Source organism: Ochrobactrum vermis (genome assembly GCF_002975205.1).
Taxonomy (GTDB): Bacteria; Pseudomonadota; Alphaproteobacteria; order Rhizobiales; family Rhizobiaceae; genus Brucella; species Brucella vermis.
The window spans coordinates 401,136-516,058 of record NZ_PCOC01000002.1; the positions used below are offsets into that span (position 1 = coordinate 401,136).

The window sequence follows — 114,923 nt, forward strand, 5'->3', positions numbered from 1 at the left end:
TCTTTCATATAAATATTAATACCGCGCAGCAAAGCAACGCGATGATGAAACGATTTTCAAAGGGAGTGTTCGTTCAGCGCACGGTGCTAAATGTGCAATAAGCAAAGCTCAACAAGAAAATATCGATTTTTATCTTATACAACGATAAATATATTCTGTCAAATTATTATTAATAATAATTCTAGTGTTAGATAATGGCGCTTTCAATTTAACAATATTATCGTTGTTTTTGCAGTAGAATATGGTTTTAGACCTATGTTCGAGATGCCACGATAGGGACCATCTCGAAGCAATATGTATCAAACGGCGACGTAAGCGGACGTTCCCTCGATCTGCAGACCTACATCAGTCTGAATGTCGCCGATCACTCCAGCCATGAAATTCTGTAGAATTAACGCAGATTGATTATAATAAGGGTCGGGCAACGGCTTCATCTTGGAAGTGAGATAGCCTGCCTTAATAATCATCTGCTTCAGTATGCGGTGGTTCGTGTGAAAATCTACACTATAGATACTGGAAGACATGACATCCTCCTTTCAAATTGCGGGCAAGGACAATTTAGTCCAGGTCAGCGTAGCCCGTATTCAAATAATTTGCTGATAATCAAGGGTGGACTGTTTGTTTTTTGATAGCAAGCGAACAATTAAGGTCACTTAAAGGCAACACATTCGATAGATCGCAACGGCGCTCGGCAGATGAGGTGGCAGGTCCTGGCATTACACTCTGCACGATTTCAGTGCCTTGGCCGGGCCTTATTATCATTCCTACGGCCTCCGTGGCTTCAGCACAAGGATTACGAGTGGTGTTGCAGAGCCTTTTAAGGTCGGCACTGCAGGCCGCGGAGCCTCATCATATTTCTTGCTGCCGTCAATTTGTGTGGAACGACACGGTAATTCCCGACACTATAATGCTCAACACCAGCCGGTCTCCCAACCATCGGTTGCTCCAGAAGTAAATTCCCAACCCCGGTGACAGAGGGTAGGGCCGCGCAAGCTTCCAAGAAATGCAGCGGCATTTGCGCGAGTTGATTCTCTTGCGGCGTAACTAAACCTACGACGGTAAGTCTGATTGTTTCAAAAATTATGTAGGGACCAAATCTAAAAGGGGGCAGGGACGACAACTAAAAATTACTATTCGGCGATAAAATCGCGCGCAAATAGAAATTAGCGGTGATATACTCGGTGTCCAACGCATAATTAAGTGCGTTCGATCGTTGAAGATCGGATACCATCATGAACAAGCTTGAATGGGTAAAGCCCGCTCTTGGCGGAGCGTTAGTTGGCGCCATTGCAGCAATTGCTATCGGCTTTTCTTTGGGTGGCTGGATCACGCAAGGCACGTCTGAGCGTCTGATTGCATCCAACATGTCTGACGGCGTAGCGCTCGCCCTTACGCCTTACTGTCTTGAAAAATCCAGAAACGATCCGGCGGTTGTGAACATCCTTGCCGAGTTCAAATCCGCGCCAGCATACTCTCGACGTAGCCTTATCGAAAAGTCGGGATGGGCGACGCCGCTGGGAACAGAGCTACCAAATACTGCACTCGCAACTGCATGCGGCAACGAACTGGCCAAGGCGCTTTAAAGCGCCTTGGGTCACCGAATGAGGAGGCTATAATGAGAAAAGAACATCACTCTAACACTGCTGAGCAAAAAGATACCATGCCCCCACAGCACAATGAGGGCAGAGCGGCCAGCAAAAACGATCTCAGAAATGCTCATCAACAGATGACGTCGCCATCAAAGGATTGGACCGAGCTGGCGAATATTCTACGGCGTGCATGCGGCGGATTTTCACGTTCACGCTCGCCGCGTCATGTCCTGCCGAGGAGCAAACGCAATGGCCAATGACACCACGGCTCTGGAACGGAAGGTTCTTGCTCATGAGCAGATCCTTCAGGTTCTCATCGGGCACCTGGCCGAAACCGAGCCCAAATTTCTGAATCGACTGAAGGCTGTATTCACGCGCCATCATGTTCTCGGTTCGAATGAAAAGAACTATTTTAATACAGCGCAGTATGCCGAAAAATTCATTCATGAAATAGAGAAGATGCAAGAGTATAAAGCGACGCGTTGATTTTCATAAGCTCACGATTATCTGATAAAATTTTTGAGAAGATTGCTTATAAATATATAAACTATCAAATATCTTCTTGTGCTTTAACTTAAATAGGCGCACAGTCTATTATCCACAGCAATTGAAACGGGCGCTGTCGTCGGGAGATAATAATCTCCGGCCCCAAATCGAAGGGGGGCACGCTATGCCTTCCGCTTCACATCTGACGTACTTTGGACCTGAAGATTTTCCTTTACTTCGCGCTTTTCTGCAACGCTCAAACTATTCGCTGGATGGGAGCGGGAAACCAGAGACCCGTCTGGAAGCCGCCAAACACCTTTGTGAGATATTCAGCGACGGTCGCCATGATCCTGTGCAGATGCTGGACATGCTTTTGGCAATTCGTGCCCAACGTTTGTCTCAATCTAATCAGATGGAGTTGGAAGCCTGGGAGAATGAAGGTGGCCATGCGGCTCCGCAAATCACATCAAAATCATCAATACTGCGATGGCCACCTAGAAAGACGCTCCGATTGAGGTTGCCCCATGGTTGATATGACGCAGTACCGCGCAACAGGTGACCAGGTGAGAGTTAATAAGGCTGAGGATCGCCGTAACAAGCTATATCCCGCCATCCGAAATATTGTGCGGATAGAAAACCGTGTGCGAGAACCGTTCAGTGCTCGGTGTTTAGCAAAACATATGCCCGCTACGCATTTAACTGGGCTGAAAACCTACTTGAGCATGAACGCGGCGACTTCTCAGCGTGACCGCGAATCTTATTTCGTCAGAGTCTTTCGAGGTTGGTATCGTCTCAACGATGGTTGAAAAATTCGGTGCTCGGATAATGACAGCTCAACAATCTGCAAATCGTAAGACGCGCGTATATCTGATTGCATTCCTCATAATATGCATCGATATCGGATTGGTGGTATGGTTGGTTGGCACCTTCCTTACCTAATTTCGGAAATTTTTGAGCGATTGGGTTTCAGAACGTAAGCGATCCAACGAGAATGAAGTCTGCACTTCCGTGTATGCCGATATTTCGCACATCGACACTCAACAGGCCGTCGCCTTTTTCGGATGATAACTGAACAAGCTCGCCTGCATAAGCTTGCCGGAGCATATCCATACTTGCCCACATGACGCCTTTTGTAAATTTCCTCTCGCCTTCAGTGGCTATGGAAATGCTATAATGAACGGATCCAATGTTCGTTCCTTCGCAGAATAAGTCGCCCATGGAACTAAATGTAGACGTTTGCATAACCGTTCGCCTCATGTTGACGAGAAATATTATAAAGAATACATCTTTTGTAATATTTTGATATAAGTAAAGTATCACGAATTAATACCAGAAGTGCTTTCTCCAAGAGTCGGTTTGAGAGTTTGGTTTCTTTAGGCTCATGTGGCTCGAGAGACGCGGGTCCGCATGACCACGATCGGGCACAAACTGAGCGTTGGCCTGCGCCGAATGAGAGATCAAATTGGTTGCTGTGGGATCGGCGCCCGGAGAAGCCACAGGCTCAGTGAGTCCGGTTGATTGCGGCGGGCTGGATGGGCGAGTTGGCTTGCTTGAGGTTCGCTGATCCGTTCGCCGCCTCCAGGTGCTGAAGTTCCCGCAACACTTTGTTGCCTCTCTGATTAGTGATTATAGAATTCAGAAACTTTATAGTTTATTCGGCTTGACGAATCGATTGACTGCAGCGAATCCGTCCATCTCTTTACGTCGAAAATAAATCGCACGACCACAGCGGATCGGGCCGTGCCCCTGTACGATAATGATCTGTTCATCCTTGCGCATCGACTGGGTGATTTCGTGCGGCATGATGAGCGCTCGACGCTGGAAGTTGACGTTTTCAGACTTTCGCGATGCGTTGCCTTTTATATCCCATCCGATGTTGCGAGAGCTACCCTTCACTTCGACCGTCATCTCCCCGCATTGCGCCGATACATTACGTGCGGTGTCGAGTGCCTTGATCGCGGCGTAGCTCGCGAACGCGCATCCATCGATCCATGACACTGCTCCGTCTTTGCCGAAATGGCGCTCCAGCTGGCCAACCGACTGGTACATCAGCATCATGCTGATCCCATATTTGCGGCCGCGATCACGTGCCTCTTCCAGTGCCTGCATATAGCCAAGCAGGTCGACCTCATCGAGCATGAACAACACCCGGCGCTGGAATGCGCCATCCGCCTCAATCATTGCGTTGATTAAAGAGCCGATGATTACGCGCCCGATCCCCGGATAGGAGCGAAGAATCGATGCGGGAATATTGAGGAATACGTCCTTTTGGCCTGCGACCATCTCGGCGGTTTTAAAGCTGTCGCCGCAGACAAGGGCCGCGTAATTGCCGAGGGATAGCCATTGGGTATCCTTCGATGCGGTGGAATAAACGCCGGAAAACGTCTGCTCGGTCATGTTGACGAAAACGCCAAGCGTCTCGCGAATGAATGTCGAGGCTGAATGTTCCTGAACTTCGCGTAGCATAGCAAGAACCGATGTCTCCGGCTCGGAAACGATCTGACGCAGGCTGCGCAGATTGCGTCGACCGGAAAATTCTGGCGAAAGCATTACATGCGCCAGAAGCCCGGTCAGCAGATTGTGTGCTTGATTCTGGAAAAAGGAACCTGTTGAACTTTCGAAGCGCACGCTCTCCGACAGCAGCATATGTGCAATGCCGACAATGTCTTCCTCTTTCTTCGTCGAAGTTTCAATCCCGTCAAGAACATTGAAACCCGCGCTGGGATTGGTCGGGTCGAGCACGATGACTTCGCGCCCGAGCCTTTTCCGGCGATGCTCGATTACCATCGACGCAACCTCGGATGAAGGGTCGAGGCAAATGATCGGTCCGGTATAGACCAGTGCTGTTGGCACAACATTGCTGGTCGTTTTATATCCACCTGATCCCGCAAAAAACAGCATGTGGGTTGAATCAAAATCCTGATTGTAGGTGAGGAGGGGCGCTTTTCCGCCGCGCCCCCATGTAGACGGATCGTTTGGATCGAATGGCAGTTTATGGATGAGTTCCTTGTCGACACGATAGCGCTCGCCAACAACGATTTCTCCGTCTTCTGGAAAGAGTTGTGCTGCGGCTGACATAGGTAGCCAGTCTGCATCTCCGAAGATTCCGCGCCGGGCACGCTTCACCGTTTTGGGCACAACGCTTGAGATGCGTGCCGATACCGCCACAACAATGAAACCAATCGCAGCACTTGCAACGGCCACCATATCGAGAAAGGACAATGTTTGGTCCCATCGCAACGCGCCACTTTCAACGAACGGTGAGAGGCGGGTGATCTCGCGCAGCGTGTAGAAACCCGAAATCAACAAAAAGCACGAGAGGCTGACCAAGGCGACTGGTCGTCGTCGGTGCAGCGGCAATAAGCAAACCGTAGCGAGCCCGCCGAGCGGTCCCAACAAGAGCGCTGGCATAGGTGACGCCCGCAGGAACCAGTATTGGGCTTCTCCCGATAAGTCACCAGCTAGTTCTGGCCAATGCCAGTTCGTGACGTAAATGGCAAAACTGTAAATAACGATCGGCACAAAAACGAACAACCGACCCGGATGCGGTATTGTTCTTGCCATCATTCGGCGGCCTCGCCTAGTGAGCTGAAATTGGCCTGTGACGCTTCAGCTCGGAAAGCAATTTCGCCAATATAATGTAAGCGCCGATATTCGGACGTGTCGGCTGATAATTTCGCCAGTTCCAGCAGTCCGCCCAAAAGGAAGGTCCGATCGGCCGCCGACAATCCTGCACGAACGACAATTGCCCCGAGCATGAATTTCTTTCGCGCTTCCTGTTTCCGGTCCGCCGCCATGAGGAATTTTCGCCGCCGCTCCAGCATCGCAATCTGGCTCTCCACGCCGCGGATAAGCTGTCCCACCAAAGCTGCTCCTCTCCGTTTCGCGAAATCGCGCGGTGATTTCTTCGAGCCTGGTATCGACCTCCTCATCGATGATTTTGCTGCCCGTCAGTCTTGTCTTTGTTGCAGCGTGTGCAAATCGGTCTGCCGATTTTACTATCAGTAGTTCTTTGCGTTCGTGCAGCTTTGAAATTTGCGCGTCGAATTCAATGATTATTGATTTTATAGACAATATTCTTTTTCCTCTCCGGCGAACAATCTTGCCATTAAAAATTTAACTAACTAGAAAACATTAGTTAAACAAGTTATCGTATGCAAGACCCGTAATGACGATGCTGGAAATTGTAAGCGGGTTGTCTTTCGGAAAAGCGGCATAGGGTCCGCTACCGGATGATTTGAGGGTAACGGTGCGTCGCTTTCGCTGTGTGCTTGGAAGGTCAGGAGGAAAGTCATGGCGATCATGTTCATCAGAGCGCAGCTGATCAGCAGGGGAGCGGGGCGCAATATCATCTCGGCCGCGGCCTATCGCCATCGCACCCGAATGACGGACGAGCAGACCGGAACCTTGTTTAACTATCGCGGCGGCGACGATGATTTGGTCCATGAAGAACTGGCGTTGCCGGAAGATATTCCAGCGTGGCTGAGGTCAGCAATCGAAGGCAAGACTGTCGCTGCGGCAAGCGAGGCGCTCTGGAACGCAGTCGCTGCTTTTGAGACACGTGTGGACGCACAGCTTGCCCGTGAACTGATGATTGCACTGCCGGAAGAACTGACGCGAGCGGAGAATATTGCCCTGGTGCGTGAGTTTGTCCGAGACAATCTGACTTCGAACGGCATGGTCGCCGACTGGGTCTATCACGACAAGGACGGCAATCCACATATCCACCTGATGACAACGCTCCGACCCCTGACAGCGGAAGGGTTCGGCCTCAAGGTCATGCCTGTTCGCGACAATGACGGAAAGCCACTGCGTATGGCAGCACGGGACCAGTCGAAGGGCCGGATTGTCTATACAGTCTGGGCTGGTGACAAGAAGACGATGAAGGCATGGAAGGTCGCCTGGGCGCAAACAGCAAGCCGGCATCTGGCACTGGCTGGCCATGACATCCGTCTGGATGGGCGCTCTTACGCCGAACAGGGTCTTGACGGGATTGCCCAGAGGCATCTGGGACCCGGAAAGTCGGCGATGATGCGCAAGGGCGTCGAGATGTATTTTGCACCTGCCGATCTGGCGCGCCGGCGGAACATGACCGACCGGCTGCTTGCAGATCCGGGACCTCTCCTCAGGCAGCTTGGCAACGAGCGCTCCACCTTTGACGAGAAGGATATCGCAAGGATCATCCACCGCTATGTCGATGATCCGGTGGACTTCTCCAATATCCGCGCACGGCTGATGGCATCGAACGATCTGGTACTGCTGAAGCCGCAGCAGGTCGGGCGACTGACTGGTCAGGCAACCGAACCTGCAATCTTCACCACCCGCCAGATCCTGCGCACCGAATATGACATGGTTTGCTCAGCCGATGTTTTATCGAACAAGAAGGGGTTCGGGATTGTCGAAGCAAAACGGCTGGCTGCCGTGCGGTGCGTCGAAACGGGCGATCCACAAAAACCGTTCAAGCTTGATCCCGGGCAGATCGAAGCCATTCGCCATGTTACTGGCGACAGCGGTATCGCTGCCGTCATCGGGCTTGCCGGTGCAGGCAAGTCGACATTGCTTGCAGCTGCACGCCTTGCCTGGGAAAGTGGCCATCATCGCGTCTTTGGCGCTGCACTGTCCGGTAAAGCGGCTGAAGGACTGGAGGAGAGTTCCGGTATCAGATCGCGCACGCTTGCCGCGTGGGAACATGCCTGGAATAACGGGCGCGATCAGCTAAAACGCGGTGACATCTTCGTTGTCGATGAGGCCGGCATGGTCTCCTCATTGCAGATGGCGCATGTGCTGAAGGCAGCAGAAAAGGCGGGCTCAAAGGTTGTTCTGGTCGGCGATGCAATGCAGCTGCAGCCAATTCAGGCGGGTGCGGCTTTCCGGGCAATATCGGAACGGATCGGTTCAGCCGAGCTTGCTGGTGTGCGCCGGCAAAGGGAACAATGGGCGTGCGATGCCTCAAAACTCTTCGCTCGTGGCAAGGTCGAGGAGGGACTGGATATCTATGCCAGGCATGGGCACCTGATCGAGGCGGAAACCCGCGACGGGCTTATCGACCGGCTGGTCAGCGACTGGACAGAGGCGCGCAAGAAAGCGATCGCACAGGCACCGGCAGGGCGAGGGGGGCGGCCAGAGGCGGGGATTGGAGAGAAAGGCCGTGGTGGCGGGCATCGAGGTGCCGAGCTACGGGGTGATGCGTTGCTGGTATTGGCGCACACAAACAAGGACGTCCGCAAGCTGAATGAAGCTTTGCGCCATGTGATGATGGAGGATGGAGCGCTCACAGCTGCGCGCAGCTTCCGCACCGAGCGAGGTATGCGGGAGTTCGCTGCAGGCGACCGGATCATCTTCCTGGAAAATGCCCGCTTCCTTGAATCACGTGCAACAGGGTCTGGCCCGCAATATGTCAGGAATGGCATGCTTGGCACGGTGGTATCCACTGGCCATGCACTGCGTCGTCCGCTTCTGTCTGTCCGGCTCGACAGTGGCAGCGAGATTGTTCTCAGTGAAGACAGTTATCGTCATATCGATCATGGCTATGCCGTAACGATCCACAAGTCGCAGGGCGCGACCGTCGATCGCACGTTCGTGCTTGCCACCGGCATGATGGATCAGCATCTGACCTATGTGTCGATGACCCGTCATCGCGATCGGGCTGATCTTTATGCGGCACGCGAGGATTTCTGGCACAAGCGGGAATGGGGGGAGAAACTCCGTATTGACCATGCGACCGGTATGACCGGTGAACTGGTCGCAACCGGCCAGGCAAGGTTCGGGGCGCAGGATGAAGATGTTGCCAAAAGCCCCTATGTCGATGTGAAGACAGATAACGGTACGGTCCATCGCCTTTGGGGTGTCAGTCTGCCCATGGCACTATCCAGGTCTGGAGCCTCCAGAGGGGATACGGTCACGCTTCGCAAGGATGGCGTCGAGACTGTGTCAGTAAAGGTTGCAGTCCCTGATGCGCAAGGCGGCAAAAGGCACCTTGAGGAACGCACGGTCGACCGCAATGTCTGGACGGCGAAACTGGTTGAAACCGCCGATGTGCGCGGGGAGCGGATTGCAAGCGCAAGCCATCGGCCGGCATTGTTTCGGCAACTGGCCGACCGCCTTGCTCGTTCAGGCGCCAAAACCACTACGCTCGATTTTAGGAGCGAGGCTGGCTATCAGGCCCATGTTGATGACTTTGCCCGCAGGCGTGGTATCGACACACTTGCCGAAGTTGCAGCCGGCATCGAGGCAGGGGCAACCCGCCAACTGGCGTGGTTTGCGCAAAAGCGCCACCAGGTTGCAAAACTGTGGGAGCGGGCAGGCGTGGCGCTCGGCTTGGCAATCGATCGGGAACGCAACACGTCCTATCATGAGGAGCGGTCCGAAAGCTTCGCCATGCAAAATACAGGCGTTTCAACACCTGCAATTCAACGTTCTCTCAGTTCCCCCAAAATCCGCCTGCCGGACAATGGCGATGAGGGCCAGGAAGCTCGCACAGTACCGCCGACGCTTGCTGCCGTGACAAAGTTCAAGACATCGGTGGAGGTTGAAGCGCGCGGGAGGGCAGTTGCCGCAATCCATTATCGTCATAACCGATCGGCACTTGCTGAAACAGCATCTCGTATCTGGCGCGATCCCGCCGGTGCTGTCGACATGATCGAGGCCCTGATCGAGAAAGGCATTGCAGGCGAGCGGATCGCGGCAGCCATTGCCAATGACCCGGCTGCCTATGGTGCCCTACGCGGTTCCGGCCGTATCGTGGATAAATTGCTTGCCACCGGTCGTGAACGAAAAACCGCACTTCAAGCCGTATCGGAGGCGGGAACCTGTGTCCGCTTACTGGGATCCTCGTGGACGAGGGCACTTGATGTGGAGACCAGAACAATCCGCGAGGAGCGCGAGCGTATGGCGGTTACCGTTCCTGGATTGTCATCAATGGCAGACGTCGCGCTGCGGAGGATAACAGAGGCGATGAAGAAGAAGGGTGCCAGGCTCGAGGACGTAACGGGTTCGCTTCAACCTCATATACTTCAGGAATTTGCGACGGTGAGTAAGGCACTCGATCTCAGATTCGGGCGCAACGCCATCCTGCGTGGCGAAAAGGCCGTCATCAATCGCCTGTCGTCAGCACAGCGACCAGCCTTCGAAGCGCTGCAGGGCAAGTTGGAGATTGTTCAGAAAACGGTACGTATCGGACAGGCCGGGCAAGTAGCAACGCAGCGCCAGCTTCGGGCGCTTGACCGCGGTCACGACATTAAACATTGATTATTTGGAAGAGCCGGCGCCCCTCCCATGCCTTTACCACAGGTTCCGGTCGCGGCAGGTTTTTAACAGTGCCAGTGTGAACTTCTGGGTATGGCGTAAAACGGACCTGCAGTTAACGTTCGTTCTGATGTTTCTTGACAATCAACCTACTAGAAGGTAGTCATACTAATGAGCAATCTATCTACAACCTCCGACGATATTCTCAGTTGCGCCAAAACCCTGATCATATCGGGTGGGTACAATGGGTTCAGCTATGCGGACATCGCCAGTGTCGTGGGCATCCGTAAGGCCAGTATCCATCATCACTTCCCGAGCAAAGTCGATTTGGTGAAAGCACTGATTGTGCGGCATCGCGAAGACACGGAAGCCGGTTTTGCCAATCTGGAGAGCAAGGTTGTCGATCCGCTTGAGCAGTTGCACGCCTATACGGAATATTGGAGTGCGTGCATCACTGACGGGACAGCATCCTTCTGTGTGGGTGCGCTTCTGGCAAGCGAACTTCCGGTGCTGCCTCAGGAACTTATTCCCGAGATTCAGGCCTATTTCCGAGCCTTATCGAGGTGGCTGACGTCGGTTCTCACTCGCGGTGCACAACTAGGTCGTATCCGCTTGATAGAAGGGCCTGAAATCGAAGCCGAAGCCTTTATGGCGACCGTCCATGGTGCGATGTTGTCGGCAAGAGCCTACGGCGATCCGAAAACGTTCTCGCTGATAGTTGAGCCATTATTGGGCAGATTATCGGCAGCATAGTAAATCTCGTTCAACGACAATGGATTTTGCGAGAAAACTACCAACTGGTAGGGAGGTGATTGTGACAATTGAGCTGCGATGCCTAGCTGCCTCCTGCATTCTGGCGTTACTGTCTTTGAACATTCTCCGGCTAAAACGGTGCCGGATGTCTGGGGATCCCGATCCTGCGTACCTAACCCCATTTGCTATTGCGGTGCTGGTGGCGCATGCAGCAAACATCTCGAATAGAGCGACCATCGCAGGTGCGACACTATTCCTCGTAGCGGCAGTTGTTGGGGGGATCAGTGTATTCTTGGAAAATGCTGCAACGGCAAGGTTGGTGTATGTCATTGCTACCGTCGGTACAGTCTTGATCTTTTCGCAACTCGTTTGATGTCCTGGGTGGTTGATAGAAGAAACCACTCAAAAAACTACCTACTAGTAGGTCTGTAACTTGATAGGAGTACTTGATATGTTTGGAATTTCCCCGCTTGGCTGGTTGCACACAATTGGCAGTTTGCCTGCCATACCTTTGGCCATTTATATGCTTGCCCGGTATGGGCGGATCGTGCCCCGCTCAAAATCCGGTGTCGTCTATTTTGTCTCAATGCTTATTGGTGCCGCCACGACATTTCTCGTCGCACACCAGCCTATTAGCTATACTATCGGCGCAGCAACGATGGTTCTGCTGATTGCGGGATATGCAGTTGGATACTTGCCGATTTTTGGTCGTGCGATCCGCTATCTGGAAACGGTTTTTCTGAGCCTTACGGCATTTCTGCTGATGGTTCCGGCGGTAAGCGAGATTTTGCGTCGCGTGCCGGATGGGCATCCTTTCGTGACCGATCTCAAGTCACCACTACTGCTCGGCGCCCAGGCCAGTCTGCTGTTCATCCTCATTGTGGGACTGACGGCTCAACTCATCAGCCTGAGGAAACAGAACACAAGGTGACTGTATGGAAGGAGAATTTCGAGTTGTTTACTGCATGAAATTCAAAGATCGCGGGGAACGATCAGCTCGGTCGAAATCATTTCGGGCTGATCGGTTGCTTGAGCCGGCTCGTCCAGAAGCTCAAATGCGCGCTCAATCATTGCTTGGACATTCTGACGGATCATAACGACCGGGAAGTGGAGAACTTCAATGAAGGGATCCCAATCGAAACATCCGATAGAACACTCTCGAACCTCGTCAACCGGAAGTGTTTTGAGAAAGCTGACGACGCCTTCAAAAGGGCTCGTCGAATTGACGAATAGTGCTTCCGGTAGTCCGTTCAGTTTGTTGTAGATATCACGGATCGTCCTTGCTGCGATATCGGGATCATAACCATTCGTCATGATGGCATCGGCGTGAACCGGAAGGTTCAACGCAGTCAGCTCGTCTTGATAGCCCTGCACTCGCGCACGTGTGTTGTGGTCGCCGTCTACCCCGCCAATGAAGTAGAAACGGCTTTCTTTCCGAGGTGGCCTACGACGAGCAATTTGTTGTGTGAGCTGACGGGCGCCATCATAATTGTCACTGATGACGGAAGCGCCGTGTTTTCCTGGAAGATCTACATTGATATGTTTCAGGTGAGCCGTTTCACAGAGCCTGGCAACACTGTCCGGATCAGTTGCGCCAGCGATCAACAAAGCGTCGACATTATGGGCGATCAATGTTTCCACGGTGCTGCGTTCTTGTTGCGGGTCGCGCAATGTGCTGGCCACGACGGGGACAAGATTGCGTGAGCGTGCTACTGTTTCAAACGAAGCTGCCATCGAACTGAAATAACGATTGTCCAGCATTGGCAAGATCATGCCGATCAGACCGGAATTTGATATGCGCAGTCCTCGTGCCTGGAGATTGATTGTATAGCCAAGCTCGCCCGCTATTCCTCTGACTTTATCGGCCGTTGCTTTGGTAATCCTTCGGTTTTTCCAGGATCCATTCATAACGGAAGCAACGGTCGAAGCGGATACGCCCGCTCGCTCCGATATATCATAGATGGTTACTTTCCGGGGAATACTCATCAAGTGCGCTTATCCGTCTGAATTGGTGCCTAATCTTAGCGGGCCGATACCGGCCGCTGCAAGTAGGAGCGAGGGGTAATCCAATCTATTCCTCCGTCACTTTCCTCTTGACCAGGTGCCGGATGTTGAGCGACAGTAGTACTGCACTATCGATGGTGCAACATGTTTATACCCCAGGTGGTGCGATAAGCAGCAAAGCAAAGCAGCGCCTCAGGAACGGCATTCATGGAGTGGGAGGCCGCTACAGGGGAAAATATGGGTGGAGCGGCGGATCAAATTCGCCCGCAAGTTTGTGCGAACCAGAAACTGAAAACAGTGGGAGTGAGACATGAGAAATATACTTGGTAAGGCAGCTTTTGCTGCGGTGGTGCTATCATCTTTCGCAAGCAGTGGCGCGCAGGCGGAAGTGAAGGATGCAGTAGTCGGCTTTTTGATGCCGGATCAGGCGTCAACACGTTATGAGGAGCGCGATTATCCGGGCTTCGCTGCTGAGATGAAAAAAATATGCGAAAGCTGCAAGGTGCTTTATCTCAACGCCGATGGCGATGCGAGCAAGCAGCAACAGCAGTTTAATTCGGTCATTTCGCAAGGCGCGAAGGTCATCGTGCTTGATGCGGTTGACACAGCAGCGGCAGCTTCGTTGGTCAAGCTCGCTCAGTCACAGGACATCAAGGTTATCGCTTATGATCGCCCGATTCCGGACGCAACCTCCGATTTTTACGTGTCATTTGACAATGAAGCCATCGGCAAGTCGATTGCGGAATCGTTGGTTAAGCACCTGAAGGACAAGGGCGTCGCGGGTGACAAGGGTGGCGTTCTGCAGATCAATGGCTCACCGACCGATGCCGCAGCTGGTCTCATCAAAAAGGGTATCCATGCCGGACTGAAGGATAGCGGTTACAAGACGCTTGCCGAATATGACACGCCTGAATGGGCACCAAGCAAGGCTCAGCAGTGGGCGAGCGGCCAAATCACTCGCTTCAATGACCAGATCGTCGGCGTCGTGGCTGCCAATGACGGCACTGCAGGCGGCGCGATTGCAGCCATGAAGGCAGCCGGTATCGATCCGCTCCCACCGGTCACGGGCAATGATGCGACGATTGCCGCACTACAGCTCATCATCTCGGGTGATCAGTACAACACAATCAACAAGCCATCTGAAATCGTTGCTGCAGAAGCCGCACGCGTGGCTGGCCAGCTTCTCAACAGCGAGACCCCGAAGGCTGAAGCCACGCTCTACAACACGCCATCGAAGCTTTTTGTTCCTGTGGTTGTGACAGCTGAAAACCTCAAGGCGGAGATCATCGACAAAAACATCGTTTCAGCTGAAACGCTGTGCGTCGACCGTTATGCCGATGGCTGCAAGAAGCTCGGTATCACGAAGTAACCCAACCATAGCGTCCGGCATCGGCCGGACGCATTCTTTCCCCGTGCGTGTTATCATGTGCGGTGGACGTTGGGGAAAATTGCGACACCCAGGGAAAAAGCAAACATGTCCCAAGATCACAAAGCCGCTGCGTCCTCGCGGCAACCAGTGCTGCGTCTAAGCGGCATATCCAAGAATTTTGGCGCCGTTTCAGCGCTCACCGATATCGATCTGGAAGTCTTTCCGGGCGAAGTTGTCGCTCTTGTGGGCGATAACGGCGCGGGGAAGTCGACCCTCATCAAGACGCTGGCAGGCGTTCACCAGCCGACATCCGGCGCAATCGAATTCAATGGCGAGAAGGTTACCCTTTCGTCGCCGGGTGATGCGCTCGGCCTCGGCATTGCGACGGTCTTTCAGGACCTGGCGCTGTGCGAGAATCTCGATGTCGTGGCCAATATCTTCCTTGGCCGCGAATTGAGCCCCTACCGCCTCGATGAAGTGTCGATGGAAATCAAGGCTTGGAAGCTTCTCAACGAGCTTTCCGCACGTATTCCGAGCGTGCGTGAGCCCGTCGCCTCTCTTTCAGGCGGCCAGCGCCAGACGGTTGCGATCTCGCGTTCGCTGCTGCTCGATCCAAAGCTAATCATGCTCGACGAGCCAACGGCAGCGCTGGGTGTCGCACAGACGGCTGAAGTTCTCGATCTTATTGAGCGTGTCCGTGACCGCGGGCTCGGCGTCTTGATGATTAGCCACAATATGGAAGATGTGCGCGCGGTGGCAGACCGCATCGTCGTTCTGCGGCTTGGCCGCAACAATGGTGTTTTTTATCCGGATTCCTCGAATGAGGAACTGGTCGCAGCCATTACTGGCGCGAGCAGCAATTCCGTTTCCCGCCGCGCCGAACGGCGTCAAGCGCAGCATGATGCCGGTGAGACCCATGATGGGGGAGAAGCATAATGAACCAGGCAACGGGAAATACCCCTCTTGATCGCCAGGATACGCGGGTGCGCCACGATGAAGGCGTTTCAGGTGCGTTGCGCAGTTTCTTTGATCGTGTTCGTTCGGGCGATCTTGGATCGCTGCCGGTTATCGTCGGTCTCATCATCATCTGGACCGTTTTCCAGACGTTGAACCCGGTCTTTCTATCGAGCAACAACCTCGTCAACCTGTTGTTCGACTGCTCGACCATCGGTGTGATCTCACTCGGTATTGTCTGCATCCTGATGTTGGGCGAAATAGATCTTTCGGTCGGTTCGGTCAGTGGTCTGGCTTCGGCTATCGTCGGCGTGCTCTGGGTCAATCATGGCTGGCCTGTCGGGATCGCGATGCTGGCGGCGCTGTGTGCCGGCGCGCTGATCGGCCTGCTTTATGCCTTTCTCTATAACCGCTTCAGCATGCCAAGCTTTGTTTCAACTCTGGCCGGTCTGCTGGCAGCGCTTGGCCTTCAGCTTTATCTCCTTGGCAATACGGGCTCAATCAATCTGCCTTACGGCTCGTGGCTCGTGAGCTTCGGCCAACTTCTGGTGATGCCGCGTCCGCTTTCCTATGCACTGGTGCTGATTGCCGGGCTTGCCATTTTTTTCACTGGTTTTCGTTCGGCGCAGCGTCGACGCGAAGCCGGTCTGTCGACACCGTCGTCAGTTGGGATCGCGCTCAAAGCCATCATCATCACAATCATTGTAGGTGGTGCGGTGTTCTACCTTAACCAGTCGCGCGGCGTGCCATGGATGTTCGGACTCTTCGTGGCGTTAGTCATCGCGATGAACTATGCGCTTACCCGCACAAAATGGGGGCGGGCCATGCAAGCAGTCGGCGGCAATCGTGAAGCAGCGCGCCGTGCCGGTATCAATGTGAAGTTCATCTATATGTCGGCTTTCATGACCTGTTCTGTTCTTGCTGCAGCCGGTGGCATCCTGGCAGCATCTCGTCTGGCATCGTCCAGTCAGCAGGCCGGCACCGGTGACGTCAACCTCAATGCCATCGCGGCAGCCGTCATTGGTGGCACTAGCCTTTTCGGTGGTCGCGGCAGCGCCTGGTCGGCTCTGCTCGGCATTATTGTCATTCAATCGATCGCCAGCGGCCTAACGCTGCTCGATCTGTCGTCTTCGCTTCGCTACATGATCACAGGCGCAGTGCTCGCAATCGCGGTGATCGTCGATTCTCTTGCCCGCCGCTCGCGCCAGTCGCACGGTCGCGCTTAAAATTTTAAGGACTGAAAAATGGCTCAGGATCTCAACGGAAAAGTTGGCGCTGTAACTGGTGCTGCCTCAGGCATTGGCTGCGAATGTGCAAAGCATATGATTGAAGCAGGTATGACCGTGTTTCTCGTCGATCGTGACGAGAAGGCGCTGAATGAAAAATGCGCCGAGCTAGGCAACCAAGCCAAGCCTCTGGTCATTGATCTGCTCAACCCGGCTTCGGTTGCCACCATGATGCCGCGGATACTCGAACAGGCCGGCCAATTGGACGTGTTTCACGCCAATGCTGGCGCCTATATTGGCGGCCCTCTGTGGGAGGGCGATCCAGACGCTTGGGACCGCATGTTAAACCTCAATATCAATGCAGCCTTCCGCACCATTCATGCGGTGCTGCCGCATATGATGGAACGCAAGACTGGCGATATTATCATGACCAGCTCCGTTGCAGGCGTCGTGCCGGTGATCTGGGAGCCGATCTATACAGCATCCAAACATGCCGTTCAGGCTTTCGTGCACACGGTTCGTCGTCAGGTTGCCCCGCATGGAATCCGCGTTGGCGGTGTTCTGCCCGGCCCAGTCGTGACCGCACTCATCAGCGATTGGCCGAAGGCCAAGCTCGATGAAGCGCTTGCCAATGGCAGTCTGATGGAGCCGAAGGAAGTTGCGGAATCCGTTATGTTCATGCTGACCCGCCCGCGCAACATCACCATCCGTGATTTGGTTATTCTTCCGCAGAGTCTAGATCTGTAAACAGGAGCGACCATGACCAGCTATTATCTGGGCGTCGATGTAGGCACCGGCAGCGCCCGCGCCGGCCTGTTTGACGCCAGCGGTACCATGCTTGCTTCGGCAAAGCGCGATATCACCATCTGGCGCGAAGCAGGCAGTGTTGTCGAGCAGTCGAGCGCCAATATCTGGCAGGCCGTGTGCGAAAGTGTGCGCGAAGCAGTCAGGATTGCCGGTGTCAATTCGGCAGACATTGCCGGTATTGGCTATGACGCGACATGCTCGCTGGTCGTGCTGGGCGAGGGCGGCAAGCCGTTGGCCGTTGGCCAGTCAAACGATCCGGCGCGCGACATCATTGTCTGGATGGATCATCGCGCTGTCGAACAGGCAGAGCGGATCAACGCGACCAACGCCAAGGTACTCGACTATGTTGGCGGCACCATTTCTCCCGAGATGGAAACGCCGAAGTTGTTGTGGCTTAAAGAAAACAAGCCGGAAACGTTCGCCGCTGCCTGGCAGTTTTTCGACCTCACCGATTTTCTCACATGGAAATCCTGCGGTAGTCTTGCCCGCTCGGCCTGCACCGTTACCTGCAAATGGACTTATCTCAGCCATGAAAAGCGCTGGGACGAGGCTTATTTCCGTGAAGTCGGCCTTGGCGAGTTGGCGGATGAAAATTTCGTTCGCATTGGTACCGACGTTCGCGCGGGTGGCGAGAAACTTGGCGGCTTGAGCGAACAGGCTGCGACAGAACTTGGCCTGATGCCGGGCACAGCAATTGCCGCCGGACTGATTGATGCTCATGCAGGCGGTATCGGCACTGTCGGAGCACGTGGTGCGGAAGGCCGGATATTGTCGCGCATGGCCTATGTGTTCGGCACCTCGGCCTGCACCATGACCACCACCGAACAGCCGGTCTTTGTGGATGGTGTTTGGGGTCCGTATTATTCCGCGATGGTACCGGGTTTGTGGCTCAATGAAGGCGGTCAGTCGGCTGCGGGGGCCGCTATTGATCATCTGATCCACATGCATCCGTTCGCTGTGGAAGCCGAAAAGCTGGCGGCAGCTCAAGGCATGGGTTTGGCTGACGGTCTTGCAGCCGAAGTCGAGGCTAGAGGTGGTGTTGAAAATGCGCAGGCGATCATCGGTGACATTCATGTCGTGCCGGAGTTCCTCGGCAATCGTGCACCGTTCGCCGATCCCGATGCGCGCGCGATCATTGCTGGGCTGGACCTTGATGCGGGAATCGATAGCTTGACAGCGCTTTATCTCGCTGGGCTGTGCGGCCTTGGTTATGGTGCGCGACAGATCGTCGATGCGCAGAAGGCAAAGGGCATCGTGACAGACACTATCGTCGTCTCGGGCGGAGCAGCACGTTCGCATCTGGTGCGACAGGTGCTTGCCGACACGACAGGCCTTGTCGTCGCCGCCTCAACGTCGCCGGAACCTGTTCTGCTCGGCTCTGCCATGCTGGGTGCGCTGGCGTCGGGTGCTTATTCCGATCTTGCTTCCGCAATGCTTTCCATGTCGGAACTTGGGGAGGTGAACAGGCCGGATGCCGGGCGAGCCACATGGCACGACAGGCGTTTTGAGGCTTTCACGCTATTGCAAGCAACCGCTCGCAAAATTCGCTCGGCTCAAATGCGCTAGACTGGACGTTGCAAACGGCCAGTTCATATGCGTGAGAAAACGTCCGCGGCTACGTACGAGATTCTAGCGATTGACGATGACAGTCTCTGCATTTGCGTCCGCGGCAGAGACGAATGTGGTGGAACGGCTGATCTCTGCCTTGCCGGTTCCACCCTTGATCGGAGATTGACTGGAACAGACTGATAGCAGGTTTCATGAAAACCTCTTTCAGAGTTAGCTTGAAAACATAGCTCACAATTGCGCGTTAGGCTTACCAAATCTGAACATACTGAGAGGATTGCAACTCTAACCGGTTGTGGCTATTCGCGATCCGGCAAGCGCGCGAAATGCTCCATCGTTTCATCAAGGAGCACCCATTCATGTTTCGATTGCTCGAATACAGATAGTGAGGGTGTTACAAAAGCCGGATCGGCGAACGAACCGACTGCTACTCCAATCACGGAGGGAGCAGCTTCGGGTAGCCAATAAACGGTTGAGCCGCAGTTTGGACAGAAATGCATCCGGACCTTGCGACCGCTTTCGGCTATCCGAACGAATTCAGTCGATGCACCAGAAATTTCAGCGCAATCTGATGCATAGAAAGCATTCGCGCTGAACGGCGATCCTGTCCGTCGCTGACAGGCGAAGCAGTGGCACAGTGCCGTCAATTGTGGTGGCCCATGAGGCGTTACTCTAAGATTTCCGCAAGCACATTGAGCATAGGTCATGGATTCCTCCTGCATGGCGAGATCGCATCAGTTGAAATGGAAATGGAACACAGCCCGAACGGCCAGGTGGCTCGGGTGGAAGCTGGCGGAGGCTTTGACTTAGACAAGCAGTCGTTCGGTGCCAGCCCATCTTGGGTTTCAGCTGCAACGTTGGCAATAGCTGAACCGAATAATGCATATTATTACCGCTTGAAGTTCTATCCGCAACCGCGATTAAACAGAATTTCTCACGCTTGCTTTTGTGCAAGATATTGCGGACGTTATTGCCTGATCTCCCACCCGGGAGAACACATGGGAGGAAAGACATGCAGCATTACAAACTGAAATCGCTTTCCCTTGCCGTTGCTATTGCCGTTGCTGGCCATCTGCCTTCGGCCTACGCGGCATCACCAGCCCCGGCGGAAGGCCAAAACGGCATGGTGGTTACGGCCCAACATCTTGCCTCGCAGATCGGTGTCGATGTGCTCAAGAAAGGCGGCAATGCCGTAGATGCGGCTGTCGCGGTCGGCTATGCGCTGGCGGTCGTTTATCCGACTGCCGGCAATCTGGGCGGGGGCGGTTTTATGACTATCCGCTTCAAGGATGGCAAGACCACTTTTCTCGATTTTCGCGAGCGTGCGCCGTTAGCCGCCACCAAGACCATGTATCTGGATAACAATGGTAATCCCATCGAGGGAGCCAGTACAGAAACCTATCTCGCCATCGGTGTGCCAGGCACGGTGGCCGGCCTCGAGGAAGCACGCGAAAAATATGGGAGTCGCAAACGCGACGAACTGATCGAGCCAGCACTTAAGCTCGCCAAGGACGGTTTTACGCTTGAGCTAGGTGATATTCTCTCATTTGCCGATGGAAATGAAAGACTGGCGAAAGACGCGGCCGCTGCGAAAGTTTTCCTGAAAGACGGAAAGCCGCTTGGCTTGGGCGAGAAGCTTGTTCAGCCAGATCTGGCAAAGTCGCTCTCGGCCATTTCGGAAAAGGGCAGATCGGCTTTCTACCAGGGCGATATTGCCGATCTGATCGTCAAATCGAGCAAGGAAAATGGCGGCATTCTCGCCAAGGCCGATTTCGAGCAATACAAGGTCCGTGAGTTGGAACCGGTCAAGTGCAGCTATCGCGGTTACGAGATCGTCTCATCGCCGCCTCCTTCTTCGGGCGGATTGATTATCTGCGAAATCCTGAATGTTCTCGAGGGCTATCCGATTTCCTATCTGGGCTATGGTTCCGCTGAAACCACGCGTTTGATGGTGGAAGCGATGCGCCACGCTTATGTCGACCGCAACACGGCATTGGGCGACCCGGATTTCATCGACAATCCAATCGAGAAGCTTACCAGCAAGGCCTATGCAGAAGAAATTCGCGGCCGCATCGATCCTTATCGCGCTGGTGTCAGTGAAGCGCTAAAGCCAGCTGAATTCAAGGAATCCAACGAAACTACGCATTATTCGATCGTGGACAAAGAAGGCAATGCGGTTGCCGTGACCTATACGCTGAACGGATCGTTCGGCACGGCCAAGGTGGCCGAGGGCACCGGCATTCTCCTTAACAACGAGATGGACGACTTCACCATCAAGCCGGGCGTGGCCAACCTCTACGGTCTCATACAGGGTGAAGCCAATGCCATCGAAGCGCGCAAGTCGCCGCTTTCCTCGATGAGCCCAACTATTGTGTCGAAGGACGGAAAACCATTCATGGTCATAGGCAGTCCCGGCGGTTCGCGCATTATCACAATCACGCTGCAGGCAATCATGAATGTCATCGATCACGGCATGGACATTCAGGAGGCTATCGATGCCCCGCGCATTCATCACCAGTGGCTGCCTGACCGGGTCTACACGGAAGCGAATGCGCTTTCACCTGATACGATCAGGTTGCTAACCGGCATGGGGTATAAGGTCGGAGAGGATCAGGATTGGCCGGTCTGGGGTGAGGCAGCAGGCATTCTTGTCGGAGGAAAGGACATGGCGGCCATCGAAAAAGGTGGTGACAACCGCTATTACGGCGCCATTGATAGCCGCGCTGTAGCTGGCGCCGCCATAGGATACTAAAGCCGAACCGCCCTGGCGGTAACGAGTAGTCAGACAGGAAGTGAGGAGATGAGATGACTTCACGTCTCCTCACTGTTCAGTCTGATTTTGATCAATCTGCGCTTCTGTCGGTTATTCGCGCAGTCGTCAGTATCTCGACAACCATCTCCGACGCCTTATTGAGCGAACCAACCGGCAGAAATTCGTAAATCGAGTGGAAGTTGTGTGCGCCGCAGAATAGGTTAGGACATGGCAGCCCTTTTTCGGACAGCACTGCACCGTCATAGCCGCCTCGCATCGGTAGCGGTGTCGGTGCAACGCCTATTGCCTTCATAGCCTGAAGGGCGAGTACGACCGGATAACGGTTCTCGCCTTGCAGGCTGTCGGCAGCGTTTCGATAGACGGCCTTGTAGTCTACGTGAACTGTGCCTTCGCCATGGAGTTGGTTGAAACTCTGAGCTAGGTTTTCGATAAAGGCACGGCGTGCTTCGTAACCGTCCTTCGTGAAATCGCGAATATCGATAGTCAAGCTTGTCTCGGCAACGGTCCCGTGAATACCCTTGGCCCAATAATAGCCTTCAGTGCCTTCTGTATATTCCGGGCGTTCACCACCAGGCATCATAGCAATGAATTGCTGGGCATAGAGAATAGCATTGCGCAGCTTGCCCTTGGCTGACATTGGATGGGCTGGCTGTCCTTTGAAGGTCAGGCGAAATTCGCCTGCGTTCCAGTTCTCATACACGATTTCGCCAACCGCACAGCAATCGAGCGTATAAGCGAAATCGGCCTTCAGGGAAGTAACGTCGAGCGCCTTGGCTCCGAGCAGTCCGATTTCCTCATCGGGAACGAAAACGACCTTAACTGTGCCGTGCTCAATCTCGGGATGGGTGATCAGGATCTGCATGGCATGCATGATCTCGGCGATGGCGGATTTGTTGTCGGCACCCAGCAAGCTGGCGCCGTCCGTAACAATGATCTGGTCACCGACATAGCGTTCCAGTTCCGGGAACTCCGCAAGTCGCATGACAGAGCCGGTCACTTCGTTGAGAATAATATCCCCGCCCTGGTAATCCACCACATGAGCGCGGGTGTCGGTCGTATACTCGCTGGACGTATCGAGATGGGCGACCCATGCAATTGTCGGGAATTGTTGATCGGCATTCGGGATATTAGCAGGCAACGTGCCGACTACGATCGAATGATCGCGTTCTTCAACTTCCATGCCCATGGCGCGCATTTCGCTGGCGAGCAGCTTTGCGAGATCGGCTTGTCCCGCGCTCGATGGGAGATTGTCCGCATTGGGCACAGCGGTTGTGTTGATGCGGGTATAGGCTAGAAAGCGGTCTACGATATCCATCTTATTTTCTCGGCTAATGGTCAACTTGGCTCGGATTTCATCTGAGCACCAAAGAAGAATAGCGGGCGTTCCTGCCCGCTATCCGGAAATCAACGCCAGCGATCAAACCGGCGGGGACGAAGCCTATTCGTCGATATCGACATCTTCGAACAGATAGCCGCCAAAGGGATCGATACGGAAGTCTTTAACTTTCTTGCTGATGGGCTGCTCTACGATCTGATGGGCGATTGTCAGCCAGGGAGCCTGTTCCTTGAACACGACCTGTGCCTGTTCGTAAAGCTTGGTCCGCTCTGCCTGGTCGGTTGTCAGTTTGGCGGCCTGAATCAACTTCTCAAAATCCTGATCGCACCAGTTTGCGCGATTGGCACTACCTATGGCCTGGCAGCTCAAAAGTGCGGCAAGGAAATTGTCGGGATCGGCTATGCCGCCGGTCCATCCAAGCATAACAGCACCATCGCGGTCCTTGTCCAGCGAACGCTTGAGATATTCACCCCAGTCATAGGTGGCGATTTCCGCCGTTACGCCCACTTTGGCGAAGTCCGACTGAATGAGCTCGGCTGCGCGGCGCGCATTGGGCATATAGGGCCGCTGCACAGGCATCGCCCAGATCTTCATCTTCAGGTCTTTGACGCCTGCTTCGTCGAGTAACTTGCGCGACTGTTCGGGATCATAAGCGTCGTCCTTGACGTTCTTGTTATAGCCCCAGACACTTGGCGGCAGCGGGTTTACCGAAACAACTGCTGAGCCCAGATAGACCGCATCAATGATCGCAGCCTTGTTAACCGCCATGTTCAGCGCCTTGCGGACGCGCACATCGTCAAACGGCTTCTGTTGGGTGTTGTATGCCAGGAAGGACAGGTTCAAACCTTCCTTATTCAGCATTTCGACGGCCGGGTCTTTCTTCATCTCCGCAATATCGGCAGGGTTGGGAGCGGCAATGACGTGGCACTCACCCGACTTCAGCTTCTGATAACGCACCGCTGCATCAGGCGTGATTGCAAAGATGAGATTGTCGATCTTCTGCTTGCCCGCCCAGTAATCGGGATTGGCCTGATAGCGGATGGCGCTATCTTTCTGGTAGGCGACAAACTGATAGGGTCCCGTTCCGACGGGCTGCTGGCTGAATTCCGCAATACGGCCTTCCGCGACGAGCTTGTCGGCATATTCCTTGGACTGAATGACGGCGAATGTCAGCGACAGCGTCGAGATAAAAGTCGCCTCAGGATGCGTCAGCACAAATTTGACAGTGTGATCGTCAATCTTTTCGATTTTTTCGATAAGCGAAGGAAAGGAATAGGCTCCAAATTGCGGCCATGTACCTTGGTTGTAGTAGGGGTTTTCCTTGTTTCCCTGACGGTCGAAAGTAAAGATCACATCATCTGCATTAAATTCACGCGTCGGGGTGAAAAAACTTGTGGTGTGAAACTTCACGCCCTTTCGCAGGTGAAACGTATATTCCTTGCCGTCGGCAGAAACGTCCCAGCTTTCCGCGAGACCGGGTTCCAGCTCAGTTGAGCCGCGCTTGATCTTGATAAGTCCATTGGACACATTGCGCGCTGATGCGTCATAGACGGCACCGGATGTCGTCTGCGCCGCGTCGAACATTTCAGGAGATGCCTCGGAGCAATAAATCAATGTCTTGGCGAAGACTTGTCCAACTGCCGTGCTGTTGAGCGCAGCCGCGACAAGCGCGGCTGAAAATAGTTTTCCGTAAGTATTCATGAGGCTGCATTCCCTTGCTGGCGACGCGACCGACTTCGGCGGTGTGTTGTTCAGCATCGACTTTTTCAGATGATTCTAAACATCGGTGCGATTTTATATGAGCGTGCAAAGGCTCGTGAAGCAAGCTCAAAAGGTCCTAGCTCGCGCTGCCTGTTCCGGGAATTTCGGGGATCATCTGGCGAAGCAGGTTCCGCAAGATCGAACGCACGGCGACAGTGGCTGCCGATTGTTCGCGGTCACGAGGTGTGATGAGACGCACCTCGCGCACAATGGCGGGGTCCGTCAGGGGGCGGGCCACGATGCCACGACCGCGCAAGGCGGTAAAAGCGTAAGCGGGGAGAACTGCGATACCGGCATTGACCTCGACCAGTGACAGCACTGTATGAATCTGGTTGGCTTCCATGTGCGGTCGAAGTGCCAGCTTTGCCTGTTCGAAGCCGATTTCGGTTAAAAGCCGGATATTGCTCTTCTGCGTGAGCGTGATGATCGGCTGATTGTCGAGCTCGGACCAGCCAACCTGTTCATATCCGGCGAAATCGTGATCGGGTGAAACGAAAATCATCAGCTGATCGCGTAGTGCCGTCTGGCTTTCAACGTCCGAGTCTTCACCGGAAAAGGTGCCGACGCCCAGATCGCAACGCCCATTGCGAACCTGTTCGATGACGATTTCAGGCCCGACATCCTCGATCTTGATGACGAGGTTGGGGTGTTCATCAGCCACACGGCGAACCAGACGTGGAAGCACTGTCGTGCACAGCAATGGCGGGGCGGCAATACTAACCTGACCGCGCCGCAATTTTCCCAGATCGCGCACCACTTCGGCGGCGCGATCAATTTCGGCAAGACCGGCAAGTGCGCCTTCGGCAAAGGCACGCCCCGCATCGGTCAGGCTGACGCGCCGTGTAGTCCGGTCGAAAAGCCGCGCATCCAGTACCGTCTCCAGATCGCGGATCGTATGGGAAAGATTGGCTTGGGTCGTCCTGACACGCTCAGCGGCGCGGGAAAAATTTCCCAGTTCGACCACGGCTTGAAAACATTCAATCTGGCGGAGAGTCGGACGCATCGGCTCACTTATGAGTTTTTGTTTATGAATATATTCTACTTACAAGACTTCCCGAATGAAAGAAAGTCAGGCTCGATCAGGAAGACGCGGGTTTGGAGTGACCTGCCACCGAAGCGAGGATTCCGATGAAGTATGACCGTCAGAACGCCAAGGCCCATTCCCGCGCTACTATGCGCGGCATCTGGGCAGCGGCAAACACGCCTTTCAACGAGGACGGATCGATCGATGAAGGCGGCTTTCGAAAGAATGTCGATCATTGGATCAACGATCTGGGTATTGACGGACTTTTCGTCGCGGGAAAGCAGGGCGAATTCTTCTCCATGTCGGTTGACGAGCGCAAGCGCATGTTCGATCTGGCTGTCTCGGCAGTCGGTGACAAGGCGCAGACGATCATGTCCTGCTCGGACCAGAACATGGATGTGGTTATTGATCTGGCCCGGCATGCGCAGGCGAGCGGCGCCGACTATATCGTCGTTCACGCACCCGTTCTGCATTTCCTGCGTGCGCAGGATGAAACGTTGCTACGCTATTACGAAACAATTGCCTCAAAGGTGGATATCGGCCTTGCGCTGTGGTCGCATCCCGATAGCAGCTATCTGATGAGCCCGGAGCTCTGCAATCGCCTGGCCGATATCGAAACGGTCGTCGCGATCAAATATTCGGTCCCGCGCGACATGTATCGCAAGCTCACGGAACTTGCAGGCGATCGCATTCTCGTCTCGACCGCATCGGAAGACGAGTGGCTGGACAATATTCTCGAGCTCGGCTGGCAGCTTTATCTCTGCTCTTCGCCGCCCTACACGCTGCAGACCAAAGTTGATCGCCGCATGCGCGATTATACCGATTTGGCCTTTGCGGGCAAAGCCGATGAGGCACGCGCCGTCTGGAAAAGTCTGGAGCCTGTCCGCCATGCCTTTAAGTCGACGCGACCGGCTGAAAAGCCCACTTCGCATCAAAAATACTGGCAGGAGCTGCTCGGTCAGGTTGGTGGACCTGTTCGTGCGCCGATGCTTGAACTGACCGACACCGAAAAGCGGACAATCCGGGAGGCATTTGATAGCTGCGGTCTCAAACTGTCCTGATCGAACCGAAAAGGGGAACAAGAATGACAAAACTAAGCGCCTTCAATTTTCAAAAATGGATCGATGAACACAAGCACCTGCTGAAGCCTCCTGTCGGCAATCAGCTGGTGTTCAAGGATGCGGACCTGATGGTCACAGTCGTCGGCGGTCCGAACAAGCGTACCGATTATCACGACGATCCGGTCGAAGAGTTTTTCTATCAGCTCAAAGGCGACATGCTGCTGAAGCTGCACGATACGTCGACGGGTGAGTTTTACGATGTGCCAATCCGCGAAGGCGATATCTTCCTTCTGCCGGCACATGTCCGTCATTCGCCGCAGCGCCCGCAGGAAGGCTCCGTCGGTCTGGTCATCGAACCGGCCCGTCCTGAAGGCGCTCTCGATGCGGTAGAATGGTATTGCTTCGAATGCAGCGGCCTCGTTCATCGCGCAGAAGTAGATCTGGAATCCATCGTCGACGATCTACCGCCGCTCTATGCAGCTTTCTACAACGATGAGAAACTGCGGACATGCCCACATTGCAACACCGTTCATCCTGGCAAGAACCCGCCTGAAGGTTGGGTTGCACTTTGATGGAGTGCGCCCGACGAAACGGTCGGGCGTCCATGCACAGGCATAAAAAGACAAGGGGAAATAAAATGAAAAGCAAACTCATGATGATCGGCTTGCTGGCGGGGTTGACGACTGGCACTGCTGCCGCCGAACCGGTCAAGATCGGTGTGATAACGACCCTATCGGGTCCGGGAGGCTATCTCGGGCAGGACGTGCGCGATGGCATGCAGCTTGCCATCGACGCAGAAGGCGGCAAACTCGGCGGCGTGCCGGTCGAACTGAAGGTCGAGGATGATGCGGCCAAGCCCGGAAACGGACGACAGATCGCCGAGCGGTTCATGTCGGAAGATGGCGTCAAACTATTTACAGGTATTATTTTCTCGAATGTAGCCGGTGCAACAGTGCCGGATATTGTCGACAATGACAGCATTTATATCAGTGCCAACGCCGCGCCGTCGAACATGGCGGGCAAGGGTTGCGATGCCAATTACTTCGTCGTTTCCTGGCAAAATGACTCGCTACATGAGGCATCGGGCATTGCTGCGGAGCAGCAAGGCTTCAAGCGTGCTTTCATTCTCGCGCCGAACTACCAGGCGGGCAAGGATGCACTGGCGGGCTTCAAGCACCGGTTCAAGGGCGAAGTTGTTGGTGAAATCTACACTCAACTTGATCAGACCGATTATTCGGCAGAGATGGCCCAGATACGCGCCGCCAATCCCGATGTGGTCTTCCAGTTTCACCCGGGCGGTATGGGCATTGCGTTCATGCGCCAGTACCAGCAGGCCGGTCTTCTCGGCAAGATTCCTATGGTTCTTTCCGAACCGTCCAGCGATGCTGTGATCCTCAAATCGCTAGGTGATGCATCAATCGGACTTTTGGCCACCAGTCATTGGAGCCCGGATTTCGACAATGCCGCGAGCAAGGAACTCGTGGCAAAGTGGAAGGCCGCTTATCCTGACCGGCCACTGACCTATTACGGCACACAAGGGTATGATGTGGCCCGGCTGATTGCTTCGGCATTGAAACAGACCGGCGGGGTTGATGATATTGACGCGGTGCGCGAAGCCCTGCGAAAGGCTGATTTCCAGTCGGTCCGAGGTAATTTTGCCTTCGGTCCTAACCAGCATCCGCTGCAGGACTGGTATCTCCTTGATGTAGTCAAAGGTGAGGATGGCAATCCGACCACCAAGATCAAGAAGAAGCTGATCGAAAATTACGGTGATTCCTATTCAGCAGAGTGCAAGCTCTGACAGTCGCCGCCCGGGCGCGCGCCAAAGTGCGCGCCACGCTTCTTTTCATTTCTTATGAAGGTCGTTTCCTCCAATGACACTCATCTTTGAGCAACTTTTGAATGGCCTTCTCTACGGCGTCATGTTGTTCCTTCTGGCAGCGGGGCTGACGCTGATCTTTGGGATCATGGGCGTCATCAACCTCGCTCACGGCTCGCTCTATATGATAGGTGCTTTTATCGGCACATGGGTGGCTGTGCAGACGGGGAACTTCTGGCTTGGTCTGCCCGCAGCAATTCTAGCCACGACAATTGCCGGCATCATGATCGAGCTTGGCATCATGCGAAAACTCTATCAGCGCGATCATCTGGATCAGGTGCTTGCAACCTTCTCGCTCATTCTGATTTTCAATGAGCTGACTGTGCTGATCTTCGGCCGTCAGCCGATTTTCACGCAGTTGCCAGCATCACTCTCCCAGCCGATCGAGCTGTTCCCAGGGCTGAGTTATCCACCGTTCCGGCTGCTCATTATTGTGGCAGGTTTGCTGGTTGCCGGCGGTCTTTACCTGCTCATCAACCGCACCCGGATCGGCATGCTCGTTCGCGCAGGATCGACCAATCGCGATATGGTGCGTGCGCTCGGCGTGGACATCCGTCTGCTCTATACGCTGGTGTTTGCACTTGGCGCGGCTTTCGCGGGCCTTGCAGGCTTCATGACCGGGCCGATCCTTGCTGTTCAGGTTGGTATGGGCGAACAGATTTTGCTTGCTACCTTCGTCGTCGTGGTTATCGGCGGCGTCGGTTCGATCAAGGGGGCATTCATCGCGGGTATTTCGCTCGGCATCATCGATACCTGCCTGCGCGCCTTTCTGCCTTCCATTCTGCGCCACGTCATGGCGGGGGCCGAGGCCGACGCACTCGGTGTGGGCATCGCCTCCATGGGCATCTATCTGTTGATGGCCATCGTTCTTCTGTTCCGCCCGAGAGGCCTCTTTCCGGTGGGAGCCTGATTCATGTCATATCGCGTTTTGTTTGTTTTTCTCGGCTGCGTGGCGCTCGCACTTTTCCCCTTTGGGGCCGAAGCGCTGGGGCAAACGGCTGCATCCAGCCTCGTCGCCCGGATTATGGTCTATGCCATCGCCGCAGCCAGCCTCAATCTGATCCTTGGCTATGGCGGGATGGTTTCTTTTGGTCATGCTGCATTCTTCGGCATTGGTTCCTATGTCGTGGGCATTCTTTATTTTCACCACGCTGAAGAGACGCTGCTTTTCGGCTTCATTCCGGGTTCCGACCAGTTCCTGATCACCGTTCCAGCGGCAATGCTGGTGGCAGGCCTTGTCGCGCTGGTGATTGGTGCGTTGGCACTGCGCACTTCGGGCGTGCAGTTCATCATGATTACACTCGCCTTTGCCCAGATGCTCTTCTTCCTCTTTGTTTCGCTGAAAACCTATGGCGGCGAAGACGGTATCATTGTCCGCCGGGCAAATGATCTTTTCGGCCTCAGCCTGCGTGACAAAACGACGATGTATTATGTCATCCTCGTCTCGATGATCCTGTACTTCGGCTTCCTTTGGAGGATCGTGCATTCATCCTATGGCGCGGTGCTGTCCGGTATTCGCCAGAGCGAGCGACGCATGACGGCGATGGGGATCGAAACCTATCGCTACAAGCTCTACGGCTTTGTCCTCGCCGGAATGGGCGCTGGTCTGGCCGGAGCCCTTCTCACCATCTTTATGCGTTTTGCGAGCCCGGATACGCTGCACTGGACCAAATCGGGTGAGTTGATGGTGATGGTCATTTTGGGTGGTGTCGGCACTTTCTTCGGTCCCATCTGGGGAGCGGCCGCGTTCCTGATCCTCCAGACCTATCTCGCCTCCTGGACCGAACATTGGCAGCTCGCCTTGGGCATCATTCTGCTTGTCGTCGTATTGGGAACCAAAGGCGGCATTGTCGGCGGCTGGCGCGCGCTTTGCCGTCAGTTTCGTAAAGGCCGGAAAGTGGAGGTGCCCGCATGAATACGATATTGCAGGTCCACGATCTGGTGAAGCGCTTTGCCGGTCTGGTCGCGACGGATCATGTGACGCTCGACGTTGCGGAGGAGCATATCCATGCCCTGATCGGCCCGAACGGGGCGGGTAAATCTACACTCATCAACCAGCTTTGCGGTGAACTGACGCCCACTTCAGGGACGATCAGCCTGATGGGTGAGGATATCACCAAACTGCCGGCAGCCACACGTGTCGGGCGCGGACTGGGACGCACATTCCAGATATCGACGCTTCTGAACGATATGAGTGTGCGCCAGAACATCGCAATGGCGGTACAGGCGCGCGAGGGGCACAACTTCCGGATTCTTGACAGTCTTAAAAGCCGCAGTGCCATCTGGCGTGAGGTTGACGCAATACTCGCCGGAAGCCGTCTGGCCAACCATCCGGAAAAGCTGGCAGGCGATCTGTCGAGTGGCGGACGCAAGCAGTTGGAACTGCTCATGGCGCTGGCAGGAAAGCCAAAGCTTCTGCTCCTCGATGAGCCGATGGCCGGCCTCGGCCATGTTGAAAGCCAGGAGATGATCGAGCTTCTGCAGGGCTTACGCGGCAAGGTTTCGATGCTGCTCGTCGAGCATGACATGGAGGCCGTGTTCGCATTGGCTGACCGCATATCGGTGCTGGTCTATGGCCGCGTCATCCTGACGGGTACTGTAGAAGACATACGGACGAGCGAAGCTGTACGGGAAGCCTATCTCGGCGGGGAGGAGGAACTGTGCTGAAAATAGAAGGACTTCAGGCTGCATACGGCCATTCGCAGGTACTATTTGACGTTTCGCTGGAAGTGAATGAGGGGGAACTGGTAACCCTAATGGGTCGCAACGGCATGGGTAAGACGACCACCATACGCACTTTGATGGGATTGCTGACCGCCAAAGGGGGCCAAGTCCAGATCGCGGGGCGCGACACGACCAGCTATACTCCGGAAAAAGTAGCGCGTCTCGGTGTCGGTCTCGTACCGGAGGGACGGCAGATTTTCCCGACCCTTACGGTGCGGGAAAATCTGGTTGCAACTGCATCGAACCGCTGCAAGCGGCAATCGCCCTGGGATCTCAGCAAGATATACGCGCTTTTCCCGCGCATGCAGGAGCGGGCGGATCAAACGGCGGGGACGCTTTCGGGCGGCGAACAACAAATGCTGGCAATCGGGCGTGCCTTGATGACGAACCCACATCTTCTGATCCTCGATGAAGCGACGGAAGGTCTTGCCCCCGTCATCCGCACGGAAATCTGGCACTGCATCATGCAGTTGCGCGAAATGGGCCAGTCCATCCTCCTGATCGACAAGAATATAGCCGTTTTGAAACGGCTGGCGGATCGCCATTATATTGTCGAGAAAGGCCGAACGGTCTGGCGCGGGACGAGCGCCGATCTCGAACGTGACCGTGACCAGGTGCATGCCTATGTCGGTATCTGAGACAATCATCCTCGTTGGATGGGGCGCTATCGCCAAACGGGTTGCAGAGCTTCTGGCCGAACGGAACAGTTCCGTCAAAATTGCAGCCGTCGCAGTGCGCGACAGGTCAGCATCCCGTGAAGGACTGCCCGCCGGTGCCGTGCTTATCGAAGATCCTGCAGAGCTTGTGGTCAACGGGGCAAGTCTTGTGGTTGAGGCAGCAGGGCGCTCCAGCGTCTTGCCATGGGGCGAGGCGGCGCTTTCTGCTGGAATGGATTTCGCGGTTTCATCGACATCGGCTTTCGTCGACGATGCATTGTTTCAAAAGCTAAAGGATGCTGCCGCGGCCAGTGGTGCGAAACTTATTATTCCACCCGGCGCGCTGGGCGGGATCGACGCGCTTTCTGCAGCAAGTCGACTTTCAATTGCAAGCGTCGAACATCGCATCATCAAGCCTGCAAAAGCATGGGCAGGCACACTGGCCGCTCAACTGATACCGCTCGATGAAATCAGTGACGCCACGGTCTTCTTCACAGATACGGCCCGCAAGGCTGCGGATGCCTTTCCGCAAAATGCCAATGTCGCGGTGATTACTTCGCTTGCGGGGATTGGTCTCGATCGCACCCGCGTCACACTGGTTGCAGACCCGGCGGCGCGCCTCAACATGCACGAGATCATTGCCGAAGGTGATTTCGGCAGGATGCATCTGCGTTTCGAAAATGGTCCGCTTGCAACCAACCCGAAATCGTCCGAAATGACCGCGCTCAACCTTGCGCGCGCGATCGAGAACCGTGTCGTCACGACGGTCATCTGATACATTCTCCGAATAGAATGCCCCGCATCAGCGGGGCATTCGCTATTCGGAAATCCTATTCCACATCCATCTTGCATTGTGCGGCATAGATGTCGTTATGCGCAGTCAGAACCTTTTTCTCTGTCTTCAGATAGGGTTTGCCATTGGCGTCTTCGGCAACTCCGAGCGCATACCAGTCCTGAACAGGATGCTGGTTCGGTCCCAGTTTAAATTCTCCGCGTACGGACGGAATTTGCGCGGAAAGCAATGCTTTGCGGAAAGTCTTGGCATCAATGTCTTCGCTAGAGACGCCAGCAAGACCCGCTCCCATCATCAACGCTGCATCATAGCCTTGTGCGGCATAATAGGTGATTGGGCGATCCCCGAATTTCGCCTTCCACGCTGCAACAAATTTCTTGTTTTCCGGATTGTCGAAGTCGTCGTTCCAGTGGCTTGTCACCCGTACACCGTCGGCTGCTTTTCCAACCACATTGACGATGACCTGATCGAGCGATGCCGGATGAACGACCATCGGAATTTCTTTCAGCAGACCTGACTGCTGATACTGCTGCAGAAACGCAATGCCCATGCCGCCCGGTTCGAATTCGTAGACCATGGATGGCTTTGCAGCGCGAATCTGCGCGATTTCTGCGGCAAAATCGGTCTGATCCAACTGGGTGTAGACTTCGCCGACGATCTTGCCCTTGTAGAAGCGCTTGAACGCATCCATCGTCTCGCGCCCGGCTTGATAGTTCGGCGCGATCAGGAATGCCGAAGGATAATCCATTGACTGCGCCAATGCGCCAGCGCTTTCGCCCTGGCTGTCATCCTGCCAGGAACTGACGAAGTAATTTGGGTGACATTCCTTGCCTGCAAATTCGGCAGAGGCAGTGTTCGGGCTGACATAGATGCCGCCTTCATCGAGAATATCGGTAAGAGCTGCGCCAGCGACATTGGCAAACACCATGCCAGTAAAAAGCTTTACGCCCTGTTCGGTCAGCATGGCTTCGGCAATCTGCTTGGCATTGCCCGGTTTGAGGCCGTCATCCTCGACTTTGAGCGCGACCGGTTTTCCTCCCAGTTCGCCGCCATTTTGATCAATTGCTAGCTGGAAGCCGTCCCGAATATCCTGCCCGAGATAACCGGCCGGACCGGACAGGGTTGTAATCATACCGATGGTAACGGGTTCCTTGGCAAAGGCCGCGACAGTCCCGGCCAGAGACAGGTAAAGTGCCGAAGCACCAAGCAGCGAAAGCTTGAGCATGAAAGTTCCTCTCTTGATTGCCCTTCATGACCTTTTCTCTGTCCTGCGCTTGGAGGCGCGGTTTCGGACAGGAGGTCTTGCTGGTCATTTCATGCTGAAACCTGAAGCCCGTAAACTGAACACTCTTCGCACTGCTATGAGGTTCAGGAATATCAGAGCAGGGCAATGAAGCAGATATTGCGACGAGCGAGGTCTTGCATCAGCTTGCCCGGGCAATTTCCCGAAGCACCTGAATGAACAGGTCTGCCGTGGCGGACCGATTGCTTTCAGGCAGGGCGGTGATCCCCAGAAAACCAGAGGTCGCGCCAAGCTTTACGGGCAAGACCGCAAGCTGGCCGGAGGCTTCTTCAATCCGTGCGACCTGTGCGGGCATGACGCAAATATAGTCTGCCTGCAAAAGCAATCCCTTGTTGATGAGGGGCGATACGGATTCGACGGATTGCGCGGGCGGCGGTACGCCTTCCTCCCGGAAGGCGCGGTCGATCTGAAGGCGTAGGTTGGTTTCCTTGGGCGGTAATATCCAATCCCATTCGATCAGATCGTGGAGGCGAAGTGCGGGACGTAGCGTCAGGGGATGGTCGCGCCGCACAACGACGACGGCGTTATCGGGGATCAGAACCTCCTGCACGAGATTGACCGGTTCGTGCCGCTCGGAAAGGCGGCCTATCACCATGTCCAGCTCGCCTGCCCGCAAAGCTGGTATCAACACATCATCTGTTCCCGTCACGACTTTGACCACGATGCGGCGATTGTCATGCCGGATCTTGGCAATAGCTCGGGGAAGCAGATCGGCAGACGCCGAAAGCAGGGTTCCGATGGCCAGTCGCCCGCCTGTGCCGTCGCGCAGATCGGCAAGATTTTGTTCGGCCACCATAAGATGAGCAAGGAGACGCCTGGCATCTGTGGTCAGTTGCATGCCCGCGTGGGTCGGGACGACACCCCTGTTGGTGCGTGTGAAAAGCCGTAACCCGGTCAGGGCTTCGATTTCCTGCAAAGCCTTGGTGACGGCGGATTGAGTAACGTTCAACCGGTCGGCGGCTCGCGCAATGCTGCGCTCCTCCTCGATGGCATCGATAATGCGGATATACCGGATTGTCAGATGGTTGGTGAGCAATGCCATATCGCCTCCTCAAGGATATGCCTCCTCACAGATATTCTATTTCCTCATATCTGTCGCGGTCAGAATTCACTTTCCTTTGTCGGCAGGACTTGGAACTCTCTCTTCGAAATGGGTTGAGGAGAATTGGAATGACGAAACGTCACGCGGAGATCGCTGGCGCGGGAATTGCGGGGCTGGCTTCTGCTACAGCGCTCGCACAGCGCGGGTGGAGTGTAAGGGTGCATGAGCGCTCGCCCAATCTGCGCACTTTCGGCGCCGGGATTTATATCTGGAGCAATGGCCTGCATGTACTCAAGGCCTTGGGCGCCTATGATGAAGCCGTGATCGGCGCTCATGAGGGACCGGAGTTCCATACGCGCGATCACCTCAATGAAACGATGGAAGAGATTCCGATTAATGGCAACGGACCAGCGCGCCTTATAACGATTCTGCGCGAGACATTGCTGACGGCATTGCTCAATGCTGCGCGTCGTGCCGGAGTCGAGGTGGTTACCGGAACGGAAGCTGTCGGTGCAACGCCCGAAGGCGAATTGCTGCTGGCTGACGGTAAACGGCTTGCCGCCGATCTGGTTATCGGGGCGGATGGCATCAATTCGAAGGTCAGGGATTCGCTCGATCTCATGATGTACCGCAAGCCGCTCGGCTACGGTGCCGTGCGCATGATGATAAAACGTGACAGCGCGGATGCGCCAGTTGAAGATCTGCCGCGCTATATCGAGCATTTTTCAGGCTCGCGCCGTATTCTTTATACACCGGCCAGCGAAACCGATCTCTATATCGCGCTCTGTGCATCGGTTGAAGACGAGATGGCTTATCGCACGCCTGTCGATACCGCGCTGTGGACTGAAAGTTTCCCGCATCTTGCACCGTTGATTGCCCGTTTCGGTGATGCTGGGCGGTGGGACGCATTCGAAGTCCTGAAGTTGAAATCATGGAGCAAGGGCCGGGTGGCAATCCTTGGCGATGGTGCTCATGCGATGCCTCCATATCTGGGACAAGGCGGGGGTTGCGCTCTGATGAATGCGCTGGGGCTGGCCGTTGCGCTGGATGAACATGCGGATGTGACCGAAGCGCTGGCCGCCTGGGAGGCGCGTGAACGCCCGATGACCGAACATACGCAGGATACCGCAGAGCAGCTTGGCGACATGAATTACTGGCCCGACGACGTGCGGTCGCAAGTGCTGAAAATTACAGGGAAATGCGCTCAGCTTGGAGCGGAACGTATGAAGACCGCTTTGCACATTCCAACAGGCGCAGCGTGAAACGCCGGATGATGGAGATTTCTATGAACTCGACAAAAATTGGCAACAATGTTTTTTCCTGGGATGAAACCGGAAGCGGCCCGGCCATCGTGCTGCTTTCTGGATGGTGCCAGGATCACCGCCTGTTCAAGACACTGGTGCCGGAGCTGGCGAAAGAACACCGCGTTATCCGCTTCGACTGGCGCGGTCACGGTGAACATCGCGAACATGACGGCGATTTCGACATCAACCAGCAAGCCGACGATCTCGTCGCTTTCGTCGATGCACTGGAGCTTGAGACCTTTCTTCCGGTTTCGACTTCCCATGGTGGCTGGGCCAATATTGAAGTCACCGACCGGCTGGGAGCCAGGCGCGTGCCGAAATCGGTCGTTATCGACTGGATTATGAACCAGCCGAACGAAACCTTCTTCGAACTGATCGACGGTATTCAGGACCGGCAAGTCTGGGAGAATGGACGCACTGGCTTCTTCGATTATTGGATAGGCGACATCAAGAATACCGATATCGTCAATCACGTGAACAACGAGATGGCGGGTTATTCCTATGAAATGTGGGCCCGCTCAGGGCGGGAGATCGGCAAAGCCTATCGCAAATGGGGCAGCCCGATGCAACGAATGGCGGCTATGGGCGAAACCCGACCAATCACCCATATCTATTCACAGCCGTTTGAACCGGAATATACGCAGGCTCAGGTGGATTTTGCGGCACGCAATCCCTGGTTCCATCCTAAAAAGCTGCCTGGTACGACTCATTTTCCGACACTTGAACAGCCCGCGAATGTGGCAAGCGTTATCAGCGGGTTCAACGCATGATAAACTTGGCTGAAGAAGCAGGTTTCGACCCTGCCAGACTTGATCGCGATTACAATGCCAAGGCTACCGTTTCTGCCGAGGCCTTCGCCGCTGAGATGGTGCGCTATCGCGAGGCAAGTGTCGCGCCTCGGGCTGATTGGGGTCAGCATTTCGACGTGGTTTATGACGAAGAAAGCGGACAACGGATCGATATTTTCGGCCCTTCTTCCCGAAACAGAATAAGTTCGGTTTTCGTGTTCATTCACGGGGGCTACTGGCGGGCTCTATCAAAGGAAGATTCCGCCATGATGGCGGCAATGCTTGCGGCCGAAGGTATTGCAACCGTCGTTGTTGATTATCGTCTGGCGCCGAAAACATCGCTCGCGGAAATAACACGCGAGGTGCGGGCCGCTCTCGCCTTCGTCTGGCATCGCGGACGGGAATACGGCCTTGATCCCGACCGGATATCGGTTGGAGGGAGTTCGGCGGGTGGTCATCTTGTCGGTGCACTTCTTGCGGAAGGCTGGCATAGCGATTTCGGTTTGCCGTCGAATACTGTGAAGTTTGCCATGCCGGTCAGCGGGCTTTTCGAGCTTGCGCCACTGGCGGCGAGTTTCCCCCAGGAGTGGCTCAATCTCAGTCCTGCCGATGTCGATCAACTTAGCCCGATCCGGCACATTCCGGTGCGCGGTTGTCCGATTACGGTGGCATGGTCAGAAGATGAAGCGGACGGCTTCAAACGCCAGTCGCGCGCTTATGCCGATTGCTGGACTGCAGCAGGCGGAGAAGCGAAGGCAATCGAGGTCGCAAACCGGAATCATTACAATATTCTGATGGACTGGTGCGCGCCTGAAACCGAGATGTCGCAGGCTCTGCTCGCGGGTATTCGAAATATCGGCTGACTGACTTCCAAAAGGAAATCGAGCGGCCGCGTGACATGCGCGGCTGGCGGTTTCGCGCAGATGAACCCGTCAATGTACACACCAATTTATGCGATAATCCTCATGGATATATGGTTTTAAGATGAATTGTCGCATGAATTAAAACATCCCATTCTGACTGTAACGATGATCTGGGCCTGGCCCGAATTTTTAGATTGCAGAGGCTTTCTGATGCAAAAATCCGACGTGCAGCTTTTCATAGGCGGTGAATGGCGCAAGACCGCCAATACGCTTCCCATTATCAATCCTGCGGATGAAACCGAAATCGGGCAGGTTGCGGTCGCGGAGCGGAAAGATCTGGAGGCGGCACTTCAGGCGGCGTGGAATGGGTATCAGATCTGGCGCGATACTGCGCCTGCGGCCCGTGCTGCGATCATCATGAAGGCGTCGGCGCTCATGCGCGAACGGCAGGAAGAGATTGCGCGCGCGATCACGCTGGAAAACGGGAAGCCGATCACCGAAGCCCGGCTTGAGGTTATTCGAGGCTGCGAATTCTTCGAATGGGATGCTGGCGAATGCATTCGCTTCTATGGTCGTGTCATTCCGAGCGCACCCGGTATTCGTTATATCGTCTTGCATGAGCCGATCGGGCCGGTTGCAGCGTTCGCGCCGTGGAATTTTCCGATGAGCCAGCCAGCGCGCAAGATTGCTGGGGCCCTGGCCGCCGGCTGCTCCATCATCCTGAAAGCTTCCGAGGAAACACCGACCGCCGTTACTTATATCGCGCGTGCGTTCGAAGATGCGGGACTGCCAGCCGGTGTGCTGAATCTGGTTTTTGGCGTGCCCGCAGATATTTCGCAGTTTCTTATTCCTCGACCTGAAATCCGGGCAATCGCATTCACCGGATCGACTGCCGTTGGCAAACATCTGACCGAGATCGCTGCACGCCACATGAAACCGGCGCTGATGGAACTTGGCGGCCACGCTCCCGTCATCGTTTGCGAGGATGCCGATCCGGTTGTCGCGGGTATCGCCTCGGCGCGCCGTAAATACCGCAACTCCGGTCAGGTATGCACCTCGCCGACCCGCTTTTTTGTTCATGAAAGCCATTATGAGCGCTTCACCGCCGCCTTCATCGAGACGGCGCAATCAATCCGCGTCGGTAATGGCATGGATGAAGGGGTCCAGATGGGCCCTGTCGCCAATGACCGTCGCGTCATGGCACTGGAAGAGTTGGTCAGCGATGCCGAGGCCAAGGGTGCGAAACTGCTTTTCGGTGGCCGACGCTTGAAGAATAATGGCTATTTTTTCCCCCCAACGGCTCTGGCTGAGTTGCCGGATGATGCCCGTGTAATGTCGGAGGAGCCATTTGGCCCGCTGGCGCTGATCAATCCGGTTGCGTCTCTGGATGCGGCCATTGAAAAGGCGAATGCGCTGCCGTTCGGTCTGGCGGCATATGGTTTTGCCAGTTCAGCGGAAAATGTGGACCGTCTCATGTCAGGTCTGGAAGCTGGAAACGTCTCGATTAACACGCTCGAAGCGTCTGTGCCCGAAACCCCCTTCGGCGGTGTCAAGGATAGCGGACTTGGCCGCGAGGGTGGAGCCGAAGGATTGCATCATTATACGGTCGTGAAAAATGTCTCGCACCGTCTGGTGAATAGCCTTTAGTTTGGGGCGCGTGGACCATTTCTTAAGCTCGTCGTCGTCCAAAGTCGGCGACGGGTGGCCTGCATCAGCGGAATGTAAGGGCTAGGACACGGATCGCTTCCAAATGAGCGTGCATGGCGTGGTGGGCACGGTCGCTTTGCTGGGCTTCAATTGCATCGACGATTGCCAAATGCATCACGCTTTGCTCGGTCGCGTATTCACGCTTGCGTGCCTCGCGAAAGATCGCATCATGTCTCCGCTGCCAGGTTGAGCGTCCACGAACCGAAGCGAGCGAGCTGAAGATTGCGGCGAGCAGGGCATTTCCGCTTGAGCGCGCAACTGCCTTGTGAAAGGCATCGTCCAAACGTTCATATTCCCGCCAATCGCGGGCTGTACCAGTTGCCAAAGCAAGCTTGCGCAAGGTGGCGAGGTCATCTTGCGTGGCATATTGGGCCGCAGCCGCGGCGAGGGCTGGCTCATAGACGAGTCTTGCATCCATGAGGTCCTGAGCGGACGCGGAATCGATGATCCGGTCTATGGGCCGTTCGATGTTTGACGCGGGAGGGCCCATGAAGGTGCCCTTGCCCTGGTGACGCCACACCGCGCCTTCGATCTCAAGCTGACGTAGCACCTTTCGCGTCGTTTCGCGGCTGCAGCCGAGTGTCGCCGACAACACGCGCTCGGGCGGGATCTTATCCTGTGGGCCGAAGTTCTTTTCCACGAGCAGCTTCCGCATGCGTTGCATCGCTTCGGCGGTCGGAATGCGATCTGTCATCCGGTGGCCATCCATACCAATTTGTAGACCAATTGCGCAGAGATCTATCCCCCAAGCAACAGTCGGTCAAGCCGACGAACGAATAGTGGATGAATAGATGCGCCTTGATCCTTTTTTAATTTTGATGATTGCCGCGGTTGTTTTGGCAACGCTGTTCCCCGCGACCGGCAATGCGGCCGATGCGGTCAGTATGCTGGGAACTATTGGCGTTGGCCTGCTGTTTTTTGGGCACGGAGCAGCGCTGTCTCACAGGGCGATTGTTTCGGGTTTGAAGCAATGGCAGTTGCATGGATTTATTTTTGCGACGACTTTTGTCGTCTTTCCGTTGATCGTGCAGCCTTTGCGGCTTGTTCCCGAAAGCATCCTGCCGCCGGATCTTGTCCTTGGTTTCATCTATTTGGGCGTTCTGCCTTCCGCAATTTCCAGTTCTATTGCCTATACTGCGATGGCAAGGGGTAATGTGCCTGCTGCGGTCTGCAATTCGGCTGGCTCGAATGTCTTCGGATTGTTGCTGACGCCGCTTTTGATGACGGTTTTCATGCGTTCATCCGGGTCAATTGATTTGGGCTACGCCTTGCGCGATGTGATCATCGAACTGCTGTTGCCTTTCGGTCTGGGACAAGCCTGCCATCGCTGGCTCGGACCGTTTCTTTCAACACGTAAGCACTGGCTAGAGAATTATGATCAGTCAGTGATTGTGCTGATTATATACTCGGCATTCTCTCAATCGGTCACCGCCGGGCTTTGGCAGGTGTTGCCGCCGATGGGGCTCATCATGGCAATCGTTCTTTGCGCTATTCTTTTGGCAGGTGTGATTGGCTTTACGATGGTTGGCTCGCGCTGGTTGGGCTTTGCCCGTGAAGATGAGATTGCTGCCGTTTTCTGCGGCTCGAAGAAAAGCCTGGCATCTGGACTGCCACTGGCTCAGGTCTTGTTCGCCGGTTTGCCAGGGTTCGGCATGATCGTGTTGCCGATCATGCTCTATAACCAGATCCAGATTCTGGTGGGGGCTGTTCTGGCGCGCCGCTATGCAATCCAGGTTTCCACATCTGACGCTGCCACGCAGACTGGCTGAGCATGGCAAAAGACAAAGTGGCACACAACGGGCCAGCAGAATGGTTGCGCCCGTTAGACAGACAGCCGCTTGCGATACAAGTCGCGGAGAAAGTGCGGCTTGCGATCCTTGGGGGGCAGTGGCGCAATGGTGAACGTCTGCCAAATGAATCCGATCTTGCCGACGATCTGAAGGTTTCGCGGGCAACGTTGAGAGAGGCGATCGGCATGTTGGTATTTGCCGGAATTGTCGCGCGTCGGCATGGATCGGGAACTTTCGTCAGAGAGGATTGCAGGAACGGTCAGGCTTCCTGCGTGCCTAAGAGCTGAGCGCATCGATGACACTGGCAAGCTGCATGTCTTGTTCACCCGCCTCCATGGTGCGCTTGAGTACTTCGAACACGGTGGCAGCGGCGCCGCGCGCTGCCTCCACGAGTGTATTCCCCCGCGCAAGTTTGGCGGTCAGAAGGCCTGTGAAGAGGTCGCCGGTCCCGACAGGTAAGATTGGCAGGTGCGATGACGCTAGTCGCGTGCCCTTGCGGTCGAAGACTATATTTTCCAACAAACCCTCAGGCGTGTCGGCCAGATTACAGCCTGTCACGACTAGTTTGGCGCCGCGAAATGCCTGCACTCGGGCAACTGCGGTTTCAAGCGCGGGCCACGAGGTCACCTCGGTCTGCGTGATAAGACCCAACTCGAACTGGTTGGGTGTCAGTAGATCGGCCAGCGGAACAAGCCTTTCAACGATACATTCCACCACCGGATCGGCTACGAAAACCCCGAGATTGGTGTCGCCCATCACCGGGTCGCAAATGTATTTAATGTCCGGATTGATCTGGCGCGCGCGTTCGACGAACGCTGCGACCACATCCCCGTTCGCCTGAGAGCCGAGATAGCCGGAAACGATATAGCGGCTTGTTTCAATCAGCCCGCGTTCTTCGACGCCGCGCAGGAGATCGCCGACCAGCTCGGATTCGAGAACACGCCCGCGCATGGTTTCAAAATGCGGATTGTTGGACAGCAAGGTCGTAGGAACTGCGGCAACATTCAACCCATGGGCCTGCATCGGCAGAACGGCTGCGCTGTTGCCGACATGCCCGTGCACGACCTGGCTCTGGATTGAAATAATGGAGGTGATCATTCCAATGCCGTTGGTAGTCATTTCATAGCTCCTTCGCCTACGCTCAGTTCGGCCCGTTCACGACGCGGCAGGCGACCGTTGAGAACGATATGTGCAACCAGCCCGATTATCAGTCCCCAGAACGCACCGCCAATACCGAAGAGATTGATGTTTGCGGCTGATGCCAGAAAGGTGATCAGCGCCGCTTCGCGATGTGCGGGGTCTGACACGGCGCCAGCCAGGCTGCCGCCGATCGTGCCCAGCAGGGCCAGACCTGCGAGCGTTGTGATGAAGCTTGCCGGAAATGCCATGAAGACAGCAGCGAGTGTCACACCGAACACGCCGACGAGAACGTAGAAGACACCCGCCGCAATACCGGCGATCCAGCGCTTTGATGCTTCCTCATGTGCTTCAGGCCCGGTCGCGATTGCCGCCGTGATTGCCGCAATGTTGAAGGCATGCGATCCGAAGGGTGCCATGATGAGCGAACCGAGACCTGTTACGGTAACGATTGGATTGGCGCTGGTCTTGAAGCCGTCATTGCGCAGAACCAGCATTCCCGGCATGTACTGCCCCGTCAGTGTGATGAGGAACAATGGCAGCGCGACGGACAGCAGGGCATTGAGAGAAAACTCCGGCATGGTGAAGACCGGAGCTGCGAATTCCAGCCGTAGTCCCGTCAGGTCGACCCGGTTTTGCAGAAGCAGAAAAGCCAGTCCAAGCACGAGAATGCCGACCACGGCGTAGCGGGCGTACAGCCTTTTCAAAACGACGTAGGCAACGATCAGCAGTCCAACCAGCACTGGGTCGACGGTGGTGCCGCCGAAGGCCCCTATTCCAAACTGCAACAGAATACCGGCCAGCAGGCCCGAAGCTATGCCCGGCGGTATCAGCCGGATGACTTTCTCGAAATAGCCCGACACGCCGAGGATGACGAATGCGAGAGCCGAAATCATATAGGCGCCGATCGCCTCGGCATAAGATGTGGTGGCAAGGGCTGTGACAAGAAAGGCCGCGGCTGGCGTCGACCAGGCGGTAATGATCGGCTCTCGATAACGCCAACTGAGATAAAGACCACTGAGCCCGACGCCGATGGAGACCGACCAGACCCAGGAGGCAGTCAGTGCCGGGCTTAATCCTGCGACCTTTGCAGCCTGAAAAACCAGGATGAATGTGCCGCCATAGTTGACGATGACGGAGATAAGGCCCGCCACGATTGGATGGGTAAGATCACTCATGCGGATCTGTGACGTTGAAGCACGGGATGACATCATCCTGAGAAACCTTCTGGGATTCGGGGCGCAAGGCCGACAAGACGTCTTGACAATTAATCATTTAATGGACTGATGATCCCATCCATTTTGCCATTTAGGACCAGTCCATTTGTTCAAGCACTCCCAACTTGAATCTGTTAAGGCGTGGATTGCCCGCCCCGCCCATGCGGCCATGCCGCTCCACGCCCGCATTCAGCGATCAATCCGGCAATTGATCGTCGATGGCGCACTCGGGCCGGGCAAGGCACTTCCGGCTTCGCGTAGTCTCGCCAAATCGCTGGGCGTGTCCCGAGACACGATCGAAGCGGCTTATGCGCAGTTGCATGCCGAGGGTTTCATCGACCGCCGGGTGGGCAGCGGAAGTTTTGTGGCGCAGATAACGGAATTCACGCCCGGACGCAGCGTTTCCCAGCGCGACGCGCTTTTGCGCAATCAGTCGCCTAACCTGAGCAAGCGTGGAGCGGTCATGTTTTGCAGCGGTGGCGTGCGCGAGCTCCTTTCGCCACGGCCTTTCGCCCACGGCGTTCCGGAAACCCGGAACTTCCCGCTTCAGCTTTGGGAGCGTCTGGAGCGACAGGTTTTGAAGGAAACCGGTACGCAGGCGCTTCTGCATGGCGATCCGCAGGGGACAGAGGGCCTGCGGCGCACTGTCGCCGAATACATGAACCTGGAACGCGGCGGACGCGCGACACCCGACAGGGTGCTGATCCTCACCAGCTCGCAACAGGCACTGACTTTATGTGCAAACATGCTGTTCGATCCCGGTGACCGAATTTTCATCGAGGATCCAGCCTATTACGGCGCACGCAAGGCGTTCGATGCCGCCGGACTTGAAGCTATCCCGGTCAGTGTGGATGAGCAGGGTATTGTGATCGAGCGGATGGTAAGCGAAACGAGCAAAGCCAAGGCCGTGTTTCTCACGCCTTCGCACCAGTTTCCGACCGGTGCGACCCTGTCGCTGGATCGTCGCCTGGCACTGATTGAATGGGCTGCCCGCCAGCAGACATGGATTATCGAGGACGATTATGACAGCGAGTTTCACTACGCTGGCAAGCCGACGGCCTGCGTGCAAGGCCTCGACCGGCATGATCGGACAATCTATATCGGCACTTTCACCAAATCACTCTTTCCGGGCCTGCGTATTGGCTACATGGTATTGCCGCCGCAACTGGTCAAACCGATGACCGTTGCGCGCACTCTGCTTGACGGGCATTCCGCACCAATAGCGCAGTTGACGCTTGCCCGGTTCATGGAGGGCGGACATTTTGGTGCACATGTCCGGTCTATGCGCGGCATCTATGCCGAACGGCGTGACCTGCTGGCCGGCTTGATCGAAAAACATCTTGCGGATTTTGTCGAACCACATGTACCTGCCGGGGGGCTGCAGATGTCTTGCCGTCTCACGGGCGGCCTATCGGAACGCCATGCCGTCGCGGCTGCCCAGCGCGTCGGAATCGAGCTCCTCGGCTTGTCCGGGCTTTATGCTACGGGTGGTGGAGAGGCTGGTTTTCTGATGGGATTTGCAGCTTACACACCGACGGAAATCGAGATCGCGGTCAAAAAGCTGGCGGCGGCTTTTCGCGCAGTCGCGAAGCCATAGCCCCTTCAGCCGACACTGCATTTGCCAGCCTTGTGAAATTCCAATAACTTCGCAAGACTTGTTCGAATTATGATTGTCAGTTGGGTCGATATTCTGTCTAAACAGCGGCTGATACCGGGATGTAATGTATGAATCTCCACAATAGAAGCATCCGGTCTGCCGCACTTCCGATCCTCATGTGGTTGCTGTTCAATCTTCTGACGATAGGTGGTCTCGTTGTCTATCAGCGCGCCGCCCTGTTGTCCGAACTACAAGCTGCCAGCTTCACGTTACATCGCGAGGCGTCCCAGCGTGCCGACCAGCACGATGCCCATCTGACGGCGCTTTCCACGATTGCCCAATCCAAGGCGCGAACGGCCGATGTCTCGCAGGACGACGTTTTCCTTGAAGTGGCGGCGACGATTGTTCGTTTCTATTCGCGTATCGATGAAATTCAACTCGTGCCGATGGGCCCAGCTGTGCCTGTGACAGGCACCAGAAAGCTGGAGCTTGAACTGGCCGATGCCATACGTGCGGCGGCCCGTTCATCACGCGGTGTTCCCGAACTGCTGGCACCCACAGCACGGCCAGGGCACTATTTGATCGTAAAACGCAGTCCGAATACGGATAATCCTCACGACGGCCTGGCGCTGGCGATCAATGCCGGCAGTCTGATTACCTCTGACGACGCATTCTGGAGCCGTGAAGGTGTTGCACGACGCATCCTCATGCCCGATGGAACGATTCTGTTCAGCAGCCCTGTCTCGTTCGGCGAAGCGCGTTTTTCCAAGAAACTGGGGAGCGCCACACAGCCGCTTCTTTTCCAGACTGCGCTCGCCATGCGTTGGACCGATCTATTGCCTTTTGACCAGTTGATCCCGATTTTTGTCCTCACCAATCTGCTGTTCTTCGGTGGGTTGGTCATTGTCCGCCAGACACAACGCACACGTCATGCGGAACGTCGCGCAGAACTGAGCGGCCTTGAGGCACGGTTGGCCCATGCCTCGCGGGTCAACACGATGGGCGAGATGGCAAGCGGCATGGCGCATGAGCTGACACAGCCCCTGACGGCACTTCTCGCTGGCGCGCAGGCAGGGCGCCGCTTGTTGAACCGCAACAATATGACGGCTCTCGCTGGAGCGCTGGACGATATGGTTGAGCAGGCGCGTCGTGCATCGGCCATCCTGGATCGGCTACGCAACTGGTCTCGCCCGCAGCGTCGGCAGACGACGCCCGCCGATCTACGCCTGTCGCTTCAAAATGTGCAGACCTTGCTGGCCTCGGAAGCGACCCGGCGGGGCGTCAAAGTTGAACTTGTGACGCCCGAAACACCTTTGATGGCTGCGGTTGATCCTGTGGAAATGGAGCAAGTGATGTTTAACCTTCTCCGTAATGCGATTGAATCCTTCCATGACGGAGATCAGGACCGACGGGTGAATGCATCCCTGAAAGCTGACGGGCCGATAGCCATTCTGGAAATTGCGGATAATGGTCCCGGTGTAGCACCGGAACTATTGCCGCGCCTGTTTACCCCGTTTACCACAAATCGCCCTGAAGGAACCGGCCTCGGCCTGGCACTCAGCCAGCGGCTGGTCGAACGTTTTGGCGGCGAGATTTCCTATATTCCACAGGAGCGCGGCGCGCTGTTTCGCGTTGTGCTCCCAATCGCTGATGAGACGGGAAGTTAAGAGGATGGTTCAACCGGTCTATCTCGTCGATGACGATGAAGCAGTACGAAAGTCGCTCAGCCTTCTCCTGTCGACCATTGATATCGAGGTCAGGAGTTTTGCTGATCCGTCTGTATTTCTGGCGCAGCTACCACGACTGAAGCCGGGGTGCATGATCTTCGATATTCGCATGCCGGTCATGACAGGCCTGAAACTTCAGGAGCTGTTGGCCGGACAGGAAATTGACTGGCCAGTAATCATCATCTCGGGTCATGGGGATATTGAAGCCTGCCGTCGCGCGTTTCGAAATGGCGCAGTGGATTATCTGTCCAAGCCCGTGGATGAGCAGGATCTGATTGACGCGATCCAGAAGGCCCAGCAACTGCTTGAACAAACGCTGGGCAGCAAGGCACTGAGAGCTGAAACCGTGGCATTGCTGGACACGTTGACTGCGCGCGAGCGCGAGGTGCTGGACCGTATCGCACAAGGTTTCACAACCCGTCAGATTGCCGACGGTCTGGAACTGTCGCCACGGACAATAGACAGCCATCGTGCGGCCATTGGGTCGAAACTAGGCACTACCTCGCAAGCGGAAATGACGCGTTTGTGGCTGGAGGGACAGTCGAATCCGTAGAACTACCGATAAGATCGTAAATGTTACGGATTCCGTTCCTCGCTGGTGGAAACTAATTGTCACTCATCACAACCGAGGAACGACCATGATCCGTAAACTTGCAATTATCGCTCTGTCGATGGCTCCGGCTACCGCTTTCGCTCAAACGCTTCCCACCACGCCTTATCTGCCGCTCGATCTCGCAACCAAGGCCGCACAGGCTGCATTGGATGCCTGCGTTGCCAAAGGCAACAATGTGAGCGTCGCAGTCGTAGCACGCGATGGATCGACCAAGGTTCTGCTCAAGGCCGATCTTTCTGGTCCGCATACCGGTAACAGCGCTGAAGGAAAAGCATTCACGTCAGCAGCTCTGGGCCGCGATTCCGGTGAACTTGCAGAGTTTATAGCGTCGAAGCCAGCCAATAATGGCTTGCGGGACATGGATTCTCGCTTCGTTATTCAGGCGGGTGGACTGCCAATCAAGATCGGCGACGCGCTGATTGGTGGCATTGGCGTTGGCGGCGCACCATCGGGTGCAACCGATGCAGAATGCGCGCTTGCCGGTCTGCAGGCCATTGCAGCGAAATAATAAAGAACAGTCGGGGCCGGACATTGTTCGGCCCCGCCCGCTCCATCTTTTGTTTTTACGCGCATCTTGTTCAGAAAATCGTTTCACACTTTTCGGGGTGCGCTCTAGCAGTAATTCCCGCTTGACCCGGAATCCATGTCTTTTAGCACCCTTCGCAAGGATGCTTCAGCTTTTCAGTCTGTATTGCTCTCGCGCCCTTCGAAAACCGACTGGATCTGTCGGTCCGATTCATCGGAGGCCGTCTTTATCTGGTGTTCGGTTATCAGTTCACCAATTATCGCCAGAAAACGCTTAAGTGTTGGCGAGGTGTCTCCTGCGCGATAGGTCGCGTATAATGGGATCTCTGGCGGTGACGGATGAATTGGCTTGAAAACCACTTCTGGCTGTGCCAGTTGCCGCATGCTGGCCGGCAACAGGGCAACGCCGATATTGGCGCCGACGAGGCTTAGAAGTGATTGTACCTCGACGACCTGCTGGCGAATTCTCGGCGTGAACCCGGCTTTGACGCAACATTGATAGAGAAAATCTGCAAATCTCGACTGGTGCAGGCCGAACATGACGAAGGGATGATCCTTCAGTTGCATCAAGGAGACGGTGTTTTGACTGGCGAGAGGATGCGATTTCGGCATAGCTACCATAAGCGCCTCCTGCATAATGATTTCCCGTTGCAGGCCTTCCTGATGCGGCGGCATGCGAAAAAGACAAATATCAATGCGACGTTCCAGTAATCCCTGTATCTGGAGCGCTGGCGTCAATTCGTGAAGCTGCCAGTCGACATCGGGATAACGACTGGTGAAGATATCAAGCGCCTTGGGTATAATACCGACCAGTGATGAACTGATGACACCTATGTCTAGTCGACCGATGGATCCTGCGGCAGTCATACGGGTCGTAACAACGGCTTTTTCCAATTGCTGGAAGATTAGTGGGGCCTGCTCCTTCAGAGCCAGGCCGGCCGCAGTCAGTTCAACATTGTGATGGCTGCGCTTGAACAGCACAACGTCGAGACGGTCTTCGAGTTGTCTGATCTGCTGACTGAGAGGAGGCTGGGACATGTTTAAACGTACGGCGGCGCGACCGAAATGGAGCTCCTCCGCGACAACTAGGAAGTAACGCAGCGTTCGCAGATCAAACGGTTTCAGATGATTATAAGCCATATAGAAAACCTCTCACCAGCCCGAACAAACAATATTGTACGTCTCAAAAGAGTCGGAGCGATAGTGACTGAAAAGTACGCATACGCTCAGGGCCGCAGGACTTGGATTTCCGCGTGTGCTATGTTGAGAGATGGAGATAGACGAAGACAAAATAGACGATGCGGTTCTGGCTTTGCTATGGCTGACGCTTCATGACGAGCGTTGCGCCTGGAAGGGTTTTGACTGGTCGACGACGGACCGATTGCATGAGAAGGGTTTGATCTGTGATCCGGTCAACAAGTCGAAGTCGCTGATACTGACGGATGAAGGTTTGCGGCGCTCGGAAGAACTTTTTCGTCAGCTGTTTACACGGTAAACGCTTCTCGCTTGTTTGCCACCGCCCACGGACAGACATTCAGGTTTTGCGGCGCGTTTTTCTCGCCCATTTTGCAGCCAGGTCCTCGACGGCTTTGTTGAGCTGGGAGAAGTTGGCGTTGACGGGATCATGATCGCTGCTGCCCCACCATTCGAGCGTTTCGGCATGTCGCTCATGCGCCGGGTCTGCAAGCGCCTCGCAGAACTCCTGATAGCCCCATGGACCACCGACGTCCTCTGGCGGGCAGTTTCCTGTTGCTTCGATGAGCATCGGGCCTTCTGCACCAATGGCCGGGAATATGCGCTCGATTTTGATGCTGTGTTCCCAGCCGTCGCCAAAGTCGTAGAGATATTTGAACGATTTTGCGCCGGTGTCCTGAACGGCCGACAGCAGCGATACTTTGCGGGCATCGATGGGACCGTCCCCCCAATCCTCATCAGGCAAGCCAAAACCGACCTCACGCATGCGGAATTCATAAAGGTGGCTGTTGGTCCAGCCCATCGCCGCCTGCAACACTTCATGCAACCGACTGAGCCGAATGGTGAACGGCACGACAACGCGCCGCATCACTGTCGGCTCGACGTGATCAAGGGTGATCTTCAGGCGAACGACGGAAGATGTCATCCTCAGGCCGCCAGTTCGACGTTTGCCGCCGATGCATGTTTCCATGCCCATGGCAGGAGTTCATGCAGACGTGTGTTGGGATACTCGGGCAGACGGGCGAGGACGTCAGCCAGCCATGCTTTTGGGTCGACGTCGTTGAGACGGCAGGTCATGATGAAGGTGAGCATGATGGCAGCACGATCCGCCCCACGCCGGGACCCGGCGAAGGTCCAGTTGCGTCTTCCCAAGGCGATACCTCTCAGGGCTCTTTCTGCGGCATTGTTCGTCAGACAAATTATGCCGTCTTCGAGGAAGCGTGCAAAGCCATCCCATCGTTTGAGCATATAATCCATGGCCTTGACCACATCTGATGAGCTGGACAGTGTGGCACGCTCCTCTTTCAGCCATTCATGCATATCATCGAACAATGGCTTGCTCTTCTCCTGTCGTGCGTTCACCCGTTCTTCGGCACTTAATCCGTTGATCTGTCGTTCGATATCGAACAGTGCGTCGAAGCGTTTGACAGCTTCGAGCGCAATTGGCGAGATCGGCTTGCCATTGCGCTTGCGGTCCCGGGCGCTCTTTTCGATATCGGCCAGTTCAAAGAACTTCCGCCGTGCATGCGCATGACAAAAGGCGAAGGTGATTGGCGTCTCTTTCATTTGCGCAACAGCAATCGGTTCAAAGCCGTTGTAGCAATCGGTCTGCAGAATACCGCCATATTGGGCAAGATGCATCTGTGGATGCTCGCCGCGCCGATCGCTCGAAGCATAATAGACTGCCGCTGGCGGTGCCGTTCCACCGAATGCCCGGTCATCGAGAACATATGTCCAGATACGTCCAGTCGTGCACCTGCCTTTCGCCCGGATGGGAATGGTGGTGTCGTCACCATGAAGCCGCTCGGCGGCAAAGACGTGGCTCTCGATCAGATCAAAGAGCGGCATGAGAGCGGACGTTCCAAGCCCAATCTGATCGGCCAGTGTCGAGGTCGAAAGGTCAATTCCTTCACATTTGAACCGGGTGCTCTGGCGATTGAGCGGAATGTGCATGCCAAACTTGTCGAACAGAATGGTCGCCAGCAGTTGAGCACCGATAAAGCCGCGTGGCGTGGCATGGAACGGCGCAGGCGGCTGGCTGATCACCTCGCAGTCCCGGCAAGAGAACTTCTCCCGTACGGTCTCGATCACCTTGAAGCGACGCGGGATCTCTTCCAGCGTCTCGGTAATGTCCTCCCCCAGTTTCGACAGGCGTGAACCACCACAACAAGCACAAGTCGTCGGCGGATCGATGACGACACGCTCACGCTCGATATTTTCCGGCCATGGCTTGCGAACCGGTCGTTGGCGCGTAAACGAACGCCCGTTCGACGCTTTGGCAGATGCCACCTGTGCGGCAGCCTCATCTTCGCTCGCCGCCATCACCAGTTCTTCGAGCTGCAATTCCAGCTGATCAAGCAGACGCGCCGTGCGCTCGGAGCGCTGGCCGCGCAATTCCCGTCTGAGCTTTTCGATCTTCAGTTCAAGAGCCGCGATCAGTGCCTCGCTGTCCGACAGCATTGCCTGCGCATTGGCAGCCTCTGCTACAGCCACATCACGTTCCGCGACGACGGCAGTGTGTTCGGCCAGCAGCGCCAAGTAGGCGCTGGCAAGGTCATCAGGAAGGACGAACGGCTTTGGATGCATGAAGTCATTCGATCAGATTCCTGCAATATTTTCAATGAAATAATACTATCCAACCTTCGTCGGCCGCCATGTTTCCTGCGGGTTTCTCCAGTCTATTCCAGACAGCAAATAAGATAATTGAGCAGGTGAGATCGCAACAGCGCCACCTTCCGCAGAAGGCCAGATAAACTTGCCACGCTCGAGCCTTTTTGTGAACAGGCAGCTCCCCTGGCCGTCATGCCAGATTAATTTTATAAGATCGCCCCTCCGCCCTCTGAAGCAAAACAGATGACCGCCAAGCGGGTCGTGCTTCAGCACCTCCTGCACCCGAAGTGCCAGAGAAGGAAACCCACACCGCATGTCCGTATGACCCGTCGCAATCCACACCTGTACATTCTGGCCTGAAGGAAGCGTGATCATCACAGGCTCTCCAGGCCACGGATAAGGCGAACCAAAATATCGATATCGACGTCACTATCAGCAACAACCCGGCGATCGTTCGCACAGATAATCTCAAACTGCCCTTGGCGCATATGCTTCTGAACGGGCCGTTGTTGAGAACCTTTTTCCACTATTCGAACCGGTACAAAACCCGTTCCTGCGCTTTTTCCATTCCAGATTCCATAAGCGCCTTCACGAGCCAGTTTGCGCCATGAAAATAATTGTGCTGGAAATATACCGTGGCGACGGGCAACCGTCGTGACGCTGTCCCCAGAGCTATAGCTTTCTTCAACAATCTGTCGTTTGGCGGTGGCGCTAAAACGGCGACGACGACCAGTGTCGACGACCTCAAGTACGTTCAAATCATCATAAGTCGTATCGGTGTCCATACGACCTATAATCAGACCATTAAATTCGCATCACAAGGCGGTCTTCCCCGTATGCATACACTGAAAATGCAAAACACTGTTGTCGACATCTTTAAGTCGTAGAAATCGAAGCGCAGCCAAAGGAAAGAGCGAAGCGTGTTATCCTTCAGGCTGAAATATGCCGGTCCAATCACGGATACCGCAACCGACCCAACAAAGGACGGGCTTCATGGTGTGGATCGGGTGCTCGCAATTGTTGCAGTTTTGCTGAATGTGGCTGTCGCCAATCTCGATATTGCGATTGCCAACACGGCTCTGCCGCAAATGGCCTTCAGCCTCCAGCTGACCGCATCACAAGCCATATGGATTACCGCTTCTTACCAGCTGTCCATGGTGTTCGCCCTATTGCCCGCAATTGTCTGTGCGGAAAGACTGGGGGCGAGAAGGATCGCTATAACCGGCATTATTCTATTCAGCCTCGCTTCCTTAGTATGCGGATTCTCATCTTCATTCGGCTCGCTCATATTCGGTCGAACGCTTCAGGGTATTGGGGGCGCTTGCATCGCTGGAACCGGAATTGCACTCACGCGGTTCATATTTCCGGAAAAGCTGCTTGGGGTCGGGATGGGTATCAACGCGTTTGTGGTCGGGCTGTCGCTGGCGGCAGGGCCGACTCTGACATCGCTTATCCTGAGCGTGGCTTCATGGCCATGGTTGTTTCTCATTAATGTACCCATTGGGATGTTGGGTGTGGTCCTAGGACTTTATGCCATGCCGCCGTCCGCCCGTCCTGCCGGGCGCGACGTTGACCCGATCGGGCTCGGTCTGGCGGCAGCGCTCACGACCATCTGTTGTCTTAGTCTGCATTTCCTCGCGCACAGCCAGCAACAGTTGAGCATGATTGTTGCTGCGTCAGGTGTAGTCGTCCTGATTTTTCTCATACGCCGTGGCAAGTCAGCATTGATGACAGCATTGCCGGTCGACCTCTTTGCCAGCCCCATATTCGCTCTGTCGGCGCTGACGGCCATTCTGTCATTTCTAGCCATGGCCGCAGCGTTTATTTCCCTGCCATTTCTTTTTCAACAGCGCTTCGGCTTTAGCCAGATAGAAGCCGGATTTGTGTTGTCGATATGGCCGGTATTTGCGACGCTGACATCGCTCGTTGCGGGAGCTATTTCAGACCGCGTGTCGCCTGCCTTTCTTTGCGGCATCGGGCTTTTATCAATTACAATGGGGCTATTTCTGCTGGCGCTTCTCCCACCGGACAGCGACGTTCACGCCATTGGCACCAGACTGGCTTTATGCGGGGCCGGATTTGGTCTGTTTCAAGCGCCGAACATGAAGGCGATGATAATGTCCTCCCCCCCAGACAGAAGCAGTAGCGCTGGGGGTATATCCACGCTTGTCGGCATTGCCGGACAATCCCTTGGAGCGGCACTCGTGGCGGCAATGTTCAATCTTTATGGCGATTTCGGGCCACTTTATGCGCTATACACGGGTGCTCTGTCCGCCTTACTCGCCAGTATTACCAGCTTTACTCGCGACCTGCCCCGGCGATGAAAAATCGTGGCACACACCTTGATTTCGTAACCCGATTGCATTTATGAGGCGCATGTCAGGCGTGGGGATGGAGATCTGAGAGGTCTTCAAAGGATGCTGACCGGTAATCCTTGCCCGTTCAACAAGGCCCTGTGGCTTCCTATTTTCGAGGTTTTCGTGTTCGATATTATCCTTATCTTCGCTGTTCTCAGCGCAACCATGCTGTTCGACTGGAGCAAGCAGCTTTCCAAGTGACTGCCAGCGGCGGTTTTGTCCCACACGAGTTACAGCCGACCTTTGGGTCGGCTTTTTTATTGCGTGATTTCGCTTTTTCGGGATGGGGGCGGATGGATGTCGAAACGGCGTCCCAACCATATCGAAATCGTCTCACCACTTACTGAAAACGATATTGTACGTCTCACTGTCTATGCGGCGATAGTGTGTTGTGACGAAAATCACTGCTGTCGAAAAATAAGCCTGCCGTCGCTTGGCGAACGGTTGTTGCACCAAAGGGGGACGCAGTTGGTTTTCTCGTGGATCGGTCCTTCACGACCGGGAAAAGGAGACCAATCAATGATCATTGATACCAGTTGCTATCCGACCAATCTGGTCGATCTGGCCTGGCAGCATGATGGCGATCCGTTCAGCGGCGAGCGCCTGATTCAAATGATGGACGGCCCCTATACGATCAACGGCAAACCTCGCCGTATCGACAAGGCCTTCATCCAGCCGCCGCAGGGCAACACCATCTACACATGGACGGACGGCGAACTCGACGGGCGTCAGTCCATCGATGCATATATGGCGTATACGCTTGAAATGGTTCAAAAATATCCGGACCGCTTCATTGGCTGCTTTGTCTATAATCCACGTTGCGGCGTGCGCAACGGGGTCGAGGCCATCGAGCATTATGTGAAGGAACATGGTTTCCGCATGGTTCAGTTGCAGGCCAACATGCACGCATACCGGCCCGATCGCGCCAAGGATTGGCTGCGACCTGCACTCGACAAATGCCGGGAGCTTGGCGTGCTCGTCAAGCTGCATACCGGTGATGGCCCTTACAGCATTCCGACGGAATGGATTCCGCTGATCAAGGAATATCCGGACATCAATTTTATCATGGCACATTTCGGTGTGCAGACCGGCGGCGTCTACTGTTTTGAGCCTTTCCAGTGGGCGATGGAATATCCGAACGTGTTCTGCGAAAGCAGCTGGTGTCTCCAGTCGCGTATCGTTGAATTTGCCAAGGATCTGCCAACCCACAAAATCCTCTACGGCTCAGACACTCCGCCCAACGAACCAGGAATGTGGCTGAACCTTCTGGAAGTACTCTGCCACGAACCACCGCAAGGGATGAATCTCGACGAGAACACGCTTGAGGAATACCTCGGCAACAATCTCGCTCGCATGTTGGGTATGGAGCCGACACCTCCACCCGCCACCTATCAGGATGCAGTCGCCGAACTTGAACGTCATGGCATCGAAAACAAGCACTACCTGGCGACCCTTGCCTAGTTCAGCGGAGAATCCACATGATCATCGACACCCATCTGCATCCAACCAATTTGGTCGACGAGGCTTGGCGTCATACCGGTGAACCGTTCACCGGTGAGCGTATGCTGAAGCTCATGGACGGCCCTTATATGATCAACGGCAAGCCGCGCCGGATCGATATGGGCTTCATTCAGCCGCCACCCGGCAATACGGGTTATCGCGATGGTAACCGCCGCGGGCGCGACGGCATTCGCGATTACATGTCTTATGTCGCCGAGCTTTGCCAGAAATATCCGGACCGCTTCATCGGCAACTTCAACTTCAATCCCCGCTGGGGCCCGGAAAACGGGGCTGCGGAACTGGAATTCCACGTCAAGGAATACGGCTTCAAAATGCTGAAGCTGCATTCCAACATGCATGGTTATCGCCCTGACCGGGCATTGGAATGGCTCCGGCCTGCCATGAAGAAGTGTGCGGAGTTGGGCGTCGTCGTGCTTATCCACACGGGTGACGGGCCTTATTCGATCCCGACGCAGTTCTATCCCATCATTCGCGAATTCCCGATGGTAAACTTCATCATCGGTCATTTCGGGATACAGACGGGCGGTAACTACTCGTTCGAAGCGTTCTGGATGGCGATGGATTCACCGAATGTCTATTGCGAGTCCGGCTGGTGCTTCCAGTCGCGCATCGTGGAGTTTGCAAAGCAACTGCCGCCAAACAAGATCGTGTTCGGAACGGATTCGCCGCCGAACAATCCGGGCATGTGGCTGCGCGAGCTGGAGGTTCTGTGTTCGCCTGAGCCGCAGGGCATGAACCTTAGTGAAGATATTCTCGAAGACTATCTGGGCAACAATATTGCCCGTCTCGTCGGTATCGAACCCACCAAGCCTCCCAAGGATCTGGCGGAAGCGGAGAAACGCCTCAAGGCGACATACGTCTGAGGCGGTGTGCGGGGTGCGCGTGCGCCCCGCACATTTCATGAAATGACATCGGGAGGAGTCATGAACGAGCTGCATTCAATCACCAAGACGGGAACACAGGATTTTCAGAGTTTCGCGAACGTCTACCGGCAACTTTATCCCGATGACGTTGTTCATATCCGCGACCCCCTGCACGATGGTCGCGATGTCACCGCTTTGGTGGCCGCGCTGGCTGAAAAAGGCAAAACGCCCATGCTGATCTGCGATCAGGTTCCGGGCAGCGAGGTACCGCTGGTCACGAATGTGTTCGCGTCGCGCGAACGGATCGCCCGTATTTTCGGAACAAGTGTCTCCGAGCTTCATGGGGAGTATCAGAAACGAGCCAATACTCCGATCGAGCCTGAATATGTTGCTGACGGCCCGGTAATGGAACAGGTTGATGAGAGCAAGGACGTGGATCTCGACAAACTGCCGATGATTCGGCATTTCGAGAGTGATCGCGGACCCTACATCACAAATGCGATCATTGTTGCGAGTGATCCGGAAACCGGCATCGCCAATCTCAGCTATCACAGATCGATGCGGCACTCCCAGTCGGCGCTGGCAACGAGCCTGCATTCACGCGGTCATTTATGGCGCATGTATCAGACGGCGCGTGAAGTCGGTCGCCCGCTACCGGTCGCGATGGTGATCGGAGCGCATCCGCTTTTCATGCTGGCCGCTTCGGCAAGGTTGCCGTTCGGCGCCGATGAGCGCGCTGTTGCTGGCGGGCTGATGCGCGAGCCGTTGCGTCTTGTCAGGACGCCCCGCTACGCTATCGGCGTTCCGGCGGCAGCGGAATATGTACTGGAGGGGCACCTTGACCCTCATGCACATGTCGAGGAGGGCCCGTTCGGCGAGTTTTCCGGTTATTCCTCGGATCGTTCGACCAATACGCTGTTTCACATAACGGCGGTCATGCGTCGTAAGGCGCCCTGGCTGGTCGATGTGGTGGGCGGTGCGACGGATGAGCATCTCAACCTTGCACGCTTGCCGCGCGAAGCCGAAATGTTCGAAAAACTGAAGGCACGGTTCCCATCGGTGACGCGGTTGCATTACCCCACCTCCGGCACACACTTTCATTGCTATGTGGCGCTCAAGCAAAGCCGACCCGGCGAGGCGCGCCAGGTCATGCTCGGTCTTCTCGGCTGGGACCCTTACTTGAAGACCGTAATAGCGGTTGATGACGATATAGACGTCACGCAAGACAGTCAGGTGCTGTGGGCACTAGCCACGCATTTCCAGCCGCATCGTGATCTCTTCAGGATTGATGGTCTGCCGGGCAGCCCGCTCGACCCTTCCTCAAGCGCCGACGGCACGACGTCACGGCTCGCTCTCGACGCAACCCGCAGCCCCGATTTCCACGGTATTCGTGCGGTCATAGGCGACGATGCGCTGGGACGTGCGCGCGATCTGGTGGGCAGTCTGGCCGGGGTAAAACTGACGGGAGCGGTGACATGAACGCTATTTCCCCAAGACCAGACGAATGCCGCCCGCGCATGGTCGTCGGTATCAGCGGCGCATCGGGCTTCGTCTATGGCTTTCGCCTTCTCGAAATTCTGCAGCGACTCCAGATTGAAACGCACGTTGTCGTCAGCCGGTCGGCGCTTCTGACCATGACCCACGAGACAGACTATAAGCTCGCCGATATCCGCGATCTGGCAAACTATCTCTACAAGTCCGACGATATGGCCGCCAGCATTTCGAGTGGATCCTTCAGAACCATGGGCATGGTCGTAGCGCCATGCTCGATGAAAACGCTGGCGGAAATAGCCCACGGCCTGTCGGGAAGCCTGATCAGCCGGGCGGGCGACGTCACGTTGAAGGAACGGCGCAAACTAGTGCTTTTGGTCCGCGAAACGCCTTTGACGCAAACCCATATCGCTAACATGCTGACCGTCACCCAGATGGGCGCAATCGTGACGCCGCCTGTTCCGGCATTTTACGCCAGGCCCGCGAGCATCGCGGAGATGGTCGATCACACGGTGGGCCGGGTTCTCGATCTTTTCGATCTTGAGACGGGTGGCGTGCGGCGGTGGCTCAAGACGCCCTGATAACGAAAATCCAAGGGAGAAGAAACGATGTTGAAGACAGTCAAGGACAAGATTCCGGTCACCGTGCTTACCGGTTTTCTCGGTTCCGGCAAGACGACGCTGCTGAACTACATCCTTAAGGAAAATCACGGCATGAAAATTGCCGTGATCGAGAATGAATTCGGGGAAATCGGTATTGATGGCGATTTGGTCGTGGGCAGTACGGAAGAAATCTTCGAAATGACCAATGGTTGCGTATGCTGTGTGGCCGAGGCGCGTGATGATCTTTTGCGGGTTATACGCCAGCTGCTGGCCAGACCGGAACGTCTCGACCATATCATTATCGAGACGAGCGGACTTGCCGATCCCTATCCGGTTGCACAGACATTCTTTCTTGACGATCCGATCCGCAACGAAACCAATCTTGATGGCGTCATAACGCTGGTCGACGTCAAGCATATCCGCCAGCATCTGGACGATATTCATCTCGATGGTATCGACAATCAGGCGGTCGATCAGATCGTCTGTGCAGACCGTATCGTGCTCAATAAGGTAGATCTGGCGCAGGACGCTGATATCGCTGATGTGACCAAGCGCATCCGCCACCTGAACGAAACTGCGGATATCGTGTTGTCGAGCTATGCGCAGATCGATCTGACCAAAATCCTTGGGCTGGCGGCCTTCGACCGCAATCGCAAAATGGCAGCCGAGATCGATTTCGACTGGCATACACACAATCATCATCACCACGATGATGACCACAATCAGAAGCATGAGGATCACGGTCACGACCATACATGGCTCGGTGATGCCAGCCATACGCATGACGTGTCGGTCACGTCGGTCGGCATCGAGCTTCCGGGCAATATGGACCCGCAGAAAATTTCGCGCTGGGTGCAGGAACTCAAGCGACAGAACAACGAGAATCTGTTCCGAATGAAAGGCATCTTTTCCGTGCAGGACGATGACTATTGCTACGTCCTGCACGGCGTTCACAATGAGATCGAGTTCCGCCCCAATCATCCATGGGCCGGAGACCAGCGCTCGAACAAGATGATCTTCATCGGGCGCAATCTCGACCGGGCTTCGCTGCAGGCCCGTATAGAAGCGTGCCGGGCGTCATAACCCGCGACTGATCGGCTTCGAAGCTGGGAGTTTATCCGCCACATTACAAGGAGTGGGGATGATTTTCGAAGCCGGTTTGATGGAATACGCGAAGAAAACGTCGAGACAAGACGTCTTGAAAGGAACGGCCACAAGTCGTTGGAAATTGACTCAATAAGGGGAACAACGATGACATCTGCAATACATCCAGTCGATGAAATACTACCAGCCAAGAAAACACTCACTCTGGCGCTGCAGCACGTTGCTGTGTCCTATGTGGGATCGGTTGCGGTACCGTTGATTATCGCCAATGCGCTCGGCTTCAGCTCCGAGGAAACCATCATACTGATCAGTGTTACCTTCTTTTGTTCAGGTATCGCGACGCTGTTGCAAACCATCGGGTTTTGGCGTTTCGGCGTGCGTCTCCCGATCATGAACGGTGTCGCCTTTTCAAGTGTTTCGGCCATCATCGCTATCGGTTCCATGCCGGGAGTCGGTATAGCGGGTATTTGCGGAGCAGTGATCGCAGGCGGCATCTTCATCATGCTAATCGCACCGATCACCGGCCATCTGCGACGCTTCTTTCCGCCGGTCGTAACGGGCTGCATTGTCACCGCCATCGGCGTGCAGCTTCTGCCGGAAGCCTATCAATGGGCAGGTGGCGGACGTGGCCAGTCCGATTTCGGCGATCCGGCCTTTCTGGGCGTGGCGCTGCTGGTCCTGATCGTCATTCTAGCATTCAATAGGCTTGGATCGCCGCTACTGAAAAATCTAGCCGTGCTTTTCGGCATGGGGGCAGGGGCTCTCGTCGCCTTTCTCCTGGGGATGGGCAATCTCAGTCCGGTCGAAACCGCTCCTTGGGTCACCGTGCCAACACCGTTCCATTTCGGTCTGCCGACGTTCGCTGTCCTGCCTTTTATGACGATAGTGATCGTCATGATTGTCCAGACGGTCGAATCCATGGGGCTGTTCATTTCAATCGGCGAGATCGTTGACAAGGATGTGACGCCTGAACAGGTTGCCGATGGGGTGCGCGCCAACGGTCTTGCCAGCGCGGTTGCCGGTGTATTTGCAGGGTTTCCCTTCATTGCTCATATGGAAAATGTCGGGCTCATCATTTTGAGCGGCGTGCGCAGCCGCTGGGTCGTCGCCCTGTGCGGCTTTATGCTGTGCGTTATCGCCTTCTTTCCAAAGTTCGGTGCAGTCCTCGCGGCGGTGCCGGCACCGGCACTCGGCGGCGCAGCGGTGGCGATGTTCGGCATTGTCGCGGCGGCAGGCATCCAGTCATTGTCCAAGGTCGATTATGCGAATAATCAGTACAACATTCTGATTGTCGCACTGACGCTAGCCATCGCTTTCATTCCGATCATGTCACCCAATCTGTTCCAGCAACTACCGGACTGGACGCAGTCTATCTTGCATTCGAGTGTCGTGGTCGCTTGCGTGGTTTCAGTGACGCTCAATCTTGTCCTCAACGGATTGGGAGACCGCAATGAGACACATGATGGTCATCTGGCCGTGGCGAAATCCCAGACAGACGGCGGCTGAACATAACCAGCTACGGGGCCGGGCGTGCTGCCCGGCCTGCGAGCGGAAGCTTCTCACCCGCCGTCACAGACATCGCCGGAGACGGCAGGCGACGTAAGCCCGTTCTACCCTTTCAGTTCCATTCAGATAATGAGGTTACATGATGGACAATGTGTTCCAGCAATCCGCCGCGCCGCGCCGTCGTCTTGTTCGGGGAGGTATGGTCGCAGTCGGCGCCAGGGATGTCCGGCAGGCCGATATGCTGATTTCCGAAAAGGGCGTCATCATGGATATTGCGTCCGATATCGAGCTTGAGGACGACATGCAGCTCATCGATGCGGAAGGCTGTATTGTTTCGCCGGGTCTGGTGGATATGCACCAGCACCTCGACAAGACAGGCGTGCTGCGTTTCGCGCCCAACCCATCGGGCACTTTGCAGGGCGCGCGCGACGCTTTCGCAAAATATGCACGGCAGGCACCGCCCGACGATATTTTCAAGCGGGCATCCAGAACCATCGAGCGCTGTCTCAGCCGCGGCACCACCGCTATCCGCAGCCATGTGAATGTGGACAAGGATGCGGGCTTCAACGGCATAGAGGCGCTGGCGAAACTACGATCGGACTGGGCCGACCGGGTGAAGCTGCAGCTCGTGGCTTTCATGATCCCTCATCCGGGGCAAGATTTGGACTGGCTGGAAGCCAACATTGATCGCGCGGTCGCGCTGGCCGACGCAGTGGGTGGCACACCTGCGGTGGCGGAAGACCCGGAGCGTTATCTCGATATCCTGTTTGCCGCTGCGGCACGCCATGGCCGTCCCATCGATCTGCATCTCGATGAACATCTCAACCCGCAACGCCCGCTTTTCAATGCTGTTTTCGAGCGGGTTCGTCGCTATGGTCTGGAGGCGCGCACCGTGCTTAGCCATGCTTCGGTTCTCAGTGCGATGGAACGCCCGGATTTTGAAGCGATCCTTGAGCAGATCATCGCGTTGAAGCTCGGTGTTGTCACGCTGCCTGCGGCCAATCTTTATCTGCAGGCGCGTGATTGCGACAAGCTGCCGCCGCGTGGGTTGACACGGGTGGCGGAGATCGTACGGGCCGGTGTGCCTATTGCCACTGCTTCTGACAATATCGAAGACCCTTTCGTTCCGACCGGTTCCGGTGACATGCTGGAAATTGCACGCTGGACTCTGCTCGCGGGTCATCTCAAGGGCGACGAACTTGCTACCGCCTACTCCATGATTACCGCAATCCCTGCAAAACTCATGGGGCTTAAGGAATATGGCTTGCATCGCGGAGCGCGGGCTGATTTTCTGCTGGCCAAAGCCGAAAGCATCGACGGCTTCGTGGCCGGCGGAACACCGAATTTGCGGGTTTTCTCCAATGGAACGCTTGTATCGGAGACGCAAATCGCCACGGTGAGCGCGGCGAAGACGCAATCCGTCGTGCGTGAAACGGCCTGAGACGTCGCGTGCTCCGGATAAAAGCGGGGGAGATCGATGGCCGGGGGATTGGCAAAGCGACTGACAGTATTTGGGATGGTTATCCTGCGCGAAGCGATCAGCGTCTATTGGACGCTGATCAAGATCATGCTGCCGGTAATGGTCCTGACACAACTGGCAATCGAGATGGGTTTGATCAAGGCCATCTCGCCCGCCTTCGCTCCGGTCATGCAGTTCGTTGGACTGCCCCCGGAAGCGGGTTTCGTCTGGGCGATGAACCTGCTCGTTGGCGTATGGAGCGGGGCGGTGGTGATGTTCGCCGTCTTGCCGGTCGACACGCTGACCACAGCGCAGGTGACGATCCTCGGTTCGCTCTTCCTCTTCGCCCACGCTATTCCCATTGAACAGCGTATCGTGCAAAAAGCGGGGCCACGCTTGATCGTTTCTACCCTGATCCGGCTTGGCGGCGGGCTTGTCTTCGCATGGGGGATCAATCTGATTTCCAGCCGTACGGGCTGGCTGATGGAGCCGGCTGCACCGAGCTGGGTGCCAGGCCACTACGATGCAAGTTGGAGCAGTTTCGTCGCCGACACTGCTTCCACGCTGGTCTGGATATTCGTTGTTCTGCTTGGTCTGGTGGCCGTGCTACGGACAATGGATGCGCTTGATGTGACGCGTTTCCTCAACCTGCTTCTTTCGCCCCTGTTGCGCCTGCTCGGCATCGCAAAGGATGCCGCTCCATTGACAGTTGTCGGACTGGTGTTGGGTCTGTCCTATGGCGGGGGCCTCATCATTCGCGAAGCGCAACGAGGGCACATTCAGCCTCGGGATGTCTTTCTGGCGTCGAGTTTCATGGGCCTCTGCCACAGCCTGATCGAAGATACGCTGATCGTGGTGGCTCTTGGCGCGGATATCTATGTCGTGCTGTTTGGACGTCTGATTTTCTCCGTGCTCCTGATCGCGATATTTGCCAGATTTCTGCGTGGAACGGGCGATGTCTTCTTCTTCCGCTTCCTTTATCGGGACACGCAGCATGGCAAATCGCGATCGCAATACCGACCGGTGACAGAGCAGCCATTGGATTTATAAATGCCGAATTTGATAGTGCTCCAGTTGAAACTGGAGCAAGGTAAAGAATGCGCAGCGGAACGATCGCTGACGATGCGCCAGCAGTCATGAAGCCAGAAAAAACAGATGCTGATCTGTCCCGAGTGTGCCTCTCAACGCAAACGCTTTTTTTCGAGCGCGATCCGACTGGCGAGCCGTGCAGTTTCCTCGTCGGAAATAAGTACGTTGCCGGTCCCGGACAGCAGAGCTGCGGCGAGTGCCTCGGCCTTGTTGAGGCCGCCTGAGGCAAACACTACCGTTGGTACGTTTTTCAAAGTGTCGAAGGAAGGCGCTATAGCACGCTGATTGATCGAATGATTGATCGGCAATCCGTTCTTGTCGATAAACTGCGCCATGATATCGCCGCAAGCACCTGCTGCGATCAACTCCTCCAGCTTGACATCGCTCGGCAATCCGTAGCGTACCAACAAGGAACGCGGGGTCATGTCTCCGATACTGACGATGATAATATCGTTTTTTCGAATCTGCTCGAAGGCATCCTCGAAAACATCCTGGCTAACGATCGCGTCCCGCGACTGAGGACTGCCGGCATAGATCGGTGCTGCGAGATAGGCGCACTGGGCATTGAGTTGGCGTGCAAGATCGCTCGCAATGTCGAATGTATTAATTTCGATCCCGTGCGTTAATCCACCCAGCACTGAGTTCACGGAGACGTCAGGGCGCTTCATCATTGGAATATGGCGCACCATCTCACGCAATGTAGCGCCCCAGCCAACACCGATTCCCGATATTTCGGTGGTGTTCAATTGAGTGACAAGATAATCGGCCGTTGCCTGCCCGACCAGAACCGGCACGAGATCGGCGTTGTCGGGCGTGGGTACGATGCTTGCGTGATGCAAAGAAAAGTCGGCCACAAGCTGCTGTTCAAGTTCGACGCATGACGCCAGTCGGGAGTTCAACGTGATCGTCACCAGCCCCGACCGGCGCGCTTCGGCAATGATCTTGTTGATGCGCAATCGATTGGTGGAAAGTGCCTGGGCTATTTCTCCCTGAGTGCGGCCTTCCATGAAGTACTGCCAGACCACACGCATCTGCATTCGCTCGTCAGCGTGAACGGCTGAAGAATTTGGCGTCGGCTTCCCGTTCATCGTTTGGACCTCATTTTCTCGTCATGCAAATTCGCTGTTCGGCGTTCTGGTTCGAAGACGTCTATCCATCCCTGATTAGCAGCGCTTTCCTTGTTCGAAAAGATATTTACATGATTGAATGCATAGCGTGCCCTTCTTCCCTTCCAACTCATATCGCATAGGAGTTTACAAGTGTAAATTAATATTGACACTTGTATTAATGCCCTTCTAGATTGAAGGCACAAACGAAAGCCAGTGGGAGAAGAAGGCTATGCCACGAGTAAACCAGACGATGACGCCACTTCGAGCTTTCTCCTGGCGACTCAATTTTGGTGCGATCTGGTGATGGCGATGAACAGCATGTGCTTGACGAACGAGCTCGAGAATATTGCGCTGGTCATTTTCGATTGCGACGGCGTACTGATCGATAGTGAACCCCTCGCCAGCCGGACGCTTGCCGAAATGCTGCAGGAAGCCGGAATATCGATTGACGCGCGGGAGGCACATGTCAGGTTCACGGGCAATTCGGAGCCGGCAATTCGCAGGATATGCGAGGAAGAGTTCGGTTTGACGGACGTTGATGCGCGTTTTGAAGCCTGGCACGAAAGCCTCTACCGGGAATTCGGCTGTTCGCTGAGGTCGATGCCGGGTATGGATGCGGTGGTTGCAAGTATCGACCGCCCCAAATGTGTGGCCTCTAACAGTTCTCCGGACCGTTTGCAGAAAAGCTTGGGAAGGCTCGATCTCTGGGAGCATTTTTATCCGGCTGTGTTCAGCGCTCAAATGGTGGCCAGGCCCAAGCCCGCTGCAGACCTTGTTCTGCTTTGCGCGGAGAAATTCCAGGTCAAGCCTGAGCATTGCGTGATGATAGATGACAGTCCGCATGGAATAGTCGCCGCTGTAGCGGCAGGAGCTGTGGCAATAGGATTTGTCGATCCGGCAGACCCTAGACCAGATCGCGCATCCCTTCTGAAGGCCAGTGGGGCATCGTTCATCGCCAATGGTGCAGCAGAATTGCCGGCCGCGATATTTGCCGCCAATAACTTGCTCGGTGAAGCGAACAGGGTGACTTGAGTGCCGTGTTACATTTGCAAGATTGCGTCAACAACTGTAAGCTTTTTAATCGATGCGGTGAATTGATCTAATCAGTTTACAATCCGGGGAACGAAAAAATGGCCCGCGTCATACAGATTTCAGATACTCATCTTGGCCGCCAGAAGGCGCATTTCGTGGGCAACTGGCAACCCTTGCGAGACTGGCTTGTCAGTCAGAATCCGGATCTCATCATTCATTCCGGCGACATCAGCGTGGATGGTGCGGATGTCGATGATGATTTTGTGTTCTGTCACGAGATCATGGCGGATCTGCCCGCTCCGATGCTTGTCGTTCCGGGAAATCACGATGTTGGCGAACCGAAAAGCGTGCATCAGCCGACCGACAATCATCGTCTGGAACGCTGGATCCGCCAGTTTGGCAAGGATTTTTGGGTGAAAGACGAGGGAAACTGGCGTCTGATCGGCTTTGATTCCATGATCCTTAGTTCTGGTCTAGCAGCCGAAGAAGAGCAGTTTCGCTGGCTGGAACAACAGATGGATAATGCGAATGGCCGCCACATCGCATGGTTTTGTCATCAGCCGTTGTTCATAGATAGTTGGGATGACGTCGATAATGGTTATTGGTCGGTCAAGCGTGAACCACGTGGCCGACTGCAGGATCTGGTCAAGCGTTTCGGCGTTGATCTCATTGCCAGTGGCCATCTTCATCTTTCACACGATTTTGTTCTCGACGGGGTTCAGTTCGTCTGGTGTCCGTCGGCCGCGTTCGCAGTCGGTCCAGACATGCAGCCGCCGCTGGGCGGTGAAAAGCAGCTTGGCGCGGTGCGTTATGAATTCTCGGATGCGGGTTTCACATTCGAGCGCATCCATCTGCCGGATCTGACGATGATGTGGATCGACGACGTCGTGCATGAAGTTTACCCCCCGCGATAAATTGGCGGACGACGAATGCTGGAGGAGAGCTTTTGTCCCAGGTTGATATTCAGAATATAAGCAAATCGTTCGGCACTCTTCGGGTGTTGGATGACATCAATATTTCGATCCGTGACGGAGAGTTTCTGACGCTCGTCGGTCCTTCCGGCTGTGGTAAATCAACCTTGGTGCGCATTATTGCCGGTCTGGAAAGCCAAACCTCCGGCATGATTTGTGTGGATGGTTCGCGTGTGAACCATTTGCGCCCGCATGAGCGCAAAGTGTCCATGGTTTTTCAGAGTTATGCGCTCTATCCACATATGACGGTTTTCGACAATATCGCTGTACCGCTAACGGTTGAAAAACTGAGTCTCTTCGAGCGAATTCCACTCCTGAAATATCTGTCACCGCGGCGTAAAAGGCTGATGCACGGGATCGCCGAACAGGTGGAATCCGTCGCCGCGCAATTGAAAATAGAAGCTCTCCTTGGGCGAAAACCCGCTCAGCTTTCGGGAGGGCAACGCCAGCGCGTTGCCCTCGGCAGAGCAATGGTTCGCCAGCCGCGCGCCTTCCTTATGGACGAACCGCTGTCCAATTTGGACGCAAAACTGCGCGTCCATATGCGTACCGAACTGACGGAGCTGCATAGGCGCTTGCGGGCGACTTTCATTTATGTCACCCATGATCAGACCGAGGCCATGACCATGTCGGATCGTGTTGCCATGATGGATGGCGGCAAGGTCCAACAGCTTGGAACACCGTCTGAGCTTTACGAGCGGCCCGCCAATCTGGAAGTAGCCCGTTTTATTGGAAGCCCGACAATAAACACGATGGCTGCCACCGTCGGACAAGGTGGTCGCGTGGAAGTACAGGGTAGACCGCTCGGTATCGTCGTCGATTTGGCGCAGGGCCAGAACGTGACCCTCGGTATCAGGCCAGAGGCGCTCAGCTTGCTCACGAACGAGCGGACATCCGCATACCGGTCGATCATCGACGCGCGCTTACGCCGCATGGAGAATCTCGGGGCCGAACTCCTTTACCATTTCGATCTGACCGGCACTGAGGCGAACAGCTTTATCGTACGGGCGGCTTCTTCCCGTGACGCTATCCATGAAGGAGACGTCGTGCGGCTCACCTTCGATCCCGCTCTTTGTCATATTTTCGGCCCCGATGGGCGTCGGGTGGAAAAAACGCCTGTGATTTTATCGGGTGATGAGGCAGGGAGGCCGAAACATGGCTCCATCGTCTGAGAATGCCGTTACCTTCGGGAACGGGAGACGAGTTTTCATCGAGAAACTGACAGGGCTCGGGCTCGCAGGGCCAGCACTGCTTCTGCTCTTGCTGTTACATATCGTGCCTCTGATCATGCTGGTCGTTTTGAGCCTCACCGACTATCAACTGGGTGACCTCGCGTTGAATTTTGTCGGCCTCAAGAACTTTTCGAGTGCCTTGCAAGATGATGCTTTTCGACGGTCGCTTTTCAATACCTTCATCTACGTAGCCATCGTCGTTCCTGGTTCGGTTGGTCTCGGCCTTTTGTTTGCACTCCTCATTCATGGCAGAAAACAAAGTCGGGCGATCTATGAGGTGATATTCTTCCTGCCAGTCACAGCGACCCTCATCGCAATGGCGTCGGTTTGGAAATTTTTACTCCACCCTACTCTCGGTCCTATCAATGCAGTTATTGTTGCGCTGGGCTTCGAACCGGTGAATTTTCTCAGCGATCCCTCTTATGCGCTGCCGACGCTAGCGGTCATCGGCATCTGGCAGCTCGTCGGTTTCAATATGGTGTTGTTCTTGGCGGGGCTCTCTTCAATCCCCAAAGATCTCTATGAAGCCGCAGATATTGATGGCGCAGCGGGCGTGATCGACAGGTTTCTAACCGTAACCTGGCCCATGCTCGGACCGACGACGATGTTCGTCCTCATCACGACCTCGATCACTGCCTTCAAGGTGTTTGATACCGTGGTTGCTATAACGCGGGGCGGTCCGCAGGATTCTACCAATGTGATCCTCTATGCGATTTATCTGGAAGGTTTCCAGTATTTCTCAACCGCCTACGCCGCTGCCCTGACGCTGGTCTTCCTGACATTCATCCTGATCTTTTCCGGTATCCAGACCTTTTTCATCGATAGGAGGGTCCACTATTGATAGCGCAACACAACGAAATCGCTGCAATCGGCAACCCGCCAGCCCGAAATTCGGCGAAATTGAAAAAGGGTCTGATGTTTCTGACGGTCCACGGAATCCTGATCTTCGGTGCGATTTTCATTCTCATGCCGTTCGTCTGGATGCTTGTGACATCGATCAAGCCGCCGAACGAGATCTTTAGTGCGCAGTTGCGATTATGGCCATCGCAGTTTTATGGCGTCGAAAATTACAGCTTTGCGCTTGAAAGCGCACCTTTGCTTCGCTTTGCCTTGAATGGCGTCATTGTTTGTGCCGGGATACTTCTGGTGCAGCTAATTGTGGCCATTCCCTGCGCCTACGCGCTGGCCAAGCTGGAATTCACTGGTCGCAACGTATTCTTCGTCCTGATCCTGCTCGCATTGGCCATACCCATACAGGTGCCGGCGCTTCCACTTTATATAGGTCTGGCCTGGGTCGGTCAGTTGAATACCTATTTCTCGATGATGCTGCCGTTTTTCCTGTCGGCCTTCGCGATCTTCCTGTTTCGGCAATTCTTCAGGAGTTTTCCCGATGACATCATTAATGCCGCGCGCCTGGATGGTATGGGGGAGCTGGAAATCATCTGGCGCATTGTCACGCCAAGCGCCATGCCCGCCATTGCTGCATTCTCGGTCTTTTCGATCGTAGCGCATTGGAACGATCTTTATTGGCCGCTCATCGTGATTTCCGACAACCAGCTCGCACCGCCACCGCTTGGAATGCTGCTCTTTGCGGATGCCGAAACCGGTTCGAATTACGGCGCACTTACGGCTGCAGCAACCATGCTGACCGCACCTTTGGTGATCTGTTTCCTGGTCGCTCGCAAACGCTTCATTCAGGGCATCACCATGACCGGCGTAAAATAAAGGGCCTAAATAAATAGAAGAGTTTTATCCAGGGAGGAACCAATGAAACAGATAGCAAAATTCATCGCTGCCGGTGTTTTAACAATGCAGATGACGGGAACAACGCTGGCCGCCGACGTAACGCTGGATGTGCTCTATGCTCAGCCGGGCTTCGCAAAGTTTCACGATCCGATCGCACAGGCCTTCATGAAGGAGCATCCAGATATAAAAATAAAATTCCGGGCTCCAGCGAAGGATTACGATGAAGGGCACCTTCTGATGCAGCGGCTTGCCGTGACCAATCAGTTGCCCGACATTTATTTTCCAGGCTACCATCTTCTACCGGAACTTGCGCGCACATTGTCCAAGCGCAAACAGATTACGGACCTAAAACCGTTTCTGGACGCTGAACCGGAAAGCTGGAAAACGGAGAATTATTCGCAGTCGATGCTCAACTTGGGCGTCGTTGACGGCGTGAAATACGGAATGGCCTTCAATGCGTCGCTTCCCATTATTTATGTGAATGAAAACGCCGTAGAGAAAGCTGGTCTGGACCCAAAGGAAGTACCATCTAGTTGGGACGATCTTTTGGCGCGCGCCAAAAAAATCCATGACACGGATCCGAAAATGGCGGGTATCGGTTATACAATCTACGATTGGCCCGACGACTGGCTCTGGCAGACCATTTTGCGCCAGGAAGGAACACAACTCGTTGATCCTGAAACGGGAAAGGCCGGTTTCAACAATGAAAAGGGCTTGGCAGCCCTGAAAATTCTTCGCCATATGGTGACCGAAGGTGGCGAGACCATGCTGGAATTCGAACAAGCGCGCCAGCAGTTCGCCGCAGGCCAGACGGCCTATTTTATCGACACTCCGGCGCGTCTCGCACAGATCATTGGTCTGGTTGGAGATCGCTTTAAACTGAACACGATGAGAGTGCCACTCGACGACAAGGAGAATGGTGGCTTTCCCACTGGTGGCGCAGCCGGGATCATTCTTTCGCAAGATGAACCTGTGCAGAAAGCGGCATGGGAATATCTGAAATTCGCCACCGGCCCGAAAGGGCAGACTATCGTGGTGGAAACAACGGGCTATCTGCCGACAAACAAGCTAGCTAACGGTGCTGACTATCTTGCTCCATTCTACGAAAAGGAGCCGCGTTTCAAAACGGTGGCATCAGAGATAGAACAGGCGCGACCATGGGAAGGTTATCCGACGGGGTCATCTGTTCGCATCTGGCGAGCAGCACGCGATGTTATCGCCAAGGTAATGCGGGGTGATCTTACCCCCGAAGACGGACTTCCTGCCCTCGTAAAAACGGTCGATGAGATGACCCAATAGCGGTCACGCCACCAACGCAGATAAGCAAGGGCTTAGCGTTCGCTAAGCCCTTATGCGTTTTTCGGGTTCATTTGAGCAGATTTGCACCAATAATCTTAGTCTCCGCGTTTGGCTCGTTTCAAACGCAGCACCATGGGTTAGGGTTTGAGGCTGATCCAGTACGAACCCTCAAAGGGAACGGCTGCGAAACGCCGATTAATCTCCGCCAGTGTTGCTTCGGGGCTGAGATCGGCAAACAATTCCGGTCGCAGCCAGACAGCGAAGGTCTCTGCTGCCAGAATGTTCAGAGGAACGGCATTGAAAAAGTTCCACAGTCCATGTACGCGCCGATCCTCTACGGCCTCCAAACCAGCTCGGAAAGGATTTTTCAAGGCGTTTGAAAGTGTGTCGCGGGCTTCCTGCTCGCTTACGCCCGGTCCAATCGAGAAGCCGCTATATTTACCCCCTGGGGATGAGGTGGCGATGTAAACTTGCGGGTCGGCGGCGACAATATATTCGCTGCTGATAATGGCTCCCTGGGAAGGGCCGTCGGCGGCAATGTTTCGGCTGCCGGACAGCGTGATGAACTCGCCCATACTGTCTCGCCCATAAGCGTAGCAGCATTGTTCGGAATTGGGAAAGGCTTCAAGCAATACAGTAGGCCCGGTACCGTTCGTCGCCACCCGATCACGAATTCGCGCAATGCGCTCGTCATAGAAATCGGCAAAAGCGTTTGCCTGCTCCTCGCGGTTGAGCACCTTGCCCAACAGGCGCATGTTCTTCGAAGTATTTTTGAGTGCGTGGTTGCCGAAATCGACCACGATCACCGGTACGCCCATTTTCTCGAGATAGGTAATCGCCTGCATGCCTTCGTCATTGCGCATCTGCCAGTCTGAGAGGATCGCCAGATCGGCTTTTACAGAAACGATCTTCTCGACCGAAACTGTCATGCCGTCACCAATGATCGGGATCTCGTCAAGTTTCGGAAAACGCTGTCTGAAGCTGGCATAGATTTCCGGGTTGTCCCCCTTGAGGTCATCAGCCCAGCCGGCCAGTACGCTGACGGGATCAGGATGGATCAGCGACAATGCAATCAGATTGAAGCCGCTACCAAGCAATACGGATTTTGGCTGGGCGGTAATGGTGACATCCCGGTCAAGGGCATCCCTGACATGAATGGGATAAGTCACCTCTGCAACTGCGCTGTTACCGAGAGCGAGCCACATCACAGTCAAGCAGACAACAAGACGGATCATTTCATTGCTTTCTAAGTTCGGGTAGCGCACATAATTCACCGCATCCTGCAACACCCGGTAGTTTGTAGCGCAGACAGCAGATCTTGCGGCGGCACAGATTTGCGCCATGATCTGTGTCCCGGCGCAGACAGTCAAAAAACGGGTTGCGCGTTCCATCGGCGAAAGTCTGTGTTTCAAACAGCGGACGGCACGGCCAGCCATCATAAGAATGATGTTCCGCTGCGCTGTTGATGGCGTAATCGATATAGACTGCTGCATTATTCCACGCGAGCCGTGGAGAGATGCCGGTGCGGTCTTTGAGGACCTGAACAACAGTGTTCAGGTGACTTTTTGCGACTTGGCTGATCACATCCATTACATCCAGCGCATCACAAGCCTGCCCGCCATTGAGCAAGCCAAAGGAACGTGGCAAGCCCTGATCATTGATGGCAATGGTCATATTCTCTAGCTCGACCGGAAGGGCTACTCCGTTCTGTCTGGCGCAGATATAGGGAATGACCAGCAGAGAAAAATAATACAGTGACCAGAAGGACGAAACCGCCCGCAGATCGGCATCGGGATAGGTAGCCGCGCATTTATGCAGGGTTTTCGTCAATTGAGCGCCGTGCAGAAATTCCAACACAGGCATACCGTCAGTCAGTTCGGACGACAGCATCATACTGTCGGCGCACCATGCATTTTCACCATGGAACAGTGCTCTCAGGCCGTGCGGCCTGAGAGCTTCATTGTGTGTATTGGCGTCTACCATGAATATTTCAGGCTGCCGACAACGGTTCGGCCCTGATCGCGATAACAGAAACCTGCCGAGCAGACCGGCTTGCGGGTGTCGAAAAGGTTGGTGGCGTTAACCTGCAGCTTTACGCCCTCATAGTCCTTCTTGATGGCACCAAAGTCGAAATCGATCGCTGCGTCGACAAAGGCGCGCGAACTGTTTTTCATGGTGTTTTCGTCATTGCCGTAACTTGAACCGACAAAGCGCACGCCCGCGCCGACGCCCAGACCGTAGAGAATGCTGTTTTCTGGCAATTTATAATGCGCCCAGGCCGATGCCATGTGGGTTGGTACGGACGAGATTTCATTGCCTACCGTACCTTCCGGCCCGTCTTTGATGCTGGTCTGCATATAGCTATACGACGCAATTAGAGACAGGCCATTGTCGAGACTGGTGCTTGCTTCCAATTCCAGACCACGCGAGCGTAGTTTACCGCGCTGTACCTGAATGTTGGCCGGCCCGGTATCCAGTTCAACCACTTCGTAATAGAGGCCATTGTCCTGATTGATGTTGAACAAAGCGGCCGTTATCAGGGTATTGCTGTTGGGCAACTGGTATTTGATCCCGATTTCCTGCTGCTCACTTTCCGTTGGCTTGAACGGATTGCCTGTCTCCTGGTTTACACCGGCATTGGGGGAAAAGGCTGTCGAATAGCTGGCATAGGGCGTGATACCCCAAGGCGTCTCGTAGGTCAGTCCGGCACGCCATGTGAAGGCCTTGTCGCTCTGGTCAGAATTGCTGGATGTATTGGTTGTCAGGTCGCTGCTTTTGGTGTCAGTGCTGACCCAGTCCTGGCGGCCGCCGAGGGTGAAAGTCCAGGCATCATAGCGGATTTGATCCTGTAGATAGATGCCAGTCATAAACTGGTCCTGAACGTCTTTTGTCTGGAAGCCGATCGGCGCAACAGGGCGTCCCATGGACGGATGTCTGGTATCCAGCGGTGGCGTATAGCCATAGCCGTTCAATCCCTTCCATTGCAGTTTTGTCAGATCAATGCCGGTCAGCAGTTGGTGTTCCAGATTACCTGTATCGAAATTCGCTTCCAGTTGATTATCGATGGTGAAACTGGTCAGACGTTCTTCAAAAGTTCCCGCACTGCTGTCGAGAAGCAATGGATCGTCTTCATTGGCCTGATAGGCAAAAGCCCAGTCGGCTCCGATCTTGGTTGAGGCAAGGCGGGCATTCTGGCGGAACACGAAAGTATCGTTAATGCGCTTTTCAAATTCATAGCCTATGCGCCCCTGTGTTTGTACAGAGTCGTTGAAAGCGGTGTTGCCTGCAAAAATGTCGGATACCTTGCCTGTAACGGCATCATAATAATAAGCGGCAGTGCCGCCGGTCTTGGTGCGGGAGAACTCGCTAAGAACGGTCAAGCGGGTGTCTTCATCCGGCTTCCACGTAAAAGCCGGCGCGATGTAAATGCGATCATCAGGAACTGACGGCTGTTCGGTATCGGCGTTGCGCCAAAGGCCGGTCAGTCGATAGTAAAGCGGGTCACCTTCCTTGACCGGTCCGGACAGATCGAACTGGGTCTGATAGCGATTGTTGGTACCGTACTGGATCTGCACCTCACGAAGTGGGGCTTCCGTTGGACGCTTGCTTATCAGGTTGAACAGACCGCCTGCACCGGACGCGCCGTAGAGGGCTGACGAGGGGCCGCGCAAAATGGAAACACCTTCCAGACCGTAAGGTTCTGTCTTGAAGAGCGCTGAACTCGCTCCCGGCTGGCGCAGATTGTCGCGAAAGACACCGGTATAAGTGACGTCAAAACCGCGCACCGTGAAGGAATCGAAGCGTGGATCAAAGCCATAGCCGCCAACGCGCGCGCTGGGTGTATAGGCAATGGCGTCGAGCAGGGTCTGCGGGTTGCGATCTTCAAGCTGCTGTTGGGTGACGGAGGAAATAGACTGTGGGGTCTGCACAAACGGGGTGTCGATCTTGGCACCGGTTGCGCTGCTGCGCGCCACATAACCGTCTGCATCAATCACACCACCGCTGCCGCCGTCAATGACGATCTTGTCGAGTACGATTGCGCCACTCTCCGCCTGTGGAGGGGTGGTCTGGTCCTGCGCCATTGCCGTAGCGGCAAGGGCAATCAGGGATGTGCCAGCCAGAATTGTGCGGCGAAGAGGCATGCAGTCTGAGCGCATATGAAATATTCCCAACATGAGTATAACAATCATGACTGTTATACTCATGTATCTGTACTGGCAAGAAATTACATGATAAAATTGGTCATGTTTTTATGCCTGTAATCATCCTGCAACACCTCGGCTGATGCGGCGTTCAACGCTCAATACTGGCTTCGCCTGGCACGGTTGAAACGACAGGACCGGGGGATAAGAGACCGGAACCATGAGTTGATGTGACTAGCCCCAGCGGCCGGTTTCGGCAGCTAAAGCAGGAGGCGCCTGATTAGGCGGTGGAAGGGATCAGCATGGCGATCCCCTTGGCAAATAGCGCCAGTTGACGAGGAAGTCCTCGTCAACGCGGCCTTCTCTTTCCAATGGTTCAAACAAAACGGGAAATGCTCTAGTTGGATTGTTTCCCGTCAACTTCCTTGTACGCTGCATCGAGGAAGCTGGTGTCGATCCACTTGTCGTAGTCAACTGAACCCTTGAGCAGTTTGGCATCGGCCATGAATTGCTCTTCGACTTTAAGCGAAGCGAGTGCTTCGAGGGTAATTCTGGGGTCCTGATAAAACACGTTGTTCCGGTAGGTCTGGCGAACCGACTTCTCTGACGACTTTGTTTCGGCAACGAAAATCTTGATCGTTTCTTCGGGATGGGCGTCAGCCCAACGCGCTGTCTCGATATCGACCTTCAGGAGGCGCTTGACGATCTCGGGATGTTTGCGAACAAAGTCTCCATTCGCGGAAATGAGGAATGGGGCCGACCATTCCGGGTGCGAGGAGGCGTCGAGGATGACGCGGGCCTGACCTGCTTCGACGAGTTTTGCGGCGACGTCGCCGCTTTCGACAACGGCATCGACATCACCGCGCACCAGGGCCGGGCCTGAAGCATCAAAGGCGAGGTTGAGGGACTCCACGTCGTTAAGAGACAGTCCGACCGATTTGAGTGCCTTGGCGAAGATTGAATGACGGACTGTCCCTGTCAGATAGGCGATCTTCTTGCCCTTCAGATCTTGCAGTGATCTGATCGACGAGTTTGTGTTGACGATAATCGCTGAACCGTTTTCCTTGATGAAGCTGGAAAGGCCGATTGCTTTGACATCCGCACCGGCTGCGGCGACCCGCAACGCTGGATTGTTGCCGGTGTAAATGAATTCTACGGCTCCAGTTGCAAGAGCCGTTGTTGCCTCGGAACCGCCATTGGTGAAAGCGATAAATTCGACCTTGATGCCATCTTCCTCAAATTCTTTGGCAAGCGTGCCATTGTGTCTTTCAAGGATGAATTTCAGGTGGCCGGGTGCCGTGCTGCCGATACGGATCACACTTGGCTTGTCGTCGGCAAAAGCAGGCGACGAGGGGGTAAGGTTGCCGAGTGCGAGTGCTGCAAGGCCACTCAACACGACGCGGCGCAGGATGGAAGAATTGAAAACGGTCATGCGGTGTTTCCCTTGAGACCAGGTTGATGTTGATGTGAACTCAGGCATGGGAGATGTCGGAACTGCCTTTCCAGGCGGTGGCCCAGCGTTCGAACCAGACCAGCAGATAGTTCACCAGCAGCCCGATTGCGGTCATGGTTATGATGCCGGCATACATGTCGGCAGTTTCCATCATGAGCTGCGATTGCTGGATCAAAAATCCGAGGCCGGATTTCGCAGCAAGCATCTCTGCGCCGATTACCGCGAAGATGGAGGCTTTGACGGCAAGCCGCATGCCTGAGACGATCGAAGGAATGCTGGCTGGCAAGATGACTTTCCGGAACATATCAATGTCCGATGTGCCCATCGAACGTGCCGCCTTCAGCAGCAGTGGATCGACGGATTTGACGCCCGAGATCGTATTGATCAGGAGAAAGAAAATCGACGAATAGAAGGTAATCGCAATCTTTGATGCTTCGCCTATACCGAGCAGGAGAATGAATACTGGCAGCAACGCAAATTGGGAAGTGTTGCGCAGTGTCTGCACCAGAAGATCAGAAACTTTTTCGAACCGGGGGTAGCGCCCCATGAGAAAGCCGAGCGGCACCGCAACGATGACGGCCAGGACGAAACCAATTGCCGCCCGTTGCAGACTGATGCCAATATTGGTCGTCAGTGTGCCGTCGAGCATCATCACGTACCATGCCTCAGATACTTCGCTCAGCGGCGGAAAAAAGATGCGATTGAGCCAGCCGAGCCGTGGTGCGATTTCCCACAATGCCAGGAAAACCAGGAGCAGGGGCAGGCCGTACGCAAATGTGCCGACCTCGGGTGGCTTGATTTTCCAAGCTCGCCCCTTTCCCCTCTTGGAAGAAGGGCGCGCACCGAATGCGGTCTTATCGGTTAGATAGGCCATAGTAGTGGACTCCTTCAGTGGGCATAGTCAGGCGAAAGCACCCAGTCTTTTTGTGCCTTGTTCACTTCATCACGAAGGGCTTCCCACACTCGGCTGCGGTGCCGGTTGAATTCAGAACTGGCGCGGATATCACTGCCACGAGGCCTCGGAAGATCGACGTCGATTATCTCCTTCACCGTACCCGGACGTGCAGTCATGACGACGATCCTGTCTGCGAGGTAGATCGCCTCATCAATGGAGTGGGTGACAAAAACAACGGTTGTGCTGATCTTCTCCCAGATACGAAGTAACTCGGTCTGGAGAATCTCCCGTGTCTGCGCATCGAGTGCTGCGAAGGGCTCGTCCATGAGCAGAACTTCAGGGTCGGTGACGAGGGCCCTGGCGATTGCAACGCGCTGTTGCATGCCGCCCGAAAGCTGATTGGGGAACCGGTCTTCGAATCCGGAGAGCCCGAAAAGTGAAAGGAAGTAGCGCGCCTTATCGGTGCGCTCCCGCTTTGAGACACCATGCAGCTCCAGCGCATATTCGATGTTGGACAATGCCGTGCGCCACGGAAACAGGGCATATTGCTGGAAGACGTAGCCCGTCTTTGGGTCCGGCTTGACGATACGCTTGCCGTCGATGCTGACAATGCCGTTGGAAGCTGCTGTTAGTCCGCCGATAATGTCGAGCAAAACAGACTTGCCGCTGCCACTCGGCCCCACCAGCGTTATGAACTCACCCTTGTGGATGGCAAGATCGACGCCATTCAGGACGGTGACGCTGTCGGAGGTGCGGCCATCGATCAAAACCGACTGGCCGGGCTTCAGCAGGAATGTCTTGTGGACGTCAGTCACTGTGATGCGGTCCATTTGATTCTCCATTCAGACTTGTGCAACGCGGATGCGGTGTGTCGGGTCGAGCTCCGATCCGCCCGGTTTGCCGCGCCTCCATCCAAGCGCTCGTGAATAGCTGCCGAAAAGGTTCCGCTCTTCTGCTTCGGCCTCGGTTATCGAAAGCGGGCCATCCGCCCGTTCGGCGACATAAAGAGCCTCCGTCGGACAATAGATTTCGCACAGAAAGCAGGTCTGACAATCATCCTGACGGGCAATGAGGGGGACACCGTCCGACCCGTCGAAGACGTTGGCCGGGCAGATTTTCACGCAGATATCGCATTCAACGCAGCGGCTTTGGGAAATGATCTCAATCACGACGCGATCTCCTGATGCCCGTAGATGGTGGTCGAGACGGTGATCTCGTTGATGCCACGTAACGTGATGGGGTGAGAAAATGCCTTATCGTTGCTTTTGAAATCGCTTCGGCGATGCATGCCACGGCTTTCCTTGCGGGCAAGTGCTGCCGTTACTGACCAGCGTCCGGATGCTGTGATTGCTGCCGCTTCGCGCGCCTTCAGGCGATCAAGCCCTGATCCAGAAAGATGGTGTTTGACCTCGCTCCAGATCGCATCGAGTTTTTCGCTGCTGACTGTCAGGCGATTGCCTTCGCGGAAATAGTTTTTCTCCAGGGGCGTGACTTCAGCGCGCACGCTGTCGATGACATCCTTCGGCGTGAGCGAAATCTTGGTTGCGGAGACGGGACGCAAACCTGCCTGGCCGAGTGCGCTGGAATTGTGCCTGAAGGCCCTGACGCCTCGGCGCTTGGCATGAGATGCGGCTCCTTGGCCGGACCACCAGCCACTGGCAATCGCCCAGGAAGAGTTTGGTCCCCCTCCGCCGGAAGCTGCTCCAGCGATCTGTTCGCGGCTTGCGGCATCTCCGGCAACATACAGACCGGCGACGTCCGTTGCGCAATCGGACGAGGCGATACGGATACCACCGGTGCCGCGAACGGTTCCTTCGGCGCGGAAAGTAACGCGGAATAAATCGTGGAACGGATCGACCGGCATCCTGTCATAGGGAACGAAGCAGTTCGGCTGGCCACGGCGCAACCAGTCCTGCAGGGTAGGCTCTGCTTGATCGAGTGTCGCATAGACCGGGGCGTTGATCATGGCTTTGGCGATTTCCTGTTCGCGCTCGCCAATTCCGTTCTGCAGATGATTGCCATCGCTATCGAGAATTGGTGTGCCATCCTCCCGATAGAATGTAGCCCAGCGGAACGGTAATCCCTTATTGAGGGAGGTACCGAAGGGTGCCAGAGTGTACTTGCCGGTGAATTCCATCCCGGAAAGGGCAGCCCCGGCTTCAGCGGCCATAAGATGACCGTCGCCTGTCAAGGTCGCGGCACCCAGGATGCGCTCGTTGAAGGCGCAGCCGCCTGTCGCAAGCACGACTGCACCGGCATCAACACGCCAGTCGCGGTTGCGCTGACGATCCATGCCCGCAGCGCCGGTAACCGCTTCGCCGTCGAAATAGAGTTCCAAGGCTGGATGGTGGTCCAGCACCGTAATTCCGGCTCTCAGAATGCGGCGGCGCATGAAAGCCATGTAGTCGGGTCCGCGTAGATTGGCGATATAGAGCTTGCCGTTTTCGTCGTCGGGAAATGGATATCCCCATTCAGCCAGCTTAAGCAGGTTTTCATAGGCTTGATCGACGGTGCGCAGCATCCAGCGTTGATCAGCAAGATTGCCGGTACGCTGCCAACGCCGCTCGATGATCTGTGCCCGATTGTCCCCCGGCGGTACGGTCCAGGTGCCGGTATTTGACGGTGCCGTCGCGCCACTGGTGCCTAAATAACCCTTGTCGGCAATTACGACGCGGGCGCCGCTCTGCACAGCAGACAAAGCAGCCCAGGCGCCTGCAGGACCACCTCCCAATACGAGTACGTCCGTTTGCAAATACAGCGGATCACCGCCTGTCAGGTCTTTTCGCTTCAATGACATTGAGATTTCCGGAAAACATTATGCGGGTTTGCGACCGCGCAACTGTCTGTTGTCATGCCACATTGGAGAACCAGGATGGTTCGTTGCCAGCAGTCCATTTGATGTTGCAGCCGATGGAGGGCGTTTGTTCTGCGGCAGGCTTCCTGCCAGCAAGTATTGCATCGGTCGCAGCGCGGAGATCCTTGCCCGTTACCACCTTGCCGTTGCCTGGGCGCGCATCGTCGAATTGGCCATGATAGGCGAGCTTGCGGTCGCCATCGAAAACGAAAAGATCAGGCGTGCATGCCGCGCCGTAAGCCTTTGCGGCCGCTTGCTCCTCGTCCTTCAGATAGGGGAACGAGTAACCGATCTCATCGACTTCCCGACCGATTGCCTTGATGCTTTCTTCAGGGTGGGCGTCGGCATCGTTGCTGTTAATGGCAATTATCTGCAGGCCTTTGGTCTGATACTCGCGGGCGAAGGATGCAAATTCATTGCGAATGAGCTGTATGAAGGGACAGCGATTGGAGATGAAAGCGACGAGAAGCGCTGGCGCGGCTTCAAAATCGGAGAGCCTGTGCGCTACCCCATTTGCGTCGCTCAGGAGGAAATCGGCTGCTGTTGTGCCAAGCTCGATGGAATTGGATAGGGTTTTCGGCATAGGATCCTCCTTTAGTGGAGGGTCTATAATCTACAATTTTTGTAGGTAATGAAGGAAAGAAGATTGCGTCTTCTTCCCGGAATCGGAATTAACTTCCCACGGCTTTGACGTCGCGCAAAAGCTATATGGTTGTGAAGAAAAATAATTCAGCGACCTGCTGGCGCTCATATGCTGTGGGTTCAGCGAACTTCGAGAACGGCGACTTCCCCGCGCGATTTGCTCAAGTATTGCAACAGGTACGTCACAAAAATCTATCGGTAGATGTCGTATTCCGAACCAAGATCTAAAATAAACATGTCGCGTGGGTAGAAACGATACGGTAGCTGATTTGAACGAAGTAAACGATGTCCGCGCGGTCATTCTCATTCCTGCTTATGGCCAGCCTTCGCTGACGGCAGAAACCTTGCGCACGGCCGTTGCGCAACAATGTGACTTTCCGTTTGCCGTCGTGGTTGTAAATGACGGGTGTCCATCGCCGGAAACCCATGAAATCTGTCAGAATTTTGCTAGCTCCCACAACGGGACAGTCTTCTATTTACGCAAGGCGAATAATGGTCTGAGCGCAGCCCGTAACACCGGACTGGAATTTGCACTTCAGGCTTTTCCGGCGCTGGAAGCTGTCTTCTTTCTAGACTGCGACAATCATATCGATCCGGGTCTTCTGCAACGGCTTGTGCACGCGTTGAGAACAAGCGACGAGCGCACCGGTTGGATCTATACGGACGTGGACAAGTTCGGCTTTGCAAGTTTCAGCGATATGTCCGGGTCTTATTCGGCCCTTGAGCACTTGTTCAGAAGCTTCTGCGAAGCAGGCAGCATGGTCTCTCGACGTATGCTGGATGCGGGTGCCCGTTTCGACGAGGCAATGCGGAAAGGCGTTGAGGACTGGGAGTTCTGGCTGCAGGGACTTTCCCTCGGCTTTCACGGAATCCATGTCCCCAATGCCGGCTTTCATTATCGGCGGCGCGGCGAAAGCATGCTGACCGATGCAGAACGTGATTTCACATCGATCCTAGATTATATCCGCAAAAAGCATTCGGCGCTTTACAATGTGCAGGCTGTACTGAGGCGCGAAATCGAAGATCATGCCCGATATGCAATCTTTCACCCCGACACGGGGCAGGTGCGAAACCTGACCAACGCATCGAAGTCATTAGAACCGAAACCTCTTGATGATTATCTGACAAAGCTGTTGCGTGCTGCTGAAAAGCCGAATTACGCGAATTGTCCCGGCCATCTGCTCGTTATGCATCAGGCAACTTATGATTTTCTCGCGACAAAGAAAGTTTTGGGCGGGGTTCTCTGGATGATGGAATGTGCATTGCAACATGCGGCAACTGCGACCTGCACGTTCAGCTTTAGAAACGCTGCTCAGTTTGGCCTATCGTCACGCTCGATGGAAATGCGAAAGAGTGATCCCCTGTCTGTCAGCACACCCGTTGTGCCCGTACACATCTGGGCAGCCGAGGCTGGCGCCCTTCTTGCCCAACAATTTCCGGAAGGCGGCTTTGCCTTTGGCAATCACTGGCACACGAGCAAACCTATGCGCACGCATGACTTTAAACTGCAACTCGCCTTTCCGTTTGCCACTTCCAGTACTCTACTGGTCGCACCGGAGGCCTTTCATTCCCTTTTTGAAAGATTGCAACAAGTTGCTGATGGAAAGGAACGCGCATTCTGGCACTCGGTGCCTCTTGATCGCTATCGTGCCCAACCGTCAATGCCGCGCGATTATTATCCTGAACTCTTCAAAATACCGTCGCCGTTTCCAGTCGAAAGTGCGGAAAAGTCGATAGCGTTTGTCCTGGATCGCCCGAGCGCTGAAGGGATTGCGCGGTGCCATGCCCTGGCAGAGTCTGCGATGCAGAATGGGCTCATCCCAAGCTTGGTGTGTTTCGGTTCGACATTGTCTGCAGAACCGCGTGATTTGAAAGCATTTGCGGAAATCATCTTGCTGCCTTTGTCATCGTTCGACGAAACGGGCGATGCGCGTTATACGCAAAATTATATGGGAACCGATCTTCCATTACTGGATGGCAGAGATCGGCAGGCAGCTTTGGGCACACTCTCCGCTTTTTCAACGGTCGTGTCCGTCAAAAGTCGTGGTCTTCATCTGCTGGCGGGCGCTTTGCGCAAACTCAAAGTTAAAACCTATGCCGTCATCGATGGCGAGCGGGACGGTACAAGCAACTCTGTTATCGGTTGCTCGGCTTTTGAACAGGCCTATGACGCGGTTCTCCCGGAAACCCCGGAAATCATGCGTCTGTGTCGCGCTGTCGGTTACCCGTCCGGGAAGCTGAAGGAATGGAACGCTTGCTTTCCGGCGCAGCGTGAACCGGCAATCAACAAAGAGCTAAAACAAACGGATGTCCTGTACTTATGATTGAAGTCACTCCGAATATTATTCTGTCGCTATTTACCGGTGGACCGAAGATTTTGACCGTCAGGAATGAGGGAGCGGATGTCGCGAACGCGCGCCCTGTGCTGGGAGTTGAATGGCTTGAAGCCACGACAGCTGACGGCATGACCTTTCGCATGGGAGGCAAGGACGAGTTGGCCAGTCCGCTAAAGGTGCCGCCGAGCAATGTCCTGGTGGTCTGGATTCCTGATGCCGACATTCTAATTGATAGTCTAAAGCAATGGTGGGCCCGATCATCGGGCTCGGATGATATCCCGATATTCGTACATGGTAATCCTGCTGCACTTTTAGAGGCGGTTGCCGCTAGAGCACTGAGCGAAAATGCTCGTTTAACACAATTGAATCAGAGACTTCTGGAGGATCTCGCAGCTATGAGAGAGGGGCTGGCGCATCACGTCCGGGTGCCACCCGAGCTGGAGATTCTGGTTAAGAACCTGCGGGTCGCCGCTCCCCGTCTGATTTTTGAAACACCTTGCCCGCGGTTGGCCCAATCTGTCTCCGGGCCGCTCAAGCAGCCATTATTTGTGGGTGCGCGCGGTCTTCTCGGGTTTGACCTGCATATCTTGCAGCCCGGAACGGGCCATGGCCATCTGCAGGTGATATTGCAGGTTCCCAGTTCGGGGCTGGAACTGGCGCGTTGGGAAATTCCGTTCTCTGACATGCTGCCGGGCTGGCTGGCTCTTCGCCTCGAAAAGGCGTTGGCACGTATGGACTCTTCGGTTGAACTTGTTCTTATTCCGCAAGGCGGCGAAGTGGCTCCGGAAATATCCTGTACACCTTCGGGATTGATGCCCGAATTTGCATTAAGAGATGCGAATGAAGACAATGAGGCCGGACACATGCTTCAGATGAGAATCTGGGGTAACTATCCAGGTCTCAGCTATGAGCTGCCGGAACACTCAGCCATGTCTCAAGCCACGATGAATATCCAGGATCACCTGATAAGCGCTGCTGAGACAACGCGCCCTCTTACCTGGGCCTACCCGTATTTCAGTTATCTTGGCGGTGGCCGATTGCTGCTGCGTCCCCTACGGGAAAATCCGGCATCGGCTGCGAAAATGGCTTTGCCCGCTTTTCCCGGCCTTTGCGGTATCAGTTGTACGGCGGTGATCGATGATGCCCTGTGCCAGACAAAGATGCTTGTTCGGCTTGCGATCAGCCGTCCGGGAGAGAGACCGGACGATGTCGAGAAGGGATTGGGAGCTCTGGCGGTAACGGAATGGGTGGAGTTATCCGAACCAGTGAAACCTTTCGAGATCAATCTTGGGCTCTCCCAACCCGTTTCCGAACCTCTTGAACTCCATCTTTTTTCCCGTCTTCCGCGTGGCGGTAAGCTCGATCATGGCAAAGTTTCCTTTGCGCAGTTCAAAGCGGTCCTCAATGAGCGTGCAGCCTTTGGGCATCTGCCTCATCTACCGGTTGCGGGTTGCTCCAGTTCGTAATTTGCGCCTTTCTCCATGCGATGTAGCGGGCAATCCCTTCATCAAGCTTTATCTTCGGTTGCCAGCCCAGATGTTCCTGTGCCCGCCTGATATCGAGAACATTGCGCTGGACGTCGAAAGACCGGTCGGGTTTGTGGTGAACTTCGAATGGAGGGAAGTGGCGGCCAATTTCGGTATGGATTTCATTAAGGCTGGTTCCCCTTCCTGAGCCTATGTTGAATAGGGTATGACTACCGGAATAGGCTGCAGCCCTCATAATGGATTCGACGACATCATCAATGAAAAGATAGTCTCGGACGACGCTTCCATCCCCCCATATTTCCAAGGGCTTTCCTTCCAGGATACGTTCGACAAAAACTGCGATTGCGCCTTGTGTACCTTTTTCGGCCTGGCCTGGACCAAAGGGATTTGCAAGCCTCAGTATGACGGAGGGAAGATCATGAAGCCGTTGGAATAACTGGAGATATTTTTCGGCGGCCAGCTTGGTGATACCATAGGCTGAAATAGGGTCTGTCGGGTGGCTTTCGCTTATCGTGTCATTTCTTGATTGACCGTATACTGTTCCGCCGGACGAAATATAGATCAATTTTGCCAGTCCATGCCTTCGTGCGATCTCCAGCAACCGCACCGTACCTGCAAGATTTACTTGAATATCGGCGATCTTGTTTTCAATCGAGACAGATGGGACCATGGAACCGGCAAGATGAACACAGACATCGCAACCGGGCAGGATTCTATCTAACAAAGGCTCATCATCGAAACGACTCTGTATGATCGTGAGCTGACCTCGAACGGCGCAATTCGAAAATCGCGACTCAATCTTACCAACGGGAGATCGATTTACGATCGTGACCCGGTGGCCCTCCGACAGAAGCCGTTTAACAAGATGGGTTCCGATGAACCCGCTGCCTCCCAGCACGAGATAGTTTCGCGAGTGATGCATCAAGCTTCCTCTGAAATATCGCCCCTTGTTCCTTTCATCTCCTTGGAGTGTGGCTACACTATTATGGAAACGGCTTGCGCACGCATGTTTTGGGTAATTTTTTGTAACCGACCGCAATCATTTGACTGATAAGTACCGTCCCCGATGACGCCAGTCATGGGAGAGTGTCCAACGCTTTACTGACTTAATTGTAACAACCCAATTGCACCGCTTCGGTTCTGGCCTGCACCCGCTGGATTTCCCTTAAAGCGGGATATTCCGTCCGCTGAAGAAGCTGTTTGCATCGGATTTGTTTGTACTCGGGCACGGGTGTTCGAGTGACACACCCGGAAAGAACAACCAGAACGATGCAGGCGGCCGTGAGATTTTCCATCCGATTTCTCCTTTGTGGAGAATATAACGCTAATTCGTTTGCGGAGTAGAGCGGCTTATGGGGGAGATTCCGCTCACGCTATATTTGAATGGGCGGATAGCTGGTCCTGCATCATTCCTTTAAATCGCAGCGGAGACGACGATTTCGATACGCATGTCTGGATCGGCCATTAATACCTGCCCGCAGCATCGGGTCGGTGGATTGGTCGGATCGATCCAGGCATCCCACACCTCGTTCATCGCCTTGAAATCTGACATTTCTCTCAACCAGATCTGCGCCGTGAGCAAGCGAGATTTGTCAGTCCCGGCGCGTGCCAGAAGGTCATCAATCTTGGCGAGAGTTTCTCTCGTTTGCTGAGTGATGTCCTTATCTGAATCCGAAAACTGGCCCGACAGGAAACACATGCCATTGTATTTCACGAGACGGCTGCGGCGGTGATTCACATCAAGTCGTTCAATCTGCATTTGGTTTCCTCCCGGATTGAAGATTGCAAAAATTCCGCTCTCATGGTGTTTATGAAGCGGGCATAGGTTGTATCGCGTCGCCAAGGCAGTCGCGCAGCTCATCGATGATCTTGGGGAGCCAGTCTTCCGTCATCATCTCAAGCGGTGCTGTGAAGGAAATCGCAGAGTTCAGCTCATAGGGATTTGTGGCGCGCACTGGCAAACCGAGTCCACCTTCCCCCGGCAGATAATATGCCATGTTGACAGCGAAGCTCCGCCGTCGCGCGTCCTCAATCTGCGATATGACAACAGCCTTATCGACATATTGAACCGAAGGATGACTAAGATAACGTGGTGCATTTGCCTCAACTAGCGCGAGACAGTCGGCTTCAGGCATGATGGACATGAGAGCAATGCTTCCGGCCGCGACACCCATCGGCACGCGCCCGCCAACCCCCATCGTAAACTGCCGGTCTGGAAATCGCGAAACCATCTCGGCGCAAACGGCGTCAACGCCTGCCTGTACCATCATGTAAACTGTGTGTCCGCTTCGTCGCGCAAACTCGGTCATTCCGGGTCGGAATTTCGAAATCAGGGGTTCGAGACGGGCCTGACCCCTCGCAAGCATTGGGATAGCTGGCCCAAGCCGGTAAAAACCGTGCTTGCCAGCAGGCTCTGCAAAACCCTTTTGAAGAAGCGAAACGAGGCTGCGGTGAACTGCAGGTTTGGCCTCTCCAATGCGTTCGGCAATATCGGCTAAAGCGAAACCCTCAGCGCCTGCTTCTCCCAGGACAATTAGAATATCAAGTGCGCGTACTGCATTGCTTGATGCGTTCGTAGTCACAGTCGACTCCAGAGTTCTAATTATTAGAACATTTAATAAAATTTATTCCAATAAAAGGAATATGTTGACTTCTGTCATATTTTTCGTTGTCATTCAACTCCGGCGTTAAGTCTTTGAACCGAGGGAGGAGCGTTCAAAGATTGCTGCTTTTACACCTGATTTCAGGTTGTTGACGCACGCCCCTGCCATGCTCCCCCATCATCTGTTTGAGGCGAGGACAACAGCATGGTGTCGTTCCTGATCAAACGAATAGGCTTCGCGCTCTTCACGCTGTTTAGCGTGTTGACGTTGGTCTTCGTAATTGTTCGTGTTTTGCCGGGCGATCCAGCGCTTGTCATCCTGGGCGATCAAGCCAGCCCCGCAAGTATTGCTGCATTGCATCACAAGCTTGGCCTGGATCAGTCGATCATTGTTCAGTACGCAAACTTCATGCTTGGCGTTCTCCAAGGCGATCTTGGTAAGTCCATGATCACGGGCCGCTCGATCACGGCCGAGATCATGAACGTGCTGCCCTATACAATGGAGCTGACGATCGCGTCGCTCGTATTGGGGATTTTGCTCGGTGTTCCCGCGGGTGTCTGGGCGGCCGTGAAACGAAATAAACCCGCGGATCTGATGTTGCGCCTTGTTTCGCTACTGGGTCTTTCCCTTCCAGCTTTTGTTGCGGCGATCATCTTGCTTATGATTTTCGCAATTCAACTGCGCTGGTTTCCTGTCATCAGCTCAGGTGGCGGTGATGGGTTGCTGGATCGGCTGAGACAAATGGCGCTGCCGACCATTTCGCTGGCGCTGATCATGATGGCGTACATCACACGTGTCACGCGTTCAGCCATGCTCGAAGTGCTAAATCAGGACTTCGTGCGTACGGCGAAAGCCAAAGGCGCTTCACATCACGCAGTTGTTTGGCGTCATGCGCTCGGTAACTGCATGATCCCGATTACGACGGTGGTAGGGCTCTATCTTGGTATTCTGATCGGTAATTCCGTTCTGACTGAAATCGTCTTCTCCCGGCCGGGTCTGGGCAAGCTAATTCTCAACGCCCTGACTCAGCGTGACTATACCCTGCTGCAGGGGATGATCGTCATTTACACGCTTATCGTTGTTGCGGTGAACATGCTGACTGACCTGACCTATGGCTTCCTCGATCCGAGGGTTCAATACAAATGACATCTATTACAACCAATTCATCTGCCGCTCCACGCGCGCAGTCCAGATGGCAATTTCTACGTCGATTGAATTTTTCCACATGGCTGGGCATAGCAATTGTCCTGACGCTTATTCTGTGTGCGGTTTTCGCGCCGGTCCTGGCGCCGTACGATCCGAACGAACAGAACATCATTGTGTACCTGTCGCCGCCAAGCGCAGAGAATCTGTTGGGCACGGATCAGTTCGGCCGCGATGTTCTTTCGCGATTGCTCTATGGAGCGCGCTATTCGCTGACCATTGGCTTTCTGGCCATTGTGGTCGCGCTGATAATGGGCTCATTTCTGGGCATGATAGCTGGTTACGTGGGTCGCAAGACCGACATCATCCTGATGCAGATCATGGATGTCGTCCTGGCGTTTCCATCGCTGATCCTTGGTTTGGCGCTCGTTGCTCTGATGGGGGCAACGCTGACGAACATTGTTATCGCTATCGCATTTACAGCGATACCGGCCTTTGCGCGAATTGCACGCGCTGGCGTTCTGACACAGCGCGACCGTGAATATGTCCAGGCCTGTCATGCAATGGGTTTTTCCCACGCGCGCATCCTGTTCGGCCATATTCTGCCTGCGATCCTGCCCGAGATCATGGTCATGGCATCACTATGGATGGCAACTGCCGTCCGCACAGAAGCTTCGCTTGCATTCATCGGGTTGGGGCTCGCGCCGCCCACACCAACCTGGGGGGGCATGGTTCGCGAAGGTTTCGACAATATTCTGAGCTCCTTCCACCTGGCCCTCTATCCGAGCCTTGCAATCCTTGTGCTCGTTCTCGCACTCAACCTGATCGGCGATGGTCTGCGTGACGCAATCGATCCACGACTGAAGGATGCCAGCTAATGACCGATCAGCCTGCAATCATTGTTCGAGATCTCAAGATTTCCTTCGCCAGAAAGCCGGTTGTCCATGGGATCAGCTTTCAGATCGAGCCTGGAAAGACACTTGCACTGGTGGGGGAATCCGGCTCTGGCAAGAGCGTTACTTCGCTGGCGATCATGCGTCTTCTGCCTGATCGCATCGCCCAAGCGGAGGGCGCTGTGATGCTTGGCCAGCAGGCCCTGCTTACATTGCCCGAAGCCGAGATGCGCCGGGTACGCGGCGGCAAGATCAGCATGATCTTTCAAGAACCGATGACGTCACTTAATCCGGTACAGACCGTGGGAACACAGCTTGCTGAAGTTCTGAGAATTCACAAGAAGCTCAAGGGTAGGGAGCTGCAAGAAGCCGTTCTGGAGCTCTTGCGCAAGGTGCGCATTCCCGATCCGGAACAGCGCGTCAATCAGTATCCGCATACATTTTCCGGTGGTATGCGACAGCGTGTGATGATTGCGATGGCACTGGCATGCAATCCGGATCTGATCATCGCCGATGAGCCTACGACCGCTCTGGATGTGACCGTGCAAGCTCAGACGCTCCAGCTTTTGAAGGAGTTGCAGCAGGAAACGGGAACCGCTGTTCTATTCATAACGCATGATATGGGCGTAGTTGCCGAAGTCGCCGATGACGTGCTGGTCATGCGCCATGGCCGCGTCATTGAACAAGGCCCGGTGATGGAAATTTTTAGCAATCCGAAGGACGCCTATACGCGCAGCCTTATCGAGGCTGCTCCCAGCCTGGTCGGCAAGTTACAGACCAGGACGGTTCCGGCGCGACCTGTCGACAATCCGGCGATGACAAATACCGCAACGCCGGTTCTGGAGGTCAACGACCTTTCTGTGAGATTTCCTGTTCACGGTGGTCTCTTTGGTCGCGCTAGGGGGGCCGTGCACGCGGTCGAAGATGTGTCGTTCAGCATCGGCAAGGGTGAGACCCTTGGACTCGTCGGCGAGTCCGGTTCGGGAAAATCCACCATTGGCAAGGCGATCATCAATCTTGCGCCTGTCCACAATGGCAAGATCACCGTCGGTGGGGAGACAATCGACTATCTGGATCGCAAAAGCCTTTCGTCATTGAGACGGCAGGTGCAGATGATCTTTCAGGATCCTTTCGGTTCGCTTGACGCACGTCAGACCATTGGCTCGGCGATCTTGGAGCCAATGAAGGTTCACGGTCTGGAGACCGGTGCAGCCGCACAGCAGAAAATGGAATGGTTGATGGAGCGGGTCGGATTGGATCCCAATCGCGCATCCAGCCTGCCTCACGAATTTTCAGGTGGACAACGCCAGCGCATCTGCATTGCGCGGGCTCTCGCAATGGCTCCCCGTTTGATCATCGCCGATGAAGCGGTTTCCGCACTTGATGTCGCCATCAAGGGGCAAATCATCGAGCTAATGATCGATCTCCAGAAAGAGTTCGACATTTCGTATCTCTTCATCAGCCACGATATGGCCGCCGTCGAACGCATCTGCAGTCGCGTTGCGGTCATGTATTTTGGTGAGATTGTCGAGATCGGTCCTCGGGACGAAGTGATCGGACGCCCTGGGCACGAATATACACAGAGGCTGCTTTCGGCGATCCCAATAACACACCCTGACCAACGCGGAGTACGCCAGCGGCGAGCTGCCGATGCTGGTCCCCCAAGAAGTCCGCTCAAGCCCCTCGGCTATAACGCGCCGACGGCGCGCTGGAGCATGGCTGCGGACGGTCATTTCATTCGTATGGCGAGCTAGATTGGAGACTTCTGGAAATGCATGCCCTAACTCAACTTGCTGAATTTGCTTCTGGCCATCCAAAAGGCGCGTTGCCTTCGGAAACGCGCGAAGCCATCTCACTTCTACTGCTCGATCTGATGGGGGCGACCGCAGCGGGCCTTCATTCGCGTCTGGCAGCCTCGGCGAGACAAGCAGCGTCTGACGTATACGGCTCAGGTGTTGCTCAGGTTTGGCTTACAGATATGAAACTGAGCGTGGCCGGCGCTGCCATGGCAAACAGCGCGGCTGCCAGTGCGCTTGATATTGATGACGGTCATCGTGGAGCGGCAGGCCATGCTGGTGCTGGTGTCATTCCAGCGGCACTTGCTGTCGGCCAATCCATCCATGCGTCGGACACCGAAATGCTTGATGCAATTGCTTTGGGCTACGACGTAGCCCTGCGTGTTGCCACGTCACGCCCCACCAGCACTATCGAAACTTACGCAAGCGGCAGATGGGTAAGTTATGGTGCGGCTGCGGCCGCCGGACGGCTTCTCGGGCTCGACGCCGACGAGATGGCACATGCGTTGGCGATTGCAGGTTCCGAAGGCCCGATCGTTTTTCCAACTGGTTCCTCCAAGTTTCAGGGCAGCACGGTGAAGGAAGGAATTCCACCTGCCGTCGTTGCCGGTATCACTGGGGCTTATCGCGCGAAGGCAGGAGCAACCGGGCCGGTAGACCTGCTCAACAATGAAGAGCGTTATGATCGCAGAATTCTGCTGGGACAGCTCGGCGAGGTCTGGGAACTGCAACGCTGTTATCTCAAGCCTTATGCTTGCTGTCGTTATATGCACGCAGCCATCGATGCGATCCTGAAAATGCGTCGGGACGGGCGTCAGATTCACAGGCTCCGTATCGAAACCTTCCCGCAGGGTCTTCGCCTCGCTAATGAGCGCGCGCCGAGCACGTTGGAAGGCGGCCAGTATAGTTTCTATTTTAGCTGCGCGCTTGCGGCGTTGCGTGGGCCGGGGGCGCTGCAGCCCGTCGACCCTGACAGTTTGAAAGACATAGAGGTGCTCGGCCTTGCGAACCGGATCGAGCTCGAAGCCTCGACCGATTTCGTCACAGCGTTTCCAGTGCGCACACCAGCCCGTGTTCTGATCGATCAGGGCGACGGTGCTGAACAACTGGTTATCGACCATCCGCTTGGCGATGTAGCCAATCCGATGAGTTGGGATCAGGTCGCTCACAAGTTCAAGAACATTGGACGCGTCAGTCTGAGTCCCCAAAACCAGGACAGTATTATTTCGGCGATTAGCAGTCTGAACGAAACGGGCTTCACCTCACTGCTCAGTGCGCTTGCCAAGCCTCAAGACAATAATATTCAATAAAAAGGGAACAATCATGAAACTGAAAAGCATCATGGGTCCACCGGCGCTTGCCGCTCTCATGGCCTTCACGGCACTAGGCACGCTGTCGGCATACGCAGCACAGACCGAATTACGCCTTGGTGCCGCCGCTGCAGATATCGGCAATTTGGATCCGCACTTCGCCGCGAGTACGTCGGACCGTACCCTCGTCGCATGGATTTTTGGAGGACTGGTCAGATTCGCGCCCGGCTCTACCGATCCGGCGACCATTGAAGGTGACCTTGCCGAAAGCTGGGAGGCAACAGACAATAATCTGGTCTGGACCTTCAAACTGCGCCCTGGCGTGCAATGGCAACATGGCTATGGCGAAGTGACGGCCGATGATGTCGTTTTCAGTCTGCAGAAGGCGGCAGATCCGAAGCGTTCAGCTTTTGCAACAGACTATAAGGCAATCAAAAGCGTAGAGGCCATAGACCCGCACACCGTGCGCATCACGCTGGCAAATCAGGTTCCAAGTCTGCTTGGCCTTGTGACCAACTATTCCGGCGGCTTCATCATCAGCAAGAAAGCGTATGAAGAGCGCGGGGAGGGCTTTACCCGTAATCCTGTTGGTTTTGGGCCTTTCCAGTTTGAATCAATCGAACCCGGTGTTGCGGTTCATTTTATTGCCCACGAAAAGTATTTCCGTGGCAAGCCGAAGATCGAAAAGGTGACTTATCGTTTTCTCAACGCTGCGGCAGGTCGTGACCTTGCCTTTACAGCAGGCGAAATCGATGTATCCGCGGGTACGACTGATCGGCGCTGGTTACAGCGAATGAAGGAAACACCCGGAGCCAAGGTCGATATCTTCGATCCTGCCGAATTAACCGTGGTACATATCAACCGCAACCAGAAGCCGTTCGATGACATCAGAGTCCGACAGGCCGTTGCCTACGCGATTAATCCTGCACAGATTGCGCAGTTCCGTGGGCCTGAGTTCACGCGAGTTGCAAAGTCGGTCATTCCTTCGAACAATCTGGGCCTCAATCCCGATCCAGGCCTCGCTCAACCCGATGTAGACAAGGCGAAAGCACTACTTGCAGAAGCGGGTTTTCCCAATGGTCTTACCGTCAAGATGATTTCCAGCCAGATGCCTAGTTATGCGACCACGGACCAGCTTCTCCAGGCGCAGCTTGCCAAGGCCGGCATCAAGCTTGAACTTGAACCGGTTGAACATGCGACTTGGCATCAGATGATCCGCAAGGACTTAAGCCCGCTTGTTGATTACGGTGCGGCACGCTTCCCTGTTGCCGACACGTATCTAACGCAATTCTACCACTCCAACAGCGCTATTGGTGCACCAGGGCAAGTAACAAACTTCAGCCATTGCTCGGTTGCCGACAAGCAGATTGAGGCCGCTCGCACGGAGGTTGATCCCAAAAAGCAGGTCGAACTCTGGCAGGAAGCGCAGAAATTGATTGTCGCTGATGTTTGCGCTGTGCCGGTGACAGAGACTGCCCAGGTCTGGATCAGGAACGAAAAGCTTGACTGGGGCTTCGAGCTCAAGGGCTCGATGTCGCTGGGCCCGCTACTCACCGAACAAGCTCACTTCAAGGAATGATAAGAGCAATCGGGATGGTGCGGTGCACTATCCCGAAATCTTTCAGGCACCAAAATGACAAAGCTAACCTATCCCTCCTATTCCAACCTGTGCGGTTGGAATGCCATGCTCCCGCCACGCCAACCGCGCGTCGCACTCACCCAAGACATTACGGTTGATTACGCAATTGTCGGAGCCGGATTCACTGGTTTCGCCATCGCACGTCGATTGCGTGAACTGAACCCTGACGCCAGTATCGCAGTGATTGAAGCGACTACTATAGGGGAAGGTTCTTCTGCCCGAAATTCGGGTTTCACAGGCTCGGATGTATTGCCGCGCAATGCTTCGATAGAAATGGCTGAAAAGGCGCGTCTTCAATCCGGCTTTTTTAACGAAGCTTTCGAATGGCTGATGCAGATCATCCATGACAACAACATTGATTGTGACATGCGACAGGTAGGATCGATCCGCGGCGCGGCGACAGAACTTGGCGAAGCGTCGTTACGCAATGTAGCGGAAGTAGCTCGCGTCAATAAAATTTCTCACACTATCCTATCGCGGGAGGACATCCATCGTCGCATCGGGAGTGCTTATTATCGCTTTGGCATCCACATGCAGGATACATGGCTGCTACAACCCGCCGCCTTGATACGCGGTCTTGCCGATGCGTTGCCAAACGACATTGCGATCTTTGAAAACACACCAGTCAAGACTCTAGTCAAGCGCGATGGGTGGGTTTTGGAGACGCCGGGTGGCGTTGTAAAATGTAAGAACCTTGCCTTGGCGACGAATGCCTTTATCCGCAAGTTCGGCTACCTGAAGTCGCGCATGGCGACCATTTACACTTATGCTGCCGTGACTGAAGAAATTGCTGATAATCGGCTTGATGAACTCGGCGAGTCCGAGGCATGGGGCCTGTTGCCCTCGCACCGGCTTGGCACGACGTTGCGTCGCATTGGCCGTAATCGGATTATGGTACGCAGTCTATATGCGCATGAGGCCGAGCTTGGCGAGCGCGAGGCTTCGAACAAGCTCAGGGATCGCTTTGAACGCCGTTGGCCAAATCTCAAAGACATGCAACTGGAGTATTTGTGGGCTGGTACGACTGCGTTCACAATGAATGGGGCTCCGTGGTGGGGGCGTGTTGAAGACGGTCTCTATGCATCGGGAGGCTGCAATGGGAGCGGCATTGCCAAAGGGACAATGCTTGGGCGACATCTTGCAGAACTTATGCTGGGCCAAGGCGAGCATACAAGCATGTCTGCCATCATGGGTACAGCGAGCTGGATTGCTCCGGAACCCCTCCGGTCCATCGGTTTCAACCTCATCTCTACGCTGGAAAGTCGCAAGGCGGGTCTGGAAATGTGAAGCTGAACGAAAACAAGAGAGGGCTGAAGCGGTTATTGAGAAGGGTCTGCACTCAGTGGTGTGACTATCAGCTTCTATCCTCCAGACACCAGGCAGTCTGGATAGGGGGCTGAACTGCATAAACATCTGCATGGAAAGGGGCGGCCAAACTCAACTGGCCGCCTCTGTATATAATCTGTGTCGAGAACTCGCATGTGCCTTGGCTTTATGACGCTTGCCGAAGTGTTTGCTATCTTTTGCCGATACAAGGCTGATCTGATAGCTCACCGCATGATGCACCGGGGTGAGTTCTCGCCTCTTCGAAGATGCGTTCCGGCTTCGGCTACGCGCCGTATTTCGACTCTACCGGCCAGACCGATTGAAGCTTCTCACCACCGAGAATGCGGTCACGCGCCGAAGCTTCATTTGCGCCCAGCTTGTCGGCCTGATCGGCCACTGCGGCAACCATGGTCTTGGGAATGACCACAACCCCGTCAATATCCGCGAAGATAACGTCGCCCGGAGCAATTTTCACACCGGCTATTTCGATTGGAACTTGCGAGAGCTTCGGTTCCATCTTGCCGGACACAGAAACAGGAGACCGGGCGCGACCGAAAAGCGGATAGCCCAGATGGCGAACCTGCGCGATATCACGGACAGTACCATTGACAATCGTCGCCGCAGCGCCACGCGTCTTAGCACCCGAACTCATCAACTCTCCCGAGCAGGAGCCTTGCGCGCAGGATGCATCCACGACAACAATTCCACCTTTTGGCGCGTTGTCGATAGCGTTGTGATAGACATCCTGCGGCTGATTGCGACGCTCGCTTGGAGCAAACTGCACTGTGACGGCGGGACCGCAGACCACTTCGCCCGGCTTCAACTCACCTTGTAATGATATTCCGTCCAAATACCCCCAGCCGCCGAGTTGTTCCAGACTGTCATGGACATCGCCGGAATACCATTTCGAAAGACGCTCGATCGACGTCCAGTCTGTATCGGAATAATCGAAGTTGCTCATTTGGTTTTGTCCCTGTTCTTGAGATTGGAATTGTCCAGCGCAACCTTGAGATAGCGCGAACTTTCATCGATCTGTCTGCGGATAGCTTGGCGAGCAGTCTCCGGCTCTCTGGCCGTTATGAGGTTGTAGATTTCCTCATGCTCGGCGAACCCGTCCTCCAGCGACTTGTTCGGTACGCGGCTGGTAACCCTGATGACATCGATGATGATCGAGAAAAGATTGTCATAGACGACGTTGAGGATCTCGTTGCCAACGGAATGCACGAGCCCGAGATGGAATGCGGCATCGCTATCGGTAAATCGAGCCATATCTTTGGCGTCGGCCGCGGCCCTCATATTGGCGAGCGCCTCGTCCACTTCCGGCATCATCGACAGGTTTTCCGAACTCAGCCGCGTCACGACTTCCGTCTCGATGATCCGGCGCACATCCATCAACTGGACCAGATAGTCGGAGTTGTTGGCAAAGAGTTGTTTGACGGTCGTTGCCAGAGAACCGAGAAATTCCCCGACATCGTCGCGGACAACTAGCGCTCTTTCACCGTGCTTGCGGCGAACGAGCCCTTTTGTTTCGAGAATCTGAAGCGCTTCACGAACCGATCGCGTACTCACATTGAATTCACGCGCCATTGCAGCTTCGGCAGGCAGACGATCGCCAATCTTGAGCTTACCGGAAAGTATCTGTGCTTCCAGCGCCTCAACGACCGAGACGTGCAGCTTGTCACGATCAGGTAACGCACGGCTTGTCAGCGTTCGATTGTCTGCCGGTTCTGTTACCATGCCGTAAAGCCTCCATCTACGACGACATTCGAACCTGTCATATATGACGAGGCATCGGATGCCAGAAACTGTATCACGCCATTATATTCATCGATTTCCGCTTGTCGGTTCATGGGAACACGTTCGAGAAACGCATCCACAAATTCTTTGTCGAAGTTGGCGGTTTTTACGCCACCGAATGAAATCAGGTTAACTCTGACATTCTTAGTTCCCCAGTAGGTACCGAGATATCTGGTCAAGTTGACAAGGCCGGATTTCGAAGCTGCGTAGGATACTGCCTTGATGAAGGGCTCGCCGTCCCGCGCCTCGCGATAGGCATAAAGAGCCTGATTTGGTGAAACGATACCGTAGATCGAACCGACATTGATGATGCTGCCGCGTCTGGCGTCGGCCATCTTCGAGCCGATGACCTGACAACACAGCATCACACCGGTCAGATTGGTCTCGATAATCTCGTTCCAGTATTTCTGCGGATAGATTTCAAAACGGCTATTCTGGTCAGCCGATCCTGACGGCTTTGAATCGATACCAGCATTGTTGACCAGGATATGCGGCACGCCCCAATCGGCAATCAATTTTTCGGTTGCCTGTTCCAGGCTGGCCTTATCCGTAACGCTTGCCACATAGACGCGAATGTTCTTCGTCAAACCCGGAAACTTTGCTTCGAGATCGGCGGCGTCGATTGCGCGGCGACTGAAGATCGCCACTTTGGCGCCAGCCTCGGCAAGTGACTTGCTGAACTGCGTTCCGAGCTGCCCCAGTCCACCTGTTACAATGGCAATTTTGTCTCTTACACTGAACTTGTCTGTCATCATTTCATTCCTGCACGTTAATCTACTGGTCCCGGGATCGTCCAAGTTCTCAAGAGCAAGGTTCCGTTCCATCAGCATTCAGGCAATTGCTGTGGCGGGGCTGGTTTGCACCTGCCCCGCGACGGCAGCTGTGTCACGACCGAGGCAAGTCACTGGCCAGCAGCTTCTGGGGGTCCAGACGAGCGCCATGATATTTTTCGTAAATGTCGATCAACTTGCCATTGTCGAGATTGGTCTTTATCCAGCTGTCGATCCATTCCTTGAGCTTTGGCTCGTTTTTGCGGAGAGCAATACCAAGTGGATATGCCTTCGCGATAAACTTCTCTTCGAGGTCGAGCTTGGGATTGGCCTTGATCAGTTCGGTCAAAAGCGGACGAGATGTTGCATAGATAGCAATCTGACCGCTGGTTACTGCCGCGCTCGATGTCGGATCATCTTCAAACCGAACGATCTGGACGCCGGAAACATCCGCGGTCTTTTCCGTCAGATTGGTGTCATTGACCGTGCCGCGGGTGACCGCAACCGATGCATCGGTAAGATCCGCATAGGATTTTACGTTTGCTTCTTTCGGTGCTGCAACGACAATTGCGGTTTCAGCATAGGGTATGCTGAAATCCACCACCTCAAGCCGCTCCTTTGTTATCGACAGTGTCGATACGGCCAGATCCGCCTTGCCCGAAACCAGGAATGGAATGCGGCCCGAGGTTGGAACCGTCAGGAACTCAATATCCACACCCATGTCTTTGGCCAGCAGCTTCGCTGTTTCCACTTCCGAACCTGTCGGCTGGAATTGCGCATCGCGCATCGCATAAGGCGGGTTTCCAAGATCAATGGCGACCTGCAGCTTGCCTTTCTGACGGATCGTATCCAACTGATCGGCAAAGGATGGCTGTGCCATCATGGCGGCCATGCCGATGCCAAGGCCCATAATCGCCAGAAGTTTTCTCTTATTCATAATGGTCATGTTTCCTCCTCCTGTTGTTGGTGATGTCGCTCCTCATCGACACCACACGCTTTGATTGGATGTTCAGTGGCGCGCGCCAACGAAGCTGCGCAATTCAGGGGTCTGCGGGCTCGTTAAAATGGCCGGGCTGCCCTGTTCGCAAATCTGACCCTGATGCATGAAGACAATCTTGTCTGCGACGCGTTGAGCGAAGTCCATTTCGTGGGTGACGAGCAGCATTGTCATGCCATTCCTGGCAAGATCCTCTATGACCTTCAGCACTTCGCCAGTCAGTTCAGGATCAAGTGCCGAGGTAACCTCATCGAACAGCATAACTTTCGGTTTCATTGCCAAGGAACGGGCGATAGCCACGCGTTGCTGTTGTCCGCCGGATAGTTGCTCAGGATAGGAATCGATCTTTTCCGCCAGCCCAACCTGCCGCAAAACGACGTCGGCTATTTCCCGCGCGGCTGGTTTCGCCATTTTCTTGACCCAACGCAGCGCCAGAGTGATGTTTTGTTCAACCGTCAGATGTGGGAAAAGATTGTAGCTCTGGAAGACGATGCCGACGTCCTGACGCAGCGCGCGCAGATTGATATCAGGATCGCTCACGCGATGATCACAAACCCAGATATCCCCGCTATTGACTGTTTCAAGTCGGTCGACACAACGCAGCGCCGTACTTTTGCCTGAACCGCTTCGTCCAATCAGAGCAACAACCTGCCCCTTTTCAATTTCGAGATTGATACCTCTGAGCACCGGCAGCGAGCCATAGCTTTTATGAACGTCAACGAACTTAACGACGGCTGACACTGTACATCCTCTCGAATTTCCGGCTGGCCGCTGAGAGCGGAAAGCAAATGCAAAAGTAGAAGAATGCGATCACGAGATAGGTCGTGAAGGGCTGAAACGTCGAAGCGTTGATTTCTTTGCCGATATAAGTCATCTCGGCCATGCCGATGATCGACGCGAGCGACGTATTCTTGACGATTTGAACCATGAAGCCGACTGTTGGAGGCGTCGCGATACGCATGGCTTGCGGCATGATGACAAGCCAGAGCCCCTCCAAGCCAGTCAAAGCCAAGCAATCGGAAGCTTCCCATTGCGTACGTGGCACGGATTGTAGGCTGCCTCGCCAGATGGCACCAAGGAAAGCGCTCGCAAAGATTGTCATCGCAAGGCTGGCGGCAAAGAGTGACGAAACTTCAATGCCGAAGACCGGCAATCCGAAGTAAACGATGAACATCAGGATCAGGACCGGCGTGCCCTGCACGAGAACGATATAGGCATCAACCAGAGCAACCAGAGCCTTGCTTTTTGCTATACCGGCCAATGCTACCGCAAAGCCTAGCAAGCCACCAAATATGAAGGCAATGACGGAGAGCAAGACTGTCCAAATCAATCCCTGCAGCAAAACTTCGATGTGAATCCAGGAGAAATTCGTAAACATCCCGACCTCCTAAAGATTGGTGCCAAGACGGCGCTTGCGTGGAAACAACACCGACCCCAGAAGCTTGAACAGCCCACGCATCAAAAGGGAAAGGACAAGATAGATGACCAGAATGACGAGATAGACTTCGAAAGAACGAAATGTCATCGACTGGATGCGCGCCGCCGCACCGGTCAGCTCTTCAGCCGAGATTTGCGATGCCACGCTGGTTGCCAGCATCAGCAGTACATACTGGCTAACGAGCGCGGGATAAACTTTTTCAAGCGCAGGCGGCAACATGATCCCTGCAAGCATCTGCAGACGCGACAGCCCCAGCGTATCGGCAGCTTCCAACTGGCCGGGGTGAATGGCCTGCAGGCCTGCGCGAATGATCTCACTAGAATAGGCGCCGACATTGATGGTCAGGCCGATCAGCGCCGATGTCTGAGCGGAAAATTTGACACCCATCGAAGACAGGCCGAAATAAACCAGAAATAGCTGGACCAGCAGCGGCGTATTGCGAATTGCTTCTACGTAAATCGCCACGAGAATGCGCAGGAGTTTGTATTTGCTGATGCTGGCAACCGCACAGATCGTGCCCAAGATGAAACCGAGCACTGTAACTATCAGGGACATCTGGATGGTTGCGAATGTGCCCTTGAGCAACAGCGGCCAGTACTGGCTCAGGAAGCTGAAACTGAATTCGTAACTCATAGAGACTTCACCGAACCGGACGAAGCGCCCTGCAATTCACAAATCGGTTTTTGATCCGCGCTCAACCGTTTGCAGGCGGTTGCTCCGCGTGAAACACGGTCGCCCGCAATCATGCAATCGACGATTGCAATGTACCATTTGGTCACGAATATTTCCTCCCAAGCTCAACGTGCTTCACCCTGGGATGGGTCTCCTCGAAGCAACATCTGCTCAATTTCAATCAAGCTAATTCTAACTTATGACATATGTCAAGATCGGAAAACCAATTCCTTGCAATGTGCATGAAATTGCTGATTATCGAAGAAACTATCCTGCGCCTCGGTGAGATCACCACAGTTCTGGCCAATCTGCTTGGCCCCGTCCGTCTAGCCAAAATCGTTGGTTCTGCGCCGATGTCGAAATATTGCGCACATAATAATCGTGGCCTGTGGTTTTCAGTCGTCCACCAGATTTCTCACCCTGATAAATACCGCTTCCAGCATTGTTTTCTGCTTAGCCGTGGCTACATGTCTCAAATCCCCGATTTGCGGGAGGCAAATGAGCTCGTGATTATTCCGTGAAAACATTATGGAAACGAGAAGTAATGATACACCGGTAGAATATGAATATCGGGAAATCGGCCAAGGTTGATCTTGCCGAAAAGCACGCTGTAGGCTCCCGGCCCCTTTTTCCGACTTTAAAGTGGCAGCGTGCTTGGTGGTCTGTGTCGCCTTCAAGGCGAGGGAACCATGCTGCTGATCAGACGAGGACCAAGAAGCTTGACCTTGATGTCTGGCTCTTGTGTGTTTCCGCGCATTGCGCACAGCTAGATGCGCGTGATGACGTCTGGTGTCAGTTCGGAGACGCTAGAGCAGCCCAGATGCCCAAGGGTAGTCCAGAATTCACGCTGAAGTAGTTCCAACACACGCCGTGCTCCATTCTCGCCGTCAGCGGCCAGTCCCAAAGCAAGCACACGTCCCAGTGCCACAGCGTTGGCACCAAGAGCGATCGCACAAGCTATATCGCTTCCTCGACGAATTCCGCTGTCGAATATGATCGGTGTTTCGTTACTCACGGCTTCGCGTATGGCACCTAATGTATCGACAGCAGCGGCTGTGCGATCGATGGAACGACCACCGTAATTTGATACATAAAGCGCCTTTGCTCCGGCATCGAGTGCCGCCCTGGCGTCGCGAACGCTTCCAACACCCTTCACGATACAAGGCAATGGCGATTGTTGCATGACATATTCGGCCTGTTTCCAGTTCCAACGCGGCTGGGTAAAGTCGAGCAGTTCTGTCAATGCGGCAGGGTCGGATTTGCCTGGGCCGAAATTTGAGGGACCGTCGTCGCCGCGGACGGAAAACCGATCCTCCATCATCCTTTCGCGCCATTGTCGGATCGGAGAATAAGTTGCGATAATGTATTGATACCCGGCAGTTTTGGCGCGATGTATCATATCCAGAGCCGCTTGTTCGTCTCCAGCAAATGTCATCTGAAACATAACGGCAGCAGAAGAGGCGGCTTTGACCTCTTCCAGTGAGTGAGCTGCAGCAACCGGCACCATCTGCTTGATACCGATGGTTTCCGCGGCTCTACCCAATGCCAGATGACCATCAGGGTGAAATGTGCTTTCCCCTCCGCCGAAAGGAGCGACGAAAGCAGGAAAACTCAGATCAAATTCTAGGACACGCGTCGATGTATCGGGATTGCTGACACCGGCAAAAAGCGGCGGCTCAAACAGATATCGATCAAAGGCGTCCGTATTTTCGCGAAGTGTGATTTCGTCGCCAGTTCCACACCACAGATAATTCCAGGAAACATCGGAAAGATGACGGCGGGCGTCCTGGGTAATTCCGCGCATTGTCGTATATCTTTCCGTCGTAACGTAACGGTCGTCCATATGCGCTGGCTTTTTATCCATTTTATCCTCCCTATTCGGCACCGGGGCGCAGTGATGCACCCCGGTAAAGACGTCTTAGTTCTTGGCCGCAACGACAACGACTTCAATCAATCTCTTGGGATCACCTAGATCCGCAACGCCAATTGTGGCACGTGAGGGAAGATCGTCTCCATCAAGCCATTCGAGCCATGCTTCGTTCATCTCTTCTTTTTTGGACATGTCACTCAAGTAAATGCGGGCCGATAGAAGTTGCGTTTTTTTGGATCCACATTCTGCCAATACGTTATCGAGCTTTTCGCATATCTGCTGGGTCTGTTCTTTCATGCCAACTGAAATATCCGACGCAGCATGACCTCCAACAAAAATCATGCCATTGTGTTCTACCGCCGCATGCATGATGCGATGTTTCCGGTAACGCGTTACCATATCCTTACCTCTTCCATTATTTGAATTAATAAGCCGTCAGGCCTTCTATGCAGGGGCATAAGGCCGAAGATCGATTTCTGTTTTGTTGTCCGTGAGTAAGTCGGCGAGCTGTTTTCCGGCGAAGGGCCCAATCGTCAGGCCGGCCGCTCCCAATCCATTGCCAATTATCAGCCCCTTTGTTCCTGGGGCCCGTCCAAGAATTGGTTTCGCTGTGCGGGATGCGGGCCGAAAGCCAATTCGGGTCTCTATATGTGTAGCAGTGGCAAGACCAGGTGCTATTGCAAGGCCAGCGTTTAATACTTCTGCCTGCCCGCCTGCAGTGACGCGATAATCGAAGCCTGAATTTTCTTCTCGGGTTGCACCAATCACAACACGGGAATCGTCAAAGGCTAGGAGATAGTGGCTGCCCATTGGCAAGAGCACCGGCCAGGTCGATGTCTCAACTCCGGGTAGACGTAGATGGACGATCTGCCCCTTTTGTGGCTCAACAGGATGATTGAGGCCGAGAGGGTCGAGAATCTGGGAAGCCCAGGCACCAGCTGTGACCACAATTTCATCGGCCTCGATTATCGCTCCGTCGCTGGCAGAGCAAACCGGTTGTCCGCCTTGCAGGCTAAGTGAGACACGATCCTTTCGGACTTTAGCGCCCAAAGATGATGCTGCGCGGACCATGGCGGCAGAAAGCAGTCGCGCGTCGACCCTGGCAGCACCGGGAATGTAAATGGCCTCTGTGCCTTCCCGCAGGGGTGGGAACTTCTCACGTGCAGCAGAAGGGCTCAGATGTACGATGTTGCCCGCTTCGGGAACATTGGCTACGCGACGCACGATACGTTCGGCCGCTGCGTCAAATTCCTGCTTATCATCAGCGACGACAAGTCCGCCGACCTGTCCATAACCCAGATCGGTTTCACCAAAAGACTTCAATCCATCAATCAATGATTCGTAATAGTGCGCGCCAGCGGCATACATATTGTAGAAATCACCGTCCTCGAGCTTGGTTGCCCAAGGGCATACGATGCCGGCGCCAGCCCATGTTGCTTTCCCTTCATGCTCGGCATCGACTATTTCCACGTCGACGCCTTTCCGAGCCAGATGGTAAGCGGTGCTTGCTCCAAGAATGCCGGCACCAATTATCAAGGCTTTCATGTCTTCTCCCAATGTTAAAGGCTGCGCGTCTTGCCTCGGAATCCGCCTTACTCGACGGTTACACCCGAAAAGCGACTGGTTCCGAAGATGGCTGGCTGAAAACCCTTCACAGTTTTGCTCACAGCCATCAGTGTATCCGCGCCGCCGAGGATGACCGCGGGCACTTCTTCGTGGAAACGCTCCTGAGCTTTTTTATAAAGGGCGATCCGCTTTTCTTTATCGGTAACGCGCCCCGCTTCGTTCATCTGGCTAATAAATTCCTCGTCGCACCATGCGCCAACATTGGACGGGCTTGGTTTGCCATCAGAATCACAAATGAAATAGTTGTTCGGAATCTGGCTTGGATCGGGAAAATCATAGATGCCGCCGAACATCGCTACCTTTGCTTCTCCAGCGCGCGCGCGTTGAATATATTCGCCCCATTCATAGGAAACGATCTCCGCCTTCACGCCGATCCTAGCCCAATCGGCCTGGATCATCTCCGCTGCACGACGGCCGTTGGGCATATAGGGTCGATAAACGGGGATTGCCCATATCTGTGTCGAGAAACCATCTGGAAAGCCTGCATCCTTTAAAAGCGCCTTTGCCTTTTCTGGATTGTACTCGTGTGGCGGCAGATCCTTGTCATGCCCCCACAGAACCGGTGGGATGAGGGCGCCGGTCGCGACGCCCATACCGTTATAGACTGCATCAACGAGTGCGGGAACATTGATTGCCTCAGCGAGAGCCGTTCTCACGCGCTTGTCCTTGAACTTGTCATCACGGAAATTGAAATCGATGAAACCAGTCGAAGCGACTGGTGATTGAATGAGATCGAGGTTTTCACTCTTCGTGATTTGATCGCGGTCGGCCAGGTTGGGATAAAGTGCAATCTGACATTCGCCGGCCAGAGCACGTTGTAACCGTACCGAAGCATCGGTGCTGATGGCCATGATCAGCGTATCGACCATCGGAGTGCGGCTCTTGTCCCCTGCTGCGGCACCCCAGGTATCCTTGAAGGGGGCCAGACGTATGATCGCATCCTGCTGATAGTCCTGTAGGGCGAAAGGACCGGTTCCGATCGGCTGAAGATCAAAGCTTTGAGGTGTTCCCGCTTTAAGCAACGCGTCAGCATATTCGGCCGAGGTAATGGCCAGTGATTGGTGAGCCATGATGCCAATGAAGGGCGCCAGTGGCTCTTTCAGGCCAAAAGCCACCGTATAGTCATCGACTTTGGTGACCGATTTCAGAATATCGGCAAGCTTTGTATTGAACGTAACATAATTGCCGCCGTTGATTTTTGCATAAGGGTGATCCGGTTTCATCATCCTGTCGAATGTGAAAACAACATCATCTGCATTGAACGTACGGCTGGGTGTGAATTGATCATTAGATTGCCATTTCACACCCTTTCTCAGCTTGAAAGTGTAGGTGCGGCCATCATCGGAAATCGTCCAGTTCTCTGCCAGCGAAGGTTCGATGTCGGAACTGTTGGATTTCACGGAAACTAGATTGTCGTAGATGTTTCCAAGTACGTTGGAGGTGGTGCCATTGTTGCTGAGCTGCGGATTGAATATTTCCGGTGAGCCCTCCACACACACTGACAAAATTCCAGCATTGGCGGATGTCGATAGCGCCAGGGTCAATAATACCAGCCCACGAGCCAGACTTTTTCTCATACTTATTCCCCTTATTCAGCAGACCGATTGTGCGGCCTGTTTTTCTTTCTTGGTGGGGAGGAAAGCCCGATGAGGTATGAATGTCAAATAGCAAACTATCTAATCATTATAACCAAAACTTATATCGCTTTGCCGGACCAGGAATGGTCGCCTGGCTGAGGGATTACCGGCGTTTATCAAAGGGAGCGACAGCTTCACGTAAAAATTCAATGAGCTTGCTGGCAGCCAGGGATTTTGGATGGCTTTTGGGCGTGTAAAGCCAAAGGTCGATGGTCGTTTCAGGTGAAATACTTCTGCGCAAGAGGACATCGGGACCAAAATCGAGTCCGACAAAGGACGGCACGATCGAAACACCGACTCCGTTAGCGACAAAACAACAGGCCGTTTCGGAAAGAGGCACCTCTATGCGATTTCGTTTCTGTACGCCCTTGATCTGAAACGCGCGATCAATTGTCATCAAGGAACAGTCGTCACGGGCCAGTGAAATGAAAGGATCGTTCCCGAGGTCTTCGAGGTCGATTACCGATTTACTTGCAAGTGGGTGGCTGGGAGCCAGGACACAAACCATCTCAAACCGCATCAAGCGCTCGGCCTCAACGTTTGGATGTTCGAACGGGAGAACGCTGAGGCCGATGTCAACCTGTTGTGCAGCAACAAGTTCAATGATCCGGGGCGATGGCAGGCTTCGCATGGTAAAGTGAATGTCAGGCTGTTCTGAAAGTAGGGGGGCAAGTGCCTGTGCGAGGAAGCGGGTTGTCAAAGCGGCCGGAGCGACCAGTGTGATTTCACCCCATTCCTGGTTGCGCACCGCATCGGCCAGACGTGCCACGCGGTCAGTGCCAGAGAACATCTTGGCCACTTCAACAGCCAGCATGCGAGCTTCGAGCGTGGGAGCCAGACGCCCGCCGGATCGCACGAAAAGTCGAAACCCACATGCGTCCGAAAAGCTGCGCAGGAGCTTGCTTACGGCTGGTTGAGAAATGCGCATCCGTTCAGCAGCCAGGGTCACAGAGCCTGTTTCTATGGTATTGTGGAACGCTTCCAGTTGACGGATATTCATTCGTGGCCCTTGTTAATCAGGATGCAAATATGAGGCCTGGTTATCTTAGATGAGGAGTCTAGTGCTTAACAATCATGTCGACATCGTTTTCCTTCGCGCATCCGCAAAAAGCGATAACGTGTCCAATCGGGTCAGCTAGTGGATGTGGTTTAGGGGCGAAAGGAGTGCCAATCGATGGATCTGGAAGAATTCGCCAAAGAGATATTTCTTAGTCAGCCTTTCAGTCAGTTTCTAGGTGCTGAACTCGTTGGGGTAGGCGACGGCAGCGCAGATATCTCCTTAACTATACACGAGCTTCATACCCAGCAGCATGGTTATGTTCACGGGGGCGTGATTAGCTACCTGGCCGACAATGCGCTTACATTTGCGGGAGGGCTCGCTCTTGGTGGCGACGCGCTTACCTCTGAGTACAAGATCAATTTTGTTCGACCTGCGAGAGGCGACAAATTGCTGGCACATGCATGGACACTAAGCAAGGGGAAACGGCAAGCCGTGTGTCAATGCAAGGTCGTCTGTAACGAGATGTTGATAGCAGTTGCTCAGGGGACGATTGTTGCTGCTTAGGCGTAATTTTTACGTTTTTAAGCGAAGGCCTGCCAATCGGTTTAACAAATTTATTCACGCCATTTAGTACGGCTAGCCGAGCATTATTGGAACAATTTCGGCGTTTCATGAGTTTGTCTCCGTACAAAAATGTATGTTCTAGCCCCAGTATTGAGGAGGCGAGATGGGAGAATTGTTCTCCTTGGTTTCCCGCGCTTCTCATCAGCGGATTTGTACGCGCACTATCTGAAGCGTGCAGGTGTACCACCTTGGGCGAAGACGGTGCTTAACGAAAGCAGGGATAAATCGATGGCACCCCGTGCGAACTGGAAAGGACAGCTGAAAATTGATCAGCTTTTGTGTCCTGTCGCGCTGTTCACGGCGGCATCGACTTCCGAACGTGTTTCATTCCATCTGATTAATCGTAAGACCGGAAATCGCCTCAACCGGGAGTTCGTAGACAGCGATACCGGCAAACCGGTGCCGCGCGAGAAGCAGGTCAAGGGCTATGAAGTGTCGTCCGGCACCTATTTGAGTTTCGACGAAGCGGAAATCGCTTCGGCCATTCCCGAAAGTGACAAGACGCTTAATGTCACCCGATTTGTGAAATGTGACGAGATCGACAACGTCTATCTCGACCGGCCATATTATCTTGCTCCGGTTGGACACAGCGATAGTTTCGTACTCATTCGCGAGGGTATGAAATCTGAAATGGTAGCCGCAATCGCCGAGACTGTCCTGTTCCGCCGCGCGCGACAGGTTCTGATCCGTGCCGACGATGGTGGTCTGATAGCCACGACGCTCAATTTCGAATATGAGGTACGAGCGGCAGCGGAGGCATTTGCCGACTTGGGCACTTTCACGTTTGATCAAGAAATGCTCGACCTGGCGAAGCATATTATCGACACCAAGATGGGCAGTTTCGACCCCGCAGGCTTCGATGACCGGTACGATGCAGCACTGGCAGATTTGATAAAGGCGAAGATTGAGGGGAGACCGCTCAAGAAGCCGGCTGCGCCGAAGACTGCCGAGGTTATCGATCTCAAGGAGGCTCTTCGCAAGAGTGCAAACCTGGGCCGGGCCGGGCAGGCGGCGACCAAAGCAATAAAAGGCAAAGCCAAGTCTGGGGCGGCATCTGGAACAAAGTCTAGAAAAAAGGTTGGCTGATCATGGGACAGCCACTCGAAACCTATCGCAGGAAACGCGATTTTACCCTCACTAACGAGCCGCGCGGTAAGTCTTCGCGCACAAAACGCGAGCTCTTTGTGGTACAAAAACATGATGCTCGCAGACTGCATTATGATTTTCGCCTCGAGATGGATGGCGTGCTGAAAAGTTGGGCCGTGACGCGAGGTCCAAGCCTTGTTCCTGGCGAAAAGCGACTGGCCGTGCATGTGGAGGACCATCCGCTTGAATATGCGGACTTCGAAGGCACGATCCCTAAAGGCGAGTACGGTGGTGGTACAGTTATCGTCTGGGATACAGGGCGTTGGAAATCCACTGGTGATGCACATAAGCAATACAAGAAAGGGCATCTTGAGTTCGAGCTCACAGGGGGAAAACTCAAAGGTCGCTGGCATTTGGTCCGGATGCACGGAAAGCCAGACGAGAAGCGAGAGAATTGGCTCCTCATCAAGGGTGAGGACGAGTTTGCTAGAAATCCTGATGAACCTGACATTCTTGAAGAGATGCCGAAATCAGTAAAAACCGGCCGCGCCATCGCCGATGTCGAACACGAAGCGCCAGGTTGGTCATCGAAAACTGGTCCGATCAACAAAAAGTCGAACGCTCAAGGGGAGGGTGGGGGCGCAAATATCAAAAATGCGAAGAAGCGACCGATGCCGGGTTTCGTCAAACCTGAGCTCGCTACGCTCGTATCAGCTGCTCCAGATGGAAACCGCTGGCTTCACGAGATCAAGTTCGACGGTTATCGCATCCAGGCTCATATTGCGGGGGGCAAGGTCGCTCTTTATTCGCGTGGGGGGCTGGATTGGACTGAAAAATTTGGCCAGCAGATCGCCAGAGATCTTGTTGGTACGGGCGTGAACGAAGCCATATTTGATGGGGAGATCGTTGTCGAAAACCAGTCGGGACTGTCCGACTTTTCAGCTTTGCAAGAGGATCTAAGCGAGGGACGTTCCGATCGGTTCGTTTATTACCTCTTCGATCTTCTATATGTTGATGGTGAAGATCTCCGCCAGACTCCTCTGGTTGAGCGCAAAACGTTGCTTGAAAAATTAATTCACGGATTATCGTCAACACTTCGCTTCAGCGAGGCCTTTGATGCCGATGGGGCTGCGGTACTGAAGAATGCCTGCGGACTTGGCCTTGAGGGCATTGTGTCGAAGCTCAGGGAGGCATCTTATAGAAGCGGTCGCAGCAACAATTGGCGTAAGTCGAAATGCATTGGACGACAGGAATTCGTCATTGCAGGCTATGTTCCCTCGACGGCAACGCGAGCGGCAATCGGTTCGCTCCTTTTGGGTGTACAGGATAAAAAGGGGCTGGTTCCCGTGGGCCGGGTGGGAACAGGCTTTTCGGTCAGGATTGCAAAAGAACTTTACAAACGGCTGCAAGCCATGCGGCAGGGAGAGAGCCCATTCGCCGTGCCACTGACGGCTGATGAACGGCGCGGAGCCAAGTTCGTCACGCCGCTACTGGTAGCGGAAATCGAATTTCGTGCCTGGACGGCCGACAAACGATTGCGTCACGCTTCTTTCAGGGGACTGCGCGACGATAAGGTTGCCAAGGACATCATATGGGAGAAGCAAACCGTGTCAGCTCGTGTTTCCGGCAAAGCCCCAGAGCAAATCGACGTGAAGCTCACACATCCCGACCGGATTTACTGGCCGGGCGAGGGTGTCACAAAACAGGGGCTTGCCGATTATTACGCCGAAGTCTGGCCTCGCATCGAACCTTTTATCGTCAATCGTCCACTGGCATTGCTGCGCTGCCCGACCGGCATCGACGGAGAACATTTTTTCCAAAAGCATGCATGGAAAGGGCTGAATGAGCATATTGTCGAGGTTCAGGACTCAAAGAACAAGGAAGAAGAACCTTACATCAGCATTCGGGACTTCAATGGGCTGATCGGTCTGGTGCAAGCCGCGACGCTGGAAATTCACCCCTGGGGTTCTACGCTCAAAAACTGGGAGCTGCCTGACATGTTGACCATGGACCTCGATCCGGGGGAGGGGGTTCCGTGGCCACGCGTGATCCAAGCCGCAACCGAGACCAAGGAACGTCTGGAAAAGCTCGGATTGACGGCGTTTGTTAAAACGTCCGGCGGGAAGGGGCTGCATGTGGTCGCGCCGTTGAAGCCGAAGGCCAGCTGGGACGCACTCAAGAGTTTTACAAAGGCAATTGCCGGCCAGATGGCTGCAGACAGCCCCGACCATTATGTCTCGACTATTTCCAAGGCCAAGCGCAAGGGCAAAATTCTCATCGATTATCTGCGCAACCAGCGCGGCATGACTGCTGTAGCACCCTATTCGCCGCGGGCACGTCCCGGTGCCGCAGTTTCCATGCCGCTTGCGTGGGAGGAAGTGATGCCAGCAATAGGCCCCGCCCATTTTACTATTCTCAACACGCCGACCCGGCTGGCCGCATTGAATAGCGATCCCTGGCAGGATTTTCGCAGCGCGGAAACACCGCTGCCCAAGCTGAAGAAATAAGCAGCGCTCTTCGCATCAGTTTTTTTTGTTTTCACCGGCGAGGCTTTTTCGGAGGGCATCCATGATGTTGATAACATTGCCTTCGGTTTCTGTTGCCGTCTTGCGCGGCTTCGACCCGGTTGCCGTTTTCTTTTTCTTCTTTGCAGCGATCATCGACTGAAGGTTCCTCTGCATTGGGTCCTGAAGGAAATCGGGATTCCAATCTTCCGTCTTGCCTTTGACGAGCTTGCGGACCATGGAAAGAAGCTTCGTGTCGGGTTTGCCTTCCTCAATATCTGAAAAATAGTGCGTCGCTTTCCGCACCTCATCGCCGAAGCGCAGCGTCCACAGGACAATTCCGCGTCCGCGTGGCTCAAGAAGCACGGCTCTTTCGCGTCGGTACATGACGAGGCGGGCCAGACCGAAGACTGCGCTTTTTTCCATTGCCTCCCGAATGACGGAAAAGGCTTCCTGACCTACCTTGTCGGACGGCGCGAGATAATGCGGCTTGTCGTACCAGATCCAGCCAATGCTGTCGCGCGGCACAAACTTTTCGATGTCTATAGTTTTGGTGCTCTCGAGTGCCACAGCTTCCAGCTCATCCTCTTCAAGAACGATATAGCTGCCGTCGTCTTTCTCGAACCCTTTGACCTCATCATCATCCCGTACGGGCTTGTGCGTAATGGAATCCACATATCGGCTGATCACCCGGTTGCCTGTCTCGGCATTCAGGGTGTGGAAGCGCACCTTCTCGCTGTCGCTGGTCGCGGGCGTCAGCTCCACTGCACAAGTGACGAGCGAGAGTTTGAGATAGCCTTTCCAGAAACTGTGGGGCACGAACTGATCCTCCGGGAAGAACAGGATAACCTGTTTGAAGCCCGATAGTTCCCGATCAGATTTGTTCAGCCTGGGAATCTGTCGCGATTTGTAGTGGTTGTTCGGCAAGGAGAATAGGATTGGCGGGCATCGCTAAAAAGTAGTCTGCACTATGATCGCCGCAGCCCTAGCCATGCCTGTTTCGATAACGCGTTCCGCCCCATTCGGCCGAGTTGTTGTGATCATAGAAGCGGTTATACATGGCTGTGAGATTGTCTGGCCGTTTTTAATTGGAAGCGGCATGCCTTTATAAACAAACTCGATAAAGCCTTCATTGACGAATTTATTGCGAGCTGCTTGTCTATAGTTTCCAGCACGCACGCATCATGGATGTAGTGATGGACAAGCTGCCCCATCGTCTGGGCACGTGCTTCCTTTATATTTTTTATCATTGCGATCTCAGTCGAAATGACCTGCCACTGAAGTTTCATCCGGCTGCGATTAGAGCCTCGGCGGTTTTTGATACGCCACATGGCGTGATGGGAGCAACCGGCGGAAACGCGAAGCTTCCAAATTGCGTAGCGTTGGAGCCGGTTGCGGCGATGATCCCTGCATAATCTGCCGGGGTCTGGTATCCGAGCGATGAGTGGGGCCGGAAATTGTTGTAATCGTCGGCCCATTCGGCAATGGCGCTCCGGGCATGATCGAGACCAAAGAACAGGCTCTCGTTGAGTAACTCGTCGCGCATGCGGCCATTGAAACTCTCGACATAACCGTTTTGCATCGGTCTTCCCGGCGCGATGTAGTGCCACTCGACCTTGTGATCCTTCGACCAGGCGAGGATGGCATTTGAGGTCAGTTCGGTCCCGTTGTCTGAAACAATCATGCCGGGCTTGCCTCTTCGCTCGACAAGCGTCGTCAGCTCCCTCGCGACACGGCGACCGGAGATAGATGTGTCCGGGATCGCCGCCAGGCATTCACGTGTGACGTCGTCAACCACATTGAGGATGCGGAAGCGTCTGCCGCAGGTGAACTGATCGTGGACGAAATCCAGCGACCAGCGAGCATTCGCCTTTGCTTCGACGAGGATCGGGGCACGCGTGCCAACAGCACGACGCCTGGCTTTCCGCTTGCGCACGGAAAGACCTTCCTCGCGATACAGCCGATAGATGCGATTAACCCCGGAAGGCTCTCCGTCTCGCCGAAGCAGAATGAACAGCCGTCGGTAGCCGAACCGTCGTCGCTCGTTGGCCAGATCGCGCAACTTTGCTCGCAATTCGACCTCCGGCGGTCGGCAGGACCGATAGCGGATCATCTTGCGATCAGCCGACACAATCTGGCAGGCCCGCCGCTCCGAAAGACCCAATATATCCTTCAGATGTGCAACGGCGTCACGCTTTGCGGCAGGCCCTACCATTTTTTTCCGAGAAGCTCACGAAGAGCGGCAACATCCAGCATCTGCTCGGCCAGCAACTTCTTCAGCTTGGCATTCTCGTCCTCAAGCGCCTTCAGACGCTTGGCCTCCGACACTTCCATGCCGCCGTATTTGGCCTTCCAGTTGTAAAAGGTCGCCTCGGAAATCCCGTGCTTGCGGCAAAGATCAGCGGCCTTAACGCCCGCCTCCTGCTCCTTCAACACCCCAATGATCTGCTCTTCCGTAAATCTCTGCTTCTTCATAAGTCCGTCCTCAATGGGCCGAACTCTAATCCAATCTGGAGGAAATTCTTAGTGGCAGGTCAGAAACGCTCCAAATCCAACACCGGCGGAGGCATCCGTGAATAG

The 114,923-nt window shown here is 54.7% G+C and carries 105 protein-coding genes and 2 pseudogenes; 58 read left to right on the forward strand and 49 right to left on the reverse strand.

What is annotated here, in order from left to right; translation table 11 throughout:
- Positions 1-299: 299 nt before the first annotated feature.
- Positions 300-524, reverse strand: a complete 225-nt coding sequence (locus CQZ93_RS16150) for a hypothetical protein (RefSeq protein ID WP_105543648.1) — start codon at positions 522-524, stop codon at positions 300-302.
- Positions 525-1,232: 708 nt separating this feature from the next.
- On the opposite strand from CQZ93_RS16150, the gene CQZ93_RS16155 reads away from it, so the two are divergent.
- Both CQZ93_RS16155 and CQZ93_RS16165 read left to right on the forward strand, forming a co-directional pair.
- Positions 1,233-1,583 carry a hypothetical protein gene (locus CQZ93_RS16155; RefSeq protein WP_105543649.1) on the forward strand — a complete coding sequence of 117 codons (351 nt, stop codon included), beginning with the start codon at positions 1,233-1,235 and terminating at the stop codon, positions 1,581-1,583.
- 255 nt (positions 1,584-1,838) lie between these two features.
- Positions 1,839-2,075, forward strand: coding sequence for a hypothetical protein (locus CQZ93_RS16165; protein ID WP_105543651.1), 237 nt, complete (start codon positions 1,839-1,841; stop codon positions 2,073-2,075).
- Positions 2,076-3,719: 1,644 nt separating this feature from the next.
- Here CQZ93_RS16165 and traG read toward each other — a convergent pair.
- The 3 genes and pseudogenes from traG to CQZ93_RS26675 all read right to left on the reverse strand — a co-directional run.
- Positions 3,720-5,642: a Ti-type conjugative transfer system protein TraG gene (gene traG / locus CQZ93_RS16185; protein WP_105543655.1), complete on the reverse strand. Its 1,923-nt coding sequence runs from the start codon at positions 5,640-5,642 to the stop codon at positions 3,720-3,722.
- Entirely contained in the window at positions 5,639-5,872 is a 234-nt protein-coding gene (locus CQZ93_RS26670; protein ID WP_181153410.1) for a conjugal transfer protein TraD, read from the reverse strand. The genes traG and CQZ93_RS26670 overlap by 4 nt, the downstream gene beginning before the upstream one ends.
- Positions 5,873-5,942: 70 nt before the next feature.
- Positions 5,943-6,149, reverse strand: a pseudogene (locus CQZ93_RS26675) (TraC family protein); the annotation flags it as partial.
- A gap of 219 nt (positions 6,150-6,368) precedes the next feature.
- Here CQZ93_RS26675 and traA point away from each other — a divergent pair.
- The 3 genes from traA to CQZ93_RS16210 all read left to right on the forward strand — a co-directional run bounded on the left by traA (position 6,369) and on the right by CQZ93_RS16210 (position 12,003).
- Positions 6,369-10,322 carry a Ti-type conjugative transfer relaxase TraA gene (gene traA / locus CQZ93_RS16195; protein WP_105543657.1) on the forward strand — a complete coding sequence of 1,318 codons (3,954 nt, stop codon included), beginning with the start codon at positions 6,369-6,371 and terminating at the stop codon, positions 10,320-10,322.
- 168 nt (positions 10,323-10,490) lie between these two features.
- Positions 10,491-11,072 (forward strand): TetR/AcrR family transcriptional regulator, encoded by a 582-nt coding sequence (locus CQZ93_RS16200; RefSeq protein WP_105543658.1) that lies wholly within the window; start codon positions 10,491-10,493, stop codon positions 11,070-11,072.
- 451 nt (positions 11,073-11,523) lie between these two features.
- Entirely contained in the window at positions 11,524-12,003 is a 480-nt protein-coding gene (locus CQZ93_RS16210; RefSeq protein WP_105543660.1) for a hypothetical protein, read from the forward strand.
- A 41-nt stretch (positions 12,004-12,044) separates the two neighbouring features.
- Here CQZ93_RS16210 and CQZ93_RS16215 read toward each other — a convergent pair whose 3' ends face one another.
- A complete protein-coding gene (locus CQZ93_RS16215) occupies positions 12,045-13,058 on the reverse strand; it encodes a LacI family DNA-binding transcriptional regulator (RefSeq protein WP_105543661.1) in 1,014 nt (337 codons plus the stop codon).
- Between the two features lie 328 nt (positions 13,059-13,386).
- Here CQZ93_RS16215 and CQZ93_RS16220 point away from each other — a divergent pair, with 328 nt between their 5' ends.
- The 5 genes from CQZ93_RS16220 (at position 13,387) to CQZ93_RS16240 (ending at position 18,998) form a co-directional block, all read left to right on the forward strand.
- Positions 13,387-14,445 carry an ABC transporter substrate-binding protein gene (locus CQZ93_RS16220; protein ID WP_105543662.1) on the forward strand — a complete coding sequence of 353 codons (1,059 nt, stop codon included), beginning with the start codon at positions 13,387-13,389 and terminating at the stop codon, positions 14,443-14,445.
- Between the two features lie 105 nt (positions 14,446-14,550).
- Positions 14,551-15,381, forward strand: coding sequence for an ATP-binding cassette domain-containing protein (locus tag CQZ93_RS16225; RefSeq protein ID WP_105543663.1), 831 nt, complete (start codon positions 14,551-14,553; stop codon positions 15,379-15,381).
- Entirely contained in the window at positions 15,381-16,625 is a 1,245-nt protein-coding gene (locus CQZ93_RS16230) for a sugar ABC transporter permease (protein ID WP_105543664.1), read from the forward strand. The genes CQZ93_RS16225 and CQZ93_RS16230 overlap by 1 nt, the downstream gene beginning before the upstream one ends.
- 18 nt (positions 16,626-16,643) lie before the next feature.
- Complete coding sequence (locus CQZ93_RS16235) at positions 16,644-17,372, forward strand: SDR family oxidoreductase (protein ID WP_105543665.1); 729 nt, start codon at positions 16,644-16,646, stop codon at positions 17,370-17,372.
- A gap of 12 nt (positions 17,373-17,384) precedes the next feature.
- Positions 17,385-18,998 carry an FGGY-family carbohydrate kinase gene (locus CQZ93_RS16240; protein ID WP_105543666.1) on the forward strand — a complete coding sequence of 538 codons (1,614 nt, stop codon included), beginning with the start codon at positions 17,385-17,387 and terminating at the stop codon, positions 18,996-18,998.
- A 299-nt stretch (positions 18,999-19,297) separates the two neighbouring features.
- On the opposite strand, the gene CQZ93_RS16245 is transcribed toward CQZ93_RS16240, so the two are convergent.
- Entirely contained in the window at positions 19,298-19,705 is a 408-nt protein-coding gene (locus CQZ93_RS16245) for a GFA family protein (RefSeq protein WP_105543667.1), read from the reverse strand.
- Positions 19,706-20,010: 305 nt separating this feature from the next.
- Here CQZ93_RS16245 and ggt point away from each other — a divergent pair, with 305 nt between their 5' ends.
- Positions 20,011-21,750 (forward strand): gamma-glutamyltransferase, encoded by a 1,740-nt coding sequence (gene ggt, locus CQZ93_RS16250; RefSeq protein ID WP_105543668.1) that lies wholly within the window; start codon positions 20,011-20,013, stop codon positions 21,748-21,750.
- Positions 21,751-21,841: 91 nt separating this feature from the next.
- On the opposite strand, the gene pepT is transcribed toward ggt, so the two are convergent.
- The 3 genes from pepT to CQZ93_RS16265 form a co-directional block, all read right to left on the reverse strand.
- Complete coding sequence (gene pepT / locus CQZ93_RS16255) at positions 21,842-23,086, reverse strand: peptidase T (protein ID WP_105543669.1); 1,245 nt, start codon at positions 23,084-23,086, stop codon at positions 21,842-21,844.
- A gap of 123 nt (positions 23,087-23,209) precedes the next feature.
- The gene (locus tag CQZ93_RS16260) at positions 23,210-24,808 is read right to left on the reverse strand and encodes an ABC transporter substrate-binding protein (RefSeq protein WP_105545173.1); all 1,599 of its coding nucleotides are present in this window, start codon (positions 24,806-24,808) and stop codon (positions 23,210-23,212) included.
- A gap of 136 nt (positions 24,809-24,944) precedes the next feature.
- Positions 24,945-25,871, reverse strand: a complete 927-nt coding sequence (locus CQZ93_RS16265; RefSeq protein WP_105543670.1) for a LysR family transcriptional regulator — start codon at positions 25,869-25,871, stop codon at positions 24,945-24,947.
- Between the two features lie 125 nt (positions 25,872-25,996).
- On the opposite strand from CQZ93_RS16265, the gene CQZ93_RS16270 reads away from it, so the two are divergent.
- From CQZ93_RS16270 to CQZ93_RS16305, 8 genes are all read left to right on the forward strand, one after another.
- Complete coding sequence (locus tag CQZ93_RS16270; RefSeq protein WP_105543671.1) at positions 25,997-26,953, forward strand: dihydrodipicolinate synthase family protein; 957 nt, start codon at positions 25,997-25,999, stop codon at positions 26,951-26,953.
- A gap of 23 nt (positions 26,954-26,976) precedes the next feature.
- The gene (locus CQZ93_RS16275) at positions 26,977-27,525 is read left to right on the forward strand and encodes a 3-hydroxyanthranilate 3,4-dioxygenase (protein WP_105543672.1); all 549 of its coding nucleotides are present in this window, start codon (positions 26,977-26,979) and stop codon (positions 27,523-27,525) included.
- 65 nt (positions 27,526-27,590) lie between these two features.
- Positions 27,591-28,754 (forward strand): ABC transporter substrate-binding protein, encoded by a 1,164-nt coding sequence (locus CQZ93_RS16280; RefSeq protein WP_105543673.1) that lies wholly within the window; start codon positions 27,591-27,593, stop codon positions 28,752-28,754.
- A gap of 73 nt (positions 28,755-28,827) precedes the next feature.
- On the forward strand, positions 28,828-29,742 hold the full coding sequence (locus CQZ93_RS16285) for a branched-chain amino acid ABC transporter permease (protein WP_105543674.1): 915 nt from the start codon (positions 28,828-28,830) through the stop codon (positions 29,740-29,742).
- Between the two features lie 3 nt (positions 29,743-29,745).
- A complete protein-coding gene (locus CQZ93_RS16290) occupies positions 29,746-30,747 on the forward strand; it encodes a branched-chain amino acid ABC transporter permease (protein ID WP_105543675.1) in 1,002 nt (333 codons plus the stop codon).
- On the forward strand, positions 30,744-31,499 hold the full coding sequence (locus CQZ93_RS16295) for an ABC transporter ATP-binding protein (RefSeq protein ID WP_105543676.1): 756 nt from the start codon (positions 30,744-30,746) through the stop codon (positions 31,497-31,499). Before CQZ93_RS16290 ends, CQZ93_RS16295 begins: the two co-directional genes overlap by 4 nt.
- Positions 31,493-32,194 (forward strand): ABC transporter ATP-binding protein, encoded by a 702-nt coding sequence (locus CQZ93_RS16300; RefSeq protein ID WP_105543677.1) that lies wholly within the window; start codon positions 31,493-31,495, stop codon positions 32,192-32,194. Before CQZ93_RS16295 ends, CQZ93_RS16300 begins: the two co-directional genes overlap by 7 nt.
- Positions 32,181-32,987 carry an aspartate dehydrogenase gene (locus CQZ93_RS16305; protein ID WP_105543678.1) on the forward strand — a complete coding sequence of 269 codons (807 nt, stop codon included), beginning with the start codon at positions 32,181-32,183 and terminating at the stop codon, positions 32,985-32,987. Before CQZ93_RS16300 ends, CQZ93_RS16305 begins: the two co-directional genes overlap by 14 nt.
- Before the next feature lie 55 nt (positions 32,988-33,042).
- On the opposite strand, the gene CQZ93_RS16310 is transcribed toward CQZ93_RS16305, so the two are convergent.
- Positions 33,043-34,230 (reverse strand): ABC transporter substrate-binding protein, encoded by a 1,188-nt coding sequence (locus tag CQZ93_RS16310; protein ID WP_105543679.1) that lies wholly within the window; start codon positions 34,228-34,230, stop codon positions 33,043-33,045.
- Between the two features lie 199 nt (positions 34,231-34,429).
- Complete coding sequence (locus CQZ93_RS16315; RefSeq protein WP_105543680.1) at positions 34,430-35,350, reverse strand: LysR substrate-binding domain-containing protein; 921 nt, start codon at positions 35,348-35,350, stop codon at positions 34,430-34,432.
- 128 nt (positions 35,351-35,478) lie between these two features.
- On the opposite strand from CQZ93_RS16315, the gene CQZ93_RS16320 reads away from it, so the two are divergent.
- The 4 genes from CQZ93_RS16320 to CQZ93_RS16335 all read left to right on the forward strand — a co-directional run bounded on the left by CQZ93_RS16320 (position 35,479) and on the right by CQZ93_RS16335 (position 39,952).
- Positions 35,479-36,612, forward strand: coding sequence for an FAD-dependent oxidoreductase (locus CQZ93_RS16320; protein WP_105543681.1), 1,134 nt, complete (start codon positions 35,479-35,481; stop codon positions 36,610-36,612).
- A 23-nt stretch (positions 36,613-36,635) separates the two neighbouring features.
- A complete protein-coding gene (locus CQZ93_RS16325; RefSeq protein ID WP_105545174.1) occupies positions 36,636-37,424 on the forward strand; it encodes an alpha/beta hydrolase in 789 nt (262 codons plus the stop codon).
- Entirely contained in the window at positions 37,421-38,305 is an 885-nt protein-coding gene (locus CQZ93_RS16330) for an alpha/beta hydrolase (protein WP_105543682.1), read from the forward strand. The genes CQZ93_RS16325 and CQZ93_RS16330 overlap by 4 nt, the downstream gene beginning before the upstream one ends.
- 210 nt (positions 38,306-38,515) lie before the next feature.
- Positions 38,516-39,952: an NAD-dependent succinate-semialdehyde dehydrogenase gene (locus tag CQZ93_RS16335; protein ID WP_105543683.1), complete on the forward strand. Its 1,437-nt coding sequence runs from the start codon at positions 38,516-38,518 to the stop codon at positions 39,950-39,952.
- A gap of 64 nt (positions 39,953-40,016) precedes the next feature.
- Here the strand turns inward: CQZ93_RS16335 and CQZ93_RS16340 are convergent, their stop codons facing one another.
- Positions 40,017-40,706, reverse strand: coding sequence for a FadR/GntR family transcriptional regulator (locus CQZ93_RS16340; RefSeq protein WP_105543684.1), 690 nt, complete (start codon positions 40,704-40,706; stop codon positions 40,017-40,019).
- Positions 40,707-40,803: 97 nt separating this feature from the next.
- Between CQZ93_RS16340 and CQZ93_RS16345 the strand changes: the two genes are divergently transcribed.
- Positions 40,804-41,781, forward strand: coding sequence for a bile acid:sodium symporter family protein (locus CQZ93_RS16345; RefSeq protein ID WP_105543685.1), 978 nt, complete (start codon positions 40,804-40,806; stop codon positions 41,779-41,781).
- Between the two features lie 2 nt (positions 41,782-41,783).
- Complete coding sequence (locus CQZ93_RS16350; RefSeq protein WP_105543686.1) at positions 41,784-42,089, forward strand: FadR/GntR family transcriptional regulator; 306 nt, start codon at positions 41,784-41,786, stop codon at positions 42,087-42,089.
- Here the strand turns inward: CQZ93_RS16350 and pdxY are convergent.
- Together pdxY and CQZ93_RS16360 are read right to left on the reverse strand one after the other, a co-directional pair.
- Entirely contained in the window at positions 42,079-42,921 is an 843-nt protein-coding gene (gene pdxY / locus CQZ93_RS16355) for a pyridoxal kinase (RefSeq protein WP_181153411.1), read from the reverse strand. The genes CQZ93_RS16350 and pdxY overlap by 11 nt on opposite strands.
- Positions 42,918-44,153, reverse strand: coding sequence for a benzoate/H(+) symporter BenE family transporter (locus CQZ93_RS16360; RefSeq protein WP_105543687.1), 1,236 nt, complete (start codon positions 44,151-44,153; stop codon positions 42,918-42,920). The genes pdxY and CQZ93_RS16360 overlap by 4 nt, the downstream gene beginning before the upstream one ends.
- A gap of 109 nt (positions 44,154-44,262) precedes the next feature.
- Between CQZ93_RS16360 and pdxR the strand changes: the two genes are divergently transcribed.
- From pdxR to CQZ93_RS16380, 4 genes are all read left to right on the forward strand, one after another.
- Positions 44,263-45,753, forward strand: coding sequence for a MocR-like pyridoxine biosynthesis transcription factor PdxR (gene pdxR, locus CQZ93_RS16365; RefSeq protein ID WP_105543688.1), 1,491 nt, complete (start codon positions 44,263-44,265; stop codon positions 45,751-45,753).
- A gap of 128 nt (positions 45,754-45,881) precedes the next feature.
- Positions 45,882-47,420: a sensor histidine kinase gene (locus CQZ93_RS16370; protein ID WP_105543689.1), complete on the forward strand. Its 1,539-nt coding sequence runs from the start codon at positions 45,882-45,884 to the stop codon at positions 47,418-47,420.
- Positions 47,421-47,424: 4 nt separating this feature from the next.
- Positions 47,425-48,033 carry a response regulator transcription factor gene (locus tag CQZ93_RS16375; RefSeq protein ID WP_105543690.1) on the forward strand — a complete coding sequence of 203 codons (609 nt, stop codon included), beginning with the start codon at positions 47,425-47,427 and terminating at the stop codon, positions 48,031-48,033.
- Between the two features lie 85 nt (positions 48,034-48,118).
- Positions 48,119-48,601: a GlcG/HbpS family heme-binding protein gene (locus tag CQZ93_RS16380; protein WP_105543691.1), complete on the forward strand. Its 483-nt coding sequence runs from the start codon at positions 48,119-48,121 to the stop codon at positions 48,599-48,601.
- Between the two features lie 173 nt (positions 48,602-48,774).
- Here CQZ93_RS16380 and CQZ93_RS16385 read toward each other — a convergent pair whose 3' ends face one another.
- Positions 48,775-49,758 (reverse strand): LysR substrate-binding domain-containing protein, encoded by a 984-nt coding sequence (locus tag CQZ93_RS16385; RefSeq protein ID WP_105543692.1) that lies wholly within the window; start codon positions 49,756-49,758, stop codon positions 48,775-48,777.
- 130 nt (positions 49,759-49,888) lie between these two features.
- Here CQZ93_RS16385 and CQZ93_RS16390 point away from each other — a divergent pair, with 130 nt between their 5' ends.
- Positions 49,889-50,113, forward strand: coding sequence for a DUF6429 family protein (locus CQZ93_RS16390; RefSeq protein WP_105543693.1), 225 nt, complete (start codon positions 49,889-49,891; stop codon positions 50,111-50,113).
- Between the two features lie 39 nt (positions 50,114-50,152).
- Here the strand turns inward: CQZ93_RS16390 and CQZ93_RS16395 are convergent, their stop codons facing one another.
- Genes CQZ93_RS16395 through tnpA form a run of 4 tightly spaced genes read right to left on the reverse strand, consistent with a single transcriptional unit; the run spans position 50,153 to position 53,207 of the window.
- The gene (locus CQZ93_RS16395; RefSeq protein WP_105543694.1) at positions 50,153-50,737 is read right to left on the reverse strand and encodes a plasmid pRiA4b ORF-3 family protein; all 585 of its coding nucleotides are present in this window, start codon (positions 50,735-50,737) and stop codon (positions 50,153-50,155) included.
- A gap of 2 nt (positions 50,738-50,739) precedes the next feature.
- A complete protein-coding gene (gene tnpC / locus CQZ93_RS16400) occupies positions 50,740-52,398 on the reverse strand; it encodes an IS66 family transposase (RefSeq protein WP_105543695.1) in 1,659 nt (552 codons plus the stop codon).
- A 45-nt stretch (positions 52,399-52,443) separates the two neighbouring features.
- A complete protein-coding gene (tnpB, locus tag CQZ93_RS16405) occupies positions 52,444-52,797 on the reverse strand; it encodes an IS66 family insertion sequence element accessory protein TnpB (RefSeq protein WP_105543696.1) in 354 nt (117 codons plus the stop codon).
- Positions 52,797-53,207 carry an IS66-like element accessory protein TnpA gene (gene tnpA, locus CQZ93_RS16410; protein WP_105543697.1) on the reverse strand — a complete coding sequence of 137 codons (411 nt, stop codon included), beginning with the start codon at positions 53,205-53,207 and terminating at the stop codon, positions 52,797-52,799. The genes tnpB and tnpA overlap by 1 nt, the downstream gene beginning before the upstream one ends.
- Before the next feature lie 135 nt (positions 53,208-53,342).
- On the opposite strand from tnpA, the gene CQZ93_RS16415 reads away from it, so the two are divergent.
- From CQZ93_RS16415 to CQZ93_RS16455, 10 genes are all read left to right on the forward strand, one after another.
- Entirely contained in the window at positions 53,343-54,746 is a 1,404-nt protein-coding gene (locus CQZ93_RS16415) for an MFS transporter (RefSeq protein ID WP_105543698.1), read from the forward strand.
- Positions 54,747-54,839: 93 nt separating this feature from the next.
- A complete protein-coding gene (locus tag CQZ93_RS26680; RefSeq protein WP_181153412.1) occupies positions 54,840-54,980 on the forward strand; it encodes a hypothetical protein in 141 nt (46 codons plus the stop codon).
- 318 nt (positions 54,981-55,298) lie between these two features.
- Positions 55,299-56,240: an amidohydrolase family protein gene (locus CQZ93_RS16420; protein WP_105543699.1), complete on the forward strand. Its 942-nt coding sequence runs from the start codon at positions 55,299-55,301 to the stop codon at positions 56,238-56,240.
- Positions 56,241-56,257: 17 nt separating this feature from the next.
- Positions 56,258-57,163 carry an amidohydrolase family protein gene (locus CQZ93_RS16425; protein ID WP_105543700.1) on the forward strand — a complete coding sequence of 302 codons (906 nt, stop codon included), beginning with the start codon at positions 56,258-56,260 and terminating at the stop codon, positions 57,161-57,163.
- Between the two features lie 60 nt (positions 57,164-57,223).
- Positions 57,224-58,642, forward strand: a complete 1,419-nt coding sequence (locus CQZ93_RS16430; protein WP_105543701.1) for a UbiD family decarboxylase — start codon at positions 57,224-57,226, stop codon at positions 58,640-58,642.
- The gene (locus CQZ93_RS16435; protein WP_105543702.1) at positions 58,639-59,235 is read left to right on the forward strand and encodes a UbiX family flavin prenyltransferase; all 597 of its coding nucleotides are present in this window, start codon (positions 58,639-58,641) and stop codon (positions 59,233-59,235) included. Before CQZ93_RS16430 ends, CQZ93_RS16435 begins: the two co-directional genes overlap by 4 nt.
- A 27-nt stretch (positions 59,236-59,262) precedes the next feature.
- Positions 59,263-60,339 carry a CobW family GTP-binding protein gene (locus CQZ93_RS16440; RefSeq protein WP_105543703.1) on the forward strand — a complete coding sequence of 359 codons (1,077 nt, stop codon included), beginning with the start codon at positions 59,263-59,265 and terminating at the stop codon, positions 60,337-60,339.
- Between the two features lie 168 nt (positions 60,340-60,507).
- Positions 60,508-61,866: a nucleobase:cation symporter-2 family protein gene (locus CQZ93_RS16445; protein ID WP_105543704.1), complete on the forward strand. Its 1,359-nt coding sequence runs from the start codon at positions 60,508-60,510 to the stop codon at positions 61,864-61,866.
- A 142-nt stretch (positions 61,867-62,008) separates the two neighbouring features.
- Positions 62,009-63,307: an amidohydrolase family protein gene (locus CQZ93_RS16450; RefSeq protein WP_105545176.1), complete on the forward strand. Its 1,299-nt coding sequence runs from the start codon at positions 62,009-62,011 to the stop codon at positions 63,305-63,307.
- 36 nt (positions 63,308-63,343) lie between these two features.
- Complete coding sequence (locus CQZ93_RS16455) at positions 63,344-64,375, forward strand: nucleoside recognition protein (protein WP_105543705.1); 1,032 nt, start codon at positions 63,344-63,346, stop codon at positions 64,373-64,375.
- Between the two features lie 131 nt (positions 64,376-64,506).
- Here CQZ93_RS16455 and CQZ93_RS16460 read toward each other — a convergent pair whose 3' ends face one another.
- The gene (locus tag CQZ93_RS16460) at positions 64,507-65,502 is read right to left on the reverse strand and encodes a sugar-binding transcriptional regulator (protein ID WP_105543706.1); all 996 of its coding nucleotides are present in this window, start codon (positions 65,500-65,502) and stop codon (positions 64,507-64,509) included.
- A 330-nt stretch (positions 65,503-65,832) separates the two neighbouring features.
- On the opposite strand from CQZ93_RS16460, the gene CQZ93_RS16465 reads away from it, so the two are divergent.
- From CQZ93_RS16465 to CQZ93_RS16490, 6 genes are all read left to right on the forward strand, one after another.
- A complete protein-coding gene (locus CQZ93_RS16465; RefSeq protein ID WP_286153774.1) occupies positions 65,833-66,555 on the forward strand; it encodes an HAD family hydrolase in 723 nt (240 codons plus the stop codon).
- A 98-nt stretch (positions 66,556-66,653) separates the two neighbouring features.
- On the forward strand, positions 66,654-67,469 hold the full coding sequence (locus tag CQZ93_RS16470; RefSeq protein ID WP_105543707.1) for a metallophosphoesterase family protein: 816 nt from the start codon (positions 66,654-66,656) through the stop codon (positions 67,467-67,469).
- Positions 67,470-67,501: 32 nt separating this feature from the next.
- On the forward strand, positions 67,502-68,698 hold the full coding sequence (locus CQZ93_RS16475; RefSeq protein WP_105543708.1) for an ABC transporter ATP-binding protein: 1,197 nt from the start codon (positions 67,502-67,504) through the stop codon (positions 68,696-68,698).
- Complete coding sequence (locus tag CQZ93_RS16480) at positions 68,682-69,599, forward strand: carbohydrate ABC transporter permease (RefSeq protein WP_105543709.1); 918 nt, start codon at positions 68,682-68,684, stop codon at positions 69,597-69,599. Before CQZ93_RS16475 ends, CQZ93_RS16480 begins: the two co-directional genes overlap by 17 nt.
- Before the next feature lie 74 nt (positions 69,600-69,673).
- Positions 69,674-70,483: a carbohydrate ABC transporter permease gene (locus CQZ93_RS16485; RefSeq protein WP_181153477.1), complete on the forward strand. Its 810-nt coding sequence runs from the start codon at positions 69,674-69,676 to the stop codon at positions 70,481-70,483.
- A 42-nt stretch (positions 70,484-70,525) separates the two neighbouring features.
- Complete coding sequence (locus tag CQZ93_RS16490; RefSeq protein ID WP_105543711.1) at positions 70,526-71,803, forward strand: ABC transporter substrate-binding protein; 1,278 nt, start codon at positions 70,526-70,528, stop codon at positions 71,801-71,803.
- 137 nt (positions 71,804-71,940) lie between these two features.
- Here CQZ93_RS16490 and CQZ93_RS16495 read toward each other — a convergent pair whose 3' ends face one another.
- From CQZ93_RS16495 to CQZ93_RS16535, 9 genes are all read right to left on the reverse strand, one after another.
- Positions 71,941-73,038 carry an ABC transporter substrate-binding protein gene (locus CQZ93_RS16495; RefSeq protein WP_105543712.1) on the reverse strand — a complete coding sequence of 366 codons (1,098 nt, stop codon included), beginning with the start codon at positions 73,036-73,038 and terminating at the stop codon, positions 71,941-71,943.
- 1 nt (position 73,039) lies between these two features.
- The gene (fhuF, locus tag CQZ93_RS16500) at positions 73,040-73,786 is read right to left on the reverse strand and encodes a siderophore-iron reductase FhuF (protein ID WP_105543713.1); all 747 of its coding nucleotides are present in this window, start codon (positions 73,784-73,786) and stop codon (positions 73,040-73,042) included.
- Positions 73,780-75,960, reverse strand: coding sequence for a TonB-dependent siderophore receptor (locus CQZ93_RS16505; protein WP_105543714.1), 2,181 nt, complete (start codon positions 75,958-75,960; stop codon positions 73,780-73,782). The genes fhuF and CQZ93_RS16505 overlap by 7 nt, the downstream gene beginning before the upstream one ends.
- A 382-nt stretch (positions 75,961-76,342) precedes the next feature.
- The gene (locus CQZ93_RS16510; protein ID WP_105543715.1) at positions 76,343-77,377 is read right to left on the reverse strand and encodes an aliphatic sulfonate ABC transporter substrate-binding protein; all 1,035 of its coding nucleotides are present in this window, start codon (positions 77,375-77,377) and stop codon (positions 76,343-76,345) included.
- 40 nt (positions 77,378-77,417) lie between these two features.
- Positions 77,418-78,272 carry an ABC transporter permease gene (locus CQZ93_RS16515; RefSeq protein ID WP_105543716.1) on the reverse strand — a complete coding sequence of 285 codons (855 nt, stop codon included), beginning with the start codon at positions 78,270-78,272 and terminating at the stop codon, positions 77,418-77,420.
- A gap of 14 nt (positions 78,273-78,286) precedes the next feature.
- Positions 78,287-79,123, reverse strand: coding sequence for an ABC transporter ATP-binding protein (locus CQZ93_RS16520; protein WP_105543717.1), 837 nt, complete (start codon positions 79,121-79,123; stop codon positions 78,287-78,289).
- 12 nt (positions 79,124-79,135) lie between these two features.
- Positions 79,136-79,462 (reverse strand): 4Fe-4S dicluster domain-containing protein, encoded by a 327-nt coding sequence (locus CQZ93_RS16525; protein WP_105543718.1) that lies wholly within the window; start codon positions 79,460-79,462, stop codon positions 79,136-79,138.
- Entirely contained in the window at positions 79,459-81,090 is a 1,632-nt protein-coding gene (locus CQZ93_RS16530; RefSeq protein WP_105543719.1) for an FAD-dependent oxidoreductase, read from the reverse strand. The genes CQZ93_RS16525 and CQZ93_RS16530 overlap by 4 nt, the downstream gene beginning before the upstream one ends.
- Positions 81,091-81,142: 52 nt before the next feature.
- Positions 81,143-81,730 (reverse strand): thioredoxin family protein, encoded by a 588-nt coding sequence (locus CQZ93_RS16535; protein ID WP_105543720.1) that lies wholly within the window; start codon positions 81,728-81,730, stop codon positions 81,143-81,145.
- Positions 81,731-82,058: 328 nt separating this feature from the next.
- Here CQZ93_RS16535 and CQZ93_RS16540 point away from each other — a divergent pair, with 328 nt between their 5' ends.
- The gene (locus CQZ93_RS16540; RefSeq protein ID WP_210201106.1) at positions 82,059-84,113 is read left to right on the forward strand and encodes a glycosyltransferase family 2 protein; all 2,055 of its coding nucleotides are present in this window, start codon (positions 82,059-82,061) and stop codon (positions 84,111-84,113) included.
- Between the two features lie 152 nt (positions 84,114-84,265).
- Positions 84,266-85,591 (forward strand): DUF6212 domain-containing protein, encoded by a 1,326-nt coding sequence (locus tag CQZ93_RS16545; protein WP_146114464.1) that lies wholly within the window; start codon positions 84,266-84,268, stop codon positions 85,589-85,591.
- Here the strand turns inward: CQZ93_RS16545 and CQZ93_RS16550 are convergent.
- From CQZ93_RS16550 to CQZ93_RS16565, 4 genes are all read right to left on the reverse strand, one after another.
- Complete coding sequence (locus tag CQZ93_RS16550) at positions 85,527-86,534, reverse strand: NAD-dependent epimerase/dehydratase family protein (protein ID WP_105543723.1); 1,008 nt, start codon at positions 86,532-86,534, stop codon at positions 85,527-85,529. The genes CQZ93_RS16545 and CQZ93_RS16550 overlap by 65 nt on opposite strands.
- Positions 86,535-86,718: 184 nt before the next feature.
- Positions 86,719-86,907 (reverse strand): hypothetical protein, encoded by a 189-nt coding sequence (locus tag CQZ93_RS16555; RefSeq protein WP_105543724.1) that lies wholly within the window; start codon positions 86,905-86,907, stop codon positions 86,719-86,721.
- Between the two features lie 119 nt (positions 86,908-87,026).
- Positions 87,027-87,371, reverse strand: a complete 345-nt coding sequence (locus CQZ93_RS16560) for a RidA family protein (protein WP_105543725.1) — start codon at positions 87,369-87,371, stop codon at positions 87,027-87,029.
- Between the two features lie 49 nt (positions 87,372-87,420).
- Positions 87,421-88,194, reverse strand: a complete 774-nt coding sequence (locus CQZ93_RS16565) for an IclR family transcriptional regulator (RefSeq protein WP_105543726.1) — start codon at positions 88,192-88,194, stop codon at positions 87,421-87,423.
- 225 nt (positions 88,195-88,419) lie between these two features.
- On the opposite strand from CQZ93_RS16565, the gene CQZ93_RS16570 reads away from it, so the two are divergent.
- The 6 genes from CQZ93_RS16570 to CQZ93_RS16595 are packed head-to-tail and all read left to right on the forward strand — an operon-like array spanning position 88,420 to position 96,283.
- Positions 88,420-89,361 (forward strand): ABC transporter permease, encoded by a 942-nt coding sequence (locus tag CQZ93_RS16570; protein WP_105543727.1) that lies wholly within the window; start codon positions 88,420-88,422, stop codon positions 89,359-89,361.
- Positions 89,358-90,236 (forward strand): ABC transporter permease, encoded by an 879-nt coding sequence (locus tag CQZ93_RS16575; RefSeq protein ID WP_105543728.1) that lies wholly within the window; start codon positions 89,358-89,360, stop codon positions 90,234-90,236. The genes CQZ93_RS16570 and CQZ93_RS16575 overlap by 4 nt, the downstream gene beginning before the upstream one ends.
- Positions 90,236-92,005, forward strand: a complete 1,770-nt coding sequence (locus CQZ93_RS16580) for an ABC transporter ATP-binding protein (protein ID WP_105543729.1) — start codon at positions 90,236-90,238, stop codon at positions 92,003-92,005. Before CQZ93_RS16575 ends, CQZ93_RS16580 begins: the two co-directional genes overlap by 1 nt.
- A 17-nt stretch (positions 92,006-92,022) precedes the next feature.
- Entirely contained in the window at positions 92,023-93,357 is a 1,335-nt protein-coding gene (locus CQZ93_RS16585) for an MmgE/PrpD family protein (protein WP_105543730.1), read from the forward strand.
- Between the two features lie 13 nt (positions 93,358-93,370).
- Positions 93,371-94,936: an ABC transporter substrate-binding protein gene (locus CQZ93_RS16590; protein WP_105543731.1), complete on the forward strand. Its 1,566-nt coding sequence runs from the start codon at positions 93,371-93,373 to the stop codon at positions 94,934-94,936.
- A 54-nt stretch (positions 94,937-94,990) separates the two neighbouring features.
- Positions 94,991-96,283: an NAD(P)/FAD-dependent oxidoreductase gene (locus CQZ93_RS16595; protein WP_105543732.1), complete on the forward strand. Its 1,293-nt coding sequence runs from the start codon at positions 94,991-94,993 to the stop codon at positions 96,281-96,283.
- A 322-nt stretch (positions 96,284-96,605) separates the two neighbouring features.
- On the opposite strand, the gene CQZ93_RS16600 is transcribed toward CQZ93_RS16595, so the two are convergent.
- The 7 genes from CQZ93_RS16600 to CQZ93_RS16630 all read right to left on the reverse strand — a co-directional run bounded on the left by CQZ93_RS16600 (position 96,606) and on the right by CQZ93_RS16630 (position 101,957).
- On the reverse strand, positions 96,606-97,283 hold the full coding sequence (locus tag CQZ93_RS16600; RefSeq protein WP_105543733.1) for an RraA family protein: 678 nt from the start codon (positions 97,281-97,283) through the stop codon (positions 96,606-96,608).
- Positions 97,280-98,059 carry a FadR/GntR family transcriptional regulator gene (locus tag CQZ93_RS16605; RefSeq protein WP_105543734.1) on the reverse strand — a complete coding sequence of 260 codons (780 nt, stop codon included), beginning with the start codon at positions 98,057-98,059 and terminating at the stop codon, positions 97,280-97,282. Before CQZ93_RS16605 ends, CQZ93_RS16600 begins: the two co-directional genes overlap by 4 nt.
- Positions 98,053-98,874: an SDR family oxidoreductase gene (locus CQZ93_RS16610; protein ID WP_210201107.1), complete on the reverse strand. Its 822-nt coding sequence runs from the start codon at positions 98,872-98,874 to the stop codon at positions 98,053-98,055. Before CQZ93_RS16610 ends, CQZ93_RS16605 begins: the two co-directional genes overlap by 7 nt.
- 130 nt (positions 98,875-99,004) lie before the next feature.
- Positions 99,005-99,835, reverse strand: a complete 831-nt coding sequence (locus tag CQZ93_RS16615; protein WP_210201108.1) for a transporter substrate-binding domain-containing protein — start codon at positions 99,833-99,835, stop codon at positions 99,005-99,007.
- A 63-nt stretch (positions 99,836-99,898) separates the two neighbouring features.
- Complete coding sequence (locus CQZ93_RS16620) at positions 99,899-100,627, reverse strand: amino acid ABC transporter ATP-binding protein (RefSeq protein ID WP_105543736.1); 729 nt, start codon at positions 100,625-100,627, stop codon at positions 99,899-99,901.
- A complete protein-coding gene (locus CQZ93_RS16625; protein WP_105543737.1) occupies positions 100,611-101,264 on the reverse strand; it encodes an amino acid ABC transporter permease in 654 nt (217 codons plus the stop codon). Before CQZ93_RS16625 ends, CQZ93_RS16620 begins: the two co-directional genes overlap by 17 nt.
- Positions 101,265-101,273: 9 nt before the next feature.
- Positions 101,274-101,957, reverse strand: coding sequence for an amino acid ABC transporter permease (locus CQZ93_RS16630; RefSeq protein ID WP_105543738.1), 684 nt, complete (start codon positions 101,955-101,957; stop codon positions 101,274-101,276).
- Between the two features lie 281 nt (positions 101,958-102,238).
- Between CQZ93_RS16630 and CQZ93_RS16635 the strand changes: the two genes are divergently transcribed.
- Complete coding sequence (locus CQZ93_RS16635) at positions 102,239-102,517, forward strand: hypothetical protein (RefSeq protein ID WP_146114465.1); 279 nt, start codon at positions 102,239-102,241, stop codon at positions 102,515-102,517.
- A gap of 245 nt (positions 102,518-102,762) precedes the next feature.
- Here CQZ93_RS16635 and CQZ93_RS16640 read toward each other — a convergent pair whose 3' ends face one another.
- From CQZ93_RS16640 to CQZ93_RS27015, 6 genes and pseudogenes are all read right to left on the reverse strand, one after another.
- The gene (locus CQZ93_RS16640; protein ID WP_105543740.1) at positions 102,763-103,860 is read right to left on the reverse strand and encodes an alpha-hydroxy acid oxidase; all 1,098 of its coding nucleotides are present in this window, start codon (positions 103,858-103,860) and stop codon (positions 102,763-102,765) included.
- Positions 103,861-103,914: 54 nt separating this feature from the next.
- Positions 103,915-104,265 carry a RidA family protein gene (locus tag CQZ93_RS16645; protein WP_105543741.1) on the reverse strand — a complete coding sequence of 117 codons (351 nt, stop codon included), beginning with the start codon at positions 104,263-104,265 and terminating at the stop codon, positions 103,915-103,917.
- 45 nt (positions 104,266-104,310) lie between these two features.
- Positions 104,311-105,411 (reverse strand): NAD(P)/FAD-dependent oxidoreductase, encoded by a 1,101-nt coding sequence (locus tag CQZ93_RS16650; protein WP_105543742.1) that lies wholly within the window; start codon positions 105,409-105,411, stop codon positions 104,311-104,313.
- A gap of 47 nt (positions 105,412-105,458) precedes the next feature.
- A complete protein-coding gene (locus CQZ93_RS16655; protein WP_105543743.1) occupies positions 105,459-107,069 on the reverse strand; it encodes an ABC transporter substrate-binding protein in 1,611 nt (536 codons plus the stop codon).
- 163 nt (positions 107,070-107,232) lie between these two features.
- Complete coding sequence (locus CQZ93_RS16660; RefSeq protein ID WP_286154273.1) at positions 107,233-107,943, reverse strand: LysR substrate-binding domain-containing protein; 711 nt, start codon at positions 107,941-107,943, stop codon at positions 107,233-107,235.
- A 15-nt stretch (positions 107,944-107,958) separates the two neighbouring features.
- Positions 107,959-108,129 (reverse strand): annotated as a pseudogene (locus tag CQZ93_RS27015) (LysR family transcriptional regulator); the annotation flags it as partial.
- Positions 108,130-108,303: 174 nt separating this feature from the next.
- On the opposite strand from CQZ93_RS27015, the gene CQZ93_RS16665 reads away from it, so the two are divergent.
- The 3 genes from CQZ93_RS16665 to ligD all read left to right on the forward strand — a co-directional run bounded on the left by CQZ93_RS16665 (position 108,304) and on the right by ligD (position 112,346).
- Positions 108,304-108,693: a PaaI family thioesterase gene (locus tag CQZ93_RS16665; RefSeq protein WP_105543745.1), complete on the forward strand. Its 390-nt coding sequence runs from the start codon at positions 108,304-108,306 to the stop codon at positions 108,691-108,693.
- A 288-nt stretch (positions 108,694-108,981) separates the two neighbouring features.
- Positions 108,982-109,839 carry a non-homologous end joining protein Ku gene (ku, locus tag CQZ93_RS16670; protein ID WP_105543746.1) on the forward strand — a complete coding sequence of 286 codons (858 nt, stop codon included), beginning with the start codon at positions 108,982-108,984 and terminating at the stop codon, positions 109,837-109,839.
- A 2-nt stretch (positions 109,840-109,841) separates the two neighbouring features.
- On the forward strand, positions 109,842-112,346 hold the full coding sequence (gene ligD / locus CQZ93_RS16675; RefSeq protein ID WP_105543747.1) for a DNA ligase D: 2,505 nt from the start codon (positions 109,842-109,844) through the stop codon (positions 112,344-112,346).
- 15 nt (positions 112,347-112,361) lie between these two features.
- Here ligD and ku (CQZ93_RS16680) read toward each other — a convergent pair whose 3' ends face one another.
- The 3 genes from ku (CQZ93_RS16680) to CQZ93_RS16690 all read right to left on the reverse strand — a co-directional run bounded on the left by ku (CQZ93_RS16680) (position 112,362) and on the right by CQZ93_RS16690 (position 114,818).
- The gene (gene ku / locus CQZ93_RS16680) at positions 112,362-113,162 is read right to left on the reverse strand and encodes a non-homologous end joining protein Ku (protein WP_105545179.1); all 801 of its coding nucleotides are present in this window, start codon (positions 113,160-113,162) and stop codon (positions 112,362-112,364) included.
- A gap of 132 nt (positions 113,163-113,294) precedes the next feature.
- On the reverse strand, positions 113,295-113,522 hold the full coding sequence (locus CQZ93_RS16685) for a class I SAM-dependent methyltransferase (protein ID WP_105543748.1): 228 nt from the start codon (positions 113,520-113,522) through the stop codon (positions 113,295-113,297).
- 106 nt (positions 113,523-113,628) lie between these two features.
- Positions 113,629-114,818, reverse strand: a protein-coding gene (locus tag CQZ93_RS16690; RefSeq protein ID WP_105543491.1) for an IS3 family transposase whose coding sequence is annotated in 2 segments (ribosomal slippage) — positions 113,629-114,566 and positions 114,566-114,818 — 1,191 coding nt in all. Because the reading frame shifts where the segments join, the coding sequence is not laid out codon by codon here.
- Positions 114,819-114,923 lie beyond the last annotated feature (105 nt).

What these genes read in the sequence shown, in the direction of transcription:
- CQZ93_RS16295 (WP_105543676.1), top strand. Translation starts at nt 30,744, where the DNA reads ATGAATACGATATTGCAGGTCCACGATCTGGTGAAGCGCTTTGCCGGT.
- CQZ93_RS16430 (WP_105543701.1), top strand. Translation starts at nt 57,224, where the DNA reads ATGAACGAGCTGCATTCAATCACCAAGACGGGAACACAGGATTTTCAG.
- CQZ93_RS16605 (WP_105543734.1), bottom strand. Translation starts at nt 98,059, where the DNA reads ATGGTAACAGAACCGGCAGACAATCGAACGCTGACAAGCCGTGCGTTA.
- CQZ93_RS16200 (WP_105543658.1), top strand. Translation starts at nt 10,491, where the DNA reads ATGAGCAATCTATCTACAACCTCCGACGATATTCTCAGTTGCGCCAAA.
- CQZ93_RS16595 (WP_105543732.1), top strand. Translation starts at nt 94,991, where the DNA reads ATGACAAAGCTAACCTATCCCTCCTATTCCAACCTGTGCGGTTGGAAT.
- CQZ93_RS16420 (WP_105543699.1), top strand. Translation starts at nt 55,299, where the DNA reads ATGATCATTGATACCAGTTGCTATCCGACCAATCTGGTCGATCTGGCC.
- CQZ93_RS16275 (WP_105543672.1), top strand. Translation starts at nt 26,977, where the DNA reads ATGACAAAACTAAGCGCCTTCAATTTTCAAAAATGGATCGATGAACAC.
- CQZ93_RS16395 (WP_105543694.1), bottom strand. Translation starts at nt 50,737, where the DNA reads ATGACATCTTCCGTCGTTCGCCTGAAGATCACCCTTGATCACGTCGAG.
- CQZ93_RS16490 (WP_105543711.1), top strand. Translation starts at nt 70,526, where the DNA reads ATGAAACAGATAGCAAAATTCATCGCTGCCGGTGTTTTAACAATGCAG.
- CQZ93_RS16310 (WP_105543679.1), bottom strand. Translation starts at nt 34,230, where the DNA reads ATGCTCAAGCTTTCGCTGCTTGGTGCTTCGGCACTTTACCTGTCTCTG.
- CQZ93_RS16515 (WP_105543716.1), bottom strand. Translation starts at nt 78,272, where the DNA reads ATGGCCTATCTAACCGATAAGACCGCATTCGGTGCGCGCCCTTCTTCC.
- CQZ93_RS16665 (WP_105543745.1), top strand. Translation starts at nt 108,304, where the DNA reads ATGGATCTGGAAGAATTCGCCAAAGAGATATTTCTTAGTCAGCCTTTC.
- CQZ93_RS16285 (WP_105543674.1), top strand. Translation starts at nt 28,828, where the DNA reads ATGACACTCATCTTTGAGCAACTTTTGAATGGCCTTCTCTACGGCGTC.
- CQZ93_RS16655 (WP_105543743.1), bottom strand. Translation starts at nt 107,069, where the DNA reads ATGAGAAAAAGTCTGGCTCGTGGGCTGGTATTATTGACCCTGGCGCTA.
- CQZ93_RS16235 (WP_105543665.1), top strand. Translation starts at nt 16,644, where the DNA reads ATGGCTCAGGATCTCAACGGAAAAGTTGGCGCTGTAACTGGTGCTGCC.
- CQZ93_RS16600 (WP_105543733.1), bottom strand. Translation starts at nt 97,283, where the DNA reads ATGAGCAACTTCGATTATTCCGATACAGACTGGACGTCGATCGAGCGT.
- CQZ93_RS16530 (WP_105543719.1), bottom strand. Translation starts at nt 81,090, where the DNA reads ATGTCATTGAAGCGAAAAGACCTGACAGGCGGTGATCCGCTGTATTTG.
- CQZ93_RS16325 (WP_105545174.1), top strand. Translation starts at nt 36,636, where the DNA reads ATGAACTCGACAAAAATTGGCAACAATGTTTTTTCCTGGGATGAAACC.
- CQZ93_RS16215 (WP_105543661.1), bottom strand. Translation starts at nt 13,058, where the DNA reads ATGAGTATTCCCCGGAAAGTAACCATCTATGATATATCGGAGCGAGCG.
- CQZ93_RS26670 (WP_181153410.1), bottom strand. Translation starts at nt 5,872, where the DNA reads ATGGCGGCGGACCGGAAACAGGAAGCGCGAAAGAAATTCATGCTCGGG.
- CQZ93_RS16480 (WP_105543709.1), top strand. Translation starts at nt 68,682, where the DNA reads ATGGCTCCATCGTCTGAGAATGCCGTTACCTTCGGGAACGGGAGACGA.
- pdxY (WP_181153411.1), bottom strand. Translation starts at nt 42,921, where the DNA reads ATGACTACCAACGGCATTGGAATGATCACCTCCATTATTTCAATCCAG.
- CQZ93_RS16590 (WP_105543731.1), top strand. Translation starts at nt 93,371, where the DNA reads ATGAAACTGAAAAGCATCATGGGTCCACCGGCGCTTGCCGCTCTCATG.
- CQZ93_RS16425 (WP_105543700.1), top strand. Translation starts at nt 56,258, where the DNA reads ATGATCATCGACACCCATCTGCATCCAACCAATTTGGTCGACGAGGCT.
- CQZ93_RS16560 (WP_105543725.1), bottom strand. Translation starts at nt 87,371, where the DNA reads ATGCAGATTGAACGACTTGATGTGAATCACCGCCGCAGCCGTCTCGTG.
- CQZ93_RS16495 (WP_105543712.1), bottom strand. Translation starts at nt 73,038, where the DNA reads ATGATCCGTCTTGTTGTCTGCTTGACTGTGATGTGGCTCGCTCTCGGT.
- tnpC (WP_105543695.1), bottom strand. Translation starts at nt 52,398, where the DNA reads ATGCATCCAAAGCCGTTCGTCCTTCCTGATGACCTTGCCAGCGCCTAC.
- CQZ93_RS16165 (WP_105543651.1), top strand. Translation starts at nt 1,839, where the DNA reads ATGGCCAATGACACCACGGCTCTGGAACGGAAGGTTCTTGCTCATGAG.
- ku (WP_105543746.1), top strand. Translation starts at nt 108,982, where the DNA reads ATGGCACCCCGTGCGAACTGGAAAGGACAGCTGAAAATTGATCAGCTT.
- CQZ93_RS16210 (WP_105543660.1), top strand. Translation starts at nt 11,524, where the DNA reads ATGTTTGGAATTTCCCCGCTTGGCTGGTTGCACACAATTGGCAGTTTG.
- ggt (WP_105543668.1), top strand. Translation starts at nt 20,011, where the DNA reads ATGCAGCATTACAAACTGAAATCGCTTTCCCTTGCCGTTGCTATTGCC.
- CQZ93_RS16450 (WP_105545176.1), top strand. Translation starts at nt 62,009, where the DNA reads ATGGACAATGTGTTCCAGCAATCCGCCGCGCCGCGCCGTCGTCTTGTT.
- CQZ93_RS16290 (WP_105543675.1), top strand. Translation starts at nt 29,746, where the DNA reads ATGTCATATCGCGTTTTGTTTGTTTTTCTCGGCTGCGTGGCGCTCGCA.
- CQZ93_RS16510 (WP_105543715.1), bottom strand. Translation starts at nt 77,377, where the DNA reads ATGACCGTTTTCAATTCTTCCATCCTGCGCCGCGTCGTGTTGAGTGGC.
- CQZ93_RS16555 (WP_105543724.1), bottom strand. Translation starts at nt 86,907, where the DNA reads ATGGAAAATCTCACGGCCGCCTGCATCGTTCTGGTTGTTCTTTCCGGG.
- CQZ93_RS16545 (WP_146114464.1), top strand. Translation starts at nt 84,266, where the DNA reads ATGGGAGGCAAGGACGAGTTGGCCAGTCCGCTAAAGGTGCCGCCGAGC.
- traA (WP_105543657.1), top strand. Translation starts at nt 6,369, where the DNA reads ATGGCGATCATGTTCATCAGAGCGCAGCTGATCAGCAGGGGAGCGGGG.
- CQZ93_RS16645 (WP_105543741.1), bottom strand. Translation starts at nt 104,265, where the DNA reads ATGGTAACGCGTTACCGGAAACATCGCATCATGCATGCGGCGGTAGAA.
- CQZ93_RS16575 (WP_105543728.1), top strand. Translation starts at nt 89,358, where the DNA reads ATGACATCTATTACAACCAATTCATCTGCCGCTCCACGCGCGCAGTCC.
- CQZ93_RS16660 (WP_286154273.1), bottom strand. Translation starts at nt 107,943, where the DNA reads ATGCTGGCTGTTGAAGTGGCCAAGATGTTCTCTGGCACTGACCGCGTG.
- CQZ93_RS16245 (WP_105543667.1), bottom strand. Translation starts at nt 19,705, where the DNA reads ATGACCTATGCTCAATGTGCTTGCGGAAATCTTAGAGTAACGCCTCAT.
- CQZ93_RS16435 (WP_105543702.1), top strand. Translation starts at nt 58,639, where the DNA reads ATGAACGCTATTTCCCCAAGACCAGACGAATGCCGCCCGCGCATGGTC.
- CQZ93_RS16615 (WP_210201108.1), bottom strand. Translation starts at nt 99,835, where the DNA reads ATGACCATTATGAATAAGAGAAAACTTCTGGCGATTATGGGCCTTGGC.
- CQZ93_RS16330 (WP_105543682.1), top strand. Translation starts at nt 37,421, where the DNA reads ATGATAAACTTGGCTGAAGAAGCAGGTTTCGACCCTGCCAGACTTGAT.
- CQZ93_RS16280 (WP_105543673.1), top strand. Translation starts at nt 27,591, where the DNA reads ATGAAAAGCAAACTCATGATGATCGGCTTGCTGGCGGGGTTGACGACT.
- CQZ93_RS16625 (WP_105543737.1), bottom strand. Translation starts at nt 101,264, where the DNA reads ATGTTTACGAATTTCTCCTGGATTCACATCGAAGTTTTGCTGCAGGGA.
- CQZ93_RS16470 (WP_105543707.1), top strand. Translation starts at nt 66,654, where the DNA reads ATGGCCCGCGTCATACAGATTTCAGATACTCATCTTGGCCGCCAGAAG.
- CQZ93_RS16340 (WP_105543684.1), bottom strand. Translation starts at nt 40,706, where the DNA reads ATGACAGATCGCATTCCGACCGCCGAAGCGATGCAACGCATGCGGAAG.
- CQZ93_RS16505 (WP_105543714.1), bottom strand. Translation starts at nt 75,960, where the DNA reads ATGCGCTCAGACTGCATGCCTCTTCGCCGCACAATTCTGGCTGGCACA.
- CQZ93_RS16570 (WP_105543727.1), top strand. Translation starts at nt 88,420, where the DNA reads ATGGTGTCGTTCCTGATCAAACGAATAGGCTTCGCGCTCTTCACGCTG.
- CQZ93_RS16630 (WP_105543738.1), bottom strand. Translation starts at nt 101,957, where the DNA reads ATGAGTTACGAATTCAGTTTCAGCTTCCTGAGCCAGTACTGGCCGCTG.
- CQZ93_RS16585 (WP_105543730.1), top strand. Translation starts at nt 92,023, where the DNA reads ATGCATGCCCTAACTCAACTTGCTGAATTTGCTTCTGGCCATCCAAAA.
- CQZ93_RS16535 (WP_105543720.1), bottom strand. Translation starts at nt 81,730, where the DNA reads ATGCCGAAAACCCTATCCAATTCCATCGAGCTTGGCACAACAGCAGCC.
- CQZ93_RS16270 (WP_105543671.1), top strand. Translation starts at nt 25,997, where the DNA reads ATGAAGTATGACCGTCAGAACGCCAAGGCCCATTCCCGCGCTACTATG.
- CQZ93_RS16345 (WP_105543685.1), top strand. Translation starts at nt 40,804, where the DNA reads ATGCGCCTTGATCCTTTTTTAATTTTGATGATTGCCGCGGTTGTTTTG.
- CQZ93_RS16335 (WP_105543683.1), top strand. Translation starts at nt 38,516, where the DNA reads ATGCAAAAATCCGACGTGCAGCTTTTCATAGGCGGTGAATGGCGCAAG.
- fhuF (WP_105543713.1), bottom strand. Translation starts at nt 73,786, where the DNA reads ATGGTAGACGCCAATACACACAATGAAGCTCTCAGGCCGCACGGCCTG.
- CQZ93_RS26680 (WP_181153412.1), top strand. Translation starts at nt 54,840, where the DNA reads ATGCTGACCGGTAATCCTTGCCCGTTCAACAAGGCCCTGTGGCTTCCT.
- CQZ93_RS16220 (WP_105543662.1), top strand. Translation starts at nt 13,387, where the DNA reads ATGAGAAATATACTTGGTAAGGCAGCTTTTGCTGCGGTGGTGCTATCA.
- CQZ93_RS16350 (WP_105543686.1), top strand. Translation starts at nt 41,784, where the DNA reads ATGGCAAAAGACAAAGTGGCACACAACGGGCCAGCAGAATGGTTGCGC.
- CQZ93_RS16230 (WP_105543664.1), top strand. Translation starts at nt 15,381, where the DNA reads ATGAACCAGGCAACGGGAAATACCCCTCTTGATCGCCAGGATACGCGG.
- CQZ93_RS16610 (WP_210201107.1), bottom strand. Translation starts at nt 98,874, where the DNA reads ATGATGACAGACAAGTTCAGTGTAAGAGACAAAATTGCCATTGTAACA.
- pepT (WP_105543669.1), bottom strand. Translation starts at nt 23,086, where the DNA reads ATGGATATCGTAGACCGCTTTCTAGCCTATACCCGCATCAACACAACC.
- CQZ93_RS16460 (WP_105543706.1), bottom strand. Translation starts at nt 65,502, where the DNA reads ATGAACGGGAAGCCGACGCCAAATTCTTCAGCCGTTCACGCTGACGAG.
- CQZ93_RS16305 (WP_105543678.1), top strand. Translation starts at nt 32,181, where the DNA reads ATGTCGGTATCTGAGACAATCATCCTCGTTGGATGGGGCGCTATCGCC.
- CQZ93_RS16580 (WP_105543729.1), top strand. Translation starts at nt 90,236, where the DNA reads ATGACCGATCAGCCTGCAATCATTGTTCGAGATCTCAAGATTTCCTTC.
- CQZ93_RS16360 (WP_105543687.1), bottom strand. Translation starts at nt 44,153, where the DNA reads ATGATGTCATCCCGTGCTTCAACGTCACAGATCCGCATGAGTGATCTT.
- CQZ93_RS16380 (WP_105543691.1), top strand. Translation starts at nt 48,119, where the DNA reads ATGATCCGTAAACTTGCAATTATCGCTCTGTCGATGGCTCCGGCTACC.
- CQZ93_RS16240 (WP_105543666.1), top strand. Translation starts at nt 17,385, where the DNA reads ATGACCAGCTATTATCTGGGCGTCGATGTAGGCACCGGCAGCGCCCGC.
- traG (WP_105543655.1), bottom strand. Translation starts at nt 5,642, where the DNA reads ATGATGGCAAGAACAATACCGCATCCGGGTCGGTTGTTCGTTTTTGTG.
- CQZ93_RS16440 (WP_105543703.1), top strand. Translation starts at nt 59,263, where the DNA reads ATGTTGAAGACAGTCAAGGACAAGATTCCGGTCACCGTGCTTACCGGT.
- ligD (WP_105543747.1), top strand. Translation starts at nt 109,842, where the DNA reads ATGGGACAGCCACTCGAAACCTATCGCAGGAAACGCGATTTTACCCTC.
- CQZ93_RS16485 (WP_181153477.1), top strand. Translation starts at nt 69,674, where the DNA reads ATGTTTCTGACGGTCCACGGAATCCTGATCTTCGGTGCGATTTTCATT.
- CQZ93_RS16375 (WP_105543690.1), top strand. Translation starts at nt 47,425, where the DNA reads ATGGTTCAACCGGTCTATCTCGTCGATGACGATGAAGCAGTACGAAAG.
- CQZ93_RS16155 (WP_105543649.1), top strand. Translation starts at nt 1,233, where the DNA reads ATGAACAAGCTTGAATGGGTAAAGCCCGCTCTTGGCGGAGCGTTAGTT.
- tnpA (WP_105543697.1), bottom strand. Translation starts at nt 53,207, where the DNA reads ATGGACACCGATACGACTTATGATGATTTGAACGTACTTGAGGTCGTC.
- CQZ93_RS16465 (WP_286153774.1), top strand. Translation starts at nt 65,833, where the DNA reads ATGAACAGCATGTGCTTGACGAACGAGCTCGAGAATATTGCGCTGGTC.
- CQZ93_RS16265 (WP_105543670.1), bottom strand. Translation starts at nt 25,871, where the DNA reads ATGCGTCCGACTCTCCGCCAGATTGAATGTTTTCAAGCCGTGGTCGAA.
- CQZ93_RS16445 (WP_105543704.1), top strand. Translation starts at nt 60,508, where the DNA reads ATGACATCTGCAATACATCCAGTCGATGAAATACTACCAGCCAAGAAA.
- CQZ93_RS16635 (WP_146114465.1), top strand. Translation starts at nt 102,239, where the DNA reads ATGAAATTGCTGATTATCGAAGAAACTATCCTGCGCCTCGGTGAGATC.
- CQZ93_RS16315 (WP_105543680.1), bottom strand. Translation starts at nt 35,350, where the DNA reads ATGGCATTGCTCACCAACCATCTGACAATCCGGTATATCCGCATTATC.
- CQZ93_RS16260 (WP_105545173.1), bottom strand. Translation starts at nt 24,808, where the DNA reads ATGAATACTTACGGAAAACTATTTTCAGCCGCGCTTGTCGCGGCTGCG.
- CQZ93_RS16650 (WP_105543742.1), bottom strand. Translation starts at nt 105,411, where the DNA reads ATGAAAGCCTTGATAATTGGTGCCGGCATTCTTGGAGCAAGCACCGCT.
- tnpB (WP_105543696.1), bottom strand. Translation starts at nt 52,797, where the DNA reads ATGATCACGCTTCCTTCAGGCCAGAATGTACAGGTGTGGATTGCGACG.
- CQZ93_RS16455 (WP_105543705.1), top strand. Translation starts at nt 63,344, where the DNA reads ATGGCCGGGGGATTGGCAAAGCGACTGACAGTATTTGGGATGGTTATC.
- CQZ93_RS16150 (WP_105543648.1), bottom strand. Translation starts at nt 524, where the DNA reads ATGTCTTCCAGTATCTATAGTGTAGATTTTCACACGAACCACCGCATA.
- CQZ93_RS16385 (WP_105543692.1), bottom strand. Translation starts at nt 49,758, where the DNA reads ATGGCTTATAATCATCTGAAACCGTTTGATCTGCGAACGCTGCGTTAC.
- CQZ93_RS16520 (WP_105543717.1), bottom strand. Translation starts at nt 79,123, where the DNA reads ATGGACCGCATCACAGTGACTGACGTCCACAAGACATTCCTGCTGAAG.
- CQZ93_RS16550 (WP_105543723.1), bottom strand. Translation starts at nt 86,534, where the DNA reads ATGCATCACTCGCGAAACTATCTCGTGCTGGGAGGCAGCGGGTTCATC.
- CQZ93_RS16225 (WP_105543663.1), top strand. Translation starts at nt 14,551, where the DNA reads ATGTCCCAAGATCACAAAGCCGCTGCGTCCTCGCGGCAACCAGTGCTG.
- CQZ93_RS16390 (WP_105543693.1), top strand. Translation starts at nt 49,889, where the DNA reads ATGGAGATAGACGAAGACAAAATAGACGATGCGGTTCTGGCTTTGCTA.
- CQZ93_RS16370 (WP_105543689.1), top strand. Translation starts at nt 45,882, where the DNA reads ATGAATCTCCACAATAGAAGCATCCGGTCTGCCGCACTTCCGATCCTC.
- CQZ93_RS16640 (WP_105543740.1), bottom strand. Translation starts at nt 103,860, where the DNA reads ATGGATAAAAAGCCAGCGCATATGGACGACCGTTACGTTACGACGGAA.
- CQZ93_RS16320 (WP_105543681.1), top strand. Translation starts at nt 35,479, where the DNA reads ATGACGAAACGTCACGCGGAGATCGCTGGCGCGGGAATTGCGGGGCTG.